General features: G+C 72.0%; 101 protein-coding genes and 12 pseudogenes (2 of these 113 only partly in view). 57 read left to right on the top strand and 56 right to left on the bottom strand.

From position 1 onward, the window contains the following. The 3 genes in view from ACFYOB_RS21555 to ACFYOB_RS21545 are tightly spaced (each overlapping or abutting the next) and all read right to left on the bottom strand, a layout consistent with a single transcriptional unit that may run on beyond the window. A protein-coding gene (locus ACFYOB_RS21555) for a copper chaperone PCu(A)C (protein ID WP_388561701.1) crosses the window boundary here: on the bottom strand, window positions 1–131 show its 5' portion. Its footprint begins 397 nt before the window's first position; 131 of the gene's 528 nt are visible here — the first part of the coding sequence; it begins with the start codon at window positions 129–131; its stop codon lies beyond the left edge, outside the window. Beyond that, window positions 128–2,428 (bottom strand): heavy metal translocating P-type ATPase, encoded by a 2,301-nt coding sequence (locus ACFYOB_RS21550; RefSeq protein ID WP_388561699.1) that lies wholly within the window; start codon window positions 2,426–2,428, stop codon window positions 128–130. The genes ACFYOB_RS21555 and ACFYOB_RS21550 overlap by 4 nt, the downstream gene beginning before the upstream one ends. Beyond that, window positions 2,425–2,676, bottom strand: a complete 252-nt coding sequence (locus tag ACFYOB_RS21545; protein WP_388561697.1) for a hypothetical protein — start codon at window positions 2,674–2,676, stop codon at window positions 2,425–2,427. The genes ACFYOB_RS21550 and ACFYOB_RS21545 overlap by 4 nt, the downstream gene beginning before the upstream one ends. Window positions 2,677–2,928: 252 nt before the next feature. On the opposite strand from ACFYOB_RS21545, the gene tsaD reads away from it, so the two are divergent. The 5 genes from tsaD (at window position 2,929) to ACFYOB_RS21520 (ending at window position 8,042) form a co-directional block, all read left to right on the top strand. Then, on the top strand, window positions 2,929–3,987 hold the full coding sequence (gene tsaD / locus ACFYOB_RS21540; protein ID WP_388561972.1) for a tRNA (adenosine(37)-N6)-threonylcarbamoyltransferase complex transferase subunit TsaD: 1,059 nt from the start codon (window positions 2,929–2,931) through the stop codon (window positions 3,985–3,987). 178 nt (window positions 3,988–4,165) lie between these two features. Further along, window positions 4,166–5,041, top strand: coding sequence for an FAD-binding protein (locus ACFYOB_RS21535; protein WP_388561695.1), 876 nt, complete (start codon window positions 4,166–4,168; stop codon window positions 5,039–5,041). Window positions 5,042–5,214: 173 nt separating this feature from the next. Then, window positions 5,215–5,889 carry a hypothetical protein gene (locus ACFYOB_RS21530; protein ID WP_388561693.1) on the top strand — a complete coding sequence of 225 codons (675 nt, stop codon included), beginning with the start codon at window positions 5,215–5,217 and terminating at the stop codon, window positions 5,887–5,889. Window positions 5,890–6,058: 169 nt separating this feature from the next. After that, window positions 6,059–7,030 (top strand): MBL fold metallo-hydrolase, encoded by a 972-nt coding sequence (locus tag ACFYOB_RS21525; protein ID WP_388561691.1) that lies wholly within the window; start codon window positions 6,059–6,061, stop codon window positions 7,028–7,030. Continuing rightward, window positions 7,023–8,042, top strand: coding sequence for an RNA ligase family protein (locus ACFYOB_RS21520; protein WP_388561689.1), 1,020 nt, complete (start codon window positions 7,023–7,025; stop codon window positions 8,040–8,042). Before ACFYOB_RS21525 ends, ACFYOB_RS21520 begins: the two co-directional genes overlap by 8 nt. A 407-nt stretch (window positions 8,043–8,449) precedes the next feature. On the opposite strand, the gene ACFYOB_RS21515 is transcribed toward ACFYOB_RS21520, so the two are convergent. Continuing rightward, window positions 8,450–9,841 (bottom strand): amidase, encoded by a 1,392-nt coding sequence (locus ACFYOB_RS21515; protein WP_388561687.1) that lies wholly within the window; start codon window positions 9,839–9,841, stop codon window positions 8,450–8,452. After that, window positions 9,828–10,037, bottom strand: a complete 210-nt coding sequence (locus tag ACFYOB_RS21510; protein ID WP_388561685.1) for a hypothetical protein — start codon at window positions 10,035–10,037, stop codon at window positions 9,828–9,830. Before ACFYOB_RS21510 ends, ACFYOB_RS21515 begins: the two co-directional genes overlap by 14 nt. Before the next feature lie 158 nt (window positions 10,038–10,195). Here ACFYOB_RS21510 and ACFYOB_RS21505 point away from each other — a divergent pair, with 158 nt between their 5' ends. Further along, window positions 10,196–11,131, top strand: a complete 936-nt coding sequence (locus ACFYOB_RS21505) for an MBL fold metallo-hydrolase (protein ID WP_388561683.1) — start codon at window positions 10,196–10,198, stop codon at window positions 11,129–11,131. Window positions 11,132–11,271: 140 nt separating this feature from the next. Here ACFYOB_RS21505 and ACFYOB_RS21500 read toward each other — a convergent pair whose 3' ends face one another. Next, window positions 11,272–11,844 (bottom strand): TetR/AcrR family transcriptional regulator, encoded by a 573-nt coding sequence (locus ACFYOB_RS21500; protein ID WP_388561681.1) that lies wholly within the window; start codon window positions 11,842–11,844, stop codon window positions 11,272–11,274. A 123-nt stretch (window positions 11,845–11,967) separates the two neighbouring features. On the opposite strand from ACFYOB_RS21500, the gene ACFYOB_RS21495 reads away from it, so the two are divergent. Further along, complete coding sequence (locus ACFYOB_RS21495) at window positions 11,968–13,215, top strand: MFS transporter (protein WP_388561679.1); 1,248 nt, start codon at window positions 11,968–11,970, stop codon at window positions 13,213–13,215. On the opposite strand, the gene ACFYOB_RS21490 is transcribed toward ACFYOB_RS21495, so the two are convergent. Beyond that, window positions 13,142–13,474, bottom strand: a complete 333-nt coding sequence (locus tag ACFYOB_RS21490) for a hypothetical protein (protein WP_388561984.1) — start codon at window positions 13,472–13,474, stop codon at window positions 13,142–13,144. The two genes, ACFYOB_RS21495 and ACFYOB_RS21490, sit on opposite strands and share 74 nt — an antisense overlap. Window positions 13,475–14,443: 969 nt before the next feature. Here ACFYOB_RS21490 and ACFYOB_RS21485 point away from each other — a divergent pair. Further along, window positions 14,444–14,809, top strand: a complete 366-nt coding sequence (locus tag ACFYOB_RS21485) for a hypothetical protein (protein WP_388561677.1) — start codon at window positions 14,444–14,446, stop codon at window positions 14,807–14,809. A 93-nt stretch (window positions 14,810–14,902) separates the two neighbouring features. Here ACFYOB_RS21485 and ACFYOB_RS21480 read toward each other — a convergent pair whose 3' ends face one another. Continuing rightward, the gene (locus tag ACFYOB_RS21480; RefSeq protein ID WP_388561675.1) at window positions 14,903–15,673 is read right to left on the bottom strand and encodes a hypothetical protein; all 771 of its coding nucleotides are present in this window, start codon (window positions 15,671–15,673) and stop codon (window positions 14,903–14,905) included. A gap of 317 nt (window positions 15,674–15,990) precedes the next feature. After that, on the bottom strand, window positions 15,991–17,679 hold the full coding sequence (locus ACFYOB_RS21475) for an SWIM zinc finger domain-containing protein (RefSeq protein ID WP_388561673.1): 1,689 nt from the start codon (window positions 17,677–17,679) through the stop codon (window positions 15,991–15,993). A gap of 339 nt (window positions 17,680–18,018) precedes the next feature. On the opposite strand from ACFYOB_RS21475, the gene ACFYOB_RS21470 reads away from it, so the two are divergent. Further along, window positions 18,019–18,522 carry a SixA phosphatase family protein gene (locus ACFYOB_RS21470; protein WP_388561671.1) on the top strand — a complete coding sequence of 168 codons (504 nt, stop codon included), beginning with the start codon at window positions 18,019–18,021 and terminating at the stop codon, window positions 18,520–18,522. Between the two features lie 36 nt (window positions 18,523–18,558). On the opposite strand, the gene ACFYOB_RS21465 is transcribed toward ACFYOB_RS21470, so the two are convergent. The 3 genes and pseudogenes from ACFYOB_RS21465 to ACFYOB_RS21455 all read right to left on the bottom strand — a co-directional run bounded on the left by ACFYOB_RS21465 (window position 18,559) and on the right by ACFYOB_RS21455 (window position 20,293). Continuing rightward, window positions 18,559–19,119 carry a nucleoside-triphosphatase gene (locus ACFYOB_RS21465; RefSeq protein ID WP_388561669.1) on the bottom strand — a complete coding sequence of 187 codons (561 nt, stop codon included), beginning with the start codon at window positions 19,117–19,119 and terminating at the stop codon, window positions 18,559–18,561. A 10-nt stretch (window positions 19,120–19,129) separates the two neighbouring features. After that, window positions 19,130–19,534, bottom strand: coding sequence for a hypothetical protein (locus ACFYOB_RS21460; RefSeq protein WP_388561667.1), 405 nt, complete (start codon window positions 19,532–19,534; stop codon window positions 19,130–19,132). A gap of 109 nt (window positions 19,535–19,643) precedes the next feature. Then, window positions 19,644–20,293 (bottom strand): annotated as a pseudogene (locus ACFYOB_RS21455) (DUF1326 domain-containing protein). Window positions 20,294–20,475: 182 nt separating this feature from the next. Between ACFYOB_RS21455 and ACFYOB_RS21450 the strand changes: the two are divergent. The 4 genes from ACFYOB_RS21450 to ACFYOB_RS21435 all read left to right on the top strand — a co-directional run bounded on the left by ACFYOB_RS21450 (window position 20,476) and on the right by ACFYOB_RS21435 (window position 22,933). After that, a complete protein-coding gene (locus tag ACFYOB_RS21450) occupies window positions 20,476–21,300 on the top strand; it encodes a DUF2182 domain-containing protein (RefSeq protein WP_388561665.1) in 825 nt (274 codons plus the stop codon). Window positions 21,301–21,533: 233 nt separating this feature from the next. Continuing rightward, window positions 21,534–21,953 (top strand): aspartate 1-decarboxylase, encoded by a 420-nt coding sequence (panD, locus tag ACFYOB_RS21445; protein ID WP_388561663.1) that lies wholly within the window; start codon window positions 21,534–21,536, stop codon window positions 21,951–21,953. Between the two features lie 15 nt (window positions 21,954–21,968). Continuing rightward, window positions 21,969–22,307: a GNAT family N-acetyltransferase gene (locus tag ACFYOB_RS21440; protein WP_388561661.1), complete on the top strand. Its 339-nt coding sequence runs from the start codon at window positions 21,969–21,971 to the stop codon at window positions 22,305–22,307. Next, window positions 22,304–22,933: an aspartate/glutamate racemase family protein gene (locus tag ACFYOB_RS21435; protein WP_388561659.1), complete on the top strand. Its 630-nt coding sequence runs from the start codon at window positions 22,304–22,306 to the stop codon at window positions 22,931–22,933. Before ACFYOB_RS21440 ends, ACFYOB_RS21435 begins: the two co-directional genes overlap by 4 nt. 281 nt (window positions 22,934–23,214) lie before the next feature. Here the strand turns inward: ACFYOB_RS21435 and gndA are convergent, their stop codons facing one another. After that, entirely contained in the window at window positions 23,215–24,660 is a 1,446-nt protein-coding gene (gene gndA, locus ACFYOB_RS21430) for an NADP-dependent phosphogluconate dehydrogenase (RefSeq protein ID WP_388561657.1), read from the bottom strand. A 185-nt stretch (window positions 24,661–24,845) separates the two neighbouring features. Between gndA and ACFYOB_RS21425 the strand changes: the two genes are divergently transcribed. After that, the gene (locus ACFYOB_RS21425) at window positions 24,846–26,135 is read left to right on the top strand and encodes a transglycosylase family protein (protein WP_388561970.1); all 1,290 of its coding nucleotides are present in this window, start codon (window positions 24,846–24,848) and stop codon (window positions 26,133–26,135) included. A 102-nt stretch (window positions 26,136–26,237) separates the two neighbouring features. On the opposite strand, the pseudogene ACFYOB_RS21420 reads toward ACFYOB_RS21425, so the two are convergent. Next, window positions 26,238–26,969: pseudogene (locus tag ACFYOB_RS21420) on the bottom strand (DMT family transporter); the annotation flags it as partial. 269 nt (window positions 26,970–27,238) lie between these two features. Here ACFYOB_RS21420 and ACFYOB_RS21415 point away from each other — a divergent pair. Next, a complete protein-coding gene (locus ACFYOB_RS21415; RefSeq protein ID WP_388561655.1) occupies window positions 27,239–28,726 on the top strand; it encodes an SDR family NAD(P)-dependent oxidoreductase in 1,488 nt (495 codons plus the stop codon). A 12-nt stretch (window positions 28,727–28,738) separates the two neighbouring features. Here ACFYOB_RS21415 and ACFYOB_RS21410 read toward each other — a convergent pair whose 3' ends face one another. Then, complete coding sequence (locus tag ACFYOB_RS21410; RefSeq protein ID WP_388561653.1) at window positions 28,739–29,236, bottom strand: hypothetical protein; 498 nt, start codon at window positions 29,234–29,236, stop codon at window positions 28,739–28,741. Between the two features lie 340 nt (window positions 29,237–29,576). Between ACFYOB_RS21410 and ACFYOB_RS21405 the strand changes: the two genes are divergently transcribed. Continuing rightward, complete coding sequence (locus tag ACFYOB_RS21405) at window positions 29,577–29,750, top strand: hypothetical protein (protein WP_388561651.1); 174 nt, start codon at window positions 29,577–29,579, stop codon at window positions 29,748–29,750. 204 nt (window positions 29,751–29,954) lie between these two features. Continuing rightward, window positions 29,955–30,938, top strand: a complete 984-nt coding sequence (locus tag ACFYOB_RS21400) for an NAD-dependent epimerase/dehydratase family protein (protein ID WP_388561649.1) — start codon at window positions 29,955–29,957, stop codon at window positions 30,936–30,938. Here the strand turns inward: ACFYOB_RS21400 and ACFYOB_RS21395 are convergent. Genes ACFYOB_RS21395 through ACFYOB_RS21385 form a run of 3 tightly spaced genes read right to left on the bottom strand, consistent with a single transcriptional unit; the run spans window position 30,924 to window position 33,753 of the window. Further along, window positions 30,924–32,363: a lipase maturation factor family protein gene (locus ACFYOB_RS21395; protein ID WP_388561647.1), complete on the bottom strand. Its 1,440-nt coding sequence runs from the start codon at window positions 32,361–32,363 to the stop codon at window positions 30,924–30,926. The genes ACFYOB_RS21400 and ACFYOB_RS21395 overlap by 15 nt on opposite strands. 20 nt (window positions 32,364–32,383) lie before the next feature. Further along, window positions 32,384–32,926 carry a DUF1990 family protein gene (locus ACFYOB_RS21390; RefSeq protein ID WP_388561645.1) on the bottom strand — a complete coding sequence of 181 codons (543 nt, stop codon included), beginning with the start codon at window positions 32,924–32,926 and terminating at the stop codon, window positions 32,384–32,386. Next, complete coding sequence (locus tag ACFYOB_RS21385; RefSeq protein ID WP_388561643.1) at window positions 32,923–33,753, bottom strand: YndJ family protein; 831 nt, start codon at window positions 33,751–33,753, stop codon at window positions 32,923–32,925. Before ACFYOB_RS21385 ends, ACFYOB_RS21390 begins: the two co-directional genes overlap by 4 nt. Before the next feature lie 162 nt (window positions 33,754–33,915). Here ACFYOB_RS21385 and ACFYOB_RS21380 point away from each other — a divergent pair, with 162 nt between their 5' ends. From ACFYOB_RS21380 to ACFYOB_RS21365, 4 genes are all read left to right on the top strand, one after another. After that, window positions 33,916–35,307 carry a DUF6777 domain-containing protein gene (locus tag ACFYOB_RS21380; RefSeq protein ID WP_388561641.1) on the top strand — a complete coding sequence of 464 codons (1,392 nt, stop codon included), beginning with the start codon at window positions 33,916–33,918 and terminating at the stop codon, window positions 35,305–35,307. A gap of 7 nt (window positions 35,308–35,314) precedes the next feature. Next, window positions 35,315–37,378 carry a SpoIIE family protein phosphatase gene (locus tag ACFYOB_RS21375; RefSeq protein ID WP_388561639.1) on the top strand — a complete coding sequence of 688 codons (2,064 nt, stop codon included), beginning with the start codon at window positions 35,315–35,317 and terminating at the stop codon, window positions 37,376–37,378. Between the two features lie 273 nt (window positions 37,379–37,651). Next, window positions 37,652–38,512 (top strand): Fpg/Nei family DNA glycosylase, encoded by an 861-nt coding sequence (locus ACFYOB_RS21370; RefSeq protein WP_388561637.1) that lies wholly within the window; start codon window positions 37,652–37,654, stop codon window positions 38,510–38,512. Window positions 38,513–38,538: 26 nt separating this feature from the next. After that, a complete protein-coding gene (locus ACFYOB_RS21365; protein ID WP_388561635.1) occupies window positions 38,539–38,943 on the top strand; it encodes a hypothetical protein in 405 nt (134 codons plus the stop codon). Window positions 38,944–38,948: 5 nt separating this feature from the next. Here ACFYOB_RS21365 and ACFYOB_RS21360 read toward each other — a convergent pair whose 3' ends face one another. Beyond that, the gene (locus tag ACFYOB_RS21360; RefSeq protein ID WP_069922841.1) at window positions 38,949–39,449 is read right to left on the bottom strand and encodes a hypothetical protein; all 501 of its coding nucleotides are present in this window, start codon (window positions 39,447–39,449) and stop codon (window positions 38,949–38,951) included. Window positions 39,450–39,644: 195 nt separating this feature from the next. After that, a complete protein-coding gene (locus ACFYOB_RS21355; RefSeq protein WP_388561632.1) occupies window positions 39,645–40,184 on the bottom strand; it encodes a sigma-70 family RNA polymerase sigma factor in 540 nt (179 codons plus the stop codon). Window positions 40,185–40,516: 332 nt separating this feature from the next. On the opposite strand from ACFYOB_RS21355, the gene ACFYOB_RS21350 reads away from it, so the two are divergent. Beyond that, window positions 40,517–41,713 carry a CapA family protein gene (locus ACFYOB_RS21350; protein WP_388561630.1) on the top strand — a complete coding sequence of 399 codons (1,197 nt, stop codon included), beginning with the start codon at window positions 40,517–40,519 and terminating at the stop codon, window positions 41,711–41,713. Window positions 41,714–41,846: 133 nt separating this feature from the next. Here the strand turns inward: ACFYOB_RS21350 and ACFYOB_RS21345 are convergent. Beyond that, window positions 41,847–42,329 (bottom strand): annotated as a pseudogene (locus ACFYOB_RS21345) (universal stress protein). A gap of 60 nt (window positions 42,330–42,389) precedes the next feature. On the opposite strand from ACFYOB_RS21345, the gene lysX reads away from it, so the two are divergent. Both lysX and ACFYOB_RS21335 read left to right on the top strand, forming a co-directional pair. After that, a complete protein-coding gene (gene lysX, locus ACFYOB_RS21340; RefSeq protein WP_388561628.1) occupies window positions 42,390–45,704 on the top strand; it encodes a bifunctional lysylphosphatidylglycerol synthetase/lysine--tRNA ligase LysX in 3,315 nt (1,104 codons plus the stop codon). 70 nt (window positions 45,705–45,774) lie between these two features. Beyond that, window positions 45,775–46,683 (top strand): polysaccharide deacetylase family protein, encoded by a 909-nt coding sequence (locus ACFYOB_RS21335; protein WP_388561626.1) that lies wholly within the window; start codon window positions 45,775–45,777, stop codon window positions 46,681–46,683. Between the two features lie 36 nt (window positions 46,684–46,719). Here ACFYOB_RS21335 and ACFYOB_RS21330 read toward each other — a convergent pair whose 3' ends face one another. Further along, window positions 46,720–47,382, bottom strand: coding sequence for a class F sortase (locus ACFYOB_RS21330; RefSeq protein WP_388561624.1), 663 nt, complete (start codon window positions 47,380–47,382; stop codon window positions 46,720–46,722). A gap of 363 nt (window positions 47,383–47,745) precedes the next feature. On the opposite strand from ACFYOB_RS21330, the gene ACFYOB_RS21325 reads away from it, so the two are divergent. Continuing rightward, on the top strand, window positions 47,746–48,246 hold the full coding sequence (locus ACFYOB_RS21325) for a hypothetical protein (protein WP_388561622.1): 501 nt from the start codon (window positions 47,746–47,748) through the stop codon (window positions 48,244–48,246). A 147-nt stretch (window positions 48,247–48,393) separates the two neighbouring features. Here the strand turns inward: ACFYOB_RS21325 and ACFYOB_RS21320 are convergent, their stop codons facing one another. From ACFYOB_RS21320 to ACFYOB_RS21305, 4 genes are all read right to left on the bottom strand, one after another. After that, window positions 48,394–48,981: a hypothetical protein gene (locus ACFYOB_RS21320; protein WP_388561620.1), complete on the bottom strand. Its 588-nt coding sequence runs from the start codon at window positions 48,979–48,981 to the stop codon at window positions 48,394–48,396. 247 nt (window positions 48,982–49,228) lie between these two features. Then, complete coding sequence (locus ACFYOB_RS21315) at window positions 49,229–49,999, bottom strand: hypothetical protein (RefSeq protein WP_388561618.1); 771 nt, start codon at window positions 49,997–49,999, stop codon at window positions 49,229–49,231. A gap of 43 nt (window positions 50,000–50,042) precedes the next feature. Beyond that, window positions 50,043–50,198 (bottom strand): hypothetical protein, encoded by a 156-nt coding sequence (locus tag ACFYOB_RS21310; protein ID WP_388561616.1) that lies wholly within the window; start codon window positions 50,196–50,198, stop codon window positions 50,043–50,045. Window positions 50,199–50,259: 61 nt separating this feature from the next. Further along, window positions 50,260–50,445, bottom strand: a complete 186-nt coding sequence (locus ACFYOB_RS21305; RefSeq protein ID WP_388561614.1) for a hypothetical protein — start codon at window positions 50,443–50,445, stop codon at window positions 50,260–50,262. Window positions 50,446–51,074: 629 nt separating this feature from the next. On the opposite strand from ACFYOB_RS21305, the gene ACFYOB_RS21300 reads away from it, so the two are divergent. Together ACFYOB_RS21300 and ACFYOB_RS21295 are read left to right on the top strand one after the other, a co-directional pair. After that, window positions 51,075–51,905, top strand: coding sequence for an SAM-dependent methyltransferase (locus ACFYOB_RS21300; RefSeq protein WP_388561968.1), 831 nt, complete (start codon window positions 51,075–51,077; stop codon window positions 51,903–51,905). Window positions 51,906–51,964: 59 nt separating this feature from the next. Next, entirely contained in the window at window positions 51,965–54,139 is a 2,175-nt protein-coding gene (locus ACFYOB_RS21295; protein ID WP_388561966.1) for a putative bifunctional diguanylate cyclase/phosphodiesterase, read from the top strand. Window positions 54,140–54,153: 14 nt separating this feature from the next. Here the strand turns inward: ACFYOB_RS21295 and ACFYOB_RS21290 are convergent, their stop codons facing one another. Beyond that, complete coding sequence (locus ACFYOB_RS21290; protein ID WP_388561612.1) at window positions 54,154–55,221, bottom strand: FAD-dependent monooxygenase; 1,068 nt, start codon at window positions 55,219–55,221, stop codon at window positions 54,154–54,156. 123 nt (window positions 55,222–55,344) lie between these two features. Here ACFYOB_RS21290 and ACFYOB_RS21285 point away from each other — a divergent pair, with 123 nt between their 5' ends. Next, window positions 55,345–55,992, top strand: a complete 648-nt coding sequence (locus ACFYOB_RS21285) for a TetR family transcriptional regulator (protein ID WP_388561610.1) — start codon at window positions 55,345–55,347, stop codon at window positions 55,990–55,992. A gap of 9 nt (window positions 55,993–56,001) precedes the next feature. Here the strand turns inward: ACFYOB_RS21285 and ACFYOB_RS21280 are convergent, their stop codons facing one another. Further along, on the bottom strand, window positions 56,002–56,880 hold the full coding sequence (locus ACFYOB_RS21280; protein WP_388561608.1) for a LysR family transcriptional regulator: 879 nt from the start codon (window positions 56,878–56,880) through the stop codon (window positions 56,002–56,004). Window positions 56,881–56,952: 72 nt separating this feature from the next. Between ACFYOB_RS21280 and ACFYOB_RS21275 the strand changes: the two genes are divergently transcribed. The 4 genes from ACFYOB_RS21275 to ACFYOB_RS21260 all read left to right on the top strand — a co-directional run bounded on the left by ACFYOB_RS21275 (window position 56,953) and on the right by ACFYOB_RS21260 (window position 61,163). Continuing rightward, window positions 56,953–57,657, top strand: coding sequence for a succinate dehydrogenase (locus ACFYOB_RS21275; protein ID WP_388561606.1), 705 nt, complete (start codon window positions 56,953–56,955; stop codon window positions 57,655–57,657). 14 nt (window positions 57,658–57,671) lie between these two features. Continuing rightward, window positions 57,672–59,621, top strand: coding sequence for a fumarate reductase/succinate dehydrogenase flavoprotein subunit (locus tag ACFYOB_RS21270; protein WP_388561964.1), 1,950 nt, complete (start codon window positions 57,672–57,674; stop codon window positions 59,619–59,621). Then, entirely contained in the window at window positions 59,618–60,358 is a 741-nt protein-coding gene (locus tag ACFYOB_RS21265; protein WP_388561604.1) for a succinate dehydrogenase/fumarate reductase iron-sulfur subunit, read from the top strand. Before ACFYOB_RS21270 ends, ACFYOB_RS21265 begins: the two co-directional genes overlap by 4 nt. A 520-nt stretch (window positions 60,359–60,878) precedes the next feature. Continuing rightward, window positions 60,879–61,163, top strand: a complete 285-nt coding sequence (locus ACFYOB_RS21260; RefSeq protein WP_388561602.1) for a hypothetical protein — start codon at window positions 60,879–60,881, stop codon at window positions 61,161–61,163. A 45-nt stretch (window positions 61,164–61,208) separates the two neighbouring features. Here ACFYOB_RS21260 and ACFYOB_RS21255 read toward each other — a convergent pair whose 3' ends face one another. Both ACFYOB_RS21255 and ACFYOB_RS21250 read right to left on the bottom strand, forming a co-directional pair. Then, window positions 61,209–63,659, bottom strand: coding sequence for an ABC transporter (locus ACFYOB_RS21255; protein ID WP_388561600.1), 2,451 nt, complete (start codon window positions 63,657–63,659; stop codon window positions 61,209–61,211). A 10-nt stretch (window positions 63,660–63,669) separates the two neighbouring features. After that, window positions 63,670–64,677 carry an LLM class flavin-dependent oxidoreductase gene (locus tag ACFYOB_RS21250; protein WP_388561598.1) on the bottom strand — a complete coding sequence of 336 codons (1,008 nt, stop codon included), beginning with the start codon at window positions 64,675–64,677 and terminating at the stop codon, window positions 63,670–63,672. Between the two features lie 58 nt (window positions 64,678–64,735). Here ACFYOB_RS21250 and ACFYOB_RS21245 point away from each other — a divergent pair, with 58 nt between their 5' ends. Then, window positions 64,736–65,227 carry a hypothetical protein gene (locus tag ACFYOB_RS21245; RefSeq protein ID WP_388561596.1) on the top strand — a complete coding sequence of 164 codons (492 nt, stop codon included), beginning with the start codon at window positions 64,736–64,738 and terminating at the stop codon, window positions 65,225–65,227. 18 nt (window positions 65,228–65,245) lie between these two features. Here the strand turns inward: ACFYOB_RS21245 and ACFYOB_RS21240 are convergent, their stop codons facing one another. After that, window positions 65,246–65,461, bottom strand: a complete 216-nt coding sequence (locus tag ACFYOB_RS21240; protein WP_030663252.1) for a dodecin — start codon at window positions 65,459–65,461, stop codon at window positions 65,246–65,248. 167 nt (window positions 65,462–65,628) lie between these two features. On the opposite strand from ACFYOB_RS21240, the gene ACFYOB_RS21235 reads away from it, so the two are divergent. The 3 genes from ACFYOB_RS21235 to ACFYOB_RS21225 all read left to right on the top strand — a co-directional run bounded on the left by ACFYOB_RS21235 (window position 65,629) and on the right by ACFYOB_RS21225 (window position 68,948). After that, window positions 65,629–66,891, top strand: coding sequence for an extracellular solute-binding protein (locus ACFYOB_RS21235; protein ID WP_388561594.1), 1,263 nt, complete (start codon window positions 65,629–65,631; stop codon window positions 66,889–66,891). A 261-nt stretch (window positions 66,892–67,152) separates the two neighbouring features. Next, the gene (locus ACFYOB_RS21230; RefSeq protein WP_388561592.1) at window positions 67,153–68,013 is read left to right on the top strand and encodes a GNAT family N-acetyltransferase; all 861 of its coding nucleotides are present in this window, start codon (window positions 67,153–67,155) and stop codon (window positions 68,011–68,013) included. Further along, on the top strand, window positions 68,010–68,948 hold the full coding sequence (locus ACFYOB_RS21225) for a lysophospholipid acyltransferase family protein (protein ID WP_388561590.1): 939 nt from the start codon (window positions 68,010–68,012) through the stop codon (window positions 68,946–68,948). The genes ACFYOB_RS21230 and ACFYOB_RS21225 overlap by 4 nt, the downstream gene beginning before the upstream one ends. On the opposite strand, the gene egtD is transcribed toward ACFYOB_RS21225, so the two are convergent. The 4 genes from egtD to egtA are packed head-to-tail and all read right to left on the bottom strand — an operon-like array spanning window position 68,831 to window position 73,186. Continuing rightward, window positions 68,831–69,790, bottom strand: coding sequence for an L-histidine N(alpha)-methyltransferase (egtD, locus tag ACFYOB_RS21220; protein ID WP_388561962.1), 960 nt, complete (start codon window positions 69,788–69,790; stop codon window positions 68,831–68,833). The two genes, ACFYOB_RS21225 and egtD, sit on opposite strands and share 118 nt — an antisense overlap. An 11-nt stretch (window positions 69,791–69,801) precedes the next feature. Continuing rightward, window positions 69,802–70,578, bottom strand: coding sequence for an ergothioneine biosynthesis protein EgtC (egtC, locus tag ACFYOB_RS21215; RefSeq protein ID WP_388561588.1), 777 nt, complete (start codon window positions 70,576–70,578; stop codon window positions 69,802–69,804). After that, complete coding sequence (gene egtB / locus ACFYOB_RS21210) at window positions 70,578–71,882, bottom strand: ergothioneine biosynthesis protein EgtB (RefSeq protein WP_388561586.1); 1,305 nt, start codon at window positions 71,880–71,882, stop codon at window positions 70,578–70,580. Before egtB ends, egtC begins: the two co-directional genes overlap by 1 nt. Beyond that, the gene (egtA, locus tag ACFYOB_RS21205; protein ID WP_388561583.1) at window positions 71,879–73,186 is read right to left on the bottom strand and encodes an ergothioneine biosynthesis glutamate--cysteine ligase EgtA; all 1,308 of its coding nucleotides are present in this window, start codon (window positions 73,184–73,186) and stop codon (window positions 71,879–71,881) included. Before egtA ends, egtB begins: the two co-directional genes overlap by 4 nt. Before the next feature lie 107 nt (window positions 73,187–73,293). On the opposite strand from egtA, the gene ACFYOB_RS21200 reads away from it, so the two are divergent. Continuing rightward, window positions 73,294–74,130 carry a TIGR02452 family protein gene (locus tag ACFYOB_RS21200; protein ID WP_388561581.1) on the top strand — a complete coding sequence of 279 codons (837 nt, stop codon included), beginning with the start codon at window positions 73,294–73,296 and terminating at the stop codon, window positions 74,128–74,130. 89 nt (window positions 74,131–74,219) lie between these two features. Here the strand turns inward: ACFYOB_RS21200 and ACFYOB_RS21195 are convergent. Continuing rightward, window positions 74,220–74,453, bottom strand: a pseudogene (locus ACFYOB_RS21195) (hypothetical protein); the annotation flags it as partial. 52 nt (window positions 74,454–74,505) lie between these two features. Here ACFYOB_RS21195 and ACFYOB_RS21190 point away from each other — a divergent pair. Next, window positions 74,506–74,700 (top strand): ArsR/SmtB family transcription factor, encoded by a 195-nt coding sequence (locus tag ACFYOB_RS21190; protein WP_388561579.1) that lies wholly within the window; start codon window positions 74,506–74,508, stop codon window positions 74,698–74,700. Here the strand turns inward: ACFYOB_RS21190 and ACFYOB_RS21185 are convergent. The 4 genes from ACFYOB_RS21185 to ACFYOB_RS21170 form a co-directional block, all read right to left on the bottom strand. After that, window positions 74,685–75,194: a type II toxin-antitoxin system PemK/MazF family toxin gene (locus ACFYOB_RS21185; protein ID WP_388561577.1), complete on the bottom strand. Its 510-nt coding sequence runs from the start codon at window positions 75,192–75,194 to the stop codon at window positions 74,685–74,687. The two genes, ACFYOB_RS21190 and ACFYOB_RS21185, sit on opposite strands and share 16 nt — an antisense overlap. Before the next feature lie 561 nt (window positions 75,195–75,755). Continuing rightward, a complete protein-coding gene (locus ACFYOB_RS21180; protein WP_388561575.1) occupies window positions 75,756–76,418 on the bottom strand; it encodes an O-methyltransferase in 663 nt (220 codons plus the stop codon). A gap of 575 nt (window positions 76,419–76,993) precedes the next feature. Continuing rightward, a complete protein-coding gene (locus tag ACFYOB_RS21175) occupies window positions 76,994–78,355 on the bottom strand; it encodes an amidase (RefSeq protein WP_388561960.1) in 1,362 nt (453 codons plus the stop codon). Between the two features lie 158 nt (window positions 78,356–78,513). Next, complete coding sequence (locus ACFYOB_RS21170) at window positions 78,514–78,942, bottom strand: hypothetical protein (protein ID WP_388561573.1); 429 nt, start codon at window positions 78,940–78,942, stop codon at window positions 78,514–78,516. A 316-nt stretch (window positions 78,943–79,258) separates the two neighbouring features. Here ACFYOB_RS21170 and ACFYOB_RS21165 point away from each other — a divergent pair, with 316 nt between their 5' ends. The 5 genes from ACFYOB_RS21165 (at window position 79,259) to ACFYOB_RS21145 (ending at window position 85,251) form a co-directional block, all read left to right on the top strand. Beyond that, a complete protein-coding gene (locus ACFYOB_RS21165) occupies window positions 79,259–80,323 on the top strand; it encodes a LacI family DNA-binding transcriptional regulator (protein ID WP_388561571.1) in 1,065 nt (354 codons plus the stop codon). 196 nt (window positions 80,324–80,519) lie between these two features. After that, window positions 80,520–81,719 carry a thiolase family protein gene (locus tag ACFYOB_RS21160; protein ID WP_388561569.1) on the top strand — a complete coding sequence of 400 codons (1,200 nt, stop codon included), beginning with the start codon at window positions 80,520–80,522 and terminating at the stop codon, window positions 81,717–81,719. Between the two features lie 150 nt (window positions 81,720–81,869). Continuing rightward, the gene (locus ACFYOB_RS21155) at window positions 81,870–83,309 is read left to right on the top strand and encodes an aldehyde dehydrogenase family protein (protein WP_388561567.1); all 1,440 of its coding nucleotides are present in this window, start codon (window positions 81,870–81,872) and stop codon (window positions 83,307–83,309) included. Window positions 83,310–83,371: 62 nt separating this feature from the next. Then, complete coding sequence (locus tag ACFYOB_RS21150; RefSeq protein ID WP_388561565.1) at window positions 83,372–83,779, top strand: thioredoxin family protein; 408 nt, start codon at window positions 83,372–83,374, stop codon at window positions 83,777–83,779. Between the two features lie 41 nt (window positions 83,780–83,820). Continuing rightward, window positions 83,821–85,251, top strand: coding sequence for a dihydrolipoyl dehydrogenase family protein (locus ACFYOB_RS21145; RefSeq protein WP_388561563.1), 1,431 nt, complete (start codon window positions 83,821–83,823; stop codon window positions 85,249–85,251). A gap of 3 nt (window positions 85,252–85,254) precedes the next feature. On the opposite strand, the gene ACFYOB_RS21140 is transcribed toward ACFYOB_RS21145, so the two are convergent. Further along, on the bottom strand, window positions 85,255–86,052 hold the full coding sequence (locus ACFYOB_RS21140) for an SDR family NAD(P)-dependent oxidoreductase (protein ID WP_388561561.1): 798 nt from the start codon (window positions 86,050–86,052) through the stop codon (window positions 85,255–85,257). Window positions 86,053–86,146: 94 nt separating this feature from the next. On the opposite strand from ACFYOB_RS21140, the gene ACFYOB_RS21135 reads away from it, so the two are divergent. Then, on the top strand, window positions 86,147–86,743 hold the full coding sequence (locus ACFYOB_RS21135) for a TetR/AcrR family transcriptional regulator (protein ID WP_388561958.1): 597 nt from the start codon (window positions 86,147–86,149) through the stop codon (window positions 86,741–86,743). Between the two features lie 154 nt (window positions 86,744–86,897). Continuing rightward, window positions 86,898–87,665: a metallophosphoesterase gene (locus ACFYOB_RS21130; protein ID WP_388561559.1), complete on the top strand. Its 768-nt coding sequence runs from the start codon at window positions 86,898–86,900 to the stop codon at window positions 87,663–87,665. Here the strand turns inward: ACFYOB_RS21130 and ACFYOB_RS21125 are convergent. After that, the gene (locus tag ACFYOB_RS21125) at window positions 87,638–87,940 is read right to left on the bottom strand and encodes a DUF2087 domain-containing protein (protein WP_388561557.1); all 303 of its coding nucleotides are present in this window, start codon (window positions 87,938–87,940) and stop codon (window positions 87,638–87,640) included. The genes ACFYOB_RS21130 and ACFYOB_RS21125 overlap by 28 nt on opposite strands. Window positions 87,941–88,099: 159 nt before the next feature. On the opposite strand from ACFYOB_RS21125, the gene ACFYOB_RS21120 reads away from it, so the two are divergent. Continuing rightward, complete coding sequence (locus tag ACFYOB_RS21120) at window positions 88,100–90,856, top strand: penicillin acylase family protein (protein WP_388561555.1); 2,757 nt, start codon at window positions 88,100–88,102, stop codon at window positions 90,854–90,856. A gap of 72 nt (window positions 90,857–90,928) precedes the next feature. Here the strand turns inward: ACFYOB_RS21120 and ACFYOB_RS21115 are convergent, their stop codons facing one another. The 6 genes from ACFYOB_RS21115 to ACFYOB_RS21090 form a co-directional block, all read right to left on the bottom strand. Continuing rightward, window positions 90,929–91,579, bottom strand: coding sequence for a hypothetical protein (locus ACFYOB_RS21115; RefSeq protein WP_388561553.1), 651 nt, complete (start codon window positions 91,577–91,579; stop codon window positions 90,929–90,931). Then, window positions 91,576–92,010: a DUF6114 domain-containing protein gene (locus tag ACFYOB_RS21110; RefSeq protein WP_388561551.1), complete on the bottom strand. Its 435-nt coding sequence runs from the start codon at window positions 92,008–92,010 to the stop codon at window positions 91,576–91,578. The genes ACFYOB_RS21115 and ACFYOB_RS21110 overlap by 4 nt, the downstream gene beginning before the upstream one ends. Continuing rightward, window positions 92,001–92,558: a DUF6230 family protein gene (locus ACFYOB_RS21105; protein WP_388561956.1), complete on the bottom strand. Its 558-nt coding sequence runs from the start codon at window positions 92,556–92,558 to the stop codon at window positions 92,001–92,003. The genes ACFYOB_RS21110 and ACFYOB_RS21105 overlap by 10 nt, the downstream gene beginning before the upstream one ends. A gap of 219 nt (window positions 92,559–92,777) precedes the next feature. Further along, the gene (locus ACFYOB_RS21100) at window positions 92,778–93,530 is read right to left on the bottom strand and encodes a MerR family transcriptional regulator (RefSeq protein ID WP_388561548.1); all 753 of its coding nucleotides are present in this window, start codon (window positions 93,528–93,530) and stop codon (window positions 92,778–92,780) included. A gap of 28 nt (window positions 93,531–93,558) precedes the next feature. Then, a complete protein-coding gene (locus ACFYOB_RS21095; RefSeq protein WP_388561954.1) occupies window positions 93,559–94,752 on the bottom strand; it encodes a methyltransferase in 1,194 nt (397 codons plus the stop codon). Between the two features lie 91 nt (window positions 94,753–94,843). Beyond that, window positions 94,844–95,194: a tetratricopeptide repeat protein gene (locus ACFYOB_RS21090; RefSeq protein WP_388561546.1), complete on the bottom strand. Its 351-nt coding sequence runs from the start codon at window positions 95,192–95,194 to the stop codon at window positions 94,844–94,846. Between the two features lie 112 nt (window positions 95,195–95,306). Here ACFYOB_RS21090 and ACFYOB_RS21085 point away from each other — a divergent pair, with 112 nt between their 5' ends. Next, window positions 95,307–96,272 carry a pirin family protein gene (locus ACFYOB_RS21085; RefSeq protein WP_388561544.1) on the top strand — a complete coding sequence of 322 codons (966 nt, stop codon included), beginning with the start codon at window positions 95,307–95,309 and terminating at the stop codon, window positions 96,270–96,272. A gap of 529 nt (window positions 96,273–96,801) precedes the next feature. Next, window positions 96,802–97,173 (top strand): annotated as a pseudogene (locus tag ACFYOB_RS21080) (transposase family protein); the annotation flags it as partial. A gap of 62 nt (window positions 97,174–97,235) precedes the next feature. Here the strand turns inward: ACFYOB_RS21080 and murF are convergent. The 4 genes and pseudogenes from murF to ACFYOB_RS21060 form a co-directional block, all read right to left on the bottom strand. Beyond that, entirely contained in the window at window positions 97,236–98,630 is a 1,395-nt protein-coding gene (gene murF, locus ACFYOB_RS21075; RefSeq protein ID WP_388561542.1) for a UDP-N-acetylmuramoyl-tripeptide--D-alanyl-D-alanine ligase, read from the bottom strand. A gap of 993 nt (window positions 98,631–99,623) precedes the next feature. Next, a pseudogene (locus tag ACFYOB_RS21070) lies at window positions 99,624–100,133 on the bottom strand (zinc-binding dehydrogenase); the annotation flags it as partial. Between the two features lie 18 nt (window positions 100,134–100,151). Continuing rightward, the gene (locus tag ACFYOB_RS21065; protein WP_388561540.1) at window positions 100,152–101,303 is read right to left on the bottom strand and encodes an aromatic acid exporter family protein; all 1,152 of its coding nucleotides are present in this window, start codon (window positions 101,301–101,303) and stop codon (window positions 100,152–100,154) included. Window positions 101,304–101,373: 70 nt separating this feature from the next. Further along, entirely contained in the window at window positions 101,374–101,778 is a 405-nt protein-coding gene (locus tag ACFYOB_RS21060) for a DUF1622 domain-containing protein (protein ID WP_388561538.1), read from the bottom strand. Window positions 101,779–101,906: 128 nt separating this feature from the next. Between ACFYOB_RS21060 and ACFYOB_RS21055 the strand changes: the two are divergent. The 4 genes and pseudogenes from ACFYOB_RS21055 to ACFYOB_RS21040 form a co-directional block, all read left to right on the top strand. Next, a pseudogene (locus ACFYOB_RS21055) lies at window positions 101,907–102,022 on the top strand (iron-containing redox enzyme family protein); the annotation flags it as partial. A gap of 231 nt (window positions 102,023–102,253) precedes the next feature. Continuing rightward, window positions 102,254–103,369, top strand: coding sequence for a glutamate--cysteine ligase (locus tag ACFYOB_RS21050; protein WP_388561536.1), 1,116 nt, complete (start codon window positions 102,254–102,256; stop codon window positions 103,367–103,369). Window positions 103,370–103,486: 117 nt separating this feature from the next. Then, window positions 103,487–103,693 (top strand): hypothetical protein, encoded by a 207-nt coding sequence (locus ACFYOB_RS21045; RefSeq protein WP_388561534.1) that lies wholly within the window; start codon window positions 103,487–103,489, stop codon window positions 103,691–103,693. An 18-nt stretch (window positions 103,694–103,711) separates the two neighbouring features. Then, window positions 103,712–103,819: pseudogene (locus tag ACFYOB_RS21040) on the top strand (cytoplasmic protein); the annotation flags it as partial. Window positions 103,820–103,916: 97 nt separating this feature from the next. Here ACFYOB_RS21040 and ACFYOB_RS21035 read toward each other — a convergent pair. Further along, a complete protein-coding gene (locus ACFYOB_RS21035; RefSeq protein ID WP_388561532.1) occupies window positions 103,917–105,119 on the bottom strand; it encodes an amidohydrolase in 1,203 nt (400 codons plus the stop codon). Window positions 105,120–105,260: 141 nt separating this feature from the next. Here ACFYOB_RS21035 and ACFYOB_RS21030 point away from each other — a divergent pair. Both ACFYOB_RS21030 and ACFYOB_RS21025 read left to right on the top strand, forming a co-directional pair. Continuing rightward, window positions 105,261–105,593: pseudogene (locus tag ACFYOB_RS21030) on the top strand (SDR family NAD(P)-dependent oxidoreductase); the annotation flags it as partial. A 389-nt stretch (window positions 105,594–105,982) separates the two neighbouring features. After that, a pseudogene (locus ACFYOB_RS21025) lies at window positions 105,983–106,258 on the top strand (DUF5133 domain-containing protein); the annotation flags it as partial. Window positions 106,259–106,315: 57 nt separating this feature from the next. On the opposite strand, the gene ACFYOB_RS21020 reads toward ACFYOB_RS21025, so the two are convergent. Beyond that, window positions 106,316–107,206 carry an SDR family oxidoreductase gene (locus tag ACFYOB_RS21020; protein WP_388561530.1) on the bottom strand — a complete coding sequence of 297 codons (891 nt, stop codon included), beginning with the start codon at window positions 107,204–107,206 and terminating at the stop codon, window positions 106,316–106,318. Window positions 107,207–107,375: 169 nt separating this feature from the next. Next, the gene (locus ACFYOB_RS21015; RefSeq protein ID WP_362637593.1) at window positions 107,376–107,654 is read right to left on the bottom strand and encodes a GlsB/YeaQ/YmgE family stress response membrane protein; all 279 of its coding nucleotides are present in this window, start codon (window positions 107,652–107,654) and stop codon (window positions 107,376–107,378) included. Window positions 107,655–107,922: 268 nt separating this feature from the next. On the opposite strand from ACFYOB_RS21015, the pseudogene ACFYOB_RS21010 reads away from it, so the two are divergent. From ACFYOB_RS21010 to ACFYOB_RS21000, 3 genes and pseudogenes are all read left to right on the top strand, one after another. Further along, window positions 107,923–108,473 (top strand): annotated as a pseudogene (locus ACFYOB_RS21010) (isochorismatase family cysteine hydrolase). A gap of 220 nt (window positions 108,474–108,693) precedes the next feature. Beyond that, window positions 108,694–109,905: pseudogene (locus tag ACFYOB_RS21005) on the top strand (PP2C family protein-serine/threonine phosphatase). A 145-nt stretch (window positions 109,906–110,050) separates the two neighbouring features. Next, window positions 110,051–110,311, top strand: coding sequence for a DUF5133 domain-containing protein (locus tag ACFYOB_RS21000; RefSeq protein ID WP_388561952.1), 261 nt, complete (start codon window positions 110,051–110,053; stop codon window positions 110,309–110,311). 61 nt (window positions 110,312–110,372) lie between these two features. On the opposite strand, the gene ACFYOB_RS20995 is transcribed toward ACFYOB_RS21000, so the two are convergent. Then, window positions 110,373–110,611, bottom strand: partial view of a protealysin inhibitor emfourin gene (locus ACFYOB_RS20995; RefSeq protein ID WP_388561528.1) — the 3' portion only. 28 nt of this gene lie beyond the right edge of the window; the window shows 239 of its 267 coding nt (coding positions 29–267); its start codon lies beyond the right edge, outside the window; the stop codon is at window positions 110,373–110,375.

Here is a 110,611-nt window from a genome sequence, read left to right as displayed (position 1 = left end):
CAGGCCGTCAGCCCGCACAGGCCGACCAGGCACGCGATCACAGGAGCGGCCGCGGCCAGGTACGCCTCACGCAGACGCCGCTGCGTCGGCCGCCAACCCTCCGTCACTTCGCGTCGAGCGGAACCGGTCATCGTTCACTTCCTCCCCGGGCGCGGCGGGCCCGTGCACCGGCAGGCCCGCCCGCGGGGTCCCAGCCGCGAAGGCGCAGGCTGTTCCCCACGACCAGGAGCGAGCTGGCCGACATCGCCGCCGCGGCGACCATCGGGTTGAGCAGGCCGACGGCTGCCAGTGGGACGGTGACGAGGTTGTAGCCGAACGCCCAGACCAGGTTGACCCGGATGGTCGCGAGGGTGCGCCGGGCCAGGCGGACCGCGTCCGCGACCACCTCCACGTCACCGCGCACCAGGGTCACGTCCGCCGCCCCGATGGCGACGTCCGTCCCGCTGCCCATGGCGATCCCGAGGTCCGCGGCGGCCAGCGCGACGGCGTCGTTGACCCCGTCGCCGAGGACGGCGACGCGTCGGCCCTCGTCCCTCAACTGCCCTACGAGGGCGGCCTTGTCCTCCGGGGTGCAGCGGGCATGGAGTCGGGTGATCCCGAGCGCGGAGGCGACGGCCTCGGCGGGGGCCTCGCGGTCGCCGGTGGCCAGGACCGGCTCCACCCCCAGCCGCCGAAGGCGGTCGACGGCCCGGTAACTGCCCGGACGCAAGACGTCCCCGAGGCCGACGAGCGCTTGGCCGACGCCGTCGACCCGTACCAGGACGGGCGTCAGCGCGGCGGCCTCGGCGGTAGCCAGTGCCTTCGCCAGCGCCTCGGGGAGCTCGGCGCCCGGCGCGCACACCTCGACCACCCGGCCGTCGACCACACCGCTGACACCCGCCCCGGGGGTGGCCCGGAAATCCGTCACCGGCGGCAACGCCTCACCGGGCAGGTTCCGCCGCGCGTACGCGGCCAGCGCGATTCCGAGAGGATGCTCGGAGCCCTGCTCGACCGACCCGGCCAGCCGCAGGACGGCTTCCCGGCCGGGGCCTTCGGGGTGCGGCGTGAGCTGGGCGACGGTCATGTGCCCGGTCGTGAGGGTGCCGGTCTTGTCCAGTACGACCGTGTCGACGTGCCGCAGGGCCTCCAGGGCCTGCGGTCCCCCGACCAGGATGCCCAGTTGGGCGCCGCGGCCGGTCGCGGCCAGCAGGGCGGTGGGAGTCGCGAGACCGAGAGCGCAGGGGCAGGCGACGACGAGGACGGCCACGGCCGCGGTCACCGCCGGCTGCGGATCCGCACCGGCGCCGAGCCAGAAGCCGAGCACGGTGACCGCCAACGACAGGACGACGGGGACGAAGACGCCCGCCACGCGGTCGGCCAGACGCTGCGCCGCCGCCTTGCCGGCCTGGGCATCGGTGACCATGCGGGTGATGCGGGCGAGCCGGGTGTCCGCGCCGACCGCGGTGGCGCGTACGACGATCAGCCCGCCCACGTTCACCGCCGCGCCGATCACCGTCCGGTCCGGCCCGACCTCGACGGGATCGCTCTCGCCGGTCAGCAGGGACAGGTCCAAGGCGGAGTTCCCGGACACCACGACGCCGTCCGTGGCGACGCGCTCCCCGGGCCGGACGACGAATTCCTGCCCGACGGTGAGCTGTTCGACCGGGATCCGCCGATCCTCGCCGTTTTCGCGGACGGTCACGTCCTTGACCGCCAGCGCGGAGAGCGATCGCAACGCCGCGCCCGTACCGCGCCGAGCCCGCGTTTCCAGGAACCGGCCGGTCAGGACGAACAGCGGTACGCCGACCGCCGCTTCCAGATAGACGTGGGCGACCTCGCCCCCGGCGGAGGGGAGGAGGGTGAAGGGCATCCGCATACCCGGCTGCCCCGCGCCGCCGAGGAACAACGCGTACAGGGACCACAGGAACGAGGCGACGACACCGAGCGAGACCAGCGTGTCCATGGTGGCCGCCGAGTGCCGCAGGCCCCGTAGCGCGCGGACATGGAAGGGCCAGGCGCTCCAGACCGCCACGGGCGCGGCGAGCACGAGGCACAGCCACTGCCAGTTGCGGAACTGCAGAGCGGGGACCATCGACAGGACCATGACCGGCACACAGAGCAGCGCGGTGATCAGCAGCCGCTCGCGCTCGATCCGGTCCTCCTCCTTCTCCGGTACCGGATCCGCCGCCTCGTTCTCCGTCTGACCCCGAGGCTCGGGAGGCACGTGGAGTTCGGCTGTGTACCCCGCACGCTCGACCGCCGCCACCAGCTCATCCGCCGTGATGCCGGGCGGATGGATCACCCGCGCCCGCCCGGTGGCCAGGTTGACCGTGGCGCTGACCCCCTCGATCTTCCCGAGCCGCTTCTCCACGCGGTTGACGCAGGCCGCACAAGTCATGCCGCCGACGGTGAGGTCCGTGGTGGAGGCGATCGCCGGCTCCGGGGTCATCGCGCACCACCCGTCCGATTGCCACCCGCGCCGCCGTGACCGTGCGGCCCGGGGCTGCCGCTTTCGGGGGCGGCGCCGGTCCCGCTGGAGTGCATACCCGGTGCGACCGGACCGGCCGAGGCGCCGATCACGTACGACAGGCAGAACATCAGCCCCAGCAGGACCAGGAACCCCGCGAGCGCCGGCGGCGGCACCCATCGCCGCAGCGAGGGGGACATACCGCCGGGGGACTGCTGAGGTTGCGTCATTGCCACTCCAGTGACGGGCGCGGTCCGGCGCCCTTCGCTCGTCAGGTGCTGCGGTGTGCGGACCGCTGCCGAGGTGGCATCCGCTGGTGCGCTGATGCCGTCCCCGTGAGTAGTCGGGGCGATGCGTCGATGAGTTCCAGGCTTTCGTGGCTCTCCTGACCGACTCCAGCACGACCCGCCGAGCCGGGTACCTTGTTGCAAGTCAATTGCAATTACTAAGTATGCGTGAAAGAGGTTGTGGTGGGCTCTCCGGTGGTGCTGGGCATCGAATCGTCCTGTGACGAGACCGGGGCCGGGATCGTGTCCGGCGGACGGCTGCTCGCGCACGTGGTGGCGTCGAGCATGGACGAGCACGCCCGCTTCGGCGGGGTCGTGCCGGAGATCGCCGCCCGCGCGCACGTACAGGCCCTCAACCCGGTCGTGCGGGAGGCCCTGGACCGGGCGGGGCTGCGGATCAAGGACATCGACGCGGTCGCGGTGACGACCGGACCGGGCCTGTCGGGCGCGCTGCAGGTGGGGCTGGCCGGGGCGAAGACCCTGGCCTACGCGGCCGGGGTGCCGTTGTACGGGGTGCACCACTTGGCCGGGCACGTCGCCGCCGACACCCTGGAGCACGGGCCGCTCCCGAACCCGTGCATGGTGCTGATCGTCTCGGGTGGGCACACCTCGCTATTGCTCGTACGGGACCTCGTACGCGATCCGATCCTCCACCTCGGCGACACCGTGGACGACGCGGCCGGGGAGTGCTTCGACAAGGTCGCGCGCGTCTTCGGCCTCCCCTATCCCGGTGGGCCGGCGATCGACCGGGCGGCGCGCGGGGGCAACGGCTGCGCGGTGGCGTTCCCACGGCCCTTGACCCGGCCGGGCGACGCCCCGTACGCCTTCTCCTTCTCCGGACTGAAGACCGCAGCCGCGCGCTGGGCCGAGCAGCACCACATCCGAGGCGAGGAGATCCCCCTCGCCGATGGCGCCGCCTCGCTCCAGGAGGCCGTCGCCGACGTGTTGACCCGCAAGGCGCTGGCCGCCTGCCGGGAGTACGGGGTGCGCACGCTCGTCGTGGTGGGCGGGGTCGCCGCCAACTCAAGGGTGCGGGCGCTGGCCGAGGAGCGGTGCGCGGCCGTCGGCGTCGAGCTGCGGGTGCCGCCGCTGACGCTGTGCACCGACAACGGGGCGATGATCGCCGCCGTCGGCGACCTGCTGGTCCGGGCGGGCTCGGCTCCCGCGCAGCTCGACATGTCGATCGACCCGTCCGCGCCGCTGGAGTACGCAGCCCTGCGCCCCGCCGCCCGCGCTGCCGCGAGAGTCGCGTAAGTGGCATGGCCGTCCGCGGCGCGCAGCATCTGACCTCCGCTCCCCGAGTCGCGCGCCGCACTGCCTCGCCCTGCATTGCGAGCGAAGAGATGTTACGGGCAGTGAGTTCATGATCAAGGATCGTCGAGTTGCGTCAGCGTGGACTCACCGCGCCGCCGCTCCGCGACGAGGAGACACCATGAGCGAGTACGTCGACGCCGTCAGTCCGTTCCCCTCCCTCCATCAGCTCGGCGACGAGATCACTGACCCGGTCGGCGACGAGTTCCGGGCGCTGCTGGGCGAGCTGTACGACGACGAGTTCGACCTGGCGCTCTGGGGACTCGTCCAGGAGGGCGAAGGGCACTTGCGGCAGATCGTCCCCGGCCCGGCCGAGGAGGCCGGCGCCTACGGACCTGATCAGGTGCGCGCGGAACGGCTGCTGCGCACCTGGGCCGCGCCCCTGCAGGAATCCGCAGACGACCTGCTGGAACGCATGGCCGCGGCACTGGAGGCCGAGGACCCGGCCCTGGCGGACGAGCACCGGGTCGAGGAGCTGCTCGAATCCGTACCGGCCACCGTGACGGACATGTCCGCCGCCTTCGACGAATTCCTCGGCTCCCTGAACGCGCCGCGGGCCTTGCCCGCAAGGGCATCCGCCGACCGCACGGCCCTGGTCCAGGGTGGTGCACTTTGGGGCGACGTCGACCATGAAACGCAGGCTCACGGCCTGGCCACCACCGGCGGCATCGTGGGCCGCACCGGCGTCGCCGGCCTCGCCCTCGGCGGTGGCATCGGCTTCCTCATGCGTGAGCACGGGCTCGCCGTCGACAACTTGCTGGCCGCCGAGCTGGTCACCGCCGAGGGCAGCGTGCTCCGGGCGCCGCCGATGAACACCCGGATCTGTTCCGGGCGCTGCGCGGCGGTGGCGGCAACTTCGGTGTCGTCACCACGTTCCGGTTCGCCCTGCGCACCGCGATCAGCAAGAGCCGGGAGGTGCCATTGCCGCGAAGAGGCTGCTCGTGTGAGCCCCTCGCGGCTTGCCCGCGCGCGTTTCGCCGCTCGTGAAGCCTCATGAAGGGCACGCCGCACGTTGTCTCATGTTGTCTCATTTGCACCGTGCCCCTCTCAGCGGTCGGGAGAATCTCGATTGCAACAGGCGGTGATCGAACGTACTGCCGGTGGGCGCCTCAATTTGCCCCCGCCGTACGTCGGTTATCCGATCCCCCCAGCACGGTGAGAGGTACCACGATGACAACGAACCGCGTCAAGCGCTTCGCAGCCCGCGCGCTGACCATCACGGCGGCGGCCTGCGCAGTCGCGGCGGCAAGCACCCTTCCGGCGTCCGCAGCCGACCAGCCCACACGGCAGCAGCTCATGGCGGACTGCGGCTCGGGCGAAGGCAAGTGCACGTTCAACGAGCCCCAGCTCGGGGAGGCGTACCTGGGTGACTTCCGTCAGGTGTCGAACTCGGTGTTCAACTGCAGCACCTCCGACGCCACTCAGGCGATGACGTGGGACGACACGGTGGGATCCACCGACTCGCTGGGCGTATCCGTCACGGCCGGCGGCAAGATCGCGGGCATCGTTGACCTCAGCATAACGGCGAGTTACAGCCACAGTTGGTCGAGCACTCACTCGGAGAGCAGCTCGCTCAGCATGACGGTGAAGCCCGGCGAGGTGGGCTGGATCTCACGTGCCCAGGTGATGCAGAAGGTGTCCGGCACCTGGCAGACCCACTACGACAGCCCCAAGTGGGGTCACTACTACTGGTTCTTCCAGGACACCATCACCGGCCCGGCCAAGAACGGCACCGACGGCAAGAGCAATGCGGTGGTGGTGAAGAGCCGGAAGATGACCGATGCGGAGAAGCGTTCCTGCTCCGACGAGTCCCGCACGGGCCGTACGTTCGTCCAGGAACGCTGAGTAGCGACTCACATGTGAGACCGGCCCCTTGTCCCCGCACTGTGCGGGGGCAGGGGGTCGCGTGCGGTGCGTCCACCTCTGCGGTCCCCGGAAAACCGGGGGCCGCAGCGGTGCACTGCCCGCTACGATCGGGCACTCACCTGATCACGGCGGTACGACGGAGGCACCGATGACACAGGCCCCTTCGCGTACACCCGCCCACCCCGAACGGCTTGAGCAGGGACACCCGTTCCGGCAGTGGAAGACCTGGCGCATACCCGGCACCGAGCTCACCCTCACCGGGTACTCGCGCGCCAACGACAAGACGTTCTTCCACATACCGGAACTGCGCTGCGCGCTCGACGCCGGACTCGCGGAAGGCCGTCAGCCGGACACCGTCTTCCTCACCCACACCCACCACGACCATTCCGGGGACCTCGACTACCTCGCCGCCAGGCCCGCCGGTGTCGACATCCACCTGCCCGCCGCGGCGGTGCCGTACGTGGAGACCTTTCTGCGGGCCTCCGCCGAACTGAACCACGGCACCGCCTACGACCCGGCCCTCGCCGCGAAATGCCGGCTGCACGGGGTGCGCGGCGGCGACGAGTTCACTTTCGGACGCCGTGGGCACCACGTGCGGGTAGTGGAGTGCACGCACAAGGTGCCGTGCGTGGGATACGCCTTCTCCGAACGTCGCAAGGCACTGCTGCCCGAGTACGAGGAACTGCGGCACTCCCTCGCCGAACAGGGCCGGGGCGCGGAGTTCGGCCGCATCCTGGCGCAGCGCCGCCAGGATGGCATCGAGGTCGAACGAGAGGTGCGCAAGCCGCTGTTCGCCTTCCTCGGCGACACCCATGTGAGCGTGTTCACGGAGAATCCATGGCTCTTCGATTACCCCGTGCTCATCACTGAGTGCACCTATCTCGACGACGCCGAACTTGAGCGGGCCGACCGGGTCGGACACACCGTCTGGAGTCGGCTGAAGCCCGTCGTCGAGGCCCACCCGCACACCCTCTTCGTCCTCACCCACTTCAGCCTGCGCCACTCGGACCAGGACGTCCTCGCCTTCTTCGGCGACGAGCGGCCCGGCAACGTGCTGCTGTGGGTGCACCCGGACAGCCGGCTGCCCGAGCAGCACCAGCACGGCGGTTCGCATGGCTGAAGGCCGCTGGTCGCCGTACCCCAAGATCCCGTCCCGGGCCCGGCTGGGCGAGGCGCGGAGCCGGGAATGGGTCGCGCTGGAGAAGATCCACGGCGCGAACTTCGCCGTCGTGTGCGACGACGCCGGAGTACGTCCGGCCAAGCGCCGTGAACTGCTCGGCGAGAGCGGCCTCGACGACTTCTTCGGCGTGGGACGGATCTGGCCGGCCCTGGCCGTCGCCGCGGGCCGCTGCGCCGCTGCCCTGCGCCGCCACCACGGCGCGGACGCCTCGGCACCGGTCACGGTCTACGGTGAACTGGCGGGCGGGCGCTACCCGCACCCGGACGTGCTGCCCGCGCCGGGCACGGAGCCGGTCCAGACCGGCGTCTGGTACGCGCCGGGGCTGCTCTGGCTGCCGTTCGACGCCACGGTCGAGGCCGGTGGCGGCGTTCGCTGGGTCGGTGACCGGGCGCTGCGGGAGTCCGCGGGCGCGGCGGGTCTGCACTGTGCCCCGCTCATCGCGCATGGGACGCTCGCCCAGGTACAGGAGCGGACGCCGGTGTTCCCGACCCGGGTACCGGCACTACTGGGCCTGCCCGAGCTGCCCGGCAACCTCGCGGAGGGGTTCGTGGTGAAGCCCGCCGAAGAGTGGTGGGCCACCGAGGGAACCGGCGCGGCCTCACGACCGGTGGCCAAGTGCAAGCACCCCGCCTTCGCCGAGGACGGTCGCTTCGACGGTTCACGGCCCTACCTGGCGCCCGCCGAAGGCGCCGCCGGCGTGCCCGGCTGGCTCCTCGGCCAGGTCACCGCACTGCTCACCCCGGCCCGGGCGGCGGCAGCCGTCAGCAAGCTGGGCCCGCGCACACCGGCCGAGGAGGTCGCCGCCGAGATCGCCCGGGACGCGGTCGAGGAGATCACCGAGGCCCTCGGCGGCCTCGACGACGGCCTCGTCCCGGCCCTGGAACGGGCGCTGCAGGCCGGAGCCCTTGCGCTCGCACGCTTCGACGCGGTCGACCGCCGGGCCCACGCCTGATCCGGTCGTGGTCGTCCGCCGCCAGGGTCTCCACAGGCCGCGCACCTCGCGCCCGACGGTGGTCGACAGCCGGATTCCGCACGACCAGGAACTCCTGCGATCGACCGTTCAGCGTTCGAGAAGGGCACGGAGCGCTTCGGCGAGGCCGGCGCCGGACCGTTCCCGCTGACAACTGCAGCCGGGGGCCAGTCGGTTCAGGTGGAGCGCAGCCAGCAGCCCCGAGGCCCCCGGACACGGCGGTGGAGGGGACGGCCGACGGTTTGGGTGATCCAGCCCGTGCCACCTCGCGGTCCGCGCAAGCCGCGACCGTGGTCTCGGCAGGCACCGGAGCCGGCAGCCGGGCGGGGGAGTTCCTTGCGCGGCGCCCGTACGAGTCCCGGTTCGCGGCCGGGCAAGAGCAAGAGCCCCTACACCGCCGGTGCCAGGTCGCGAGCGGTGCCGGTCTGCTCGTACGCGTGTCCCGCGCGCAGCAGCGCAGCCTCGCCGAAGGGCTTCCCCATGAGCTGCATGCCGATCGGCATGCCCTGCGAGTCGCGGCCGACCGGCACGGTCAGGGACGGCACACCGGTGATGTTGGCCGGGGCCGACAGCCGCACATAGGCGTCGGAGACACTCTCCACCGTGCCGTCGCCCCAGGTCACCGTGGTCTGTCCGACCTCCACGGCGGTGATGGGCACGGTGGGCGCGGCGATCACGTCCACCGCGTCCAGCATGTCCAGCCACGCCTGCCGTATGAGTGTGCGAGCGCGCTGGGCGCGGAGGTAGTCCCCGGCGGTCATGAGCTCGCCGGCCTCCAGGAGGACACGGACGTCCGCCCCGTACAGATCGGGCACCGCGCGCAACGTGCGCTCGTGGTAGGCGGATGCCTCCGGCACCATCAGCCCCCACTGTGTCGGCTGGATGTAGCGCGTCATCGGGATCTCGACCTCGACGAGCCTCGCGCCGAGGGCCTCCAGGCGGCCGATCGCGCGGCGGACCGAGGTTTCGATCTCCGGGTCCACCCGGTCGAAGTAGTAGTTGCCCGGTACGCCGACCCGCAGGCCCGTCAGATCCGTACCGGGGCCCGGCCTGTAGTCCACGGCCGGAGCCGGGACGGACCCCGGGTCGCGCGGGTCGTGCCCGACCAGGGAGGCCAGGACCAGCGCGGCGTCCTCCACCGTGCGGGTGATGGGGCCGACGTGGTCGAGCGACCATGACAGGGAGGTCACGCCGTACCGGGGGACCAGTCCGTACGTCGGCTTCAGGCCGACGACCCCGTTCAGTGCGGCGGGTACCCGGATCGACCCCCCGGTGTCGGTCCCCAGCGCGAACGTGGCCGCTCCGGCTGCCACGGCGACCGCCGACCCGCCGCTGGAGCCACCGGCGACCCGCCCCCGGTCCCAGGCGTTGCCGGTCTGAGGTGTGGTCAGGCCGTAGGCGAATTCGTGCGTGTGGGTCTTGCCGACGAAAGCCGCGCCGGCCGCGGAGAGTTGGGCGGCGACCGTGGCGTCGGCGGCCGCCCGGTGGCCGTCACGTACCCGGGAGCTCGCGGACGTGGCCATCGCGGCCACATCGATCAGGTCCTTCAACCCGGCGGGAATGCCGTGCAGAGGTCCTCTGATCCGGTCGGTGACGACCTCGTCCGCCGCACGTCGCGCTGCCTGCCGTGCGTGGTCCGCCGTTACCGCGGCGTAGGCCTGCAGGCGCGGTTGGACCTGCTCGATGCGCTCCAGTACCGAGTCCACCAGCTCGACCGGAGAGATCCGCCGGGTCCGTATCGCCTCGGCGGCGTCGGCCACGGTCAGTTCAAACGGCTGCATCGTGCTGCTCCCCTCCCGCGCGGTACGCGGCGGCCGGCGGTGTGTCCCCGAAGTGCAGTTCCCGCAGGACGGAGACGACGGAATGGATGTGGTCGGCGGTGGCCGCCACTCCCGCATGGCGCTCGTTCGCCAGCGGGAGACCGGATCGTGCGGCCCAGCGGGCCGCCTCCGGCGGCGTGAGATCAGCGGCGGACATGTGTGGCCTTCCTGATCGGGCTGAGGGGCGGCGGGTGATCACCGCCGCGCTAAAGCTAACAGGTTGCGTTAGCTGACGGCAGAGCCTACGTTACTTAAAGCGAACCAATCGCTTTTGAGTGTGGATCCGCCCTCCGCAGACGAAGGAAGACACCTCTCGTGCGCACAGCTCCGCTCACCGGAACCGCCCCGCCCGCCGCCGCTCCGTCCTGGGTGATCGGTGACGTCACCGTCCACCGCATCGACGAGATCCCCCTGCCGCCGCAGACCGGCCCCTGGCTCCTGCCGGCCGCCACCGCTGACGTCGTCGCCGAACAGGGCTGGCTCCGGCCCGACTTCGCGGATCACGACGGGATCCTGCGCATCGACAGCCACAGCTTCGCTCTGGTCGTGGACGGACTGCGCGTCCTCGTCGACACCGGAGTCGGCAACGGGAAGACGCGCGCGAACCCGGCATGGCACGACCTCCGCACCGACTACCTCGAACGCCTCGCGGCGGCGGGGTTCGCCCCGGAGTCCGTCGACCTGGTGGTGCTGACCCATCTGCACACCGATCACGTCGGCTGGAACACGCGGGAAGTTCAAGGCGCTTGGGTGCCGACGTTCCCGGGCGCCCGCTACCTCACGGCGAAGGCGGAGTACGACTTCTGGGCCGCGTACGACATGGACGAGGCGCGGCGCGCCATGTTCCGCGACTCCGTGCATCCGGTCGAGGAGGCGGGTCTGCTCGAACTGGTCGACGTGCCGGCCGGGGGTGTCGACATCGCCGCCGGTCTGCGCCTGGTGCCGGCCCCGGGGCACACTCCTGGCCACGTCGCCGTCCAGGTGAACAGCGCCGGTGCCACGGCCCTGATCACCGGGGACTGCATTCATCACCCCGTGCAGCTGGCGCATCCCGGAATCGGTAGCTGCGTCGACATCGACCCCGAGCAGGCCGAGGCGACCCGCCGCTCGCTGCTCGCATCGCTCGCGGACACCGACGCCCTGGTCCTCGGCACGCACTTCCCCCCGCCGACCGCAGGCCGTGTCGTCACCATGGGTGATGCCTACCGGCTCGAACCGGTGCCCGGCCGGGGTGCGGTGGCCGGAGTCTGACCTCCGGCACATCGGACGAGGTGATCAGCTGACTGACGCTGGCGGCGGCGTGGCGGCCGCAGCGGAGCCGACCGCCGGGCGGCATCCTGCGGCGGAGCGAACTGGGTGCAGGCGGCCCCTCGTGAACCCGTCGCGCCCGGTCAGCGGGACGTGCCGCGGCCGTTCAGGACGTCCTGCACGAGCCGGCGTGCGTAGGCGGCGGTGAGGTCGCCGGTACGGAAGAGGATGCGGTACATCATGGGCGCCACGACCCGGTCGAGCACCAACTCGACGTCGGGGGCGTCCTCGCCGCGCTCCGCGGCCCGGGCGAGCATGATGTCGATCTGCTCCGCCGCGTACGTGGAGCACCGCACCGCGTTGTCACCGTCGGGGTCCCCGAGCAGGGCGTCGCGAATGTAGGCCCGGCCGATGGGAGAGGCCATCTCCTCGATGAACTGCTCGGCCCAGTTCCGCAGGTCGGTCGGCAGGTCTCCGTGGTCGCGCGGCGGAGCGTCCGGCCGCAGGTGTTCCACGGCGACGTCCGACAGCAGCTCCTGCAGGTCGCCCCAGCGCCGGTAGATCGTCGACGGGGTGACACCCGCGCGGGCCGCGACCAGCGGAACGGTCAGCTCGGGGCGGCCCACTTCCGCCTGGAGTTCGCGTACGGCGGTATGGACCGCCTCCTGGACACGGGCGCTGCGGCCGCCCGGGCGAACCATGGGTTTGCGACTCATGCGAGCAGCTTAAAGCAAAGTTCTTGCTTCACGCGGGTGCCTTAAAGCGAAGAGATTGCTTTAGCGCCTGGCGGGCAGTAGCTTACTTAAAGCAAATCATCCGCTTTAAGTCGGGAGTTGTTGATGGTGAAGCGCCTGCCCTTCGTGCTGGACGCATCCATCCTGATCACCCTGCTGGCCGCCTCCAGCGCGCCCACTCCCCTCTACCCCGTCTATCAGGACCGGTGGGAACTGTCCGCGCTGTCCGTGACGGTGGTCTTCAGCGCGTACACCCTCGCCCTGCTGGCGGCCCTGCTCACCACCGGGGCCCTGTCCGACCACGTAGGTCGGCGTCCGGTGCTCATGTGCGCGCTCACACTGGAAGCGGCCTCGATGGCGGCGTTCGCGAGCGCCGACGGCATGGCAACGCTCGTCGCCGCGCGCGTGCTGCAAGGACTCGCCACCGGTGCGGCCACCAGCGCGGCGGGGGCCGCCCTGGTCGATCTCGACGAGCCGGGGCACTCCGGCCGGTCCGCCCTCACCAACAGCATCGCGCCGGCGGCAGGGATGGCCGCCGGCGTCCTGACGGCGACCGTGCTCATCCGCTACGTACCCGGGCCGACCGTGACCGTGTACCTCGCGTTGATGCTCGTATTCCTCGGGCAGGCAGCCGCCGTCACGCTTTGCCCCGAGACCGCCCGTCCCCGCGCCGGGGCGTGGCGCTCCTTGCGTCCGCGCCTCGCCGTCTCCCCGGCCGCCCGGCAGGCCTTTGTGATCAGCGGTGGGGGAGTCATCGCCGTATGGGCGCTCGGCGGCTTCTACTCCTCCCTCGGCCCGGCCTTCGTCCGCCTCGTGGCCCCCGAAGCCCCGCAGGCGGCCGGAGGCATGGTCTTCTTCACCCTGAGCCTGCCGGCCGCCCTCACGGTCCGGGCCACCCGCGGCCTGCGCCCCGTGACCGCCACGCTCCTGGGCTGCGCCGCGGTTCCCGTTTCCGTGGCCCTGTCCCTGGCCGCCATCCACCTGGTGAGCCTGCCCGCAGTCTTCGCCGCGGCCCTCCTGGCCGGTGTCGCCTTCGGCGCGGTGTCACAGGGCTCGCTGCGCATGGTCCTCGCACCGGTCCCGCAGCCCGACCGGAGCACGACGCTGGCCGCGTACTACGTGCTCTCTTACGTTGCGATGAGCCTGCCGGCCGTAGCCGCAGGCCTCCTGACGGAGGTTTACGGCCTGCGGACAGCGGCCCACCTGTACGCCGTCCTCGTCACCCTGCTCGCCTCGGCCGCGCTGCTCCCCCTCGTGGCTGCCGCAGGACCGACCGATGTCAGGGTTGGACGAGACCGCGTGCCCGGAGGATGTCGCGCAGAGCGCGCAGGGCGTAGTAACTGCGAGATTTGACGGTTCCCGGGGGGATGCCGAGCTTGTCGGCGGCATGGGCGACGGACTGGCCGCAGTGCCGGTCGCCGCCCAGGAGACGGGCCGCGTAGCGCAGCAGGGGAGTGGCGTGGTGCTGGTAGACGGCGCGTACGAATTCCTCGCAGCCGTCGGACTGCGGCGGCACGGCTCGTGCACGGGCGCTCGCCTGCGCACCGGTGCCGGCACCGGCACCGGCACTGGCACCGGATATCAGGGTTCCGGCCTCCGAGGTCCGCCTCATGCGCTGACGCCCGTTGCTCGATCCGTGGACCGGTCGCGTGCGAGCAGCTCCACGAGCTCGGTGCGGGACGGGCCCGTCCGGGTGCAGGCCGCGGCCTCGGCGGCCAGGCGGACAACCGGGCCGGCAGGTCGAGGGCGAGCGCGGCCGCTCTCGCGTCCACTCCGGCCGGCGCCCCATCGGACGGCCCGCCACGGGGTGGGGATGCGCGCAGGAGCCGCTCACTCCCGACTGAAGCTCTCCCTCCCAGTCCGTGATCCGATGCTGCGGCGGGGACAGGAGACCCTCGGTGAGGTCGTCGAAGCGGACGACGGCCTCCCCGACGCCGCCCTGCCGCAAGGCATCCCGTAGCAGGACGGCATGCAGCTGCCCCGTCGACGGTCCCAGGCCGAGCAGGGATCGGCCGCCGCCCAGGCACCGCCGACGCTCGCCCTGCCGGTGGCCACCGGCCGGCCGTCGCCGACGAACCGCCGGTGGCTGCTCTTCAAGTGCCCCGGCCCGCCGATGTCAGCCCGAACGCAACGCCGTCGAAGTGGTGGAGCGACCATCTCGCCCGCCCGGCCGCGTCGACGACCAGGTCCGCGAGAACGGCCTCGCCCGGGTCCGTCAGGACCCCCGGATGTGTGGTCTGTCGGCGAGACGTTCCTTTCCGGCAGCGCGGTGACACCCACTCCCCACTCGATCCTGATCCCCTTTGCCCGCGACAACTCCTCGTCCAGAGCCCGGGAGACGTGGGTGCGGTGCACGAGGAAGCGTTGCCGCCGTCGGCGACGGCGCCCGCCGAAGTCAGTCTCCCGGCGACGTCGGGCAGCTCCTCGGACCGGGACGGGCCGCTGGTCGGGGTCGGCGTCGGGGTGTGTCCTGCCCGGTGAGCCGTGGGGCTCCTGATCTTGCCGGACACCCTTTCCTGCCATGGCGTCTCGACTACGCTTGTCATGATCACGGCCAAGATCGAGCGAGGGGGGTACGCCCATGCCGTACGAGACCGGCGCGAAGGTGAAGCTGACCAGGGATGTGCAGGTCACCGCAAACGACTCAGCGATGAGGATCGGCTTCCCCGGGCCGCTGTTCCTGGCCGAGGGCTTGGGGGGCATCGTCACGGGCACGGCAAAGGAAGCCAGCGGCTTCGCCCAGGAGCAGGTCGCGTTCTTCGAGCAGCAAATCCGCGACGCCCAGCTCAAGGGCTTCGCGGCCAGCCTGGTCGAGCAGTTCCGTCAGCAGGTCATCGGGCATGGAGTGTACGGCGCCGGAGTCGGCACTCAGATCAGATACAGGGTGCGCTTCGAGAACGGGTTCGTTCTCGACGGTCTTGCAGAGGACTCGCTGACCGGAGCCTGAGTATCTGCCATCCCGCCCCCGCCCCCGCCGGCCGCCGGGGGCGTCGCGGTCTCTGTAGCCGGTTCACAGGCCACCGCGCCGGTGCGGCCCTCCTCAGCCCGGGTAGGTGATCGAGCCCAGCGGCGGGCAGGGGATGAGCGTGGTGCCGGCGCCGGGGCGTTCGACGAACGCCCGGGCCTCGGCAGCCCGCAGGTGCTGGAATTCCAGCTCGTCGGCGTGCCAGGCGTCGCGCCTGGCGCGGGCGTAGTCCCACGAGTCGTCGATGAGGCTGAGGCTGGTGTTGCCGGAGCTGCGCTGGAAGTCCGCCTTCAAGGCGACCTGTTGGAGTGCGGTCTGGGTCGCGGCGAGATCGATGCGGGTGATCAGGACGCCGAGGGTGTTCGGTTCGCGGGTCGGCATGGGGGCCTGCGGGAGCAGCGACACCCCGGTGTCGAGGCGGCCGAGGTTGTCGACGCTCGCTCTTTGGGCGTCCCTCGACATGATCTGCATTTCCTGGTGCAGCCAGAAGAACTCGTCGAGATCGGCCTGGGTGATGCGCATCCGCTGGTACAGGGCTTGGAAGCGGGGATCGTGGTGCAGCGGACGTATGGGGGCGACGTGGAGCGACACGCAGTCGTTGAAGCCGCCTGCCACCGCGGCCTCGAGGTGGAAGATGGCCAGTTCCGCCTCCCCCTGTGCGCACGCCAGGCCACCGAGGCCCGCGCGGCCCGCAGCGGCGAGCCACGCACCGTCGGGGCCGAGCGCCGTGGCACGCGCGACGACGTCGTGGAGGCCCCTGGTACCCGCCACGGCGGGTCCCTTGGTCAGGAGCTCCACCAGCACTTCGTGAAGACGGGCGGCCATTGAGTTGACGGTGTCGACCATGGATCTCCTCAGACCTCGGTGGTGAAGAGCGAAAGGGGTGCCGAGTCTGTGACTACCCCCGTGGAAATGACGGACGGACGGGGTGAGAGGTTCCCGCTCGTGCCCGGCCGTGATCACGAGTGACATCGGCTTCTGGGCCTGCTCGACCGCCAGGTCGACCTTGTGAACGGCCCCCGCTCGCAGGCGCCTTACCGAAGATCCGCGGGACGTGCCGGCTCCCACCCGGGGTCCGGTCGGCTTCGGCCCGCCACAGGCAGATGGCGTGCCGCGTCTGCGGGGGACCCGACGTGTAATTGGCGTCGTGGCGGGTGGGACGCTCAGAGCCCGTGCTGGTCGAGAATGGCCATCAGCTTCCGCTTGCGTTTCTGGTCGGCGCGCAGGGCGGCCAGGTAGGCGGCGAACTCGGCCCCGGTATCCAGCGCGCGATGGCAGGCGCGGGCGCCGAGCAGTAGCTCCGCGAGGCGTTCGTACGTGCTGTCGCCGGTCTGCTTGCGCAGCGGCTCGATCCAGCGGAGGTAGACGCCCAGCGCGTCGGCCGGTTGCCGGTCGCGGATCCGGTCGGCCAGGGCCAGCCACTGCCGCTGGTCGGCGTACCCATCGGCGGCCGCCTGCCAGGCAGCCTGGAGGTCGTCGTCGTCCATGAGCGCGTCGACCAGCACCGAGCCGCCGTACCAGAGGTCGCTCTTGGGCGGGGCGGCGGCCTTCAGCACTTCCAGGGCGTCCACGCGTTCGGAGCCCTCCCAGGTGCCGGCCGCATGGGCCGCCGTACGAACGTGCTGGTACGCGGCCAGTGAGGGGCGGGCGCGCAGTAGGTCCCGGCGGACCGCGACCACGTCGGCCAGGCGGTCGGCCCGCTGATAGCGCTCGCAGACGAAAGCGACCAGGTCGCTGTCGGGTCCCCACTCGGAGACGGTCTCCCGCAGGCCGCGTTCCGCCCACTCCAGGGCCTCGCCCGCCCGGCCCGCCGCCTCCAGCTCTCCGGCGATCACCAGGTGGGTGCGGCCGTCCGGGGCGAGGTCCGCCGCGTGGACCTCGACCAGTGCGTCCACGTTGCCGCCGTCGGCCTTCAGGAGGCGCTCCATGAGGTACTTCTCCGCCCACCCCTTCGGGTTGGCCCGCCAGGCGGCCACCACCAATACGCGCGCCCGGGCCAGGCCGGGGTCACCGAGCACGTCCCGGTAGTCGAAGAGGTCGATGTCGGTGGCGTCGTTCGCCTCGCCCAGCAGATACGGCACCAGCCACTCGGCGGTCTCCACCGGGTCGGGCCGGGCAGTGCGGCAGGCTTCCAGATGGGCTTCGGCCAGCCCGGTGGCGACCTCCCCGATCAGGCCGTCCGAGTCGTCGATCTCGCCGTACGTGCGCCCCAGAGCCCGCAGAGCCTCGCGGGCCACCTCCACCGCCTCCGCCGCCCGGCCGCTCGACGTCAGCGCGCGCAGTGCGGTGACGGCCTCCGTCGCCTGCCGGCCGTAGGCGTGGGCGTCGGCGTACTCGACGTACCCGTAGCGGGCGAAGGGACGGGTGTCGAGGAGGCTCAGCACGCGCTCCCGTACGACGCCGGTGTCCTCGCCGGCGGCTGCCGCACGCAGCTCCAGGCGGCGCCGCAGGTCGCGGTCACCGGCGAGCTGCTCCCGTACCAGGGCGAGCAGTTCCTCCCGAGTGCGGGACTCGAGCCAGCCGTCCAGGAGCCGGGTGCGTGAGGCGGCGGCCGACCGTTGCTGCGGTACGGAATCGGCCTGGCTGAGGACCGTCAGGCCGACGGCCACGCAGTGCTTGCAGAAGTTGCCGTCCTGGCCGTACGGGCAGTCGCACCAGCCGGTGAGTCCGCCGTCCTCGTCCTCGGTCAATTCCACCTCGTAGGCGTCGCTTCCGTCGACGGTGGCGGTGATCGTTTCGTACCCGATCTCCAGCCGTGAGACCCCGGACAGATAGCCGAGCCCCCGCTCGAAGGAGCGTGCTCCCGCCAGTCGGCGCAAGTCCTGCTCGGTAAAACGCAATGCATGTGTCACGGCACCATTCAACCGAAGGGAAGGCCACCAGCACCACGTTTCGCCTCCAATGCATCGGGCGGCCGTCGGCCGTCTTTCGTCTCAGGCCGTGGTCCCCGGATCTTCCGCAGCCGGCCGTCCGGCGCTGAACGCCGACGGCAGCAGCACCGTTGCCGCGGCGTGGTTGCGGCATGCGGTGATCACCCGCGCGACCGGCCTGAGGATGTGGGCGATCAGCACCCCGCTGTAGCCCCCGATCCGGCCTCGAGCACGGTCATCCCCGGCTCCAGGCGCACGGACTTCGCCGGGGGCAGCACGCGCTGCCATCCGGACTGCCGGCCGTCCATTAGGCTCGGTCCCATGCCGGATCTGGTGATCCTTCGACACGCCAAGAGTGCCTGGCCGCAGGGCGTGCCCGACCGCGAGCGTCCCCTCGGCCCGCGCGGACTGCGGGACGCTCCCGCCGCCGGGCGGCTGCTGGCCCAGGCCGCCCTGCTGCCGGACCTCGTCCTGTGCTCCCCGGCCCGGCGCACCCGCCAGACCTGGGAGCTGGCCGCCGCGGAACTTCCCGTACAGCCGCCCGTACGCTTCGAGCCGCAGCTGTACGGGGCCGACGCCGAGGACCTCCTCGACGCCGTACGGGACACGTCGGCCGAGGTCGCCCGTCTGCTCCTCGTCGGCCACAACCCCGGCCTGCAGGAGCTGATCCTGCTCCTGGCCGGCGAAGCCCCCGACAGGGACCTGGACCGCATCGAGACCAAGTTCCCCACCTCGGCCGTCGCCGCCCTCAGTTGCCCCGGGCCCTGGCCCGCCCTCGACCCGGCCACCGCGGTGCTCACGTACTTCGCGATCCCACGCGGCTGAGCCGCGAACAGGCTGCGCTTCAGCGGCCCGGCCTCTTCACCCTGGAGAGGGACGCCCTTCGTGCGCCCCGGGCTGTTGCAGTCGCGACGCGAGCTCGCCGGGCAGGCCGTCCCGGTTGGCCGGCGTGAGGTGGACGACCTCGATGCCGGTACGTCGCTTGAGCGCATCGGTGAACGGGTCGCGGTGTGCGTGGACCGTGGCGACGACGTCGACCTCTGCGGCGAACAGCGCGTCGACGGCGTCGCGGAACGCCGTGCACGCCAGCTCCATCCTCCCCAGCTCGTCGATGAGCACCAGCTGACGTGGCGCGTCCCCGACTGCAGTCGGCCGCAGGGACGGCAGCGCCAGCCGTTCCATGACGCCAAGGTCGACTCCGTACTTGCCCACCCGCGGCGGACCGGGCAGGTCGACATGGGCGAGCACCTGCCGCCGGCCGTCCAGGGTCTCCAGGGCGAAACCGACGCGAGCGCCGGACTGTCGGATCTCCTCCGTGGTGAAGCCGTTGGCCGCGCGGGTGGGCAGCAGTGCGGCCAGCCGACGCAGGGCGGTCGTCTTGCCCGCGCCAGGGCGGCCTTCGATCAGGATCCTTGTCGGCACACGGCCATCCTCACCCCCGCCTGGCGGATGCGGGCCGCTCGGGCTCGGCCGAACGGGCGTACGCCGACGCGTTCGCCGGAGTCGGTGCGAGGTAGTACGCGACGAACCGCACGCCGTTCGCCTGCGCCTGCGCCTGCTCCTGCACGGCCCTCCGGTCGACTCCGACGCCCACGACTTCGACGAGGATGCCGTCGCGCTTGAACGTACGGAGCGACCTCGGCCCGCGGTCCTTGCCGATCGTGCCGATCGTGCCGATCGTGCCGATCGTGCCGATCGTGCCGATCGTGCCGATCGTGCCGATCGTGCCGATCACTACGTTCACCTGACGCTGCACCAGAGCACGCTGCCCGGGCTGCACCTGGGCGATGCTCACCAGCGCCTGATGAGCGGTCAGGCCGACGATGCTGTGGCACATGGTCGGCGTGGCTGCCGTGTGGCGAGGTCACCCAGCCGAACACCTCGCACATGGTGAACTTCTGCGCCTCGGCGCGCGGGTTCTCGGGAGCCGGCCGGGCTGGGCCTGGTCAGGGCCCGGTCCAGTCGAAGGTGATGTGCTTGCTGGACTGGCCTTCCCTGCTCCACTGGAAGCCCTAGGCATCGGCGCGGTCCGCTGTCGAGCGGCCCCAGGTCGCGACCTGGCCCGGTCCGGTCTCGGCACCCGGCAGGTTGGTCGACTGCACCCGGGCGCCCTCCGGCGTGTTGGGTCCGGTGAGTGCCTGCGCGCCCGCCTCGACCCGGCCGGGAACCGCGGCCCGCCAGCTCGAGAGGTCGTCGGCGACCTCCACCTCGATGGGGGCGAACTCCATACCGCGCAACTCCGCGCCCATCATGCTCACCATCTCTGCCGGCCAGCTGCCCGCCTGGCCACTGAAGATCATCTGGAGTGCTTCGCGCTGCGCGTCGTCGGCGCGCTCGTCGACGAAGACCGCCGCGTACGCGTCGGAGTGCTCGGCCCATAGGTTGCCCACGAAGGAGCCCAGCATCATCACGCTGAGGCCGTCCAGCGGTACGTCTCCGTGTCTTCCTCGCGGATGTGCCACGCGAGGATGCCGTCGCAATCGCCGTATGTGGGCAGCTGTGCGAACGAGCAGGGGCACGGCACGTTGCACTTACAGGTGTCGAACCAGTCGCCTGCCACGTACCACCTCGGCACGGTCGCCGTCGTCTCGGACATCTCCTGCCTCCTCGTGACCGCGTACCGGAGGTGGTCTGGGGAAGGCGACAGAGCCTGGAACACATCACCGGCCCCCGCCCGGGTCGTACAGGTCTGCAGATCAATTAGCCGCCCGCCGTGGCCGCCCGGCGCGGTCTGATTCCGTACGCGCACGCGCACGTCCGCTGTGGTGTGCTGGAAGCGTGCGCCTCGACCGGAAGGCCCTGTCACCACCCTTGCGTCCGGCAAACCTGCTGTCGGCTCGGCAGCTGGCGCTCGCATGGTCCGTGATGGGACTGATCGCGCTGATCGCCTGGGCGCTGGTCGTCGACCAGGCCCGTGGCATGGGGGTCGAGCCGGGGACCATGGGCATGGGCATCCCGCTGTTCCTGCTGCTGTGGCTGATCATGATGATCGCCATGATGTTCCCGTCCGTGGCCCCGGTGGCCATCACCTGGGCCCGGGCCATCGGCCGCCAGTCGGCCGGAGCCGTCCGTGCGGCCCGTACCGCCCAGTTCGTGGCCGGTTACCTCCTGGCCTGGACGGTCTTCGGCCTCATCGCCTACGGGCTCCTGGCCGTGACCGGGGCCGTGGTCGACGACCACCCGGGCGCCGGGCGCTGGATCGGTGCCGGAGCCTTCCTGATCGCCGGGCTGTACCAGTTCAGCCCGCTGAAGAACTTCTGTCTTCGGCACTGCCGCAGTCCCATGGGCCAGCTCGTGCGCTACGCCGGCTTCCGGCCCGTGGTCCGGGACCTGAGGGTCGGGGCCCACCACGGGGCGTACTGCGTCGGCTGCTGCTGGGGACTGATGATCGTCCTCATCCCGCTCGGCGTCATGAACGTCCCGGCCATGGCCGCGGTGGCCGTGGTGATCTTCGTGGAGAAGCTGTGGCGACTGGGCCCCGTCTTCTCGGCGGCCATCGGCATCGCCTTCCTCGCCCTTGCGGTACTGGCCCCCTTCCAGCCCTGGCTGCTACCGGGCCTCGCCCCACCACAGTCGCCGATGACGCCCATGCTCCAGCCGTAGACCGGCTTCGCTACCCGGCCGCCACCCGGGGCCCCGCCTCTGCGGGAGCGCGCCCGGGGCCGACGAGTCGACAGCGCCGCCGTGCTGCCGAAGCCGTCGCGTCGGCAATGGGTCAGCATGAGTCCTGCAATACCTGCGGGAAAGCTGACCGGACATGCGAATCGTTGTAGGGTGCCGAGACCGCCCTTGACCTGCGCGAAGCAGGCAGGGAGCAGACATTTCGGGAGTTTCTCATGCTTCGGACCATGTTCAAGTCCAAGATCCACCGGGCCACCGTCACCCAGGCCGATCTGCACTATGTCGGATCCGTGACCGTTGACGCCGATCTGCTGGACGCCGCGGATCTGCTGCCCGGGGAGTTGGTCCACATCGTGGATGTGACCAACGGGGCGCGCCTGGAGACCTACATCATCGAGGGGGAGCGCGGGTCCGGGGTCATCGGGATCAACGGCGCCGCCGCGCATCTGGTGCACCCCGGGGACCTGGTCATCCTCATCAGTTACGCGCAGCTCGACGACGCCGAGGCCCGCGTGTTCCAGCCCCGTGTCGTGCATGTCGACGCGGACAATCGCATCATCGAGCTGGGCGCGGATCCCTCCGCCCCGGTGCCCGGTACGGATCAGGAGCGCAGCCCGCACGCCGTGGCTGTCTGAGGGGAGTCGGGGACCATGGTCGAGTTCAAGGACGAGCGGAAGGCCGGACGGCTGCTGGCCGTCGAGGACGGGTCGGCGGTGGGGTTCATCGCCTACTTCGTACTCGCCGAGGCCCCGCACGCCCTGGTGGCGGTGCACACCGTCGTCGAGCCGGGCCACGAGGGCCGGGGCATCGCCGGGGAGCTGGTGAAGACCTTCTACGGGATCGCCGCCGCCGAGGGCGTGCCCGTGGTTCCGCTCTGCCCGTACGCGGCGAGCTGGGCGGCCAAACACCCCGACCAGGCGCCCGAGCCGGCCCCCGAGGTCGTGTCGGCGGCCAGGGTCCAGCTCGATGCCGACGCAGACCTCTGGTGACGGATCTGCTCCTGCTGCACACCTCGCCCGCGCACGTCCCGGTCTTCGACGCGCTGCGGGACCGGAACCACCCGGGAGCCGTACTGCGGCACCGGGTGGTTCCGGAGCTGCTCGACCGGGCGCGTGCCGAAGGGCCGCAGGCGGTGGCTCCGGACCTCGCCGGCCTGCTCGCCGAGGCCGGTCCGGTGCCCGTGCTGGTCACGTGCTCCACGATCGGGGCGACCGCGGAATCCCTCGCTCCGGCGCTCGGCTCCCCGGTGCTGCGCGTGGACCGGCCGATGGCGGCCGCCGCGGTGCGCACCGGCCCGCGGATCACCGTACTGGCCACCGTGGAGTCGACCTTCGCCCCCACCCGTGAACTGCTGGCCGAGGAGGCCGCAGAGCGGCCCGTCTCGATCCGTACGCAGCTGGTCGCCGGAGCCTGGGAGCGCTTCGTCGCGGGGGACGACGCCGGCTCCCTCGCCCGGGTGGCGGAGGCCGCCGACGCCGTCACCGACGCCGACGTCATCGTGCTGGCCCAGGCCTCCATGGCAGGCGCCGCGGACCTGGTCACGACCCGGATCCCGGTGCTGTCCAGCCCGGCTCCCGGCCTGGCGGCGGGCCTGCGGCTGGCGGGTGCCCCGTAAGGCAGCCTCCCAAAACGGATCCCAGGGCGGATCCCGAGGCCTCGTACGGGCTTTCCGGCGACAAATGCGGGAAAATGGGCCCCATGGTGCGAAAACTCGAAGAGACGCAGCCACCGGTGCCCGAGCCCGAGCCGACCCCGGACCCCGCGCCCTTCCCGGACCCGGGACCGATCCCGCGCCCCGTGCCACCCGTGCCAGGCCCCTTCCCGGAGCCGGACCCGGTGCCTCCGCCGCCAGGGCCCGCGCCGGTACCGCAGCCCGGGCCCTGGAGCTGAGCGGCCTCAGCCCGTCTGGACCTCGGAGCGGTCGCCGCTCCAGAGGGTGTGGAATGAGCCCGCGCGGTCGGTGCGCCGGTAGGTGTGCGCCCCGAAGAAGTCGCGCTGCCCCTGAGTGAGGGCCGCCGGAAGCCGCTCCGCGCGCAGGGCGTCGTAGTACGCCAGTGAAGCCGCGAAGGCGGGCACCGGGATGCCCTGGCGCACCGCCGCCACCAGCACGGACCGCCAGCCCTCCTGTGCCGCCCCGATCTCCTCGGCGAAACGCGCGTCCGCCAGCAGGCTCGGCAGCCCGGGCTGCGCGTCGTACGCGGCCCGGATCCGGTCCAGGAACGCGGCCCGGATGATGCAGCCGCCGCGCCACAGCGAGGCCACGGCGCCCAGGTCCACGTCCCAGCCGTACTCCTGGCTGCCCGCCTGGATCTGGTGGAAGCCCTGGGTGTACGAGACGATCTTCGAGGCGTACAGGGCCTCCTCCACCTGCGCGGCGAAGGCCTCCGCCGCTTCCGGGGACAGCGCGGCGGCCGTCGGGCCCGCGAGCCCCCGCGCGGCCGCACGCAGGTCCGCGTGGCCGGAGACCGACCGGGCGAAGACCGCCTCCGCGATCCCCGACACCGGCACGCCCAGGTCCAGGGCGATCTGCACGGTCCAGCGGCCGGTGCCCTTCTGCTCGGCGGCGTCGGCCACGACGTCCACGAACGGCCGGCCCGTCGCGGCGTCCGTGTGGGCGAGCACCTCGGCCGTGATCTCGATCAGGTAGGAGTCCAGGCGCCCCTGGTTCCAGGTCCGGAAGGTCTCCGCGATCTTCGCGGGGGAGTAGCCGGCGACCTCGCGCAGCAGGTGGTACGCCTCGGCGATGAGCTGCATGTCGGCGTACTCGATGCCGTTGTGCACCATCTTGACGAAGTGTCCGGCGCCGTCGGGGCCCATGTGCGAGGTGCACGGCGTCCCGTCGGCGGCCTTCGCGGCGATCTTCTCCAGCAGCGGGCCGAGGGACTCGTACGACTCCTTCGAGCCGCCGGGCATGATGCTCGGCCCGAGCAGCGCGCCCTCCTCGCCGCCCGAGATGCCCACGCCCACGAAGTGGATGCCCTGCTCGCGCAGCTCCTTCTCGCGCCGCCGGGTGTCCTCGAAGTGTGCGTTGCCGCCGTCGATGATGACGTCGCCCTCCTCCAGGAGCGGCGCGAACTCGCGGATCACGGCGTCGGTCGGCTCCCCGGCCTTCACCATGATGACGAGGCGTCGGGGGCGCTCCAGCGCGTCGACGAACTCCTTCGCGGACTCGGCTGCCACGAAGCTGCCCTCGTGGCCGAACTCCTTCACGAGAGCGGTGGTCTTCGAGGCGGTGCGGTTGTGTACGGCGACGGTGAAGCCGTTGCGGGCGAAGTTCCGGGCGAGGTTGCTGCCCATGACCGCGAGCCCGGTGATGCCGATCTGGGCTGTGCTGGTGCTCATCGTTGCGCTCCTGCGTGCTTCGGTGTGCGGGGAATGCCGACGCTACATCGACGCGCACGGCTACCGGTCCGATCGCCGCCGAGGGATTGTCAAATTCCGCTAAGGGGCGCCCCGTTGCGCCCCTTGTCATGCTCTGATCGTGACGTTAGGTTTTGCCTTTCCTGATGTCTTCGATGGGGGCTCCCATGGGTGTACGGGGCCGGCACCGCCGGTATCAGCCGAGCAGTATCAACCGGGCCTCGCTCGCCGTCACCGCCGGTGGCGCAGGGATCGCGCTCCCGTTCATCGGCGCCGGAGCCGCGCACGCCGCCTCCGTGGACACCTGGAACAACGTCGCCGCCTGCGAGTCGACGAACAACTGGCACGTCAACACCGGCAACGGCTATTACGGCGGCCTCCAGTTCAGCCAGAGCACCTGGCGGGAATTCGGCGGTACCGTCTACGCCGCCCGCGCCGACCTGGCCACAAAGGACCAGCAGATAGCGGTCGCGGAGAAGGTCCTGAAGGGCCAGGGGCCCCAGGCCTGGCCGCAGTGCGGCAAGCAGGCCGGTCTCAGCCGCAGCGGCCAGGCGCCCGCCGCCGCGTCGCAGGGCCAGGCGCCGAAGGCACAAGGGGCGCAGGTCCCACAGGGGGCGAAAACCGAGACGCGGCAGACGAAGGCCGCCACCGGGCAGCAGGGCACTGTGCCCCGCCCCACCGGAACCTCCGTGCTGCCGAACCCGTACGTGGTCGCGCCCGGTGACTCGCTCTCGGCGATCGCCACCGAGCAGCACGTCGAGGGTGGCTGGCAGGTGCTCTACGAGACCAACCGCGCCACCGTGGGAAGCAACCCGGACATGATCTTCCCCGGGCAGCGGCTCACCCTGCGGATCACCGCGGCCCCGCCCGCGCAGAACCCGGAGAAGCCTCCGCGCACGGCCGACCCGGTGAAGCCCGTGGAGCCGGCGGCGGAGAAGCCCGCAGAGAAGCCTGCCGAAAAGCGCGCAGAGAAGCCGGCCGAAAAGCCCGCGGAGAAACCGGCCGAGAAGCCGGCCCCGGAGCCCGCCTCAGCGCAGCAGAAGCCCGCCGCGGGCGGATTCTCCGCCCCCGTCGACGCCTCCATCGGTACCGCCTACCGCGTCGCGGGGTCCTCCTGGTCCAGCGGCTACCACACGGGCGTCGACTTCCCGGTGGCGACCGGAACCTCCGTCAAGTCGGTCGGCCCCGGCCAGGTCGTCTCCGCCGGCTGGGCCGGGGCGTACGGCTACCAGGTCGTCATCCGGCACACCGACGGCCGGTACTCCCAGTACGCCCACCTGTCGGCGCTCGGCGTCAAGTCCGGCCAGCAGGTCTCCGGAGGCCAGCGGATCGGCCGCTCCGGCTCGACCGGCAACTCCAGCGGCCCCCACCTGCACTTCGAGATACGCACGGGACCCGGCTACGGCTCCGACATCGACCCGCTGAAGTACCTCCGTTCCCACGGGGCCGACATCTGACCCACGTACGTGCGACGGCACGGCGGTGAGCAGGATCAGCCCGGCGGCCGCCACCACGGCGCAGGCCAGGGCCGCCGCCGTGCCGGCCGCCCCGTACCGGAAGCCCTCGTCGAACAGCGAGATGCCGACCGTCGCCGCGACCACGGGATTGACCACGGTCACCGTGGCCAGCGGCGCGGTCAGCCCGGCGCCCCGGTAGGCCGCCTGCGAGAGCAGCAGCCCGCCGGACGCGAGCACCGCGATCGCAGCGAGGTCCGGCCACAGCCCGCCGGGCGTGCCCGGGCCGAAGCCCTCGGCCACGGACTTGGTGAACACCGAGGCCATGCCGAAGGCCGTACCGGCCGCCGCTGCCAGCAGCACGCTGCGCAGCACCGCCCGGTGCATCCGGTGCGCCGCCAGGACCAGCGTCGCCACCCCGGCCCCGGTCACGAGCAGCAGCAGGCTCCGCTCACCGCCCGCCAGGGCCTGCGCCCGCCCGTCACCGCCGGTCAGGGCCAGCAGCCCGGCCAGACCCACCGTGGCCAGCACCGCCCCGCGCCAGGCCGCGGCGCCGGCCCGGCGCCCCACGAAGAAGGCCGCCATCGGGAGCGCGAAGACGATCGTGAGCGCGCCGAGGGGCTGGACCAGACTCAGCGGCCCGTACGCGAGGGCCGCCACGTGCAGCAGGGCGCCGAGACCGTTCAGCCCGACCGCCACCCACCAGACGCCCCGTCGCAGCGCGGCGTACGGACGGTCCGGCGTGGTCGCCGCGACCTGTTCCTGGACGATCGCGCCACCCGCGTACGCCAGGGCGGACACGAGGCAGAGCAAGGCCGACAGCGCCAGTGCACTCATGAAGTCCACAATGCCCGACCCGACTTCGCTATTCCTCCGCCCACAGGGGGTCACGAGTCGTACTCCCGGCGTAGTACGGGAGTACGCGATCAGGCACGCAGGGCAGCGAAGAAGCCCACGTCCGGACGCATACGGTGACACCGCGCACGCGATATGTGAGCCCAGTGGCAACGGGTTTGGCTCCGGGCGCGTCGGATCCGTACAGTTCCCCTTTTGGGGACTTCCGCAGCAGGCGGATGCGGACGAGTGATCAAGGAACGGCAGCGGCCATGACGGTGACCGAAGACAGCCAGGACTACGGGCACGCATACGGACCCGGCATCGACCCCGAGCGGCTGGCCCTCTGCCTCAGCGTGCTCGACGAGCTGGACAAGATCGACGTCGACCACCCCGACGCGATCACCGTACGCCGCGCCACCGCCGGCCTGTACCGCACGGTCAAGCAGCGCCGCCGCCAGGAGCGCCGCGCCGCCAAGACCGCCAACGACAAGGCCGTGACCGAGGCCACCGCCACCGGCTCCGCCGAGCGCATCGACGACGAGACCGAGGGCATCCTGCCTTCCTCCGGCACCGAGGCCGGCCGGATCGCCGGGATACTCCAGCGCCCGCGCTCCTGCTACGTCTGCAAGACGCGGTACGTCGAGGTCGACTACTTCTACCACCAGCTCTGCCCGGACTGCGCCCTCAAGAACCGCGCCAAGCGCGAGGCCCGCGCCGACCTCACGGGCAAGCGCGCGCTGCTCACCGGCGGCCGGGCCAAGATCGGCATGTACATCGCGCTGCGGCTGCTGCGCGACGGCGCGCACACCACGATCACCACTCGCTTCCCCAAGGACGCCATCCGCCGCTTCAAGGCGATGGACGACTCGGCGGACTGGATGCACCGCCTGGAGGTCGTCGGCATCGACCTTCGCGACCCGGCCCAGGCCGTGGCGCTCTCCGACCAGGTGGCCGAGGCCGGTCCGCTCGACATCCTGATCAACAACGCGACGCAGACCGTGCGCCGCCTGCCCACCGCCTACGCCGCGCTGGTCGAGGGGGAGGCCGCCCCGCTGCCTGCCGGCGAGCTGCCCGCCCACCACGTCATCGGCGCCTTCAACTCCGGCGCGGTCGACGGCCTGGCGGCGCTGCCCGTCGGCGTGAGCGGGCTCGAGGCGCAGAAGGTCGCCGACCTCGCCCTGGTCGCGGGCAACGCCAGCCTGGAGCGGCATCTCGCCGGCACCGCCATCGACGCGGGCGGCCTGCTGCCCGACGTCGTCGAGAGCAACACCTGGGTGCAGACCATCGACCAGATCTCCCCGGTGGAGCTGCTCGAGACCCAGCTGTGCAACTACACGTCGCCGTTCATCCTGATCAGCGCGCTCCGGCCGGCCATGGCCGAGGCCGCCCGGAAGGCGTCCAGCGGGCGTGCCTACGTCGTCAACGTCTCGGCGATGGAGGGCGTGTTCAGCCGCGGCTACAAGGGCGCGGGGCACCCGAACACCAATGCCGCCAAGGCCGCGATGAACATGGTGACGCGGACCAGCGGCCAGGAGATGTTCGAGACGGACCGCATCCTCATGACCTCGATCGACACCGGCTGGATCACCGACGAGCGCCCGCACTTCGACAAGCTGCGCCTGGCCGAGGAGGGTTTCCACGCCCCGCTGGACCTGGTCGACGGCGCGGCCCGGGTCTACGACCCGATCGTCCGCGGCGAACACGGTGAGGACCTCTTCGGAGTCTTCCTCAAGGACTACGCCCCCGCGAACTGGTAGGCCCGGCGGGCCCTAAGGGCGTCCCACAGCCGATCCCCTGGGTCCCCTCGGACCCCACGGCTCCCTCGGCCCCCTCGGTGCGCCGAGGGGGCCGTTCGCGTTCCCGGCGGGCCCGGACACCCGGTAGGCGCCCGCCGCGACCAGCTCCAGCACCGGCCGCCAGTCCTCCAGCACGCCCGCGTCCAGGCCCGCGGCGCCGGCCGCGTCGTGTGCCTGGAGCAGGGCCGTCGCCGGCTCGCGGTCCGGGCCGGCCGCCGTCAGGGCGCGGAGCCCCGCCTCGTCCCCGGCCCGCGCGTGCAGCCGTACCAGCCGGGCCACCCGCTCGCCGAGCAGCGGGCGGACCGCCTCAGCGTGATCGGTCCGGGACACTCCGTCACCCGGACGGAGCAGCTCGCCGAGATCCAGTACGAGCCCCGCCGTCTGGAGTTCCTTGTCGAAGGGGTGGGCGCGGCGCAGCAGGGCCGCAGTCCGCAGCCCACGGCCGTCGCGGCAGGCGTGCAGAAGATCCATGAGCTCCGGAACGCTTGAGATGTACAGCACTTCGAACCCCCGTATTCCGGACCTCGCCACCGCCGCTCCCTCCGTCGCCCCCGCGCGCATCCGGCGTCGAGCGGACCATGCTGGACGCACCCGCGGGTCGAAGACTTCCTGAACTCGCGGCGAAAAAAAGAGGGCGACGCGGATTTTGCCTTTCTATCGAGCGGAGGCCCGCTCATATGTGTACTCTGGGGCATCAAGAAGGCCCCATCCGGGCCACGCTCCACCAAGGCGCCACCGCGTCCGGAAACCCTTTAGCCCTTGCCCGGCTCGCGGTCCGCCTGCCGGGTTGCGCGACACGAAGGAGTGCGCGGTGACAGAAATCACGAAGCCCGAACCGACGTTGCTGGAGCGGACGGGGTCGCGGCCCAAGTCGCGGACCGACGAGCTCGGAAGCCTCGAGGTCTGGGCACGCTCCGCCCCCATCCGGCTGGCGGGATACGAGGACGACCTGGCGGAGTCGCACATCCTGCCCGGCGTCGACTAGCGCGGCCCGAGCGACCGGAGGGTCCACGCCGGCCGGTCCGAAGAGAAGAGCGGTACCCAGCGCCCCCGTGCCGACCCGAACCGGGGGCGCTGCCCTGTGCCGCCGGGCACCGCGAGGAGTTCCCGGGCCGCCTACGCCGTGAGCGTCATCGCTGACGGCGATCATGACTTCCCGTCGCACGGCCGCCCGGGCAGGCTGAGCCGCATGAAGCTACTGATGCTGGGTGGAACCGAATTCGTCGGACGCGCGATCACCGAGGAGGCCGTCGGCCGGGGCTGGGAGGTGACCGTCTTCCACCGCGGCCACCACGCGCCCCCGCCGGGCACCCGTGCCCTGCACGGCGACCGCACCGCCCCCGGCGGCCTGGACGCCCTCGCCGAGGGGGAGTGGGACCTCGTCGTGGACACCTGGGGCGGCGCCCCCACCGCCGTACGCGACAGCGCCCGCCTGCTGCGCGAGCGTGCCGGGCGGTACGCGTACGTCTCCAGCCGCTCCGTGTACGCCTACCCCGCCCCGGCCGGCCAGGGCGAGGACGGCCCGGTCGTGGAGGGCTCGCCCGACGCCGCCTCCGTCGCCTACGCCGAGGACAAGCGGGGCGCCGAGCTGGCCGCCCTGGACGCCTTCGGTGACCGCGCCCTGCTCGTGCGCGCCGGGCTGATCCTCGGCCCGTACGAGAACGTCGGCCGACTGCCCTGGTGGCTGAACCGCACCGCCCGCGGCGGCCCGGTGCTCGCCCCCGGCCCGCGCGAACTCCCGCTCCAGTACATCGACGTACGCGACCTCGCGCGCTGGACCCTGGACGCGGCCGGCGCCGGTCGCGCCGGCGCCTATGACCTGGTCTCCCCGGCCGGCCACGCCACGATGGGCAGCCTGCTGGAGGCCTGCGCCGCCACCACCGGCGGCTCCGCCGAACTGCGCTGGACCGACCCGGCCCCGATCCTGGAGGCCGACGTACAGCCCTGGACCGAGCTGCCCGTCTGGATACCGGAGGGCGAGGGGCACGACTACATGCACGGCGCTGACGTGTCCAAGGCCCTGGCGGCGGGGCTGAAGTGCCGCCCGGTCGAGGAGACCGTGGCCGACACCTGGGCCTGGCTCCAGAGCCTCGGCGGGATCGCCCCGCAGCGTCCCGACCGGCCGGCCCCGGGCCTGGACGCGCAGCGGGAGGCGGCCCTACTCGGGCTCTGACCAGGCGGCTTCCGCGAGCCGGGTGGGCGGCAGGTACTCGCGCAGCAGCGTGCGGTGCCACCAGGCACCCGTCTCGCGCAGCTCCCGCCAGGTGGTGAACCGGTAGCGGTACAGCACGGCGCGGACGTAGCGGGGCGGCGCGTCCGGGAAGGGGTTGTGGCGCAGCAGCCGCAGCGTGTCCCGGTCGCCCGCCAGCAGCCGCTCCACGAACGGTCCGAACCAGTCCCGTGCATAGCCGGGGGAGAGCGCCGCGAACCACATCAGCCAGTCCAGGCGCAGATGGTACGGGGCGAACTGGCGCGGAACCCTGCCCGGTTCACCCGGCTTCCCCTTGAAGCCGTACTCCCGCCAGTCCCCGTCCGCGTGCGGCACCCGGTCGGCGGTGCCCTCCACCACCACCTCGTCCCGGATCCGGCCCACCGATCCGAACGCGCCGTACGTATTGACCAGGTGGAGCGAGTCGAAGGAGCGGTTCATCACCTGGCGCCGCGAGACCATGTTGAGCACCGGATGCCGGCTCAGCACCAGTACCAGCACGGTCACCGCGCAGACCAGGACCACGAACCACACCGGCGCCGCCCGCGAGGCCTCGGCCGGGGGAGCGCCCGCGAGGCCGGTGAAGTCCACGGCCGACAGGGCCAGCGTGATCGTCAGCCAGTTCAGCCAGGCGAAGTTGCCCGACAGCACGAGCCACAGCTGCGTCGCCGCGATGATCCCCGCGGCGTACGAGGCCACCGGCTGCGGAGTGAACAGCAGCACCGGGACCGCCAGTTGGGTCACGTGGTTGGCCCCGCACTCCACCCGGTGCAGAGGTTTCGGCAGATGGTGGAAGAACCAGCTCAGCGGCCCCGGCATCGGCTGCGTCTCGTGGTGGTAGTAGAGGCAGGTGAGCTTGCGCCAGCAGGAGTCCCCGCGGATCTTGATCAGCCCGGCTCCGAACTCCACCCGGAAGAGCACCCAGCGCAACAGCCACAGCACCAGCACCGGTGGCCCGGCCCGCGCGTTGCCCAGGAAGACGGCGAGGAATCCCACCTCCAGCAGCAGCGACTCCCAGCCGAAGGAGTACCAGGTCTGGCCGACGTTCACGATGGAGAGGTACAGCAGCCACAGCAGGGCCCACATCCCCATGGCCGCGCCCAGCGGTACCTCGTCCCCGGCCCCGGCGGCCAGCGCGGCGGCCAACGCCGCCCCGGCCCAGGCGCACCCCGCGAACAGTGGGTCGGAGTAGCGCAGTTGGAACAGGCTCGGGGCGCGCCGGAAGGGCACGTACCGCACGTAGCGCGGCACGGGCAGCATGCCCCGTGCCCCGATCAGGGCCCGGAACTGAAGGGCGGCCCCGACGAAGGCGAAGAGGTAGACGCCGGCGAGGGCCCGCTGGAAGACCAGCCGGCCCAGCCAGTACCCGGGCGCCGTGAACCAGTCCATCTCCTCCAGTATCGGACCGGTCAGGCGGCGGTGGCCAGCCTGCGCACGTGGCGGCCCAGCCAGCGCGCGTAACGCAGCTGGAGGAAGGGGATCACCGGGCCCGCGAGCCGGGTGTACCAGCAGGCGGGGCGGCTGAAGGCGGTCACGGTGAACCACACGGTGCCGTCGGGGTCCATGTCCACGATGAAGGACTCCTCCCCGCACTCCGGGTGGCCCGTCAGGGTGCCGTACGCGAAACCGATCCGGGCGGGTTCGTACGCCGTCCAGACCACCTGGCACGGAGCATCGATGCGCAGCGGCCCGAAGCCGATCCCGACGGTCACCCGGCTGCCGGGGCGGACGGCCGCTGTCGTGTCGACGTCACCGCGGACCCGCATGCCCGACGTCCGGTGCGCCTGGAAGGTGGTCACCGCGATGCCGGCGGCCTCGAAGGCGGACCGGCCGTACCCGATGCGGACCCGGTGGTGCAGGTGGTGGTATCCGGCGGGCAGTGGTCGCTCGGCGGTAGCGCCGCGGTCGGGGTAGCTGAGGGCGTCCCGGCCGGCGCTGATGAGGCGGGTCATGGCGAGGTCTCCTGTCGGTCTGCGGTCAGTCGGCGCCAGGCCAGCACCGAGCACAGGGCGAATCCGAGGGCGTTTCCGAGGCCGTGGGTCGCGGCCATCCAGGTCAAGGTGGGGTGTACGACGCCGGTGGCCTCGCCGACCGCCCACCACAGGGCGAGCAGCATGGTGGCCAGCAGCACCGCCGCCGAAGTGGCGAGCAGTGCACGCGTGGTCCGGTCTCCTGCGGCCGGACGGATCTCCCGCCAGGTCAGCAGGGCCACGGCCCACATCCCGCCGGTCAGGACCACCGCGCCCGCCAGCTCGGCCCAGTCGTCCACGAAGTAGCCGAGGAGCACGAGCAGGGTGCCCGCGGGGACGCTGTACGCGGCCCAGCGCGCGCCCGGTCCGGGTACCGCGGCCCGGCACACCAGCCCGGCGACCAGGGCCGCCGTGAATCCGGCGAAGTGGAAGTGGGGCACGGTGAGCGCCAGGATGTCGAGGTCGAAGCCGAAGAGCCGGTGACCGGCGCGCTCGGCGACCAGGGCGGTCCCGGCGACCGACGGTGAGACCAGCGCCGTGGCCACCGCGACGTCCGCGGGGCCCGGGCGGCCGCGCAGGAGTCCGGCCGGGGCCCGCGCCGCGAGGGCCAGGCAGGCCGCGGCGTACAGTGCGGCGAGCGTCGTGGCCAGTGCTCCGCGCGGCAGCCAGAGGGAGACCGCGCCGAGGGCGGCGGGCCATGGCCACAGGCGGGCGGTCCGGCGCAGCCCGGCCGGGTCGATCAGGCGCAGCCCGGCCGGGACCACGTAGAGCATGCCCAAGGTGACGATCATGTTCACCAGTACGGTCACCGCGGACCCCCTCCCCAATGCGGCCGAACGCTTTGAACGCGTTCAAGTCATGGCCGTGACTCTACGGGTTTCCTTGAACATGTTCAAGAAGCGCTCCGGTTGCGGCCTCGGCGTGGATGCGGCAGACAAGAGGGAGCAACCGGGGCGAAAAGGGAGATTCACGTGCACGCACCGACACCTCCGACACATCGTCAGTCGCCGCGCCGTCATGCACCGGCCGGCGCCGCTCTGTTCGCGGCTCTCGGCCTGTTCGCCGCGGCGTGCGGCGGCTCCGAGGAGCCCAGCGGGGCAGCGGGATCCGAGAGTCAGGAGGTCCACCTCCAGCCCGTGGCCGCCGCGGGCCCGGCACCCTTCACCGCCACCTCGGCCACCGCCGAGTCCGCCCCCGTCCAGCCGCCGCTGCCCAACCGGACCGGACAGGGCATCCGCACGGTGAACGCGGCCACGCCCGGCCTGTACGGCGGCACCGAACGGCTCGGCAGCTGCGACGTGGAACAGCAGGTCCGTTCCCTGACCGCAGACGACGCCAAGGCCCACGCCTTCGCCGAGGCGTCCGACATCGAACAGTCGAATATCCCGGAATTCCTCCGCGGCCTCACCCCCGTGGTGCTCCGCGCCGACACCCGGGTCACCAGCCACGGCTTCCGTGACGGCCGCGCAGACAGCTTCCAGGCCGTCCTCCAGGCAGGCACCGCCGTGCTCGTCGACGAGCACGGAATGCCCCGGGTCCGCTGCGCCTGCGGTAACCCGCTGCTCGCCCCGCGCGCCGCAAAGGGCTCCCCGGTGCACAAGGGTGACCCCTGGAACGGCTACCAGCCCAACCAGGTCGTGGTCATCGAGCCCACCACCCACGCGATCAACAACCTGGTCATCGTCAACATCGCCGACAACACCTGGATCGAGCGCAAGAGGGGCGACGACGGCGCCCAGGACCGGCCCCCGCGGGTGCTGCCGGACTTCGACCCGGCCGACGGCATCCCCACCGGGCCCGTCACCCCGCCCGGGGCCGGGCCCGCCGAACCCTGCCCGACGCCCGGGGCCGGGGACTGCCCGCCGCGGTCACCGGGCGCACCGGCCGGTTCGGGCGACGGGCGGCGGCAGAATCCGGCCGAGCCGCCGGGCCTGGCCGTACCGCCGCAGCAACAGCAGGAGCAGCCGTCCGACCTGCCGCTGTCGGACCTGCCGCTGTCGGACCAGCCGCTGTCGGACCTGCCGCTGGCGGACCTGCCGCTGTCCGACGTGCCGTTGTCGGACCAGCCGCTGTCCGACCTACCTCCGTCAGACCTGCCGCCGTCGGACGTATCTCCGTCGGAGGTGCCGCCCTCGGACCAGCCCCTGTCCGACCAGCCCCTGTCCGACCAGCCGCTGTCCGACCAGCCGCTGTCCGGCCAGCCCCTGTCCGATCTGCCCTCGGACGTTCCCACGGACGTGCCGGCGGACGTCCCGTCCGACCGGTCGCAGCTCCCTTCCGACCCCGCCGAGCCGGGCGCCGTCCCGGACGTGCAGCAGCAGCAGCCGTCCTCCGACCCGGTCTACCCGCTGGAGAGCGCCTGACCGGCCCGTGTGTCATGGTGGATCGGTGCCGACCACCGTATCGCTGCCGGACGACTGGCCCGCACACCCGGACCGGTCGCTCGCGCTGAACCGCATGGGCAGCTTCGACTGGGACCTGGTCACAGGGCTCATGCACCTGGACGGGGCGGCGCTCGACGTCTTCGACACGGCCCCTCACGAATACGACGGACGGCCCGAATCCCTCTCCCCGCGCGTCCCGCCGACCGAGGCCACCCGGCTCGACGCCCTCGTCGCCAGCGCCCTCAAGAGCGGCGAGGACAGCTACGGCGCCTACTTCCGCATCCGCTGCCACAACGGCCGGCTGCGCTGGACGCACACCCAGGGCCGCGTCATGCGCGGCCGGGACGGGCGCCCGTACCGGATCATCGGCATCGTCCGGGACGCGACCGACGAGCTCAGCCACTCGGCGGAACGGCTCGGGCTCGACGAGGAGCGGCGGCGCCAGACGTCGGTGGTCGAGAGCACCACCGCCGCCCTCGCCCACGCCCGCACCGTGCAGGACGTCATCGACGCGCTCGGCGACGCCCACGGGCTGGAACGCCTCGGCTCGATGGGCATGGTGATGGGCCTCGTCGAGGCCGGGCGGATCCACCTCGTCGCCGAGGGGCCGACGGGAAGCTTCGTCCCCGGAACGCGGTACACCCGCATCGACGAGCAGTACCCGATGAGCGAGGTCGTGCGCTCGCTCCAGCCGCGCTTCCTCGACTCCGCGCAGGAGTTCGCCGAGGACTATCCCGGTCTCTGGGCGAAGATCTCGGCGATGGACATCTCGGCGGCCGCGTACCTGCCGCTGATCGCCCAGGCCAGGCCCATCGGCGCGATCGGGCTCCTCTACCAGGACAAGGACGGCTTCACCCAGGACGAGCGGAACCTGCTCGTCGCGCTCGGCAGCAGCATCGCGCAGAGCCTCCAGCGGGCCATGCTGCTGGAGCAGGAGCACGACCTGGCGGAGGGCCTCCAGCAGGCCATGCTGCCGAGGCGGATCCCGTCGGTGCCGGGCGCGGAGATCGCCGTACGGTACCGCTCCGCCCGGATGGGCCAGGACATCGGCGGCGACTGGTACGACGTCATCCCGATGCCGGGCGGCCGGGTCGGCGCGGTCATCGGCGACGTCCAGGGCCACGACACGCACGCGGCCGCGGTGATGGGCCAGCTGCGGATCGTGCTGCGCGCGTACGCCGCCGAGGGCCACTCGCCGGGCACGGTCATGGCCCGGGCCTCCGTCTTCCTGCACGAACTGGACACCGACCGCTTCGCGACGTGCACGTACGTGCAGGCCGACCTGTCCACGGGGGTGCTGCAACTGGTCCGGGCGGGCCACATCGACCCGTTGCTGCGCACCCGGGACGGGGACTGCAGGCGGCTCCCGGTGGGAGGCGGCATGCCGCTCGGCCTCTCGGCGGAGTTCGGCCGCCTGGAGTACCCGGTGACGACGGTGGAGCTGGACCCGGGTGAAACGATCCTGCTGTGCACGGACGGCCTGGTGGAGCAGCCCGGCGCCGACCTCGACGACGGGATCCAGCACCTGACCTCGCTGATCCGCAGCGGACCGGCGGACATGCAGCTCCTCGCGGACCGGCTGTGCGGCGTCGTCGACGAGCGGGGCGGCGACGACGACATGGCGCTGCTCCTGCTGCGCCGCGAGGTGCCGGACGCTCCACAGGGCGGTGGCCGCCTCCGGCAGCACGTGGCGCCGGGGGATCCGGAGGCCCTGGTGGCGGCGCGCCACATGATCGGAGCGGCGGTGCGCGCGTGGGGTGCGCGGGAGCGCGCCGACGAGATCGAGCTCGTCGCGGACGAGCTGATCGTGAACGCCCTGATGCACACGGACGGCCCGGCGATCGTGACCCTGCGGGTCCTGACCGGGACCGACCGGCGCATGCGGGTGGAGGTCGAGGACCGGTCGAGCGCGCTGCCGAGGCGTCGGGAGGCGGGTGAGGCGGGGGTGTCCGGGCGGGGGCTGATGCTCGTGGACCGGCTGGCGGATGTGTGGGGCGTGGAGTCGCGGGGCAGCGGCAAGTGCGTGTGGTGCGAGTTCGTGATGGGCTGATCGGGGCGGGGCCGAGCCCCGGGGACGAGACCTGGCGCGGCCCACGCCCGCTCCGGCGCAGCATCTCGGCCCGCGACGAACTGGCCGCTGCCGCTCGTTCCTTGGTCGGCGCCGACCTGCGCGGCTGGCAGTTCGCCCCCACCGGCACCCTCTCCCTGCTGCCGGGCCGGTCCGACCGGATCCCCGGGCTCTCCGACCCGCGACCGGCTCGGCTCGGCTCGGCCGACCCGTGCACGGCTCGCGTTTCGCCTGAGGCGGGGGCAGGCTGGGACCATGCCGGAGCTGCCCGAGGTCGAGGCCCTGCGCGAGTACCTCGACGAACACCTCGCCGGACGGGTGGTCGAGCGCGTCCTCCCGCTCGCCGTGAGCGTGCTCAAGACGTACGATCCGCCGCTGACCGCTCTCGAAGGGCAGACGGCCGGGTCCACCACCCGCCACGGCAAGTTCCTGGCCATGCGGATCGGCGAACTCCACCTCGTCACCCACCTGGCCCGGGCCGGCTGGCTGCGCTGGCAGGACACCCTGCCCGCGCAGCCCCCGCGTCCCGGCAAGGGACCGCTGGCGCTGCGGGTCGTCCTGGAGGGCGGTGGCGGCTTCGACCTCACCGAGGCGGGGACCCAGAAACGGCTCGCGGTGTACGTGGTACGGGACCCCCAGGAGGTGCCCGGGATCGCAAGGCTCGGACCCGACCCGCTCGCCGACTCCTTCGACCGGGAGGCCTTCGCCGCCCTGCTGGCGGGGGAGCGGCGGCAGATCAAGGGCGTGCTGCGGGACCAGAGCGTCATCGCGGGCATCGGAAACGCCTACAGCGACGAGATCCTGCACCACGCGAAGATGTCGCCGTTCAAGCTGGCCGCCTCCCTCGACGAGGACCAGGTGACCCACCTCCACGCCGCCGTCCAGGACACCCTGCGCGAAGCCGTCGAGCGGACGCACGGGGTGGCGGCCGGGGAACTCAAGGCCGAGAAGAAGAGCGGGCTGCGCGTGCACGGCCGGGCCGGGGAGCCGTGTCCGGTGTGCGGGGACACCGTGCGCTCGGTCTCCTTCGCCGACTCCTCCCTCGAGTACTGCCCCACGTGCCAGACCGGCGGCAAGCCGCTGGCCGACCGGCGGCTCTCCCGCCTCCTCAAATAGCCGGCCGCTGCGTAGACTCCCACGCCATGGCCGAGGAGCAGCAGTCGCCGCCCCGGCGCGAGATCGTCACCGGGGTACCCCGGGGCACCCGCCGCCGACCGCCCGCGCACACCCCCGCCCGCTCGGAGATCTCCGAGCAGACCACCCTCGGCGCGACGTACGTGAGGGCCCTCATGCGCAGTCAGCTGCGGGCCGGGATCGGCGCGCTGGCCGCGCTCGCGCTGCTCGTCGGGACGCTGCCGCTGGTGTTGGTGCTGCCGCGCACCGCGTCGGGGCCGCTGGTGTGGGTGGCCCTCGGCCTGGCGGTGTACCCGGTGATGTGGCTGATCGCCCGCCGGTACGTCACCCGTGCCGAACGCAACGAGGCGGATTTCACCGGGCTCGTGATGGATCCGGCCGAGGCGCCGCCGGGCCCCCGCAGACCGGCGTAGGCCCTTCAGAACAGGTGCATCGCCAGGTGGCCCAGCGGCAGGCCGAGCTGCCAGGCGGGGGTCCACACGCGCGCGTTCTCGTCCAGTCCCGGCGGGGTGTCGGCGTGGCCGTGCCGTCCGGGGTCGAGGTTGGTGGCGAACAGTTCGGTACGGTCCAGCCAGCGCCAGGCCGCCCGGGCCAGTTCCAGATCGGGCTCCTCGGCGCGGCCGCGCTCCCGGGCCTCCTCGCCCAGTGCGAGGAAGCGGGTGTGCACCCAGTCGCGCCAGGGGTGGCCGTACGCCGTCAGCGAGAGCCACTCGTCGAGCTGGGAGACCACCCGGATCCCGGAGAGCTCCCCGGCCGCGTCCGAGAGGTAGATGGTCAGCGCGAGCGTGTCCCGCCCCGCCCGGAACTCCAGGGTGCTGACCGGGATGAGCCGGCCCGTGCGCAGCAGTTCGTCTGCGATGTACTCGGCGTAGAGCCAAGCCATGGGCACCGCGAGCCCGCCGTCACTGGTGCCGTTCATACCCTCGGGCTGCACCGTTCCACCTTCTCCCGCGCATCGAGCGTCCCGCCGTCTGCCCTGAGCCTTCACCGAGCGGCTGACGGAGTGGGGCGTGTTTACTCAACTTGAACGGTCTAATGCCTCATTCCATGCGCTTTCTGTCCGGTCCGTGGCGCTACGAGGCGGTCCCCGATCTGTTGCCCCGGTCACCGGAGCTCAGGCGCCGAGGCCGTATCCGTACCCCTGGAGGTCCTTCCGCAGGGCGCGCAGGGCGTAGTACGTACGGGATTTGACGGTGCCGGCCGGGATCCCCAGCTCGGCGGCGGCCTCGGCCACCGACCGGTCCTGGAAGTAGACCTGCATCAGTACCTCGCGGTGCTCCGGGCCCAGGCACCCGACGGCCCGGCGGACGTCGATCGCCGTGACCGACCCGGCCACCGCGTCCTCGGGAGCGGGTGCCTGCTCCAGCCCCTCCGGGTCCACCTCCTGCGGCCGTGACAGCCGGGCCCGCCGCGCGTCGATCGCGAGCCGCCGGGCGACCGTGAACAGCCAGGGCCGCATGGACTCGTGCCCGCTCGACAGGACCTCCGGATGCTGCCAGACCCGTACGAGGGTCTCCTGTACGAGGTCCTCCGCGCGCTGGGCATCCCCGGCGGTGAGCCCGACCAGGAAACCGAACAGGGCCCGCCCGTGGTCGCGCTGGAGTTCGGCCAGTGCGTCGGGATCGGTACGCCGGAGGGTGGGGGAGAGCGGCACGAGGGGCTCCTTCCAGGGCGAGTGGAGGTCTGTCGGGAGGGCGACACATCCACCCTGACCTGCACGGAGCCCACCGGGAACCGTCCGGCCCCGGCGGTGCGCCCAAGCGCCCGCGTCATCCGGTGGGCGGCCGCGCGGGGCGGTGAACGGTCGAACGGCGCGGCGAACGGCAGCGGCTGTCTGCAGCGGCTGTCGTCGTCGGCCGTCGGCCGTCGGCAGCGGCCATCGGAGTGGGCTCGTGGCCCGCGGACGGATCCGTTCCTTGACTTATGACGTCCCGTTAGGTGGATTACCGGGAAGTCGGATAGTCGTACTAATGAGAGCTGGGGCAGATGACCAAGCGCACCCGACAGTCCGTCGCCCTCCTCTCGGCGCTGATGCTGTCGGCGGCCGCGGGCTGTTCGGCCGCGGGGGGATCGACGCCGGCCCGCCTCGCGGACTCCGGCGGACCGGCCGCCGCCTCCACCGCCGCCGGGGCTCCCGCGGCCAAGGGCTTCACACTGGTCGCGAGCGGCGACGTGCTGCCGCACACCTCGGTCATCCAGCGGGCGGCGAACGACGCGGACGGTGACGGGCACGACTTCAGGCCGATGTTCTCCGGGGTCAAGTCCGTGGTCTCCGGGGCCGACCTGGCCCTCTGCCACATGGAGACCATCTACGGGGAGGAGGACGGGCCCTTCTCCGGCTATCCGGCCTTCGTCTCCCCGCCGAGCGTGGCCGACGCGCTGAAGGAAACCGGATACGACGGCTGCTCCACGGCCTCGAACCACACCCTGGACGACGGGGCCGACGGGCTGCGCCGCACGCTGGACCGGTTCGACAAGGTCGGTCTGAAGCACGCCGGCTCGGCCCGTACGGCGGCCGAGGCGGCCACGGTGACCACGTACACGGCGGGCTCCGCGAAGGTCGCGCACCTCGCCTACACCTACGGCACCAACGGATACCCGCTGCCGCAGGGGCAGCCGTGGGCGGTCAAGCTGATGGAGCAGGACAAGATCGTCGCGGATGCGCGGGCGGCCCGGAAGGCGGGCGCCGACGTGGTCCTGGTCAGCCTCCACTGGGGTACGGAGTGGCAGACCGACCCGGACGAGAAGCAGCTCTCCCTCGGCAAGGCGCTGACCGCCTCGCAGACCGGCGGCCGCCCGGACATCGACATGATCCTGGGCACGCACGCGCACATCCCGCAGGCGTACGAGAAGGTCAACGGGACCTGGATCGTCTACGGCATGGGCGACCAGGTCGCCGGCGAGATGTTCGACTACTCGGGCGCGCGGGACATGCGCGGCAACTACGGCTCGATCGGCCGCTTCACCTTCGCCCCGCCGGCCGCCGCCGGACAGCGCTGGCAGGTCACCAAGGCCCAGTTCGTGCCGCAGATGATGGACCTGTCCATCGGCCGGGTCGTCAACCTTTCCGCCGCGCTGGCCAAGGACCCCGACCAGAGCGACTACGAGACCGCCCGGGACGCGATCAGCGAGGCCGTCCTCGGCCGTGGCGCGGCCAAGGACGGCCTCACGATGACCGAGTAGCCTGCGGGGCGTGAGCTCAGCGGATGATCGTGGCCGCGCAGGCGGCCGTCCAACCGGGGCAGCCGGTGGCTCCACACCAGCTTGCCGGTGCCGGCGTTCACGGCGTAGAGGCGGTGGCTCTCGTCGCCAGGCTTCAGGGAACCACGGTCACGGGCCAGCGGCCGGCCTCGACCAGGCGGATCGCCACCGAGCTCACGATGCGGTGGCCGGCCCGTTCGCCGACCACCACCGCGTCCGCCGTCAGCTCCTCCGCCGCGCTCACCAGCTACCGCTGGGGGCACCTCCCAGCGGTAGCTGGGGGAGGGCCGCCGCGGAAGGTGTGGAACTGCCGGCGCACCTCGTAGATGCCCTTGAGGCGTTCCGCCGCCTCGCGGATGTCGGCGACGAGACCCTCCGCGATCTCCCCGGTGGTGTCGGCCACCGGCGCGCCCAGCGAGGCGCCGGCCGGCATCACCGGCTGGACGTACACCAGCGCCAGCAGTGCGTTCTGCCGCCTGGCCGGCCCCGCCGCGTGGGCAGCCGCCCGCATCGAGGACTCTGATCCGTCGACCCCGGCCAGGATCACCTTCGGCCCGTCGGTACCCCGTTCGAATCCCGTGTTCACGTGCTCGGCCACCCTCCCGAGGCGGTCCGGCTCGGCGCGCGGACCGCCGCCGCCCTCCCTACAGTGCGAACCATGAGTGCCACCGTGGAGGACACGCGCGGAACCCGGAACCGCTTCCTGAACCGGGTGCCCGACGGATTCGGGGCGTTCTTCGGAGCGCTCGGTCTGCTGTGCGCTCTGCTGGCGCTCTCCCCGACGCTTCGGCGCCTGCTGCGGCACGTCGTGCGCTTCCTCGACCTCATCGTCGTCCCGGTCAGCGCGAACCTCGCCTACGCCGTCTTCCTCTTCCTGCTCGCCGCGGCCCTCGGCACCCGCAAGAAGGTCGCCTGGTGGATCGTCGTCACCTATCTGGCCCTGCTGATGCTCGACGACGTGCTGGACATGGCCATCGGCGACTACTGGGTCGGCGTCCCCTCCATGGCTCTGGCCGTCGCCGCCATGGCCGTGCTGATCGCCGCACGAGACGAGTTCTACGCGGCCTCCCGCCCCGGAGCCCTGTGGCGGGCCATGATCGTGCTCGGGCTCGGAATGCTCGCCGCCGTGCTGCTGGGCTGGGGGCTCGTCGCCCTGTTCCCCGGCACCCTGCCCAAGGGCCAGTGGCTGGACTGGGCCGCCAAGCAGGTCTTCGGCGGCCTGTTCTCGGCCCGCCAGTTCGACGGCCGGCCGCCCCGCCCGCTGTACTTCCTGCTCGGCCTCTTCGGCGCCCTCGCCCTGCTGAACGCCGCCATGACCTTGTTCCGGTCCCAGCGCCTGACCGCCGCCCTGCACGGCGACGAGGAGCCCCGCATCCGCGCCCTGCTCGGCGCCTACGGCCGTAACGACTCCCTCGGCTACTTCGCCACCCGGCGCGACAAGGCCGTCGTGTTCGCCCCCAACGGCAAGGCCGCCGTCACCTACCGCGTCGAAGCCGGAGTCTGCCTCGCCAGCGGCGACCCGGTGGGCGACCCCGCCGCCTGGACCCCGGCCATCGACTCCTGGCTGGCCGTCGCCCGCCGTTACGGCTGGCAGCCCGCCGTCATGGGCGCCTCCGAGGACGGCGCCACTGCCTACGCCCGCTCCGGACTCAGCGCGCTCCAGCTCGGCGACGAGGCCATCCTCCACGTCGCCCACTTCGACCTCGACGGCCGTGACATGCGCGTCACCCGTCAGGCCGTCAACCGCGTCAAGCGCACCGGAGCCACCACCGTCATCCGACGCCACTCCGCCCTTTCCCAGGACGAGATGCAGATGATCGTGGAGAGCGCGGACAAATGGCGCGACACCGAGACCGAACGCGGCTTCTCCATGGCCCTGGACCGCCTAGGCGACCGGGCCGACGGGGACTGTCTGCTGGTCGAGGCCTTCGACGCAGACGGCAAGCTGATCGCCCTGCTCTCCTTCGTCCCCTGGGGCAAGGACGGCATCTCCCTCGACCTGATGCGCCGCGACCGCACCGCCCCCAACGGGGTCATGGAGTTCATGGTCGCCCAGCTCTGCGCCGCCGCGCCGGGCCTGGGCGTGCGCCGGATCTCCCTCAACTTCGCGGTCTTCCGCTCCGCGTTCGAGGAAGGCGGCCGGATCGGCGCCGGCCCCGTCCTCAAGCTGTGGCGCAGGCTGCTGCTCTTCTTCTCCCGCTGGTGGCAGCTGGAGGCGCTGTACCGCTCGAACGTCAAGTACGGCCCCGAGTGGTACCCCCGGTTCCTCTGCTACCAGGACGCCGGCTCGCTCGCCCGGGTCAGCCTCGCCTCCGGCATCGCCGAGGGCTTCGTCTCCGTACCCAGCCTGCGCACCCTGTGGGGCAACGGCCACCCCAAGGGCCTCACCAACCCCGTCACCACCGAGGGGCTGCCGTCCATCGCCTCCATGAACCTGGAGGCCGTGGGGGAGCAGGGCGTGGCCGTCCCCGCCGAGCGGCTGCCCGAGCAGGTGCGCGTGCGCCACGACAAGCTGGAGCGCATCCGGGCCGCCGGTACCGACCCCTACCCCGTCGGCATCCGGGGCCGCACCCACACGGTGGCCGAGCTGCGGGCCGAACTGAAGGCCGCGCACCCCGGCCACCCGCCCGGCACCCGCTCCGGCGAACAGGCCACCCTCGCCGGACGCGTCATGCTCGTACGCGACCTCGGCGGCGTGGTCTTCGCCGTCCTGCGCGACTGGTCCGGGGACATACAGCTGATGTTCACCCGCGACGAGGCCGGGGCCGGCGTACTGGACTCCTTCACCTCCCAGGTCGACTTCGGCGACCAGGTGGTCGCGAGCGGCGAGGCGGGCACCAGCAGGTCCGGCGAACCGTCCCTCGTCGTCCGGTCCTGGGAGCTCATCGGCAAGTGCCTGCGGCCCCTCCCCGACAAGCGCAAGGGACTTGCAGACCCGGAGGCCCGCGTCCGGCGCCGCTACCTCGACCTCGTCGCGAGCCCCGAGGCGCGGGACGTCGTACGGGCTCGTTCCAGCGCGGTGCAGGCACTGCGCCAGGGGCTCCTGGAGCGCGGCTATCTGGAGGTCGAGACCCCGATGCTCCAGCAGATCCACGGCGGCGCCAACGCCCGCCCCTTCCGTACCCACATCAACGCCTACGACCTCGACCTGTACCTGCGCATCGCGCCCGAGCTGTACCTCAAGCGGCTGTGCGTCGGCGGCATGGAGAAGGTCTTCGAGATGGGCCGCACCTTTCGCAACGAAGGCGTCTCCTACAAGCACAACCCCGAGTTCACGATGCTGGAGGCCTACCAGGCCTTCGCCGACTACGACGTCATGCTCGACCTCACGCGCGAGCTGATCCAGGGCGCCGCCACCGCCGCCTTCGGCTCGCCCGTCGCGCACAAGGCGGGGCCGGACGGGAAGCTCGCCGTCCACGACATCTCGGGGTCCTGGCCGGTGAAGACGATGTACGGGGCGATCAGCGAGGCCCTCGGAGAGGAGGTCGACGCCGACACCGCGGAGCACGTCCTGCGCCGGCTCTGCGACCGGGCGGCCGTCCCGCACGCCCCCGAGGACACCCGTGGTGACGTGGTCCTGGAGATGTACGAGCGGCTGGTGGAGGAGCGGACCCAGCTGCCCACCTTCTACAAGGACTTCCCGACCGACGTCTCCCCGCTCACCCGCCAGCACCGCAAGGACCCACGGCTCGCGGAGCGGTGGGACCTGGTCGCCTTCGGCACGGAACTGGGCACCGCCTACTCGGAGCTGACCGACCCCGTCGAGCAGCGGCGTCGGCTCACAGAACAGTCCCTGCTCGCGGCGGGCGGCGACCCGGAGGCGATGGAGCTCGACAACGACTTCCTGGACGCGCTGGAGTACGCGATGCCGCCGACCGGTGGTCTGGGCATCGGCGTGGACCGGCTCGTCATGTTCCTCACGGGGCTCACGATCCGCGAGACGCTCCCCTTCCCCCTGGTACGGCGCGGCTGATCGGGTGAGGGGGAGGAGGCGCGTCCGCGCCTCTCGACATCCTCGGCGATGTCGTTGATACGTAGTAATAATGAAAAATGACGAGCCGACAGTAGGGCGGCGCGCGCTCCTGCGCACCGCCGTCTTCCTCGGAGTCGCGGCCGCCGCCGGGCTGATCGACGCGGGCGGCGAGGCCGGTACGCCGGGCGGCGGACCCGCCTCAGTGCCCGAACGTGCGACCGTGCCCGGACCCGTGGCCGGGCCGGGGCGGCATCCCGCGGGGGGACCTCTCGGACTGAACGCCGAAGCGAGACTGGAGAAGTCCTACCGGCTGCGGCCGATGACCGCCGAGGTCCCCGTCCGCCCGCCCGTCGCGAAGCCCGCCGTACGGACGCGCCCCATCCTGGAACTTCCGCCCGGCACGCCCACGGCGAACTCGATGCTGCTCACCTTCGACGACGGGCCCGACCCCCGCTACACGCCGTCGATCCTCGACACCCTCGCCCGGTACGGGGTGCGCGCCGTGTTCTTCGTCTGCGGGGAGATGGCCGCCGAGAACCCGGGCCTGCTGCGCCGGATGGTCGCCGAGGGCCACGTCATCGGCAACCACACCTGGACCCACCCGCTCATCCCCAAGCTCAGCCGGCCCGCCCTCGTCTCCGAGATCGGCCGCACGAGTGAGGTGGTGCAGAAGGCCGTGGGCGAGGCGCCCGTGTGGTTCCGGGCGCCGTACGGGGCGTGGAACCGGGCCGCCTTCGAGATCGGGGCCGAACTCGGCATGGAGCCGCTCGCCTGGACCGTCGACACCCTGGACTGGAAGGAGCCGGGGACCGCCACGATCATCTCCCGGGTCCTGTCGGGCGCCGGGCCCGGCGTGATCGTCCTGTCGCACGACGCGGGCGGCAACCGCTCGCAGAGCGTCCAGGCGATCTCCTCTTACCTGCCCCAACTGCTCGCGCGCGGCTACCGGATGACCCTGCCGAAGCTGCCGCCCCGCTGAGCGCGGGTGCTGCCCCGCGGGGCGGCAGCGCGTTACTCAGCGGGCCTCCACCATGCGGGCGAAGACGACCACGTTGCCGTCGTACCCCCGGGCCTTGGAGTAGCCGCCGCCGCAGGTGATGACCCGGAGTTCCGGATGCCCGGTGTCCCCGTAGACCCGGGCTCCGGGGAAGGACTCCTTGGAGAACACCTCCACGCCGTACACCTCGAACACGGCCGTGCGCCCGTCGTACCGCTCCACCTCGATCTGGTTGCCCGGCTTGACCGAACCCAGGCCGTAGAAGACGGCCGGGCCCTGCGCGTTGTCCACGTGGCCCACGATCACCGCCGAACCCCGCTGCCCCGGCGAGATGCCGTTGAGGTACCAGCCGGCCAGGTTCCGGTCCTGGGGCGGCGGCGCGTCGATCCAGCCCTCCGCGTCCAGGCCGACCGTCATCACCGGAGCGTCCACGTTGATCGTGGGGATCCGGATGCGCTGCACCGAGGAGTGCTCCAGTACCTCCAGGTCCGCGGGCACCTCCGGGGGGTTCGCCGGCAACTGGTCCGCGGTCACCGCGACGGCCGAGGCCGCGGTCGGCTGGGGCGGCCCGCCGCCGATGTCGACACCGTTTCGCACCATCGCGAGGCCGGTGAGCATGACCAGGGCGAGTACGCCCCACGGTGAGCGTTTGCGTGACTGGCCGGTCTCGTCCTCGCCCATCGTTCTCCCTTCCCGACGCGGGGGTCCCGACCCGCGTTCCTGTCCCGCCCCAGTACGCCCTACTTCACGCACGCTAAGGGTGCGTCGGCAGGACGGCGAGGGGGGAGGGGCGAACGGGTGGCGGGGCGCGGAAGGGGCCGGAAGGGGTGCGCCCATCCAGGTAATCGTCACATAAATGCCTGACGGGTCGTGACCTGCGGATCCGTCAGTTGCCTGGCAGGCGCTTCGGCGTGTCGCTCAACCGGGCGGCCCAAAGACGGAAATGCGGAGGTTGCGGGCCGCCCCGAGGGTTCGACGTGGAAGGCGTTCTCGTCGATCATCCGGGGCCGACGCTCCGGGGCGCTTTCCGCTGGAGGTTCCACCATGCGTGCATTCCGCGCTCTCACCGTGACGGCGGCAGCCTGCGCCGTGATCGGCCTCAGTACCCCGTTCGCCGCCGCGAACTCCCCGATGGGTGGGGGTGGCGGTCCGAGCAACATCTCGGTCAACCCGTTTGCCGTGCACCAGGGATCCACGATGCAGGTGAGCGCGGCGGGCTGTGGACACGGCGGTACCGTCTCCTCGCCGGGCAACTTTCCGCCGGCCAACCTGTCCGCGGGGTCCATCGGCTTCGCCACCGTCCGGATCTTCAACCACGCCGCCCCCGGCAACCACACGCTGCAGGTCAAGTGCAACGACAACAGCCTCGTCGCCACCGCCCGCTTCAGGATCCTGGAGGGCAACCCCGCCCAGGGCGGCATCGGCGGCTCCATCGGCCCGTCCACCGCCGAGACCGCCATCGGCGCGGGCCTCGTCGGCGCGGCGGCGCTCGGCGCGGGCGCCCACGTGATGCGCCGTCGCCGCCCGGTCCGAGCCCGGGCCTGACCGGCCGACCTCCCCGGTCAGTTCCCCCCGGGGGCGACTTCCGGGTCGGGCCGGACCCGGAAGGCAGCCCCAACCGCCGGTCGCCCCGGGTCCTGGCCAGGACCCGGGGTCACCGGCGGTTGACTGCGGTCCGGTCGGCACGGGGGCTCAGTGCCCGCGGCCGCTCGCCCGGCGGCGCAGGGCATACGCCGTGCCGCCCGCGGCGATCAGGAAGAGGCCCGCTCCCACGCCGAGCTCGACGGGGTCCATGCCGGCGACGCTGCCGCCCAAGCCGCCGCGGACGCCCAGCGTGGAGGAGGTGGCGCCGGTGGCGACGACCGTGGCGACACCCCTGGACGCGCCCCGCGTGGAGCTGGTGGTCGGCCTGGTCGTGCCGCCCGCGATCGTCAGATCGGCCGAACCGGTCTCCCCGTTGCAGGTGAAGGTGACGGAGTACAAGGCTCCGGGCCGGGCGTCGCGGTCCACCGTGACCCGTACGGTCTGGCCGCGGGCGATGCTCACGGTGTCGAAGACCCCGGAGGAGGCGGTGGAGTAGGCGGCGTTGCAGCCGGTGACGGAGAGCACCGTCTGGCCGCCGGGGGCGACGGTCGAGGGGGTGATGGCGAAGCCGAACGAGGTGACCTGCTGGGGCTCGGCCGCGGTCGCGGCGGGCGCGCCGAGAGCGCCGAGCGCGAGTACGGCGCCTGTCGCGCCGGCGCTCAGCAGGGCTGTGGCGGAGATACGTATCGCACCCATGGTTGATTCTCCGGATCCCCGAGGAGCAGCCGCGGAAGGGTTTCCGCACGTGGGGGGGTCGTGCGCCTCGATGTTCGACACGCTAGGACGGGGGGCGGGCACCCGCGATCAGGAGCGGGCGAATGGGGCATGGCACTGGGCCGAACCGGGGACGGGAGGCCCGTCCCCGGTTTGCCGGACGCCGGAGTGCGACGGCTTCCGGTGGCCTTGAAGGGCTTTCAGCAGCCTTCAGCTGCCTTCGGGACCCTCAGTCCGTGAGGCCCAGGTGCGGGAACTGTGCGAGGAACGGTTCGGCGGTGGCCGCGATGCCCCGTCCGAACGGGGCGTCGAAGTCCCAGATGAGGAACAGCAGGAAGGCGATGAGTGCGCTGAACAGGCCTGCCAGCAGCAGTTCCCGGAACGACCGCCGGATCTGCAGGGTGAAGATCAGACCGACCGTCACCAGGGCCCCGGTGATCAGCCCGAACCACACCACCCCCGGCATGGTGGCCCCGGCACTCTGGCCGCGCGCACTACGGGCGTCGTCCGCCACCGCGACCTGGTCGACCAGCGGCTGGTACGCCTGCCCTTCGTGGTCGGTCTGCGGCTCGTAGTCGGTGACGTCCCGGCGGATCCGTTCCAGCAGCTCCCCGCTGCGGTCCGTGAGCTCACCGTTGTCGGCCATCTCCTGCCACTCCGTGTCCACCACGTACGTCACGTACGCGTCGACGTCGGACCGGATCTTCTTGCGCACCTCGGCCGGGTAGACCTCGGAGCGGATGCTGATCTCGTGCAGGGCCTGCGCCTCCTGGCGCACGTACTCCTGGGCGGCACCGCGGCCCTCCCAGACGCCGGCGATCGCCAGGCCCAGGACGATCGCGTAGATCACCCCGATCATCATCGTCATGTACTCGATGACGTCCGGGGTCTCGTTCGGATCGTCGTCCTCGCCGATCCGGCGGTGGTTGAAGAAGGCGATGGACAGCACCACGGCGCAGGCCGCGGCCATCGCGATGGACAGGACGAGCCATTCCGACAAGGTGACTCCCAATCGGGTGCGGGCGGGGCTTCGGCGGCAGGGTCTAGCGCGGGCGCAGCGCGACCATCGCGAGCACCGCGGGCGCCGCCGTCAGCAGGGTGAAGGTCACCGGCGAGACGTGGTGCTCGGCCGGCTTGCGGGCAGGGGCGTGGTAGGCGGGACGGGCCACCGGCCTGGGCGCGGGTGGCGGCGGTGTCATCACGGGGGTGGGCGGCGGTGGGGCGGGCGCCTTGACGACCCGTGGCGGCGCGGGCGCCGGTTTAGGCGGGGCCGGTTGGGGCGCGACGGGCTTCGGTACGGGTTTCGGCGCCGGCCCCGGCGGTGGCGCAGGCGGTGGCGTGGGCTTCGGGGGCGGGGCGGGTGCGGGCGGCGGGGCCGGCGTAGGAGGTGGAGTGGGTTTGGGCGGCGGAGTCGGCTTCGGCGGGGGAGTCGGCTTCGGGGGGCACGGCGGGGGAGGCGGCGGCGGGCAGTGGTGCCCGCCGTGGTGGCCGCCCCCGTGCCCTTCTCCGTGCCCTCCTCCGTGGTCGCCGTCGTGGTCGCGGCCGTGGTCGCGGCCGTGATGTCCGCCACCCGGGACGCCTCCGCGGCCGCCGCCGGAGGCCACCGCGACCACCGTGATGGCGGCCGCGCCGTCGCCGGCGTCGGTCGTCGCGTAAGCGCAGCTATCAGCCACGGCCGGCGTGACGGACAAGGCCGCCCACAGCAGGACCGGGACCGCCAGCAGGCGCCTGACACAGGCTCTGTTCACCCCGGGAGCATGGGCCTGCGCACACCCGCGCACGCGAGGGTCCGCCCCGGTTCGCCTGAACGGGTGGAGTGGTGACCAGTGAGGTTTGAGCCAGCCATGAGCCGGCAATCGAGCGGGTGCGGGCGCTCAGCGCGCAATTCCCAAAAGGGATTTGTCGGTATCGATCAATCCGCCGGGCGGGGGCGGCGGCGGCCTTTGGTGTGTGACGAAGAACGGATCGCCAATTTCCGCTTTTGCTCGCCTCGTTGGGAAATGATCAGTAGATTCGGCTCGGACAGGAGTCCGACCTCGGACGGACCGCCGCAGGAGCAACGCTTGGAGACCCCGATGGAGCGCCCCGCCTGGGCCCCGCCAGGCATCGACATATCGGTGCCGAGCGTGTCCCGCATGTACGATTACTACCTGGGCGGCTCCCACAATTTCGAGGTCGACCGTCAGGCGGCCCGACGGGCGATGGAATTCATGCCGGGCCTGCCCAAGATCATGCAGGCCAACCGGGCATTCATGCGCCGCGCCGTACGGCACGCCGTCGCCGAGGGCGTCACGCAGTTCCTCGACATCGGCTCCGGCATCCCCACCTTCGGCAATGTCCACGAGATCGCCCAGGCCGCCAGCCCCGAGGCACACGTGGTCTACGTCGACCACGACCCGGTGGCCGTGGCCCACAGCCGGGCCGTCCTGGACGGCGACGACCGCAGCACCGTCGTCGCCGCAGACCTCCGCAAGCCGCGGGACATCCTGGCCGCCCCCGAGGTGGGCCGGCTGCTCGACTTCGACCGCCCGGTCGCCCTCCTGCTCGTCGCAGTCCTGCACTTCCTGGAGGACGCGGACGATCCGTACGGCGCCGTGGCCGAGCTGCGCGACGCCCTGGCCCCTGGCAGCCTGCTGATCCTCACGCACGCCTCGTTCGAGGGGATTCCGCTCACGGAGGAGGTCGCGGGCGGTACCGTCAGCGTCTACCGGGACATCCGAAACCCCCTCGTGATGCGCAGCGGGGAGCAGATCCGACGCTTCTTCGACGGGTTCGAGCTGCTGGAGCCCGGGCTGGTCTCCATGCCAGAGTGGCGGCCGGACCGCCCCGACAACGCGGAGAACGGCATGGCGCAGGAGGACCCGTACGCCTTCTCGGGCTTCAGCGGCGTGGGACGCAAGGCGTGAGACTCCCGGCACAGACGGCGGGCGCGCCGGACGCCGCCGCGGCGCCCGCCGATGCTCCGGTGTCCGAGGCGCCGTCCGAGCCCGCGGCGGTTCCCAAGGGCGGCACCGAGGACCGCATCGCCCGCTTCGCGACCATCTGGGGACGGGCGATCTTCCCGGTCACGGCGACCTCGCTGACTCGTCCCGAGTTCGAACGCCACCTCGTACCGCTCACCCGGACCCTGGCCGAGGCTCTGCACGCCCGGCCCTTCGACGCCGCCGTCGCCCAGCGGGTGGGGGCGGAGCTCGTCGCCGTGCACTGCACCGACCCCGAGGCGCTGGCCGGCACGCTCGGGGTGGTCGAGTCGTACCTGGTCCTCTACTGCGGCCCGGCTGGTTCGGGTGTGGAGGACACCGAGGAGTACCGGGCCCGCTGTGCCCGCCTCCAGCACGGGATCGCGGCGGGGTTCGCGCGCGCCCTGCGCGAGCGCACCCTCAAGGAGCAGGAGGCCATAGCCCGCTCCGCACTGACCGCCCGCATCGATGCACAGCAGGCCCTGCACGCGAGCGAGGAACGCTTCCGGGCGGTCTTCGAGGGGGCGGCCGTCGGGATCGGCATCGCCGACCTGGACGGAAACATCCTGGAGGTCAACGATGCGCTGCTGAAGATGTTCGGCGGCCTGGAGGGGCACGTCCGGGGCCGCAAGGTCAGCGAGTGGGGACACCCCGACGACACCCCGCACGTCTGGCGGATGTACGGCGAGCTGGTACGCGGCGAGCGCGAGAACTACCGCGTGGAGAAGCCGTACTACCGGCACGACGGCACCGTGCTGTGGACCAACCTGACGGTGTCCCTGCTCCGCGACGCCGAAGGGGCGCCGCAGTACCAGTTGGCGCTGATGGAGGACACCACCGAGCGCCGGCTGCTGAACCTGCGCCTGCGCTACGAGGCCACGCACGACGCCCTGACCGGCCTGCCCAACCGGACGCTGTTCTTCGAGCGGCTGGAGAAGGCCCTCAGCGGGGCCGGGGGCAGCCACTTCGGCCTGTGCTACCTGGATCTCGACGGGTTCAAGACGGTCAACGACAGTCTCGGCCACTCGGCGGGCGACCGGCTCCTGGTGGAGGTCGCCGACCGGCTGCAGAGCTGCGCGACGGGCCCCGGCGAGGTGGTCGCCCGGCTCGGCGGCGACGAGTTCGTCGCCCTGACCACCGGCTCCGACATCGAGCACAAGGTGACCGACCTCGCGGTCCGCATCCTGTCCGCCCTCTCCACGCCGATCCGGCTGGAGGGCCGCGAGCTGTCGGTCCGGGGCAGCATCGGCATCGTCGAGGGTCCGGCCGGGGAGCGCACCCCCGCGGAGGTGCTGCGCAGCGCCGACATCACGATGTACCGGGCCAAGGCGGCCGGCGGCAACCGCTTCGAGTTCGCCGACGCCGAGGCCGACGCCCGGGCCATCACCCGGCACGGACTGACCAACGCCCTGCCGGCGGCGCTGGAGCGCGGCGAGTTCTTCATCGAGTACCAGCCGCTGGTCCACATGCACGACGGCAGCGTTCACGGCGCGGAGGCGCTGGTGCGCTGGTCGCACCCGCAGTACGGGGTGCTCGGGCCGGACCGATTCATCCCGCTCGCCGAACGGACCGGACTGATCGTGCCGCTCGGCCGCTGGGTGCTCGAGGAGGCGGTCCGCCAGGCCCGCAACTGGCAGCGCCAGCACGGCGGCTCGGCCCTGCGGATCAACGTCAACCTGTCGCCGACCCAGCTGCACCATCCGGGCCTGGTCGCCGACACCGTCGCCGTGCTGGAGAAGTCGGGCCTCGCCCCCGGCGCACTGTGCCTGGAGGTCACCGAATCGGCCCTGATAGGTGCCGACGACGAACTCCTCGAACCACTGCGCCGGCTCGCGGCCCTCGGTGTGGACATCGCCCTCGACGACTTCGGCACCGGCTACTCGAACCTGGCCAACCTGCGCCGCCTCCCGGTCAGTGTCCTGAAGCTGGACCGCTCCTTCACCCAGGGGATGCAGCAGATCCCGGCCAACCCCGTCGACGTCAAGATCGTGGAGGGGATCGTCGCGCTGGCCCACAGCCTCGAACTCGCCGTCACCGTCGAAGGCGTGGAGACCGGCGCCCAGGCCGCCCAACTGCGCGCCCTCGGCTGCGACACCGCCCAGGGCTGGTATTACGCCCGCCCCGGCGCCCCCGACCGCATCCACACCCTCTCCCTCTCGGACGCGGTGCCCGCCCCCTGACCCCCGCCCGGGGGTCAGGCCAGTCCCGCCTCGGTGCCGCGGCCCGGCTCGCGCACCGCTGCCAGGACCCGCTCGTGCCGCCCGACGGTGTCGGCCAGCACATGGGCGGCCGCCGGGAGCCGTTCGGCCTCGTAGGCGTCGAGCACGCCGTCCGCGGCCGGGTCGGTCAGGGCTGCGGCCAGAGTCCGGCCGAGCGCGGCCGCGTCCTGCACCCCGGTGTTCATGCCGAGGCCGCCGGCTATGGGATGGACGTGCGCCGCGTCCCCGGCGAGGAAGACCCGGCCCTCGCGCATCCGGGCGGCCATGCGGACATTGACCCGCCAGGCCGCGAGCCAGGTGGGATCCGCCAGCCGGATCCCCGGAACCCGGGCGTGCCGGTCGAAGAGCCGCTGGAAGCCCTCCAGTGAGGGAGGCAGCGGCTCGCCGTTCTCGCCGAGTTCGGGTGAGGCCTGGAGCTGGAAGATATCCGTCGCCGGTATCGGGCAGAGCAGCATTCCCCCGCCGTCCGAGGAGAACCACTGGTGCCAGTGGTCCCGGCTCAGCCCCGGCGCCCTCACGTCCCCGATCACCATCGTCTCCGTGGCCTCCGTGCGTCCCTCGAAGGGGATCCCGAGGAGTTTCCGGACGGAGCTGCGGCCGCCGTCGCACCCGGCGGCGTAGCCCGCGCGGACCGAACGGCCGTCCGCCAGCTCCGCGGTGACCCCGGTCGCGTCCTGGGTGATGCCGACGACCTGGGCCTGGTACTCGATCGGGACGCCGAGGCCGGCGAGCAGCTCGCGCAGGGCCTCTTCGACCTGGAACTGGCCGATGAGGAGGCCGTCGCCGGTCGGCGTGTCGTTGATGTGGGCGCCGTCGAAGTACTTGCGCAGGATCACGCCGCGGATGCCGACGGCAGCCATCCGCTCCGCGGCGCCGAGCCGGGCGAAGACCTCCAGGCTGCTCGGGACGAGGCCTTTGCCCCGGGATTCGCGGTGGGGTCCGCAGCGTCCGTCGAGGACGCGGACGGTGATCCCGCGGAGGGCGAGGTCGCAGGCCAGGGTGAGTCCGGTGGGTCCGGAGCCCACGATCAGAACGTCGGTCATCGGAAGTCCTCTCGTCGTCGTTGCCTCAAGGAAAGCGGCTCCCGACCGAAAAAGCAACCCGGTTAAAAAAATAACCCGGTATGAAAAATAACTCGGTCACGCCCTCGTGCTAGGGTGTGAAGCATGGACAACACGACGGGTCTGCGCGAGAACAAGAAGCTCCGTACGCGTCACCGACTGGCGGCCACGGCGCTCGAACTCTTCCTGGAGCGCGGCTTCGACGCCGTCTCGGTGGCAGACGTCGCCGCCGCGGCGGAGGTCTCCAAGCCCACGTTGTTCCGGTACTTCCCGAGCAAGGAGGACCTGGTCCTGGACCGGTTCGCCGACCATCAGGACGAGGTGGCGCGCATCGTGCGCGACCGGCCGGCCGGGCAGGGCCCGGTCGGCGCGGTGCACGCGCACTTCCTGGAAGCCCTCGGCCGGCGGGACCCGATCACCGGGCTCTGCGACCATCCCGACGTGCTCGCATTCCAGCGGCTGCTCTACTCCACCGCGAGCCTGGAGTCGCGCCTCGCCCTCTACACCGCCCGCGAAGTGGAACTGCTCGCCGCGGCCCTCGAAGCCGAGTCGGCCCCACCGCTCACCGCCCGGCTGGCGGCGCTGCACCTGGTGGCCGTGCGCCACGAACTGGGCCGGGAGAACTTCCGTCGCATCGAAGCCGGCCGGAGCGCCGACGATGCCTACCCGGCGGCTGTGGCCGACGCCGACGCGGCTTTCGTGATGCTGTCCGGAGGGCTCGACCGGGCCCTGCCCGTCGCCACCGGGGGCTGACCGCGCGGGTCAGCTGACCAGGATGCGCTTCAGCTCGCGCGCCGCGCGCGGGGGAGCCACATCGGTGCGGTGGGCCAGGGCGATCGTGCGACGCAGCGGGGAGCCCGCCAGGGCGGTCGCCCGCAGGCCGGGACCGGCGCGGTCCACCACCATCGCCGGGACCACCGCCAGGCCCAGCCCCGCCCGGACGAAGCCCAGGACCGCGTCCATCTCGCCGCCCTCCACGGTGAACACCGGCTCGAAGCCCTCCGCGCGGCAGGCCGTCACGGTCAGCTCCCGCAGGTCGTACCCGTGGCGGAACATCACCATCGGCTCGTCGCGCAGCCCGGAGATGCTCAATGGGCCGCCCCCGCCGGGCGGCGGCAGCTCGGCGGAGGAGACCACGACCAGGTCCTCCGTCAGCAGCTCCACCGTGGTCAGCGCCGGAGCAGAGGGCGGCAGCGGCAGCGCGATCAGGGCCAGGTCCAGGGCGCCGCGCGCCAGTTCCCGTACGAGGTCGAGGGAACCGCTCTCCTCGATCACCAGCTCGATCCCGGGATGCGCCGTGTGGAAGGCGCGCAGCACGTCCGGCAGCAGGCCCGTGCACACGCTCGGCGTGGCCCCCAGCCGCACCCGTCCCCGCCGCAGCTGCGCCAGCTCCTGCACCTCCAGCCGCGCGGTGTCCGCGTCCGCCAGGATCCGCCGGGCCAGCGGCAGCAGCGTCTCACCCGCCTCGGTCAGCGCGATGTTGCCCCGCGCCCGGCTGAACAACTCCGCCCCCAGTTCCCGCTCCAGCGCCTTGATCTGCTGCGACAGCGAGGGCTGCGCCACGTGCTCGCGCTCCGCGGCCCGGGTGAAGTGCCGGGTCTCGGCGACGGCCACGAAATACACCAGCTGCTGAAACTGCATAGGCAATGTCTATCAAGATGACCGTCATCATGTCTTGGACCTTTCGGGTCCTTCGTCCCTACCGTCGATCCCATGGCTCTGGCAACGCGCACCCGGACAGGCGGCTCCGCCGTATCGACGGTCTGGGACTCCACCATCGGGAAGAAGGCCGTCATGGCGGTCTCCGGACTGATCATGCTCGGCTACCTCGTCGTACACATGCTCGGCAACCTCAAGATCTTCTTCGGCCCGGGCGAGTTCAACGCATACGCCCACTGGCTGAGGCACATGGGCGAGCCCTTCCTGCACAGCCACTGGGGCCTGTGGGCCGCCCGCGTGGTCCTGCTCGCCGCGGTCGTCGCCCACGCCGTGTCCGCGTACCAGCTCAGCCGCCGCGACATCAAGGCACGCCCGGTGAAGTACGCCCACAAGCGCCGCCGCGCGAGCTACGCCACCCGCACCATGCGCTGGGGCGGGATCATCCTCGCCCTGTTCATCGTCTGGCACGTGCTCGACCTGACCACGCTCACCGTCAACGAGCGCGCCTGGGCCGGACACCCGTACGAGAACGTCCTCGCCACCTTCTCCACCTGGTACGGCAACACGATCTACATCGTGGCGATGGCGGCGCTCGGCCTGCACGTCCGGCACGGCTTCTGGAGCGCCGCGCAGACCCTCGGCGCCGGCAACGCCCGCCGCGACCGGGCCCTGAAGTTCCTGGCCAACGCCCTGGCCCTCGTCCTCTTCGCGGGCTTCGTGTCCGTCCCCGTCGCCGTCATGACCGGAGTGGTGAACTGACCGTGAGCGACCGCATGAACGACTACGCCAGCTACACCACCGGCGAGCCGCTCGCCGACACCAAGGCACCCGAAGGACCGATCGCGGAGCGCTGGGACCGGCGCCGCTTCGAGGCCAAGCTCGTCAACCCGGCCAACCGCCGCAAGCACACCGTCATCGTCGTCGGCACCGGCCTGGCCGGCGGCGCGGCCGGCGCCACCCTCGCCGAACAGGGCTACCACGTCGTCCAGTTCTGCTTCTCCGACTCCCCGCGCCGCGCGCACTCCATCGCCGCCCAAGGCGGCATCAACGCCGCGAAGAACTACCGCAACGACGGCGACTCGGTGCACCGCCTCTTCTACGACACCGTCAAGGGCGGCGACTTCCGCGCCCGCGAGTCCAACGTCCACCGCCTCGCCCAGATCTCCGTGGAGATCATCGACCAGTGCGTGGCCCAGGGCGTCCCCTTCGCCCGCGAGTACGGCGGCCTCCTCGACACCCGCTCCTTCGGCGGAGTCCAGGTCTCCCGCACCTTCTACGCCCGCGGCCAGACGGGCCAGCAGCTCCTCCTCGGCGCCTACCAGGCCCTGTCCCGGCAGATCGCCGCCGGCAACGTCGAGATGCACGCCCGCACCGAGATGCTCGACCTGATCACGGTCGACGGCGTGGCCCGCGGCATCGTGGCCCGCGACCTGGTCACCGGCGAGATCTCCACCCACTACGCCGACGCGGTGGTGCTGGCGAGCGGCGGCTACGGCAACGTCTTCTACCTCTCCACCAACGCCATGAACTCCAACGCGACCGCCGTCTGGCGGGCACACCGCCGCGGCGCGTACTTCGCCAACCCCTGCTTCACCCAGATCCACCCCACCTGCATTCCGCGCACCGGCGACCACCAGTCCAAGCTCACCCTGATGAGCGAGTCCCTGCGCAACGACGGCCGCATCTGGGTCCCCAAGGCCAAGGGCGACACCCGCCCCGCCGCCGACATCCCCGAGGCGGAGCGCGACTACTACCTGGAGCGGATCTACCCCTCCTTCGGCAACCTCGTCCCCCGCGACATCGCCTCCCGCGCCGCCAAGAACGTCTGCGACGAGGGCCGCGGCGTCGGCCCCGGCGGCCAGGGCGTCTACCTCGACTTCGCCGACGCCATCCGCCGCATGGGCCGGGACAAGGTCGCGGAGAAGTACGGCAACCTCTTCGAGATGTACGAGCGGATCACCGCGGAGAACCCGTACGAGGTCCCCATGCGGATCTACCCGGCCGTGCACTACACGATGGGCGGCCTGTGGGTCGACTACGACCTGCAGACCACCGTCCCCGGCCTGTTCGCGATCGGCGAGGCCAACTTCTCCGACCACGGCGCCAACCGCCTCGGCGCCTCCGCCCTCATGCAGGGCCTCGGCGACGGCTACTTCGTCCTCCCCTCCACCATCAACGACTACCTCGCCCGCCACCCGCACCACGACGAGATCGACGACAGCCATCCCGAGGCCGCGGCCGCCGTCCGCGAGACCCGTGACTGCCTCGCGAAGCTGCTCGCCGTCGACGGCGACCGTACGCCCGACTCCTTCCACCGCGAGATCGGCGAACTCATGTGGGAGTACTGCGGAATGGCCCGCACCGACGCCGGCCTGCGCAAGGCACTCGCCCGGATCCCGCAGATCCGCGAGGAGTTCTGGCGGCGCATCAAGGTCCCCGGCAGCGGCGAAGAGTTCAACCAGTCGCTGGAGAAGGCCAACCGCATCGTCGACTACCTCGAACTCGCCGAGCTGATGTGCCTCGACGCCCTGCACCGCGCCGAGTCCTGCGGCGGCCACTTCCGCGAGGAGTCCCAGACCCCGGACGGCGAAGCCGCCCGCCGCGACGAGGAGTTCGGCTACGCGGCCGCCTGGGAGTACCAGGGCACCGGCGCGGCCCCCGTCCTGCACAAGGAAGACCTCGTCTTCGAGTACGTCCACCCCACCCAGCGGAGCTACGCATGAAGCTCACCCTGCGCGTCTGGCGCCAGCAGAACGCCGACGCCCCCGGCGCCATGGCCTCCTACGAGGTCGACGGCATCTCCAAGGACATGTCCTTCCTGGAGATGCTCGACACCCTCAACGAGGACCTCATCCTGCGCGGCGAGGACCCGGTCGCCTTCGACCACGACTGCCGCGAGGGCATCTGCGGCGCGTGCAGCCTCGTCATCAACGGCGACGCCCACGGCCCGGAACGCACCACCACCTGCCAGCTCCACATGCGCTCCTTCGCCGACGGCGACACCATCGACGTCGAGCCCTGGCGGGCCGCCGCCTTCCCGGTGGTCAAGGACCTCGTCGTCGACCGCGGCGCCTTCGACCGGATCATCCAGGCCGGCGGCTACATCACGGCCCCCACCGGGTCCGCCCCCGAGGCGCACGCCACCGCCGTGCCCAAGGCCGACGCCGACTTCGCCTTCGAGCACGCCGAGTGCATCGGCTGCGGAGCGTGCGTGGCGGCCTGCCCCAACGGCTCCGCGATGCTCTTCACCTCAGCCAAGGTCAACCACCTGGGCGTCCTCCCGCAGGGCTCGCCGGAGCGCGAGAGCCGCGTACTCGACATGGTGGCCCGGATGGACGAGGAGGGCTTCGGCGGCTGCACCCTGACCGGCGAGTGCGCCACGGCCTGCCCCAAGGGCATCCCGCTGCCGTCGATCGCCGCGATGAACAAGGAGTGGCTGCGGGCGGTCCGCAAGGGCTGAGCCGCGCCCCGGCCCTCGGCCCTTGATCGGGCCCAGGCCCCGCCCTCATCGGGTCAGCCGATCGGCTGACCCGATGAGCCGACCGGGCGCTCATCCGGGATCCGCGCCGTGCCGTGTCCGGGCGGCGCACGGCCCGTGGCGGACAGTGGCCGCATGCCAGCAGCCCCCGCCGGGTCCGGACCGCGCCGCCGCACGGTGCTGGCCGCCGCCCTCGCCCCGCTCGCGATGGCCGGCTGCTCCACGGACGACCGTCCCCGCGGCCCCGCCCCCGGCGCGCAGCCCGTGCCCAGGGACGCCCTGATCATGGTGATCCGGCACGCGGAGAAGCCGTACGCCGGTGACTCGGGCCGGGACGAGGAGGGCGAGGACGACCCCGGTTCGCTGGCCAGGCGCGGCTGGCGCCGGGCCGAGGAGCTCCCGCGGCTCTTCCCTCCGGCCCGCGGTTCCGCACTGCCCCGCCCCCGGCGCCGTATTCGCGGCCGGCGGCAAGGCCGAGGCCCCCGCCCGGTGCAAGCAGACCGTGGCCGCGCTGGCCACCGCACTGCGCACCCCCGTCCGCGCCGACTTCGCCCTCGGAGCCGAACCGGCCCTCGTCCACGTCGCGCTGGCCGCCCCGATGCCCGCATTGGTCTGCTGGGAGCACACCGGCATCCCCCGCCTGGTCCGGGCCCTCGGCGCCCACGAGGTCCTCGGCGTCCCCGCGGCCTGGCCCGACCGCTACGACCTCGTCTGGCAGTTCACCCGCAGCCGGGGCCGGTGGAGCTTCCGCGAACTGCCGCAGCACCTGCTGCCGGGCGACGCCTGAGTCGTGCCCACCAGGGCCGCTCCGAGTCCGCCCTGCCCACGGCGATCACCGTGACGTCCGCTCCCCCTCCGCGGCCTTCCCGAGCGCCCGCATCAGATAGGCCCCCGTGCGACTGCCCGCGGTGCGGGCCACCTCCGCCGGGGTGCCCGCCGCCACGATCCGCCCGCCCTCCGTGCCACCGCCCGGGCCCAGGTCGATGACCCAGTCCGCGCCCGCCACCACAGCCATGTCGTGCTCCACGACCACAACCGAGTGCCCCGCGTCCACCAGCCCGTGCAACTGCCGCAGCAGCACCCGGACATCGGCCGGATGCAGCCCGGTCGTCGGCTCGTCCAGCAGATACAGCGTGTGGTCCCGGCGCAGCCGCTGCAGCTCCGTGGCCAGCTTGATCCGCTGTGCCTCGCCGCCCGACAGCTCGGTGGCCGGCTGCCCCAGCCGCAGGTAGCCCAGCCCGATGTCCTCCAGCGCCCGCAGGCTGCGCGCCGCCGCCGGCACCTCCGCGAAGAATCCGGCCGCCGACTCCACCGTCAGCGCCAGCACCTCCGCGATGTTCAGGCCCTCGTACCGGACCTCCAGGGTCTCGGCGTTGTACCTGGCGCCCGCGCACTGCGGGCACGGGGCGTACGTACTCGGCAGGAACAGCAGCTCCACCGAGACGAAGCCCTCGCCCTGACACGTCTCGCACCGGCCGCCCGCCACGTTGAAGGAGAACCGGCCCGCCTTCCAGCCCCGCGCCTTGGCCTCCGGCGCCGCTGTGAAGAGCCTGCGCACCACGTCGAACAGGCCCGTGTATGTCGCCAGGTTGGACCGCGGGGTGCGGCCGATCGGCTTCTGGTCGACCTCCACCAGCCGCCGTACGGGGAAGTCCGCTTCCGCGAGCCGCTCTTCGACCTCCCGGGCCAGCGCCTGCCCGACCAGCGTGGACTTCCCCGACCCCGACACGCCGGTCACCGCCGTGAACACGCCCAGCGGGAAGTCGGTGCTGACATCCCGGAGGTTGTGCCGGTCGATGCCGCTGAGCCGCACCGTCCCGGTCGCCTCCCGCACCGGGCGCCCGGCGGCCGCCGGCTCCCGCACCCCGAACAGGTGCCGGGCCGTCGCCGACTCCGGCACACCGGCGAGCGACTGCGGCCGCCCGCTGTACAGCACCCGGCCGCCGTGCTCCCCGGCCCGCGGCCCCACGTCCACCAGCCAGTCCGCGTGCCGGGCCACATCCAGATCGTGTTCCACGACGAACACCGTGTTCCCTGCTGCCTTCAGCCGGTCCAGGACACCGAGCAGCGCCTCGGTGTCGGCCGGATGCAGTCCCGCCGACGGCTCGTCCAGTACGTACACCACCCCGAACAGCCCCGACCGCAGCTGCGTCGCCAGCCGCAGCCGCTGGAGCTCGCCCGTGGACAGGGTGGGCGCCGCGCGGTCCAGGCTCAGATAGCCGAGCCCCAGCTCGACGACGGGCCCGATCCGCGAGCGCAGGTCCTCGGCGAGCACCCGCGCAGCCTCGCCGCCCGCCTCCGGGACCCCGCACGCGCCGGCCAGTACGCGGTCCAGGTCCGTCAGCGCCAGCGCCGCCAGTTCGGCGATGCCGTACCCCGCGAAGGTCACCGCCAGCGCTTCCGGCCGCAGCCGCCGCCCTTCGCACGCCGGGCAGGGGGAGTCGGTGAGGAAGCTCTCCGCGCGGGTCCGCAGGGTGGCGCTCTTGCTGTCGGAGAAGGTCCGCATCACATAGCGGTGGGCGCTCATGTACGTGCCCTGGTACGGCCGTTGGATCCGGTCGGCCTCGCGCACCGGGTGCACGGTCACCACCGGCTGCTCCTCGGTGAACAGGATCCACTCGCGGTCCTTCGCCGGCAGCTCCCGCCAGGGCCGGTCCACGTCATGGCCCAGCGTCTCCAGGATGTCCCGCAGGTTCTTGCCCTGCCAGGCGCCGGGCCAGGCGGCGATCGCGCCCTGACGGATGGACAGGCCGGGGTCGGGAACGAGGAGTTCCTCGCTGGTGCGGTGGATCCGGCCCAGTCCGTGGCACGAAGGGCAGGCCCCGGCGGCGGTGTTGGGGGAGAAGGCGTCGGAGTCGAGCCGCGCGGCTCCCGGCGGGTAGGTCCCGGCCCGCGAGTAGAGCATCCGCAGCGAATTGGACAGCAGGGTCACGGTCCCGACCGACGAGCGCGAGCCCGGCGAGGAACGGCGCTGCTCCAGGGAGACGGCGGGCGGCAGCCCCGTGATGGAGTCCACCTTCGGGGCGCCGATCTGGTGGATGAGCCGGCGGGCGTACGGGGCCACGGACTCGAAGTACCGGCGCTGGGCCTCGGCGTAGATCGTGCCGAACGCGAGCGAGCTCTTGCCGGAGCCGGAGACCCCGGTGAACACGGTCAGCGCGTCGCGCGGGATGTCCACGTCGACGCCGCGCAGGTTGTGTTCGCGGGCTCCCCGGACGCGTACGTGGGAATCGCGGCCGTCGGGGTCATGGACGGAAGAGTCAAGGTCGGCGGGCTGGTGCATTCGTCCTATTTTAGAGCCTGGGCCGGGGGGTGAGGCCCGTGACCCGGGCCAGCCTGCGATAGGAGTCCACCAGCGCCGCCCGGTCGTACGTGGAAGTGGTGACCAGCAGTTCGTCCGCCCCGGTCAGCTCGGCGACCTCCGACAGCTGCGCCGCGACCTGTTCCTCGGTGCCGTGGACGTGCCCGGCCAGTGCCCCCTCGTACAGCTGCCGCTCCTTCGGGGCCATGGCCAGGGCCTCGACCTCCTCGGCCGGCCGCAGCGGCGGGAAGCTGCCCCGGGTACGGGAGTGGGCGAGGGACCACGCCTCCGGGACCAGGATCCGGCGGGCGTCCGCAGCGGTGGCGGCCACCGCCACCGTCCCCGAGACCACCACGTACGGTTCCGTGCCCCATGCGGTGGGCCGGAACTCCTTGCGGTACGCCTCGACGACCTCCGTGACCTTGCCGCGGGCCCGCAGGTCTCCCACGACGAGCGGCAGCCCGGCCCGCGCGGCGATCCCGGCGCCTTCGCCGGTGGCCAGCACGTAGGGCGGAATCCGCAGCCCCTCGGCGGGGCGGGCGTGCACCTCGGGATGCGCCTGCTGGCTGCCGTCGAGCCAGCCCAGCAGCTCTGCCAGCTGCTCCTCGAACAGGCCGGCGTCACCGATGTCCCGGCCCAGGGCCCGCCGGATGCCGTTGGTGAAGCCGACCGAACGGCCGAGCCCCATGTCGATCCGGCCGGGGAACAGTGCCTCCAGGACCCCGAACTGCTCCGCGACCACCAGCGGCTGGTGGTTGGGCAGCATGACCCCGCCCGTCCCCACCCTGATCCGCCGGGTGGCTCCGGCGACGGCGGCGGCCAGCACGGTCGGCGCGGAGCCCGCGACCCCGGGCACGCTGTGGTGTTCCGATACCCAGAAGCGGTGGTAACCGAGCTCCTCGGCCGTCCGGGCCAGGTCCACGGTGTCGCGCAGGGCCTGCGGGGCCGGGTGGCCCTCACGGGTGCGGGACCGGTCGAGTATGGAGAGTCTGCGGATCACACAGGTCTCAACGTCCCGGGGCCGTGAGGATTCCCGCGACTCGGCCTAGGGTTGCGGGATGAGCGGGAACACCCACCGGCCGCTGGCCGTCTTCGACATCGACAACACCCTGGCGGACACGGGCCACCGCCAGCACTTCCTGGAGCGCCGTCCCCGCGACTGGACCGGCTTCTTCGCCGCGGCCCCGGCCGATCCGCCGCTCGGGCGCGGGGTGGCGCTGGCGGTGGAGAGCGGGGCCGACTGCGAGGTGGTGTACCTGACCGGCCGTCCCGAGCGCTGCCGGGCGGACACGGAGGACTGGCTCGTCCGGCACGGCCTGCCCGAGGGCCGGCTGTGGATGCGCGGGAACCAGGACCGGCGGCCGGCCCGGACGACCAAGCTGGAGGTGCTGAAGCGGATCGCCCGGGGCCGGGAGGTGCGCATGCTCGTCGACGACGACGAACTGGTCTGCCAGGCCGCCCGCGCCGCCGGATTCCGGGTCGTCCTGGCCGACTGGGCGGCGGACGCCCCCGAACTCCAGGCGGCCCAGGAGGGTGAAGGCCGGACCTGAGCGTGCAGGGGAGCCGGGTCAGTCCTCGCCCTCCAGGCGGAAGCCGACCTTGAGCCCCACCTGGTAGTGGGCGATCTCGCCGTTCTCGATGTGCCCGCGCACCTGGACGACCTCGAACCAGTCGAGGTTCCGCACGGTCTGGCCCGCCCGGGCGATCCCGTTGCGGATGGCCTGATCGATGCCCTCGTGGGAGGTGCCGACGATTTCGGTCACCCGGTACGTGTGATTGGACATGAGGGTCTCCCGACACTGAGTGGCTTCTGCCTCGTTCTACGGTGCCCCAGTAAGTCCGGCTCCGCGAACTTTGCGTGAACAGTCCCGACCGAAAGGCCCTTGACCCACCCATTGGTCTATGCCAATTTCAAGCCATCCCGAGATCCGTCCCCAGAAGGTGGCCTTTCGTGAAGATGCGCTTCCTCGCCGTGTGCACCGCCCTCGCGGCCGCGACCGCCCTGACGGGTTGCGGCCGGTGGGGTGACCCGGCCGGGGGGCCGCAGAAGGTGACGCTCTGGCTGATGAAGGGCAGCGCCTCGGAGGACTTCATCGGAAAGTTCACCACGTCCTTCGAGCGGGAACACCCGGGTGTCGACCTCGACGTCAGGATCCAGGAGTGGACGGGCATCGGCGAGAAGGTGAACGCCGTGCTGCAGGGCCGGAGCAAGGAGGGAGCCGACGTCATCGAGGTGGGCAACACCCAGGTCGCCCAGTACATCGAGACGGGCGGCCTCTCCGAGCTCACCCTCGAAGGCCTGCGCGAATGGGGCAGCAAGGACTGGCTCAGGGGCCTCTCCGACCCGGGAAGCGTCAACGGCGCCCAGTACGGCGTCCCGTGGTACGCCGCGAACCGGGTGGTGATCTACAACAAGGACCTCTTCGCGAACGCCGGGATCAAGACCGCGCCCAGGACCCGGGCGGAGTGGATCCAGACCACGCAGAAGCTCGACAAGGCCGGCCAGCAGGGCATCTACCTCGCCGGCCAGAACTGGTACGTCCTCGCCGGCTTCATCTGGGACGAGGGCGGCGAACTGGCCATCGAGACCGGCGGCCGCTGGGTCGGCAGCCTCGACGACGAGAAGGCCCTGGCGGGCATGGAGTTCTACAAGCAGCTCCAGGGCCTCGGCAACGGCCCCAAGGGCGCCGACGAGGAGACGCCCCCGCAGTCGGAGGTCTTCGCCGGCGGCCAGGTCGCCCAGATCATCGCCCCGCCCGGCCAGGCCGCCGCGATCGAGGCGGCCAACCCCGCGCTCAAGGGCAAGCTGGGCTACTTCCCGATCCCCGGCAAGACCTCCGACAGGGCGGGCGCCGTGTTCACCGGCGGCTCGGACCTGATCATCCCGGAGAGGACCCGGCAGCGGAAGGAGGCCGTGGCCGTGATCACCGCGCTGGTCAGCGAGAAGTGGCAGACCGAACTCGCCCGCACGATGAGCTACGTGCCGAACAAGACCACCCTGGCGCACGTGGTCGAGGGCAACGACGGCGCCGCCAGCATGGCCGTCGGCGCCGCCCAGGGCCGGGCCACCCCGAAGTCCGCCCGCTGGGCCGAGGTCGAGGCGAAGAACCCGATCAAGCCCTTCATGACGGCCGTCCTCACCGGCCAGGACCCCAAGCAGGCGGCCAGGGCGGCCTCCGACACCATCAGCAAGGTGCTCAGCTCCGACCGCTGACCCGACCGCTGGCCCGACCGCCGACCCGGCCGGGTCCACGGACCGTCGCCGGGACCACCGCCGGGACCGCCGCCGGAACCCCCGCGCGGACCGCCGGCCGAGCATCGCAGGGAGCGCCGCGGGGAGCACCGTCGAGTTCAGCGTCCGCACATCCGCGTGCCGCTGAGCGGTCATGTCGAATCCAGCCGGTAACGGAAGAAGTAAAGGAGCCAGGTCGCACACCTGCCGGCCTGGCTCTCCGTGCCCGGATCAGGAGCCGCCATGACCATCGCACCCCTGTCCCCGTCCCCCCTTTCCCCGGCCGCCGCCCCAGCCGCCACGCCCGCCCCAGCCGCCAGGCTCGCCCCGGCCACCACGCTCGCCCCGGCCGCCACGGGCACCGCCCCGGCCGACGGGCCCCGCTACGCCGTACGCCTCGCCCGCAACGAGGACGAGGTACGCGCCGCCCAGAGCCTGCGCCACCTGGTCTTCGCCGGCGAGCTCGGCGCCCGCCTGGACGGGCCCGAGCCCGGCCTCGACGCCGACGCCTTCGACGCCTACTGCGACCACCTCCTCGTCATCGACGAGGAACGCGAGCAGGTCGTCGGCACCTACCGGCTGCTGCCCCCGGAGCGGGCCGCCGTCGCCGGGCGCCTCTACTCCGAGGGCGAGTTCGACCTCTCCGCCCTCGCCCCCATCCGCCCAGACCTGGTCGAGGTCGGCCGCTCCTGCGTCCACCCCGACCACCGCAACGGCGCCGTCATCGCCCTCATCTGGGCCGGCCTCGCCCGCTACATGGAGCGCTCCGGGCACAACTGGCTCGCCGGCTGCTGCTCGATACCGCTCGCCGACGGCGGGGTCCTGGCCGCCGCAACCCGTGAGGCCGCCCTGGCCCGTGCCTTCGCCCCCGAGGAGTACCGGGTCACCCCCCACCTCCCCTGGAACCCCGAGGGCATCACCTTCCCCGCCCGCATGGAGCTGCCCCCGCTGCTGCGCGGCTACCTGCGCCTGGGCGCCTGGGTCTGCGGCGAGCCCGCCCTCGACGCCGAGTTCGGCTGCGCCGACCTGTACGTACTGCTCTCCCTGCGCCGCACCAACCCGCGCTACCTCAAGCACTTCCTCTCGCTCGTCCCGGGCGAATGAGCGTCTGGCTCCCCACCTCGCCCTGCACCCCCGAGGCCTGCGCCGGCCACGAGGGGAGCACCGCGAGCGTCCCGCACGCGGTGCTCCGGCTCACCGCCGCCATCGCCCTGATCCTGGCCGGGATCCTCGGCGCCCCGCCACTGCGGCTGCTTCCCGCCCGACCCCGGCACGCCGTGGTACGGGCCTGGGCGGCCGCGCTGGTACGGGCCTTCGGCATACGGATCACCGTGCACGGCAGCACCGGCCCGGGCGGCGGCCGCCTCGTCGTCGCCAACCACATCTCCTGGCTGGACATCCCGCTCGTCGCCGCCGCCCTGCCCTGCCGGATGCTGGCCAAGAGCGACATCCGGGCCTGGCCGGTCCTCGGCCGCCTCGCCGGACAGGCCGGAACCCTGTTCATCGAACGCGACCGGATCCGCGCCCTGCCCGCCACCGTCGAGAGCGTCACCGGCGCGCTGCTGGCCGGCGACCGGGTCACGGTCTTCCCCGAGGGCTCCACGTGGTGCGGGCGCGCCCAGGGCGCCTTCCGCAGGGCCGCCTTCCAGTCGGCCCTGGACGCACGGGTGCCCGTACAGCCCATCCGCCTCACCTACCGGCGGTGCGACGGGCAAACTGCCGGGGAGCCCGCCTTCGTCGGGGACGACCCGCTGACCGCCTCGCTCTGGCGGATCGCCCGGGCCCGCGGAATACGGGCCGAGGTCACGCTGCTGCCGCGGATCCCGCCGGGCCGTCACACGGACCGGCGGGACCTCGCGGCCGCCGCTCAGACGGCCATCGCCGCCGCCTCACACCCGGTACCGCTCCCGGGCATCCCCACTCAGCCCGCCAAACCGTTGGCGACCGACAAGGACAGTGCGAAACGGCCCGCCGCGTCCGTCCACCACTGGGTCAGCTCCAGCCCTGCGGATGCCAGTTCCTTCCGCACCCCCTCCTGACGGAACTTCGCGGACACCTCCGTCAGGATCTCCTCACCCGCCGCGAACGGCACCACGAGATCCAGCGCCCGGACCTTCACCAGCACCTCGGACCGGGCCCGCAGCCGCATCTCGATCCATTCCTGCTCCCGGTTCCACACCGCCACGTGCCGGAAGTCGGCGGTGTGGAAGTCAGCGCCCAACTCCCTGTCGATCACGGCCAGCACGTTCTTGTTGAACTCGGCCGTCACCCCCTGCGCGTCGTCGTACGCCGCCACCAGCACGGCCTCGTCCTTGACCAGGTCCGTGCCGATCAGCAGCGTGTCCCCGGGCGAGAGCATCGCCCGTACGGACGCCAGGAACACCGCCCGCTCCGGTGGCAGCAGGTTCCCGATCGTGCCGCCCAGGAACACCACCAGCCGGGGCCCGGGGGACTGCGGCAGACTCAGCGCCGCCGTGAAATCGGCCAGCAGCGCGTGCACCCGCAGCCCCGGATGCGCCCCCAGCAGCGTCTCGGCCGCACCGGCCAGGGCGCTCTCGCTCACGTCCACCGGGATGTAGGTGTCCAGCGCGGGCATCGCCTCGATCAGGTGCCGGGTCTTCTCCGAGGAACCGGAGCCCAGCTCCACCAGGGTCCGGGCCCCGCTCGCCGAGGCGATCTCCTGCGCCCGCTCCAGCAGGATCTCCCGCTCCGCACGAGTGGGGTAGTACTCGGGCAACCGGGTGATCTCCTCGAAGAGTTCACTGCCCCGCGCGTCGTAGAACCACTTGGGCGGCAGCACCTTGGGGGTCTGGGTCAGCCCTTGCAGCACATCCGCGCGCAGCGCGGCCTCCGCGGCGTGCTCATCGAGGGTCCGGGTCATCTGGAAGTCGTTCACGAGCGCTCCTTCTCCCTCATCGGGGTCTCCTTGAGCGGGGTCAGCTCGACCCGGGCAGGGGTGGCGGTCAGCAGGGTCCGGTCGGGCACTTCGCACCAGCGGGAGTCGTCGTCGTACGGCTCGGACGCCACCACCATGCGCTTGGTCAGCGTGTCGGCCAGATACCAGAGCGAATCGCCCCAGGCCGTCGCGGCTATGGAGGTCCCGTCCGTCAGCAGCAGGTTCAGCCGGGAGCCGGGAGCGGCCGCGGCCAGCTCCCGGACCGGGCCGGCCAGTGCCGTGCCCAGATCGTCCCCGGCCCGCAGCCGGTGCAGGACCAGCGCCCAGACCAGCGCCGAATCCGTGCGCGCCTCCAACTGGAGCAACTCCTCGGGCGGCAGGCCGAGCGCGAGCGGAGCCGCAGCGTCCGGCCAGTCCCGTATCAGGCCGTTGTGGCTGAACAGCCACGGCCCGTCCGAGAACGGCGCCGCCGCGGCCTCCCCGTCGGCCCCGGGCCGCGTGGCGTCCCGTACGGCGGCCAGCGCGGCCCCGCTGCGGACCACGCGGGCGAGATCGGCGAATGTCAGGTCGGACCAGATCGGCCCGGCCTTTCGGTAGCGGGCCGGCACCGGGTCGTCGTCGGCGTACCAGCCGACGCCGAATCCGTCGGCATTGATCGTGCCGTTGCGCTGGCGGCGCGGCTCCCAGGACTGGTGGACCAGCGAGTGCTCCGGCTCGCTCAGCAGCCGCCCGAGCGCCACCACCGGCCCCACATAGGCGAGATGACGGCACATCAGACGTCCCTCGCGGTGCGGAAGCCGGAGAATATCTGCCGCCGTACCGGCAGGTCCCAGTTGCGGAAGGTCCCCCGGCAGGCAACCGGATCCACCGCGAAGGAACCGCCTCGCAGCACTTTGTGCTCCGGCCCGAAGAACACCTCCGAGTACTCGCGGTACGGAAAGGCCCGGAACCCCGGGTACGGCAGGAAATCGGAGGCCGTCCACTCCCACACGTCGCCGATCAGCTGGCGCACCCCCAGCGGGGAGGCCCCGGCCGGGTAGCTGCCCGCCCGGGCCGGACGCAGGTGGCGTTGGCCCAGGTTGGCGTGGGCGGGGGTGGGGTCGGCGTCGCCCCACGGGTAGCGGGTCGAGCGGCCGCTCGCCGGATCGTGCCGGGCTGCCTTCTCCCACTCGGCTTCCGTCGGCAGCCGGCGCCCCGCCCAGCGGGCGTAGGCGTCCGCCTCGTACCAGCTGACGTGCAGCACCGGCTCCTCGCCCGGCACCGGCTCGGTGACTCCGAAGCGGCGGCGCAGCCACTGTCCGCCCTCGCGGTGCCAGAACAGCGGTGCCCCGATGTCGTGTTCGCGGATCTGCTCCCAGCCCGCAGGCGCCCACCAGCGGGGCTCGCGGTAGCCGCCGTCAGCGATGAACGCCTCGTACGCGGCATTGGTCACCGGCACCGTGTCGATCCAGAACGGCGCCGTGTCCCGGGTGTGCGCGGGACGCTCGTTGTCCAGCGACCATGGTTCGGCCGAGGTGCCCATGGTGAACGGGCCGCCGGGAACCAGCACTTCGGCCGCGAGCGGCGGATCGTAGTCGGGATCCGGGTCCGGGGCGGTCAGTACGGGAGCGCCCCGCCGGAGCTGATGGGTGATCAGCATGGTCTCGTCGTGCTGCTGCTCGTGCTGGGCGATCATCCCGAAGGCGAAGCCGGAGTCCAGCAGCGCCGTACCCTCCAGCGGAGTGCGCTCAAGCAGGTCGAAGACCCTGCCGCGCACCTCGGACGCGTAGCGGCGGGCCTCCTCGGGTCCCAGCAGCGGCAGTTTCGGCCGCTCGGAACGGGGATGCTCGAACGCGTCGTACAGCGAATTGATCTCGGGACGCATGGACTCGCGCCCCGCGACGTTGCGCAGCAGCCAGAGCTCCTCCTGGTTCCCGATGTGCGCCAGGTCCCAGACCAGCGGGGACATCAGGGGGGAGTGCTGCGCGGTGAGGTCCTCGTCGGTCACGGCGTCGGTGAGCGAAGCCGTACGGGCCCGTGCGGCGGTCAGCGCGGCGGCCGCCCGTTCCCGCAGGCCGGGGTGGGATTCGGTGGTCACGGCCGGGCCTCCCTCGCGGTGGGCCGCGGCTGGGGCGGGTCATCGGCCGGGCTGCGGCCGCGCAGGACGTAGCGCTCGGAGAAGGCACCGACCGTCTCCCGGACGTGGGCGCTCGCGCCCAGCCGGGGCAGCGCCTCGGCGGCGGCCCGGAAGCAGGCCTTGGCGGCCGCCCGCAGCTCCGGATCGGACAGGCCGCGGCGGGCGGCGGACATCCAGAGCGGATTGTGGGGCGCGGGACCGGAGCCGTAGGTGTCGGCGAGTCCCTTCGCGACCCGGTACGCGGTCTCGGCCGCCTCCGCATCGTCGAACAGGGCGTGCACGACGGCCACCGGGACCAGCCAGCCGTCGTCACCGGGCTGGGCGTCGATCATCCGCAGCTCCAGGTGGCCGCGTGGCCGCACGGGTGGGAACAGCGTGGTCAGGTGGTAGTCCAGGTCCTCCGCGGTGGGGCGCCGCAGCCCGGGGTGGCCGCCCGTGCGCAGCCAGTCGCGGAAGGTGATGCCGCGCGGCATCGTCCACGGCTCGCCGTCGTAGGACCGTACGCACATCACCTCGGTGTCCAGTGCCTGGCGGGTCCAGCTGTCGCGCGGCGGGCCGTCCAGCGGCGGGGCGAGCGCGCGCCGGCCGACGTCGATGTCGGCCCAGGTGCCCTGGCGGGCACAGCGCCATCCGGCGTACGGGCCCTCGTGCGCGGGCGAGTTGGCGAAGGCGGCCACCAGGACCGCGCCCAGCAGGTGCGCCAGGCGCCAGCGCCGGCCGTGGCCGAGTATGCCCGGCTCCTCGTGCCCGGCGTCCACACAGACCTGTACGGAGGCGGAGGCGCACATCATGGCGCGCCCGGCCGGGCCGGTGCGGTCGAAGTAGGCCTCCATCGCGTCGTAGCGGGGGCTGGCCAGCAACCGGCGGTACGGGCGGCGGGAGTCGTGGCCGTGGCCGTGCAGGACCAAGCCCTGGGTGAGCAAGGCGGCCCGTACGGCGGTGAGGTCGTCCTGCAGGCTGTCCACGCAGCCGCTGAGGGAGGTGGCGGGGGCGGAGCTGAGTTCCAGCTGGCCGCCGGGTTCCACGGTCACCCGGGAGTGGAGGGGCAGGGCGCGGGCGGCGGCGTGCGCGGCGCGCAGCCGCTCGGGGGGCAGGGGCTGACCGGGCCGTTCCGCGTCCAGGACGAGCCATTCGAGCTCGGCTCCGAGGAGGCGGGGCGGGCCGGTCTTGAAACAGATGCCGTGGACCAGGTCCTCGGCCTCGGTCTCGGTGATCGCGAGTGCGGGCGGGCGGGCGGCAGGCGGAGCGGGTGATTCCTGTGACATGACCGGGTCCTCGTCTCCTGTCGTCGGTCGTGACATCACTCGTCCCTACCCGTCCGCCGGGCACAAATGCCTTTGCCGGCGAGGCTGGTGGTGCAGAAGATAAAGGTGTGAGCAGCAGATTGCGCGAGATCGCGCGGGAGAACGCGGAAATCCTGGCGGCCGGTGGCTACCGGACGCAGTCGGGGCGGCAGATCGCGCTGGCCGCCGCCCTGGCGGAAGCCAAGGCAGGAACAAGACTATATGGACCAAACCGTGTCATTCCAGGCGAGGTGATCGCGAGTAGGGGCGGCGAGACGGCCGTCGAGGTCACGGGGGAGAGCAGCACGGTCGCCGCCCGCAGGCTCGCGGCTGAGGGCCTGGAGCCGGTCCCGCAGGGTGGCGGGGTGGCCGTGCTGAACTTCGCTTCGGCCCGGAATCCCGGCGGCGGCTACGTCCGCGGCGCCAAGGCCCAGGAGGAGGCCCTGTGCCGTGCCTCGGCGCTGTACGAGACCCTGCTGGAGGCGCCGGAGTACTACGAGGTCCACCGCGCGGAACGCAGCACCTTCTACACCGACCGGGTGATTCACTCACCAGGGGTACCCGTCTTCCGCGACGACCGGGGCACGCTGCTGGAGAACCCCTTCCGGGCCGGCTTCCTGACCTCCCCGGCCCCGAACGCGGGCACGATCCGGCGCCAGGAACCGCAGCGGGCCGCGGAGATCCCGGCGGCGCTGGTACGGCGGGCTGGGCTCGTCCTTGAGGTCGCCGCGCTGCACGGGTACCGGGGGCTGGTGCTGGGCGCGTGGGGGTGCGGGGTGTTCCAGAACGACCCGGCGGACGTGGCGGAAGCCTTCCGCGGACTGCTGGCGGGACGGTTCGCGGGAGTGTTCGACCGGGTGGTGTTCGGGATCCTGGACCGCGATCCGCGGACGCGGGAGACCTTCGAGCGGGCCTTCGCGGCGTAGGGGCCGGGCGGCGGCGTCACGGCCCTCTCGTGTTCCTCCTCCCGTGCGACGAGGGGCGGCAGGGCCGGAGCGCAGCCCGCGGCCAGCTAACCCGCCCCGGTGAGGGCGAGCAGGGTGGCGAGCAACGGGCGGTACGGGAGCCGGTCGCCGAGCGGCACCAGCAGAAAGATCCCGGCCGTGTAGCCCACCTGGGTCGCGGTGACCACCAGGGCGGCGGAATCCGGCGACGCGCCCAGCCCGGCGACGACCAGCGGGCTGATCGCCTGCGGGAAGTACCGTCCGTGTTCGCCCACAAGCCCGCGCCACCGCTCAGCCCGGACCAACCACCGATGCTGGCGTACCCCAGCCGCGGAGTGGCGACGCTCTGGAGCGACAGTGCTCGGCCTGCTCCACGGGCCGCTGCCCACGGTCGAGATCGCCCGCCTCCCCAGGGTCACCCCGAGCGCCGTCTCCCAGTACCTGCGCGTCCTGTACGCCGCAGGCCTCACCACCCGGGCACGCGCCGGACGGCAGGTCCTGTACCGCCGCAGCCCCCTCGGCGTCCAGCTGACCGGCTACCGCCAGCCGTAGCGCTCGCGCAGCCGGTCGACGACCAGCTGGAAGCGGCCCCGGTCCAGCGCGCAGGCCTCGCGCCGCATCCCCGACTCGTGCACCCGCAGTACCCGGTCGACGTCCACCCAGGACTCCCGCCTGGCGCTGTCCCACGGTCCCGTGCCGATCGGCACCCACTCCCGGTCGTGGTCGTGCCGCTTGCTGGACAGCTGTACGGCGAGCAGGGTCCGCCCGCCCGCCTCCCGGGCCACGACGAGCACCGGCCGGTCCTTGCCGCGGCCGTCGTTTTCCTCGAAGGGCACCCAGGTCCACACGATCTCGCCGGGATCGGGGTCCCCGTCGGGGTCGGGGGCGTACGACGTCTGCACCGGGCCGATGGCCTGCGGATCGGCCTCGGTGGTGGCGGTGGCGCCGTCACGGCCGGGCTGGTCGATGCGGGCGGGGCCGGAGGTACCGGAGGTGCCGGAGCTGCCGGAGGTGCCGGAGTCCCTGTGGTGCGAAAGGGCCGTCATCCGGGTGAGGGTAGCGGGTTGGGGGGTGGCTTCGGGTGGGGCGGGGTGTCCGCTGGGCGGTGTCAGGGATCAGGGAGGTGGGTCGGTGGCTTCGGGCGGGTTGCTGCCCTCGGGCGGGATCAGGGAGGGGCTGGGGGTTTCCCGTCCGTCCCATCGTCTTCCGGGTCGGGCCGGCCCCTCAAGGGCGCTCCTTCGTCGCGTCGCTGCGCGATGTCGCTGCGCTCCACCCTTGACCGACCGGCCCGACCCGGAAACTTCGAGGACAGACGGGAACCCCCCAAAGAACGGTCACCGGTGTCCGAGAGGCCATGCGGGCCCATCAGAGATGCAGGTGCCCGCCTCCCCGAGGGGCCGGCCCATCCCCGTCACGGCCCCCGGCCAGCGGTGGGGCGCGGGTCGGGCCCTACCCGCACCGGGCAGCGCCCAGATGCACATCGGCATCCGGGGCGCGTCAGATCGCTACGCGCTCCTCACGTCTCAGCGTCCGACGCCCCTCCGGGGCTGGTAATAGGCCGCCCACGACCGTTGGTTGCCTGAGGTCGGTGTGCGGCGAGCGGTGGGTCAGTTCGTGACCAGGGCCATGATGAAGCCGTCGTAGCCCTTGCTGCCGACGGTCTGCAGGGCGGTGGCGGTCAGTTGCGGGTGTTCCGCGATGAGTTCGGTGAAGCGGCGGACGCCCTGTACGCGGGGGTCGGAGCTGGTGGAGTCGACCACGGCACCGTCGCGGACGACGTTGTCACCGATGATGACGCTGCCGGGGCGGGTGAGCTTGAGGGCCCATTCGAGGTACTGGGGATTGGACGGCTTGTCCGCGTCGATGAACACCAGGTCGAACGGGGCGACGTCCGTGAGCTCCGGGAGGAGGTCGATGGCCCGGCCGCGACGGATGTCGACGACCTGCTCAAGCCCGGCGCGTGCGATGTTCGAGGCGGCGACGTCGGCGCAGTGTTCGTCGACTTCCAATGTGACCAACTGCCCTCCTTCGGGAAGGGCACGGGCGAGCCAGATGGTGCTGTAACCGCCCAGGGTGCCGATCTCCAGGATGGTGCGGGCCCCACGGATCCTGGCGAGGAGGTGGAGGAGCTTTCCCTGGTTCGGAGCGACCTGGTGGGCCGGCATCCCCGCCGCCTCGCTGTCCGCTGCGGCGGCAGTCAAGACCTCGTCCTCCGCGACCAACAACCCGTCGAAGTAGGCGTCGACGGCCGTCCAGGTCTGCTGACTCACTGGGGTCCCCTTTCATCGCACTGCATTCCCAAAGGGAACTTACATCAGAACAGGCTTCCTTCAACAGTTCGTTGTACGTCCTCCCAGCCCCGGACGGGCGTCGGACGCTGAGACGTGAGGAGCGCGTAGCGATCTGACGCGCCCCGGATGCCGATGCGCTTCTGGGCGCTGCCCGGTGCGGGTAGGGCCCGACCCGCGCCCCCACCGCTGGCCGGGGGCCGTGACGGGGATGGGCTGCCGGCCCCTTGGGGAGGCGGGCACCTGCATCTCTGATGGGCCCGCATGGCCTCTCGGACACCGGTGACCGTTCTTTTGGGGGGTTCCCGTCTGTCCTCGAAGTTTCCGGGTCGGGCCGGTCGGTCAAGGGTGGAGCGCAGCGACATCGCGAAGCGACGCGACGAGGGAGCGCCCTTGAGGGACCGGCCCGACCCGGAAGACGATGGGACGGACGGGAAACCCCCAGCCCCTCCCTGATCCCGCCCGAGGGCAGCAACCCGCCCGAAGCCACCGCCCACATCCCTGATCCCGCCCAGCGGGGACCCCGCCCCACCCCGAAGCCCCCGACCAGCCCCACCTCACCCCGGTCGCCGAGAGCCCCAGTCCTCCGCCGCCTCCAGTTGCGCTGCCAGCCCGAGCAAGGTCGGCTCCGATTCCGACGGGCCCAGAAGCTGTGCCCCCAGGGGCAGTCCGTCGGTCGTGAAGCCCGCCGGGATGTTCACCCCCGGCCAGCCCAGGACGTTCCACGTCCACGCGTACGGGCAGGCCGCGATCATCGCCCGGTCCGTGGCCATCGCCCCCAGCCCGGCCAGTGCCCCGATCCGCAGGGGCGGTGTGGCCGTCGTCGGGGTCAGGACCACGTCGAAGCGGCCGAAGATCTCGCCGACCCGCCGCCGCAGTACCGACTCCGCCCGGCGCGCGGCCCGCAGCGGCAGGCCGCCCAGGATCCGGCCCGTCCGTACGGCCTCGTGCGTGCGCGGGTCCAGCAGCGCGGGATCCGGCACCCGGGCCGCCCAGTCCCGTACCCCGCTGGTCGCCCGGGGGACGAAAGTCAGGCCGATCGGGCCGTAGCGCGGGTCCTCCGGAACCACTTCGTGGCCCAGCGACTCCAGCCGCCCGGCCAGCCGCTCCACCGCCGAACGGACCTCGGGATCAAGCGACTTGGGGGTCGCCGTGAAGGGCATGGCGAACGAGAGGGCGATCCGCAGCCGACGGGGGGTGCGGCGGGCCGCCTCGACCGCCGAGATACGGGCCGGGCGGTGCAGGTCCTCGGGGTGCGGACCGCTCGCGGCGTCCAGCAGGAGCGCGGCGTCGGCGACCGTGCGGGCCAGTACGCCGTTGACGGTGAGCCCGTGGAACGACTCGGGCTCCGGCCAGGTGGAGATGCGTCCGCGCTGCGGCTTGACGCCCACCAGGTGGGTCCACGCCGCGGGGATCCGCACGGAGCCCGCTCCGTCGGACCCGAGCGCCGCCGGGACCAGCCCCGCCGCCACGGCGGCCGCCGAGCCGCCCGAGGAACCTCCGGGCGTGTAGGCGGGGTTCCAGGGGTTGCGGGTCCGCCCGAAGGCGTGCCCCTCGGTGAAGGGCCACTGGCCCAGCTCCGGCGTCTGGGTCTTGCCGACGATCACCGCGCCGGCCGCACGCAGCCTTCGTACCGCTTCGCTGTCGGCGGTCTTGGGCGCGAAGTTCCCGGCGCAGCCGAAGGAGGTCGCCTCGCCCGTCACGTCCATGTCGTCCTTGACGGCGAGCGGGACGCCCAGCAGCGGCAGCCGCTCGCCCGCGGCCAGCCGCCGGTCCGCCGCGTGCGCCTCGGCCAGGGCGGCCTCGGTGCGTATGGTCCGGAAGGCGTTGAGCTCCGGCTGGGCGGCCGCGATCCGCCCCAGCGACTGCTCGGTCAACTGCCGTGCCGTGACGCTGCCTTCGGCGAGCGCGGCCGCCATCTCCACCAGGCCCGAGGGTCCGGCGGTGCCGGACGCGGCCCTCGTGGCCGCCGAGACCGCTGACACCGAAGAACCCGGGACCGAAGAATCTGACACCGCGACCAACTCCCCCATTACCGACCGGTAGGAAGACGGTAAGGGGGAGTGGTGGTGGGTGACTAGATCCAGTCCTCCAGCGAGGCCATGAACCCGTCGAAAACGGCCGCCGAGGCCTTGCCGCGGGCGCCCATCGGCACCCGGTCGGCGAAGCCGGGCAGCAGCAGCGCCGGTACGGCGGCGAGTCCGCCGCCGAGGATCCAGGGGTTGCGTCGTCCGCTGCGGTCGGACAGGGCTCCGGCGACCGGGTTGAAGACCGTCGCGAAGACCGCCGAGACCCCCGTGATCAGGCCGAAGTTCGCGACGTTGTTCGCCGGGTCGATGTCTTCCACCTGCAGCGCGAGCAGCACGTCGGCGACTCCGACGTAGAGCGCGTACATGGCGCTGTTGCCGACGGGCAGCAGCGGGAGCAGGCCGGGTCCGGGGCCGGAGGAGGCGGACGTGTCGTTGGCGGCGGCGGCGGTGCCGGCGCCGGGGGAGGAAAGGGCCACAGTGCCCTCCTGGGCAGATGCGAGCGGATGAGGGTGGAGTGCGGGGGTGTGGCTGAGCTGGGGAGACCGGGGAACGGGTGGACGAAAGGGCGGACCAGGGGTGCGCGCCGCCGTGTCGCGACGGCGGGGGTGCGACGCAGCGCGACAGGGCGACGGCACGTCGGGACTCGACCGGACATGACCGGCGGCATACCTGGCGAGGCAGGCGTGACACCTGGGTTACACGTGTCATTGAATCGTGTAATCGCTGTCCGGCATTCGTTTCTGGCCATCCGCCAGCCCCCGGGCGCAACCGTTCTGGAAAGATGCCACGGCAATGTCACAGTCATCGAAGTCGCCGAAGCAGCCCGCACCGGCCTCCGGGTCTCACACGCCGCCGCCTCCCGTGCCGACCAGCGCCGACGTGGCCCGCCGCGCGGGCGTGTCGCGCGCGACGGTCTCGTACGTCCTGAACAACGCGGAAGCCGTACGCATCAGCGAGCCGACCCGCCGCAAGGTCCGCGAGGCCGCCGAGGAGCTCGGGTACGTGCCGCACGCGGCCGCCCGCAGCCTTCGCGCGGGACACACCCGGATCGTGCTGCTGCCCATCTCGCACGTGCCGATCGGCCCGCTGTACAGCACCTTCCTCAATGAGCTCCAGTGGGCGCTGCGCCGCCTCGACTACACCGTCGTCCAGTACGGGAGCCTCGGCCTGGGCGGCGACGAGGCCGTGCGCGCCTGGGCGGAGCTGCGTCCGGTGGCGGTGATCTCGCTGGGCGAGATCACGCTCTCGGCGCGCAACGTCGCCACTCTCAAGCGGGCCGGGGCCCGCGCGGTGATAACGATGGGCCCGGTCGGCGTGCCGGGGGCGCACGCCCTGGTCATGAACCAGGAGGAGGTCGGCGCCCGGGCCGCCGCCCATCTGGTCGCGCGCGGCCGGCGGCGGATCGGAGTGATCGTGCCCGAGGAGGACGGGCTCGAACTGTTCTCCGCGCCCCGTCTGGCAGGAGCCCGCTCGGTGACTGGTGCCGGTGCCGACGCGGGCGTCCAGGTCGAGGCCCTCCCGATGGCCTACTCCGAGGAGTCGGCCGCGGCGCTCGCGGCCCGCTGGCGCGGGCTCGGGCTCGACGCGGTGTTCGCGTACAACGACGAGTACGCGATGCTGCTGATGCGCGCCTTCCAGGACGAGGGGCTGCGCATCCCCGAGGACGTCGCCGTCATCGGCGCCGACGACCTGCTCATCGGGCGGCTGCTGCGGCCCCGGCTGAGTACGGTGCAGATCGAGATGCCGACCGGTGACCACCTGGCGTCGCTGGTGGACCGCGCGGTGCGGGAGCCGTCGGAGATCACGGAGCGGCACGACCTGATGGCCGCCGCGGCCGTCCACCGGGAGTCGACCTGACGGTCCCGGGATCCCGCCGGGCCCGGACGCCGGGCCCGGGCCGGACCCGGCGCCCGGGCCCGGGGGCCGTTGACAGGCGGTGACCTGCGGACGGAGACTGCGGGCGCGCCCCACCGGGCGCGCCCGGCGGCGTTTGCGGTGCCCACACAGGCAGCGTTGCGCCACCGCCCGTACGGATCCGCCCAGGAGCGACCCCATGAGCATCCGCACCGTCCGCGACGTCTACGTCGTCGACGCCGTCCGCACCCCGATCGGCAAGTTCGGCGGGGCCTTCGCCGGGGTCCGGCCGGACGACCTCGCCGCGCACGTGGTGCGCGCGCTGGTGGACCGTACGCCCGACCTGGACCCGGCGCGCATCGACGACGTCGTCTTCGGCGACGCCAACGGCGCCGGTGAGGACAACCGCGACGTCGCGCGGATGGCCGTGCTGCTGGCCGGGCTCCCGGTCAGCGTCCCCGGGGTCACCGTCAACCGGCTCTGCGGATCCGGCCTCGAAGCCGTGATCCAGGCCGCCCGCGCCATCGCGCTCGGCGACGCCTCCGTCGCCATCGCGGGCGGCGTCGAGTCGATGACCCGTGCGCCCTGGGTGGTGCAGAAGCCCGAACGGACCTTCCCCGCGGCCCACCAGCAGATGTGGTCCACCACGCTCGGCTGGCGGATGACCAACCCGCGCATGCCCGCGGAGTGGACCGGCTCGCTCGGCGAGGGCGCCGAACTGGTGGCCGACAAGCACGGCATCACCCGCGAGGCGCAGGACGCCTTCGCCCTGGAGAGCCACCGCAAGGCCGCGGCCGCCTGGGCCGCCGGGCTGTACGACGACGAGGTCGTGCCGTACGCGGGTGCGGACCTGGTACGGGACGAGTGCATCCGGGAGGGTTCCACGCCCGAGGCGCTGGCCCGGCTCAAGCCCGCCTTCCGGACGGACGGAAGCGGCACGGTCACCGCGGGCAACGCCTCGCCGCTCAACGACGGTGCCGCCGCACTGCTGTTGACGGACGAGGCGGGGCTGGCCGCCACCGGTAGGGAGCCGCTCGCGCGGATCAGTGCTTCCGCCGTCACCGGGATCGAGCCGCAGCTCTTCGGCCTGGGCCCGGTGGACGCCGTCCAGCGGGCACTGGGCAAGGCCGGCCGGGGCTTCGCCGATCTCACCACCTTCGAGCTCAACGAAGCTTTCGCCGCACAGGCGTTGGGCTGCCTCGCGTCCTGGCCGGAGCTCGACCCGGCCGTGGTCAACCCGCGTGGCGGGGCCATCGCGATCGGTCACCCGCTCGGTGCGTCGGGGGCCAGGCTGGCCGGTTCGGTCGCGCACCAGCTGGCGGCGGCGGGCTCCGGTACCGGCATGGCGGCGCTGTGCATCGGGGTGGGGCAGGGCATCGCGCTCGTCCTGGAGCGCTGAACCGACCGCCGCAATAAGGCGGTCGATCGTTTCCGGACACCGTCCACCTCCAACTGCCCAATAACTGAACAGAAGTGGTGTCTCCGGTCTGGCACGATGGCGCGTGCTGCCGCCCCCCGCCCCGACCATCCCCACCGGAGGCCCCGCGCCATGCCGCTTCTCGATCCGACGCTCTGGCAGGACGGACCCACCCTCACCGGCGGCGCCGCCGCGGTCGTCGAACCCGCCACCGGCCGTACCCTCGCCACCGTCGACCTGGCCGCCCCCGCCGACGTGGCGGACGCCGCCCTACGGGCCCAGGCCGCGCAGCACGACTGGGCGCGCGCCACCCACCTGGAGCGCGCGGCCGTGCTGCGCCGCGCCGGGGACCTGTTCGCCGCGCACGCCGGGGAACTGCGGGAGTGGCTGGTGCGGGAGTCCGGTTCGATACCGGGCAAGGCCGACTTCGAGCTGCACGTCGCCGCGCAGGAGTGCTACGAGGCCGCCGCTCTGGCCTCGCGCCCCACCGGGCAGGTGCTGCCGAGCGAGGCGCCCCGGCTGTCCTTCACCCGGCGGGTGCCGGCCGGGGTGGTCGGGGTCGTGGCCCCGTTCAACGCCCCGCTGATCCTCGCGAGCCGCTCGGTCGCGCCCGCGCTGGCCCTCGGCAACGCGGTGCTGCTCAAGCCGGACCGGCGCACCGCCGTCTGCGGCGGCCTGGCCCTGGCCGCCGTGTTCGCCGAGGCCGGTCTGCCGGGCGGGCTGCTGCAGGTCCTGCCGGGGGGCGCCGAGACCGGGGCCGCGGTGGTCGCCGACCCCCGGGTGCGGGTGGTGTCCTTCACCGGATCCACCGCCGCGGGCCGGTCGGTCGCGGAGCTGGCGGGCCGTCATCTCACCCGCGCCCACCTGGAGTTGGGCGGGAACTCGGCCCTCGTCGTGCTCCGCGACGCCGATGTCGAGGCCGCCGTGGCCCAGGCTTCCTGGGGTTCCTTCTTCCACCAGGGCCAGATCTGCATGACCGCCGGACGCCACCTCGTCCACGCCTCGCTCTACGACGAGTACGTGGAGCGCCTCGCCGTGCGCGCCGAGGCGCTGGCCGTGGGGGACCCGTACCGCGAGCAGGTCCACCTGGGCCCGCTGATCGACCGGGCCCAGGTGGAGCGCGTACACGCCCTGGTGGAGGCCAGCACCGGGCAGGGCGCCAAGCTCGTCGCGGGCGGTACCCACCGGGACCTCTTCTACCGCCCGACGGTGCTGGCCGGCGTCGCCGACGACACGCCCGCCTACGCGGAGGAGGTCTTCGGCCCGGTCGCGCCCGTACGCTCCTTCGCGACGGAGGAGGAGGCGGTGGCCCTGGCCTCGGCGGGTCCGTACGGTCTCTCCCTCGGGATCGTGACCAGGGACGCGGCGCGCGGGCTGGACCTGGCCGAACGCATCCCGACCGGGATCGCGCACGTCAACGACCAGACGGTCAACGACGAGGCCGTCGCCCCGTTCGGCGGTGTGGGTGCCTCCGGCACCGGTGCCCGTTTCGGGGGCGAGGCGAACCTGGACGCCTTCACGGAACTGCGCTGGACCACGACCCGCGCCATCCCCGCGGGTCACCCCTTCTAGGAATGCCGACGGCAGGTCGTTCGTTCAAGGATCAGAAGGCTCAATCAGGAGGTCTGGAAACCGTGGCTACAGTCGAGCTCACCAAGGAAAACTTCGACCAGACGGTCAGCGAGAACCCGTTCGTGCTGATCGATTTCTGGGCGGGCTGGTGCCGGCCGTGCCTGCAGTTCGCCCCGGTCTACGAGAAGGCCTCGGAGGCCAACCCCGACCTCGTCTTCGCCAAGGTGGACACCGAGGCGCAGCAGGAGCTGGCGGGTGCTTTCCAGATCACCTCGATCCCGACCCTGATGATCGTCCGGGACCAGGTGGCCATCTTCGCCCAGCCCGGCGCCCTGCCGGAGGCTGCGCTGACGGACCTCATCGGGCAGGCCCGCGCCCTCGACATGGACGAGGTGCGCGCGAAGATCGCCGCCGAGCAGAAGGGTGCCCAGGACGCCGGAGCGCAGGACACGGGCACGCCGGAGGCCTGATTGCGTGACGCCGCCCCCGGCGGGCGGTGACACTGATCCGCATGACTGAAGCCGTGGAGTACGACGTCGTGGTGCTCGGCGGGGGACCGGCGGGCGAGAACATCGTCGACCGGACCCGCGCCGCCGGGCTGAGTACCGCCCTCGTGGAGAGCGAGCTCGTGGGCGGTGAGTGCTCGTACTGGGCCTGCGTCCCGAGCAAGGCGCTGCTGCGCCCGGTGCTCGCCCGGGCCGACGCGCGCCGGGTGCCGGGGCTGGCGGCGGCCGCGGCGGGGCCGCTGGACTCGGCGGCGGTGTTCGCGCACCGCGACTACTGGACCGGGAACTGGAAGGACGAGGGCCAGATCGACTGGCTCGACTCGATCGGTGCCCATGTGTACCGGGGCCACGGCAGGCTCGACGGGGTCCGCAAGGTCGCCGTCGCCGGCCCCGAGGGCGAGCACCACGTGCTGTCCGCCCGCCACGCGGTGGTGATCGCCACGGGAACCCGGGCGGTGGTCCCCGACGTGCCGGGGCTCGCCGGGGCCCGGCCCTGGACGAGCCGGGAGGCGACCTCCGCGCAGGAGGTGCCCGGCAGGCTGCTGATCGTGGGCGGTTCCGTGGTCGCCGCCGAGATGGCCACGGCGTGGCAGGGCCTCGGCTCGCAGGTCACCGTACTCGTGCGCGGCCCGCGGCTGCTGCCGCGGATGGAGTCCTTCGCGGGCGAGCTGGTCGCCGACGCGCTGCGCGAGGCGGGCGTGGTGGTCCGTACGGGTGTGGCCGTCGAGGCGGTCGTACGGAACGGCTCCACCGGGCCCGTCACGGTGGTGCTGGAGGGCGGCGAGATGCTGGAGGGCGACGAACTGCTGATGGCGACGGGCCGTTCGCCGCGGACCGATGACATCGGGCTGGACACCGTCGGGCTGCCCGCGGGGGAGTGGATCGGGGTCGACGACAGCTGCCGGGTGCCGGGGCACGACTGGCTGTACGCCGTCGGAGACGTGAACCACCGAGCGCTCCTGACCCACCAGGGCAAGTACCAGGCCCGGATGGCGGGGGCCGCCATCGCCGCCCGCGCGGCGGGCACGGCCCCGCTCGACACCGGACCCTGGGGTGCGCACGTCGCGACCGCCGACACGCGGGCCGTCCCGCAGGTGGTCTTCACCGACCCGGAGGCCGCCGCGGTGGGCCTCAGCCTGGCCGAGGCCGAACGGGCGGGGCACCGGGTGCGCGCCGTCGACTACGACCTGTCCAAGGTCTCCGGCGCCGGTCTGTACGCCGACGGCTATCGCGGCCGGGCCCGGATGGTCGTCGACCTGGAGCGCGAGGTCCTCCTCGGGGCCACCTTCGTCGGCCCGGGCGCCGCCGAGCTGCTCCACGCGGCGACGGTCGCGGTGGCGGGGGAGGTGCCGATCGCGCGGCTGTGGCACGCGGTCCCGGCCTTCCCCACGATCAGTGAGATCTGGCTGCGCCTGCTGGAGACGTACCGGGTGTAGGAGTCAGGAGGTGGAGGCCTTCAGGATCCGCCCCGATACCGCCAGAGTGACGCGACGGGGCGTCAGGGCGGAGGCGAGGGTGGAGATGCGGTTGCCGAGGCCGGCGACGATGCTGGGCGGGGTCTTGCGGCGTTCCAGCGCGCGGCGCGTGGCGGTCACGACCTGCTCAGGGGTGGCCATCCGGCCGACGGCTGCGTTGCGGCTGCCGACGACGTCGAAGAACTCGGTGCCGACCGGGCCCGGTGATACGGCGAGCACCCGCAGCGGAGAGGTGCGTGTCTCGTAGCCGACGGCCTCGGTGAAGCTGAGCACGAAGGCCTTGGTGGCGCCGTAGATCGCCATCGCGGGGGTCGGCTGGTAGGCCGCGGCGCTTGCGACGGTGACCAGGGCGCCACGGCCGTCGGCCGCCAGATCGGGCAGGAACGTCCGGGTGAGCTCGGTGACGGCTACGACGTTGAGCTGGATCATCTCGTTGATCTGCGACACGTCCTGGCGGACGAAGGGGCCGTAGCTGCCGAAGCCGGCGTTGTTGATGAGGGTGTGGACCGGGATCCCGCGGGCGTCGAGCTCCGCGCGCAGTGCGGCCGCGGCACCCGGCCGGGCGAGGTCGGCGGCGATCGCGTGGGCGTTGACGCCGTATCGCTTCTCCAGGCTCGTCGCGAGCTCTTCGAGCCGGTCGAGGCGCCTGGCGACGAGTACGACGTCCGCGCCGCGCTCGGCCCACTGGCGGGCGAACTCGACACCGAGACCGGCGCTCGCCCCGGTGATCAGGGCCACGGTCCCCTGGTATGTCATAGGCATGGTCGTCTGCTCCGTTTCCACGCGTTGGTGATAATCGAATGTAGGCGGCGTCATCATTGTAGTCAATGCCAACATAGCGAGAAGGGTGACCGCCTTGACCGAGGGGTCCTACCACCACGGCAACCTCAGGGCCGCTCTACTGGAGCGCGCGGAGGCCGTCCTCACCGAGTCGGGCGTGGACGGCCTGTCCCTGCGGGCCCTGGCGCGCGATCTGGGCGTGAGCCACGCCGCGCCGTCCCGTCACTTCCGTGACCGGCAGGCGCTACTGGATGCCCTCGCCGTCAGCGGCTTCACCCGGCTGAACGAGCGTCTGCGGACCGCGGCCGAAGTCCCCGGCCCCGTTACGGCGCGCCTGGCCGAACTGGGACGGGCGTACGTGGACTTCGCCGTCACCCATGCGCCCCTGCTGAACCTGATGTTCACGGCCAAGCACGCCGACGACTCCAGCGCGGAACTGAAGGAGCTCGGGCACCGGAGCCTGGACACCACCGCCGAGCTCATCGCGCAGGCGCAGCGGGAGGGCGGCGCCGTGCGCGCGGGCGACCCCGCCCGCCTCGCCCAAGTCGCCTTCTCCACCCTGCACGGCCTGGCGACGCTGGCCCTTGGATCCCTCCTCGACGACACCCCTCTGCCGGAGGCGACCGAGCTCGCCCTCGACGTGCTGCTGACCGGCCTGGGGCTCAGCCGGTGACGGGGCGTGAGGTCCGTGAAGTGCCGGAGCGTCCCATGTGGGCGAAGCCGCGGGAGCGCGGGCACCTGACGTGAACCGCCTGGATAAATGATCTCCGCGATGTGTTGAATGTGGCGTACGCACGTGTGGACCAGAGACGAAAGAGGCATCGCCCGTGATCGTGATCGCCCACCTCAGCGACATCCACCTCGACGGCGGCCCGCGGGCAGCCGACCGAACCCGCGCCGTCATGGAATACCTCGACGCCCTGCCCTACGACCTTGACGCGGTTCTGGTGAGCGGGGACATAGCCGACCACGCCGCCCCCGCCGAGTACGAGGAGGCCGCCAAGCTGCTGGCTTCGCGGCATCCCGTGGTCGTCTGCCCCGGCAACCACGACGAGCGGGCCGCCTTCCGGCAGGGGCTGTTGGGGGAGGGGACCGACGTTTCCGCGGCTCCGGTCGACCAGGTGCTGCGCGGGAACGGCTTCGTGCTCGCCGTGTGCGACTCGTCCGTCCCCGGCGAACACCACGGCCTGCTGGAGGAGTCCACGGTGGCCTGGCTGGACGGCGTACTGTCCGACACCCCGCGCGACACGCCGGTACTGGTCGCCTTCCACCACCCTCCGGTCCCGCTGCACACCCCGTACGTCGACGGGATCCGGCAGTTCGGCGAGGAGCGGCTCGCGGCGCTCACCGAACGGCACCCGCACCTCACCGCGTTCCTGTGCGGGCACGCCCACACCGCGGCCGCCACCACCTTCGCCGGCCACCCGCTGCTGGTGGCGCCCGGTGTGGTCTCCACCCTCCGGCTCCCCTGGGAGATCCAGGCGGGGCCCGACCACCACGTCCACCTCGACGAGCCGCCTGCCGTCGCGTTCCACGTGCTGGGCGAGGACGGGCGGCTGACCACCCACTACCGTGTGGTCGTCGCCCGCCGGTAGCAACTGCCGTCCCGGGTGCGGGTGAGACGGCCCGAGGTGATCAGATAGCGCCGCAGTGCCGAGCAGTCCTCGTGCACCGTGCGCAGCGCGTCGTTCACCTCGGGCTCCGTGTACTCGCGGTCCACCGCGAACAGCGTTTCGGTGAGGTGGGCGAGCAGTTGCTCGCGCCGGGCCGCCTTGCGGGGGATGGCGACGAGGCGCCCGCCGGAGAAGAGGTCGGAGACGTCCCGCCGTGCCGGGGAGGGGGACTGCTGGTGTTCGGTGCTCTGTGACATGTCCGCGAGCTTCACCCGCCGCCCTCCCGCGGGGCAACGCAATTTCCGGCTCGGAGCAACTCGACGGAACAAAAAGTGACGGTCATTCATCTTACTGAGTGGTAGTCCCGCCAGTACCCTCCCCCGTGACCGGTACCTGCCCCCCACGGAGGAGCACGTATGCGACGTCCCACCGCTCGCCTGAGAACCGCCGTCGCCACCGGGCTGATCGCCCTCGCCGCGGCCCTGCTCTCCCCCCTCGCACCCGCGTCCGCCGCCGCACCCGGCGACCCCGTACCGCTCCCCGTCGCCGACTACTGCGGCGGCCAGTGCTCGGACATCCTGCCCCCCGGCCAGAACGGCAACGCCACCCTCGCGCAGATCCTCCTGCACAAGGCGTTCGGCACGATGCCCGCCCACACCTCGGACCAACTGGCGCGCTACGACTCCCTGGTGGCCGGCTACCCCGGCCTCACCGACGCCAAGGTCAACGACTTCTTCAACACCGCCGCCTTCGGCGTGCCGGCCGACCAGGTCGAGTCCACCGCCAGCCCGCGCCCCGACGTCACCATCACCCGCGACAAGAAGACCGGCGTCCCCCACGTCAAGGGCACCACCCGCTACGGCACTTCCTTCGGCGCGGGCTACGCCGCCGCCCAGGACCGGCTCTGGCAGATGGACCTCTTCCGGCACGTGGGGCGCGGCGACCTGACCCCCTTCGCGGGCGGCGCCCTCGCCAACCAGGGCCTGGAGCAGCAGTTCTGGCCGCAGGCCCCGTACACCGAGGTCGACCTCCAGGCCCAGGTGGACCGGATCCGCACCACCGAGGGCGAGCGCGGACGCCTGGCGATGGAGGACGCGCAGGCCTACGTCGACGGCATCAACCTTTACCGCACCCAGTCCAAGAACGGGCGCTACTTCCCCGGCGAGTACGTCCTCACCGGCCACATCGACTCCGTCACCAACGCCGGTGAGATCCAGCCCTTCAAGATCACCGACCTGATCGCCCTGGCTTCCGTCGTCGGCGGCCTGTTCGGCGGAGGGGGCGGCGGCGAGGTGCAGGCCGCGCTGTCCCTGCTGTCCGCGCAGCAGAAGTACGGGCTGGAGGAGGGCACCCGGGTCTGGGAGTCCTTCCGCCAGCGCAACGACCCCGAGGCCGTGCTCACCGTCCACGACGGTACGAGCTTCCCGTACGCCCGGAAGCCCGCGAACCCGCAGGGCACCGCCCTCCCGGACGCCGGCTCCGTGGTCCCCGAGCAGCTCGTGTACGACCGTACGGGCGCCGCGACCGCCGAAGAGGCCGCAGACCCGCCCAAGCCGGTGAAGCAGAGCATGTCCAACGCCCTGCTCGTCTCCGGAGCCCACACCGCGAGCGGCCACCCGCTCGCCGTCTTCGGACCGCAGACCGGCTACCTGGCGCCCCAGCTCCTGATGCTCCAGGAACTCCAGGGCCCCGGCATCAGCGCCCGCGGCGCCTCCTTCGCGGGCGTCAGCATGTACGTGCAGCTCGGGCGCGGCCAGGACTACGCGTGGAGCGCCACCTCCGCCGGGCAGGACATCACCGACACCTTCGCCGTCGAGCTGTGCGAGCCCGGCGGCGGGGCGCCGACGAAGGCGAGCACCTCGTACCTCTACCGCGGTACCTGCACCCCCATGGAGAAGCTGGAGCACACCAACGCCTGGAAGAAGTCCGTCGCCGACCCGACCCCCGACGGCTCCTACCGGATGCAGGTCCGGCGCACGAACTACGGCATCGTCACCCACCGCGCCACCGTCGCCGGCAAGCCCGTCGCCTACACCGCGCTGCGTTCCACCTACCGCCACGAGGCCGACTCGATCATCGGCTTCCAGATGCTGAACGACCCCTCCTACGTCAAGGACGCCCGCACCTTCCAGCAGGCGGCCGAGCACATCGGCTACGCCTTCAACTGGTTCTACGCCGACTCGCGCGAAGCCGCCTACTACAACAGCGGGCTGAACCCCGTCCGTGCGGCGGGCGTGGACGCGGCCCTGCCCGTGCACGCCGCGCAGGCGTACGAGTGGCAGGGCTTCGACCCGGCCGCGAACACCGCCGCCTACACCCCGCCCGCCGAGCATCCGCAGTCCATCGGCCAGGACTACTACGTCAGTTGGAACAACAAGCAGGCCAAGGACTACAGCGCGGCCGGCTTCGGGATGGGCGCCGTCCACCGCGGTGACCTCCTCGACCGCCGGGTGAAGCCGCTCGTCGCTGCGGGCGCGGTGACCCGGGCCAAGCTCACCCAGGCCATGGCCGAGGCCGCCGTCACCGACCTGCGCGCCGAGAACCTGCTGCCCGAGCTCCTCGCCGTCCTGCGCAGCGCGCCCAGCGCGGATCCGGCCGTGACCGCGGCGATCGACAAGCTGGCCGCGTGGCAGGCGAGCGGCGCGAAGCGCAAGGAGACCGCCCAGGGCTCGAAGACGTACGCGCACGCGGACGCCGTCCGGATCATGGACGCCTGGTGGCCGCTGCTGATCGAAGCCGAGTTCAAGCCGGGCCTCGGCGCCCCGCTGTACGACGCCCTGCGCGCCTCGCTGACCGTCGACGAGCCGCCCAACGCGGGTCACGGGCCGACGGGTTCGCATGCCGGGTCGGCCTTCCAGTACGGCTGGTGGAGCTACGCGGACGAGGACCTGCGCATGGTCCTGGGGCGGCCGGTGGCCGATCCGCCGTCCCAGGTGTACTGCGGCGGCGGCTCGCTCGACGCGTGCCGCGAGGCCATGACCGCCACGCTGAAGCAGGCGGCCGCCGCCACCCCCGCGGCCGTGTACCCGGCGGACGGGACCTGCGCGGCGGGCAACCAGTGGTGCGCGGACTCGATCGTGCAGAGGCCGGTCGGCGGGCTGAGCCATCCGCAGATCAACTGGCAGAACAGGCCCACGTACCAGCAGGTCGTGGAGTTCCCCGCCCACCGCTGAGCGCTCGTACGCACGAACGGCCCGCCGGGCTCCGAGGGAGACCGGCGGGCTTCGGCGTGCGCGGGGTGGTGGTCAGGGGCCGACGGTGATCTGCTGCGCCGGGTCGGTGGTGTCGCTGACCAGGTAGACGGCGTTGAAGGTGGACGTGGTCGCGCTCGTCGGGCAGCCGAACCCGCCGGTGACCGTGACCGGCACCGATGCGTTGGTGAAGGTCAGACTCGACGGGGCGCCGTTCGTCCAGCTCCCGGGCACGTTGGCGGAGGTCGCCGGGGCGGCGGTCACCGTACAGGTGGCCAGGCCGGTGGTGTGCACGACGAGTCCGCCGACCGGCACGGTCATGGTGGCGGTGGCCGGGGCGCCGTTCTGCATCGACACCGACCAGGAGCCGCTGGTGGTGACCGTGGGGGTCACGCCCCACATGCTGGAGGTGCACGAGGTGTACGTGGGCGGCGAGATCGGCGAGGAGACCGCCCCGGCCGGGTTGGTGTTGCCGGGGGCGGCCGGCACCGTACCGGTGGCGACGGAGACCGTACAGGTCACCGTCACCGACCCGGCCTTGAAGGTGGCCTTCCCGCTGAGGGTGGCCTTGAAGGAGTCCCCGGCCGGGGTGACGGTGGTCGACCCGGCCAGCGGTAAGGGCGCGGCGGAGGCGGTGACCGAGGCCGCCGACAGGCCTGCTGCGGCGGCCATCCCGAGGGCGAGAGCGGTGCGCGTACGGCTCATGGCTGTGCTCCTTGGGGATCGGAGTGCGGCGTGGGGACCGCGGGGGAGGGAGCGGGGACGGGGGTGGGGACGGGAGCGGGGGCGGGGGCGGCGGACGGCTGCCAGGCGAACATCAGGCCGCCGCCGAGAATGCCGAGCAGGGTGCCGATCAGGAAGCCGCCCAGGTTCGACAGGACCAGGGCGGCGGTTGCGATCAACGTGGTGAGGACGCCGGCCAGGCTCCGCTGCGGGGGCGCGAACCAGGCGGTGAGCCCGAGCACGATCATGACGATGCCCATCAGGACGGACGGGATCCCCGCCACGCCCTGCTGGAGCATGATCTTCAGTGGCGCCAGCGGCAGGACGCAGATCCACGCGCCGGCCAGGACCGCGAACAGCCCGCCCCAGAACGGTCGGCTGCGCCGCCAACGCCGCCAGCGGGTCAGAAGCATTCCTTCTTGCCCTTGCTGATGTTCATGCTGAGCCCGGACAGCTTGAAGGTACCGGCGTTTGTCGCCCACGCCGTCTGCTGCAGATCGGTGATGCTGACCCTGTCCGCCTGCTGGCCGAAGAGGTCCTGCATCCCCTGTGCGTCGGCCGGCCCCTTGTCGAGGGTCGAGGCGTCGCGGCCGATCTCGATGTTGGTGAAGACCGCGTCACCGGCGAGCTGCGTCGCGTCGACGAACAGGTTGCTCGCCTCCACGGGCTTCTTCTGCCCGGCCGTGAGGTTGAGCGAGATGTCCCCGATCACCGGGAGCGTGGTGACCACCGACTGGCACAGGCTGTTGAGCTTGGCCTCCTTGATGGCGGTGACCGCCACCGGGATGAGCTCCTCGCGGGCGTTGACGTCGACGCTGCCGTACTGCGCGAAGCCCTCGCCCTCCAGGCTCTTCGCCGACACCTTGAACTGCTGTCCCGAGACGGCGAAGGAGGCGGCGAGCGCGCCTTGCGCGAGGGCGATGCCGAGGCCGGCGGTGACGGCGACGGCGGGGACGGTCAGGACCGCGAAGCGACGCCAGCGGACGCGGCCGTCGACGGGTCCGGGAGCGACGGGAGTGCCGGGAGCACCGGGGTCGCCGGGGGATTCGGGTAACTTGGGGGAATCTGCCATGAGATCGTCCCTTAACTTCGGCTGTGCACCGTTGTTACCGACGAGTTGAATGTAAGAGTGCCAATGGAGGTTGGCAAGGTTGTGCGAGCGCGCCCTTTCGGCCGACTCCTACTGCTCCGTACGGAGCAGTTCGGCGACCTCCGCGTCCACCCGGCGTGCCATCGCCCGCGCGAACTCCGTGGCCACGACCTCACCCGCCACCGGCCTCAATGCCGTCACCGCCGCCGTGATGTGCTCCAGCTGCATGGCCGAAAGTCGCTCCAGCCCCTGCGCACCGATCACATGCCGCCGGAACAGTCCGACGAACCGGTCCGCGAGCGCCGCCGCCTGCACCTGTACGAAATCCCCGGCGTCGAGGATCTCGGTCAGCGGCACCCCCTGCCGAACCAGCGCCAGCGTCGCGTCCAGCAGCCGTCGGCTCGGGTAGGTGACCAGGTCCCCGTCGACCGTCACGTACCCCAACTCGGCCGCCCGACGGGTGTCTTCGGCGGTGGCCGTGGGGCCGAACAGCTCCCGCAGCTCGGCCCGGGTCATCGTGACCGGCTCCTCGTGTACCCAGTCCCGGGTCATCTCCCGTTCCAGGCCCAGCAGTTGCGACAGGCCGCCGCCGTCCTCCCAGGCGTGCAGGAGCTCGGCGATGCCGTTGACGGTGTAGCCGCGCCCCAGCAGGTCGCTGATCAGCCGCAGCCGCGTCAGGTGGTCCTCGGAGTACCAGGCGATCCGGCCCTCCCGGCGCGGCGGAGGCAGCAGCCCGCGCTCCTGGTAGTAGCGCAGGTTGCGTACCTTGACGCCGGCCGCGCGGGCCACGTCCTCCCGGCGGTACCGCCCGCCGCCGCTCTCGTCCCCCACCTGGCTGCTCACGCGGCCGAGTGTAGGTCTTACCGGCAGGTCACATAGCCCGCGGACGATCCTGCTTGACCGCGCGCAGCACCACGAACCTCGGTTCGCTCGCGACGACTTCGCTGTTGCCGAAGAGCCGGCGCAGGTGGGTGTGGTACCCCATGTGCCGGTTGGCGACGATCCACAGCTCGCCGCCGGGCCGCAGGGCCTTGCGCGACTGCGCGAACATCCGCAGCGCCGTCGCGTCCGTCGTGGCGTGGTGGGAATGGAAGGGCGGGTTGCTCAGCACCAGGTCGACGGATGCCGGGGGCAGCATGGCCACCCCGTCGCCGACGAGGAACTCGGCGGTCCGCCGGCCCTCGCGGATGTTCGCCCGGTAGGTGGCCTGCGCCGAGGCGACCGCCTGGTAGGACTCGTCGGTGAAGACGACCTCGGCGTCCGGGTCGTGGACCTGGACCGCCGTGCCGACGACGCCGTTGCCGCAGCCCAGGTCAACGACCCGGGCGCCGTCCGTGTTGGTCGGCAGGTTCTGCAGGAAGAAGCGGGTGCCGACGTCGAGCCGGTCGGCGCAGAAGATCCCGGCGTGGTTCACGACCGTCAGGCCGGAGCCCGACCCCGCGTCCCCGTCCACCGTGTACGTCAGCGGCCACGGCCCGGCGCTCTTCGGGTGCACGGCCCCGGGGGTACCCGGCGTGCAGAAGATCAGCCGGGCCTTCTTCTCGGCGAGCGAGGTCTTCGTCGGGCCCAGGATCCGCTCGAAGAGCCGCAGCGTGGAGGTGTGGATCTCCTTGACCATGCCGGTGCCGACGACCACGGTGCCCGCATGTACGTGCGGGGCCAGCCGGTACAGCTGGTCCTCCAGCAGCGCCAGGCTCTTCGGTACGCGCACCAGCAGTACGTCGATCCGCCCGGGCGGCGGATCCTGCGTGGTCAGCAGCGTCACCGTCGACTTCGAGGTCCCGATCCCGTTCCGGTCGAGGTTCGCGGCGGTGGCGGAGCGGGTGAGGGAGGAGTCGGTGATCTGCGTCGGCCGGTACGCGGCGAGCGCCGTCGTCAGCGCCCCCCAGCGGTCCCCGAGCACGGTGATCTGCCCGGCGCCGGCCAGGTCCACCGGCCCGCGCTCCCCGGTACCGGAGTCGAGGTGGCGCAGCAGGTACTCATCGGCGGCGTCCCAGGCGCGGAGCCGGTCGCGCGGGTCCTCGGGGAAGCGGGTGAGCTCGTAGGTGCCGTAGGGCGTGGTCAGGCGGTTCATATGGGTCCCAGGCTAGCCGAGGCGGAGCCCCGGCCCCGCACGGACGGGGCCGGGGCTGCGGTCGACCGGCCCGTACGGGCCCCTACTCGGGGAAGTCTCCGGCCATCGCGGCGGCCATCCGCAGGTACGGACGGGCCTCGGCGCCCCGGCCGCTCCGCTCCAGCGTGCGACCGAGCATCAACTGCGCGTAGTCCTCCACCGGCCAGCGCTCCAGGATGGCGCGGAGCTCGCGCTCGGCGCGGGAGAGCTGGGCGGAGTGGTAGTAGGCGCGGGCCAGCAGCAGCCTGGGCGCCAGCTGCTCCGGGGCCTCGCTCGCGAGCGTGTCCAGGATGCGTGCGGCCGTCGCGTACTCCCTCGCGTTGAAGAAGAGCTGGGCCCGCGCCCAGCGCTCGGCTGCCGTCCCGTGCTCGAAGTAGGTCGTCGGCGCGTTCATCGCGTCCCTTCCGCCTTTCCGCGTTCAGGTGGTGTGTCCGCAGCCTCCAACACGTCCGGCCGGTGCAACATTCCACCCGACGCAGCCCCCGCCTCGCGGCTAGGTTGTCCGCATGAGCAATCTCGATCGCCAGCCCGCTCTCTCCACCTGCGGAGGCCGCGGTTTCGTCGTGGCCGAACCGGTGCGCGAACTCCTCAGCCCGCGCACGGTCAAGCTCGGGGAGTCCACAGAGGTGCGCCGGCTCCTGCCGAACCTGGGCCGCCGCATGGTGGGCGCCTGGTGCTTCGTGGACCACTACGGTCCGGACGACATCGCCGACGAGCCCGGTATGCAGGTCGCGCCGCATCCGCACTGCGGGCTCCAGACCGTGAGCTGGCTCCACGAGGGCGAGGTGCTGCACCGCGACAGCGTGGGGAGCCTGGCGACGGTGCGTCCGCGCGAGCTGGGTCTGATGACCTCCGGGCACGGCATCAGCCACTCCGAGGAGAGCCCGCGCCCGCACGCCCGTTTCCTGCACGGCGCCCAGCTGTGGGTGGCCCTGCCGGAGGCCCACCGTGATGTGGAACCCCACTTCCAGCACCACGCGGAGCTCCCGCACGTGACCGCCCCGGGCCTGACCGCCACGGTCATCCTGGGCACCCTGGACACGGCGACTTCGCCCGGGTCCACGTACTCCCCGATCGTCGGCGCGGACCTGGCCCTCGCGGCGGGCACCGAGACCAGGCTCCCCCTGGAGCCGGACTTCGAGTACGCGGTCCTCTCCATGTCGGGCGAGGCTCACGTCGACGGCGTCCCGGTCCTCCCGGGCTCGATGCTCTACCTCGGCTGCGGCCGCACGGAGCTCCCCCTGCGAGCCTCGTCGGACGCGGGCCTGATGCTCCTGGGCGGCGAGCCGTTCGAGGAGGAGATCGTCATGTTCTGGAACTGGATCGGCCGGTCCCATGAGGAGATCGCACAGGCCCGCCAGGACTGGATCGATGGGACCAGATTCGGCGAAGTGAAGGGGTATGACGGCCCTCCACTTCCGGCTCCTGAGCTGCCCCCGACCCACCTCAAGCCACGCGGTCGAGTGCGCTGAACTGCGATAACTGGAGAGAGGCGGCCCCGCGGGGCGCGAGTCAGGTGTCTTCCGGTTGATGAATCCTCGGCGCTTCCGATCGCGTCCCGCGCTTGCCCTTCGCTGGTGCGGGGCCTTCCCCCTCTGTGGGCGTCCGTGGGTGGGTGTGTGTCTACGAATGCTGACCCAATGCTGACTTTCCTGACGCTGCGTCAGGTGGGGCTTCGTGCAGGTACAGACGTCGAAGCGGCTTCGTCGGCGATCCGCGCTTGTCTGGAAGTTGTTCCCGGCTACGTGCCGGTCGGGTTGCCCGCTGCGCTCCGCAACGGCCGGACCGAGAGTCTGATCGCCTGGGTGTCACCGCTTGTAGGAAGCCGACAACCCCTGCAGCGGTCGTCGCAGCGGCGTCCGCCGTGCAGTCTCGGGTGGGGGTCGTTGGAGGCGTTCCACTGCCTCCGCAAGGCGCGCAGCCGCTTACCGACGACGTCGGCCGAGTAGTGGCAGCGGCGACCGGTCTCCGCCAGCTCGGCGCCCAAGGCCAGTCCCCAGGCAGGTCATCATCGACGTCGGCCCCCGACTGGTCGTCGCCAGTGGCCGGCCGGCACCGGGCAACAGGGCCGACGCCCGCGCCTGGCGCGAGTCGGACCTGTTGGCCGCGGCGGCCGGAACGAGGGGGATCGCGGACGGCGCCTACCTCGGCACCGGCCTGATCGTCCCGCACCGTAGAAGGGCCAGCCGGGCCCTGTTGCGCGGCCAGGAGGAGGACAACATCGAACACCGACGGGTCCGCGCCCGCGTCGAGCACGCCTTCGCCCGCATGAAGACCTGGAAGATCCTCCGCGACTGCCGTCAGAGGGGCGCCAGCCTCCACCACGCCGTCCAGGCTGTCGCCACCATGCACAACCTCACCCTCGCTGGGTGAAACAGCAGGTCACCCGCCGCTCCCGCCTGGGCGGCCCGAGCCTGCAACACCCTTTAGCCCGGTCAGTCAGTGGTGTCGGCCGCGAGGGCCAGCGCGGTGGCCTCGAGGCCGACACTGTGGCTGCCCTTGACCAGGACGATGTCCTCGGCGTCCAGGACGCCCGCGAGGGCGCCGGGGACGCCGTCCCGGTCGGGAGTGCGGATCACCTGCAGGTCCGGGTTCTGGCGGCGCGCGGCCTCGGCCAGCGCCTCGGCGTGGTCGCCTCCGACTGCCACCAGGATCCGGACGCCGGAGTCGGCGACGAGCTTGCCGACCTGCCGGTGCCCGTCGAGGGCCTCTTCGCCCAGTTCCTTCATCTCGCCCAGCACCGCGACCGTGCGCCGTCCACCGGCCATCGCCGCCAGCGCGGCCAGGGCCACCGCCATCGAATCGGGGTTCGCGTTGAACGCGTCGTTCACGATCTTCAGCCCGTCGGGGCGGGTCAAGACCTCCATACGGCCGGTGGTCAAGTTCTTCGCGGCCGACAGCTGCTCGGCCACGGCCTGCAGGCCGGCGCCCAGGCCCAGGGCCACGGCTGCCGCAGCGAGGGCGTTCATGACGTGGTGCCGGCCGTGCAGTCCCAGGCGCACCCCCGCGTGCTCCTCGCCGTGGTGGAGGGTGAAGGAGGGCCGGCCCTCGGAGTCGAGCTGCACGTCGTCGGTCCACACGTCCGCGCCCTCACCCCGGCCGAGGCCGAAGCGCAGGACGCGGGCGCGGGTCTTGGCGGCCATGGCCGCGACGAGGGAGTCGTCGGCGTTGAGAACGGCGAGACCGTCGGCGGGCAGCGCCTGCACCAGTTCGGACTTGGCCTCCGCGATGGCCTCCCGGCCGCCGAATTCTCCGACGTGCGCGGTGCCGACGTTGATGACCAGCCCCACCCTCGGCGGGGCGATGGTCGTCAGGTTCGCGATGTGGCCCCTGCCCCTCGCGCCCATCTCCAGCACCAGGTACCGGGTATCGGGGGCGGCGCGAAGCAGGGTAAGGGGCATCCCGATCTCGCCGTTGAACGACCGGTCGGTGACCGAGGTCGGCCCAAGCACGGGAAGGACCTGGGCCAGTAGGTCCTTCGTGGACGTCTTGCCCGCCGAGCCGGTCAGGCCGATCACGAGCGGGTCGGGGAGCTGGCCGAGTGCGTGGCGGCCGAGCGCGGCCAGGGCCTCGATCACGTCCTCGACGACGATCGCCGGGACGCCGACCGGGCGGGTGGCCAGCACCCCGACAGCGCCCGCTGCCACGGTCTGCGCGGCGAAGGTGTGACCGTCGACGCGCTCGCCGGCGAGGGCGACGAACAGAGTGCCGGGGACGACTTCACGGGAGTCAGTGACCGCCCCGGCCGTCATCCGGGCGGCCCGGTTGGCCACGTCGGCCAGGCGTCCGTTGGTGATCTCTGCAATCTCGTCAAGCGAGAAGGACAACATGTGTATGACTCCCTCGTACAGCGGCTCCCCGGCGGAGCCCTCGAGCCCCGCCAGCCATGCAACGACCGTAGCCCCGCAATAGGCGTCGTCCGACACAGCGCCGGTCCAACGGCCGACCTTCGCACCCCTCCCGAGGAGCATCCCTGCATGTCCCACGACCTGAACTCCGTCCCCTACGTCGGCGTCCTGGCCAGCGGGAAGTCGGCCCGACGGGAACCGTCGCTCCTGTTTGCTACGCGCGCACGCACAGTGTGACCCTCCCCGTCCGGTCGGTGGCTTGCCATTCCTCCGGCTGGTGGATCCCGTCGCGGTCGCGGTCGGCGATGAGGCAGCCAGTCCCGCTCCGCGGCACACCGCTCGCCCAGCGCTCCACTCCCAGCCTCGTGCAGCTCGGCGGACCGCACCTGCTTGGGGCCCACGAGTGCGACCAGCAGCGCGAACGGCTCGTGGACTTCCGCAGGGCACGCGTGCCGTCCCGGCCGGTTCCCGCGCCTGCCGTACTCGACGATGTCGAGGACATGGGTGGGCGCACCGTACTGGGACCAGAAACCCCACGAACAAGCTGTCACGCCGCCTTTCGTACTGAACAGCTTCAGCGCCGACCCTCGATCTCACGCAATACAAGCGGCTTCGGGACGATTTCCGACGCCGGCCTACTCCCTCAGGCGACTACAGCGTGCACCCCGGCCAGGGGCAACGGGCATACCGCCTACCTATGCCAAAACCGCCTTCCCTACCGGGCACGGAGCCCGCCAGGTACGATCTTCGGGCTGCCCAAAGGACGACCCCGCTCGAGCCTCCGGCGAGGCCGCTACTACGAGCTGGAGGCTGCGATCCTCAGCCGTCCCGACGGACGACCGCCACCTGTGTTGGATTCGGGCCTGCGGGTCATGGCGACGTAGTTGGGTCCCAGGCCCCGAAGAACGACCGCCACACAGCGCAGCCGAGGACTACGTCCGGCACCGCTACACGTTACGACCCACCCACTCGGTGTCAGTACCGGATCAGCACTTTCAAGGCAGTGCGTTCCTCCATAGCCTTGTAGCCCCTTGGCACCCCGTCCAGACCGACCGTCAGATCGAACACCGGCGACGGGTCGATGGTCCCGTCCAAGATGTCCGGCAGCAGCTGCGGGACGTACGTCCGTACCAGGGCGACGCCTCCGCGCAGGGCTATGTTCCGCTCGAAGATCTCGCTCAGCTCCAGACCCGTGTCACTGCCGTGAGGCACCCCGACGCAGCCGATCGAGCCGCCGTCCCTCGCGATCCCCACTGCCGTACGCATGGCCTGTTCGGTCCCCACGGCCTCGATCACCGCAGGCGCTCCCCGACCGCGCGTCAGTTCGAGCACGGCCTCAACGGCCGCTTCCCCACGCTCCGCCACTACGTCGGTCGCTCCGAACGCCCTGGCGATGTCTGTCCGCACCTGGTGGCGGCCCAGCGCGATGATCCGATCGGCGCCGAGCCGCTTCGCGGCCAGGACGCCGCAGAGCCGCGTGGGGCCATGCTGAATCGAGGGTCCTCACGTACTTGCGAGGCTCGGCCAGCCCGACCGGAGATCGGCCAGGAGGCGACCGGCATCCGTGAGGAGCGTGCCCTGCAAGGCGTGTACGGCCGGGGAGGCGTCCGGGGCGGTCCGTTCCTGCTGTTGCACCCGCTCGAGTTCTGCGGCTGCTTCGTAGATCTTCGCGTCGAGGAGGTCCGGATCGGTGGGGGACGCCTGGCCGATCTCCTCCATCGCGGTGGCCACGGCGCGCAGGACAGCGCTGAAACGGGGCCGGAAGGGAGCCGGGAGATTCCCGAGTTCTCCACTGTCGAGAGCGTAGTCCAGGGTTCGGGTCATGGAACGCAGGTGGTCCATGCCGCGTTCGGCGACGGTGATCGCTTCCCGAGCTCGGGGGAGCGCCTCGCCGGAGCCGGCGATGGTCCGACGGGGGTTCATGCGGCCGTTTTCGATCTCGGCTTCGATGGTGTGGCGGATGCGCTCGCATTCGGCGGACAGCCTGTGCCAGTCGCGGCGCCACTGATACAGGTGGTCCCGGGCGGGATCGCTGGCTTCGAGGGTGTCGGCGAGGTCGTTGAGGCGCTGGGCCATGGTGGTGTAGAGGTCGGTGACGGCTTGCTGCCGATGGTGGGTGTGGCGGGCGGGAGCGAGGACGAGATGGGCGGCGAGGCCGCAGAGCGCGCCGATGCCCACGGACGCGACCAGGTGGCCGATGTAGCTGATCTGCCCGTGGCCGGAGGAGAACGCGAAGAAGCCGACGATGGCGACCTGGGTGCCGTGCTGCCCGAAGCGCCGGATTCTGCCGACGCAGAGGGCGGCCAGGGTGAGGAGGCCGAACGTCCACCCGTGGATGCCGGCCACCGCCGCCAGGGATGCGGCGAGCGTGGCTCCCGCTGCCATGGCCAGCACGTACTGGAGGCAGTCGCGCACCGAGCGGTACACGGTGGCCTGAAGGGCCACCAGCGCGGTGAACGGCGCGAACGTCGCAACTGACGGCGGCAGCAGGTAACGCGCCAGGACCCACGCCGCCATCGCCGCGATCACGGTCTTCGCGCCGAGCAGGACCTCGTCCCGCTCACTCCCGGCTCCTCGCAGCGCGCGGCGTAGATAATCAGCCCGCTCCGTGACCGCCGACCAGATCCTTCGCACCGTCTCCACCCCTCTGGGCAAGATCGACCACCTCCGATGCGCGCCTGCCCCGCCGATTGCGCTCAACGCTCAGCAACGTGACAAGGGGCCTTCAGGGAGCCGCGAAGTGAGGGTCGGGCTCTATGCGATCCTGGTCGATCTCGGCCCGCTCCTGTGCGATCTCCCGGGTGAGGAAGAAGTTCAGGAGGGTCCGGATCGCGGCGATCGCCGCCAACTGCCCGATCTCCGTAAAGCCGGGGGCGACCGCGGTGCGCAGCACATCACCCGCGAGCTGGAACTCCAGTCCCAGAACGAGGAAGCGCCCCAAGCTCAAGCGGATCTTGTTGAACTCACCGATGAGCGATCGGCCGCGGAGCCCGGTCGAGGCGACGCGGGCGAACGCCCACACCGCACCGGCGAAGATGATCAGTGCCCCGGCGGCCTCGATCGCATGGACGAGCCACCCGATCACCTCCTGAACCGCGGACTCGGACAGCAGTTCCTTTGACGGCGTCATTCGGCTCGTCTACCCGCTTGCGGCCTTTGCACGGGCGATTGAGGCCCCGAGGCTCGGCTCGGCCCGGAGCCTTCTGTGCTTGGCCCCCGCGTAGCATCCTCACGCTCCCAGTGACGGGGCCACCTCTTGATGCCGACACCGTGGCGGACGCCGTCCATGAACAGGTAGTCCGCCACGAAGTCATCGGCGGGCTCCTCGCCGATGAACCGCACCTGAGCAGGACATCGCGTTCGGCTGCGCGGCGCACTGGCGGAGCGCGGAGCTTCAGTGCGGAGCGGCGCGTCGGCCTCGGACCCGGCGCGCCGCCTGCACGTCCGGCGAGCGGCGGCCGGGCTTCGCCTTTCCCGATGCATCGAGCCCCCTCGGCATGAAGCGTCACCTTCGTGGGGCCGTCCGCCCGCCTGGCGGTCGGCATGGTCGAGGTGGGTTAGGGCAGGTGCGGGGCATCTGACCGGGTCGACCCACAGGCGGCGAGATGAGAAGCGTAGGCGTGGAAGAAGAGCTGCTGCTCGTGGACGCGGACAGTGGTGCCCCGCTCGCTGTGTCGGGGGCGGTGCTGGCGGCCGCGGAGCGCTCGGCCTGGCAGCGACCCGGCACGAGCGGTCGACGGGACCATGAGTTCGAGAAGGAGCTGCAGAAGGAGCAGCTGGAGTTCGCCACGAAACCGGTCACCGAAATGGGCGAGCTCCAGGAGGAGATCGTCCGCATTCGCCGCGAGGCGGCCCGCCACGCGGCGAGTGCCGGCGCGGTGGTGGCGGCGGTCGCGACGTCCCCGCTGCCCGTCCAGCCGTCGTTGAACGCCGGACGACGCTACCGGTGGCTGGGCGAGCAGTTCGGACTGACCGCGCAGGAGCAGCTGACCTGCGGGTGCCACGTCCACGTGTCGGTCGCGTCGGCGGAGGAGGGCGTCGCGGTTCTGGACCGCATCAGGCCCTGGCTGGCCGTTCTGATGGCGATGAGCGCGAATTCGCCCTTCTGGCAGGGCGAGGACAGCGGGTACGGAAGCTACCGCAGCCGGGTGTGGAACCGGTGGCCCTCCGCCGGCCCGGTGGACATCTTCGGCTCCGCCGACCGCTACCACGAGCAGGTCAGCACGATGATCGACACCGGAGTTCTGCGCGACGAGGGCATGATCTACTTCGATGCCCGCCTGTCGGCCACCTACCCCACCGTGGAGGTGCGGGTCGCCGACGTCTGCCTGGACGCCTCCACGCCTGTCCTGCTCGCCGCCCTCATCCGCGGCCTGGTCGAGACGGCGTCCCGCGACTGGCAGGTCGGGCAGCCTCCGGCCAGGGTCGGTACGAGTCTGCTGCGGCTGGCCTCCTGGCGGGCCGGCCGGTCGGGCCTGGACGGACCCCTTCTGCACCCCGAAACCATGCGGGAGACGTCTGCCGAGGACGCCGTCGAAGCCCTGTACCGCCACGTGCGCGAGGCGCTGCAGGATCACGATGACGACGAGCGGGTCCGGGAAGCCATCGCGCACCTGCGCGAACGGGGGAACGGCGCCAGCACACAGCGTCGGCTGCACGCCGACGGGCAGGAGCTCGCATCCGTCGTCACTCGGTGTGCGGAGATGACGATCAAGCCGTGAGGCGCTGCCGCGGCTCGGGCAGGACCCTTGGCCGCGGCCGATGTGCTGGGGCTGCCGAACTGGGCAGATGCGGGGCATACCGATGTGGATGTGAAGTAGCGATGAACGGAATGCACGATGACCAAGACCAGCAAGCACAACCCGGCGCCTACCCCTCCGTCGCAGGCTCCCGGCGAGAGCGGCGACCCGGAGTCCCGCGAGGAAGCGGAGCAAGCGGTGCTTCCGGACACTCACGAAGGCGAGGCCGGCGACACATCGACTCCGAGCAGCGATGCGCAGCGCCGGGCCGCCGAGAACGCCAAGACTGCCGGCCGGGACACCTGACCGAGGGCCGAAGTACGCCTGGTGCGCAAGGACCCGGCCTTCTACCGGGAGCACTTCCCGGGGGTGCCGGACGACCTGCCGTACGTATGGCCCCGGTCCGACCGGGAGACGGACGGGGTGCCGTGAGCGCCGGGCCCTGCGGGGAGGGGGGTCGGCCCCGCCTCAAGTACTCACGCCCTCGTACGGGTAGCTGGGGACGGCACGAAGCACCGCGGCCCGGGCGTCAGAAGCCCGCCGCCTTCTCCCGCTGGCGGGCCCAGGCCCGGGCGGTGAAGCCGGCGTCCCTGAGGACGTCGGCGGCCGTGCAGGCCAGGGCTTCGGCGGCCGCCAGCATCACCTCGCGCCCCCGTTCCGAGGCGGCGGCGCGCGCGAAGGCGGGGGTGTGGTCCGAGGCTTCCTCGCCCAGGATCGCAAGGAACGGATGGATGGCGGGGACGCGGCTGCTGACGTCGCCGATGTCGGACGATCCAAGGAATACCCCGCCGACGGGCTGGGTGAGTCGGATGCCCGAGCGTGCGAGGTGCAGGCCGAACCGGTCCGAGAGGACGTCGTTGTCCCGGAAGTGGGCGTAGCCCTTGCCCAGGCGGGTCACCTCCACCGTGGTGCCGGTCGCGGCCGCCACTCCTTCCGCCCAGGCGTCCATTTCGGCCGCCAGCGCATCGAGGGCGGTGCTGGTGGCCGCACGCAGGCCGAACAGGCCTTCGGCGAAGGCCGGAACGATGTTGGTCGCGCTGCCTCCGTCGGTGATGATCCCCTGGACGTGTGAGCCGGACGGCAACCGCCTGCCCATCACGGCGGCCGTGTTGAACAGCTGGATGAGGGCGGCCAGGGCATCGATCCCCCGGGTGGGATCGCCCGTCGGATGCGCTGCCCGGCCGTGAAAGCCCACGCGCACCTGGGTCTGCGCGGTAAGCGGCGCCCATGACCAGTCGTGCACGCCGGGATGGAACATCAGCGCAGCGTCCACACCGTCGAACACGCCCGCTTCGGCCAGAGCGACCTTGCCCCCGCCCCGCTCTTCCGCCGGCGTCCCCACGGCGAGCACCGTGCCCTCGAACTCCTCCTCCAATACGCTGCGCAAGGCCAGTGCGGCCCCCAGCCCGGCCGAGGCGATCAGGTTGTGTCCGCATGCGTGTCCCAGGTCAGGCAGCGCGTCGTACTCCAACAGCAGTGCCACGCATCGCCCGCGCCCGCTTCCCGCGCGGGCCACGAAAGCCGTGTCGAGTCCGGCCGTCCCCGGCTCGACGGCGAACCCCGCCCGCCGGAGTTCGCCGGTCAGCAGCCGGGCCGCGCGGTGCTCCTCGTAGGCGAGCTCGGGATCCGCGTGCAGGGCGCGGCTGACGGCCCACAGATGGTCCGCCCGGCGGGCGCACTCCCGCCGCAGTCGCCCGTACAGCTCGTCGGATGGATCGCCCGCGCCGCCCATGTCGTCTCCTCGTAGCCTCGTCCCGCTTTTGTCCGGAGGCCGGCCGATTACGCGCGCTCGCGCCGCGCTCTCGATTCCTTGCCCTGTGGGTGTCTGCTCAGCAGGCCCATCCTGGAACCAGGAGGACCGGATGACAGGGCTATGGACGGTCGGAGGCGCCACGTGGGCATGCGGAAGGACAGTCGGCCCCTCCGGGGCCGCACGGTCGTGCTGACCGGAGCGGCGCGCGGGCTGGGTGCGGCCTTGGCCCGGGCGTTCGACGCTCGGGGTGCGCGACTGGCCCTCCTGGGCCTGGAAGGAGCACGCCTTCAGGAGGTGGCCGGCTCATTGCGCAACGAGTCGGCCTGCTGGGAGGTCGACGTTGCCGACGAAGCGGCCATGGCCGAGACGGCCCGGCAGGTCCGCACCCGCCTCGGACCGGCGTCCGTGGTGGTGGGCAATGCCGGAGTCGCCGAAGGAAGCCCGTTCGCCGACTCGGATCCGCAGGCGCGAGCGCCGCGGACGGGGACCCCGCAACGCACGGCGCCGTGGAAGAGGCGGTACGCCGCCTTCTCATCCGGGGCCGCCCGTGAACAGACCAGAACGGCATCCCGCTCACCCTTCGGCCCCCGAATCCGGTTCCGCCATGCCGCGGTGAGCCTGCGCGCTCAGAAGGCTGTCGCGCCTTACGCAGTCCGAGCGCGGGCCGGCGCCCCCGTGGCGCCCCACGGCATGGGGCGAACTCGACGATCCGGCTTTCGGCGCGCGCCGATGGACTCTCAAGCGGGAGCCCCCTGTACCGCGGCCACGTCCCGGCGGATCGTCGCTGACGCGGCTCGGTCCGCAGGAGCCAGCCCGACGAGGTGGCCGCGGCCGTCCTCGCGATGCGTGTCGGCGAGCCGGTGGCTCCGGCCGTGGACGAGGCCCTGCGCCGGGCCCTCGTCGATGCCCGGACACTGCCGACCCCTGCGACCGCTTCATGGATGCCGCCCCGGCCGGACGTTCTGCGGCGGCACGTCACTCACCTGCGGGCGGCCCGCCGCCGGGCCGTGGCGGCGCCCGACGACGCGGGTGTGCGCGGCGAATTGGAGAATGCCGCGTACACCCTCTGCATCGTGATGGAGCAACGGAGCGCGCATGGTGCGCTGCTGGCGGCCGAGCAGCTGATTGCCGTCATGGCTAGACGCCCCGGCAGGCCGTCAGCCACGACGAAGTGGTCAGGGCAGGGGTGTGCCGCCGGTGGCGTTGACGATCTCCCCGGTGATGTAGCTCGCCTGCGGCGAGGCCAGGAACACGTAGGCCGGTGCCATCTCGGCGGGCTGGGCGGGCCGCCCCAGGGGTGACTGCTCGCCGAACTTCGTAGTGTCGGGCATCGTCGCGGGGATCAGCGGCGTCCACACGGGCCCGGGTGCGACTGCGTTGACGCGGATGCCGCGCTCGGCGAGCATCTGCGCCAGTCCGTGGGTGAAGGAGATGATGGCCGACTTCGTCATCGCGTAGTCGAGGAGGTGCGGGCTCGGCTGATAGCCCTGCACGGAGGTGGTGTTGACGATCGAGCCGCCACGCGGCATGTGTTCCAGGGCCTTGCGGGTCAGCCAGAACATCCCGTACAGGTTGGTCTTCATCACCCGGTCGAACTGCTCCGTGGTGATCGCTTCGATGCCGTCGGGCTGGGACATCTGGTAGGCGGCGTTGTTGACGAGGAGGTCGATGCGCCCGAGTTCGTGCACGGCCCGGTCGATCAGGGCCGCGCACTGCTCCTCGTCACGGATGTCACATGCGACCGGTACGGCCTTACGGCCCGCCGCGCGGATCAGGCGCGCCGTCTCGGCCGCCTCGTCCGCCTCTTCGGGGAGATGGGTGAAGACGACGTCCGCACCCTCGCGGGCGAACGCCAGGCAGACGGCCCTGCCGATGCCGGAATCGCCGCCGGTGACGACCGCCGCCCGGTCGAGCAGGACGTCGTGACCCTGGTAGGAGTCCTCGCCGTGGTCGGGTCGTGGCTCCATCCGCTCCGTGGAGCCGGGATGGTCCTGCTCCTGGTCCGGAAAGGGAGTGCGCGGGTGGAGTGTCACCGGGTCGGGGACCTGGGGCTCTTCCTGCGGCATGGGATCTCCGTCGGTGCCCTCTCGGGCTGATCCGGGGGTGTCACGTCACGGTCATGGTGTGCGCATCCGCACCTGCCCGCCATCTGGCTGCGGCGGCCGGCCCTGCGCATGCGGCCTGAACGGTGTCGAACAGGCGAGAGGCGTCTACGCCCACGCGCCGCAGCCGCAATCAGGCATGCCGGTGAGAGCGCCGGCTTCCGATGGCCAGGCGGTACAGGGCCAGGAGTATGACAGAGCCGATGATGGCGGCGATCCAGGTGGAGAGGTCGAAGAAGCCGTCGATGGAATCGACACCGAAGATGACCTTGCCGAGCCAGCCGCCGAGGAGGCCTCCGGCGATGCCGATGAGCATGGTGATGATGATGCCGCCCGGGTCCTTGCCCGGCATGATCGCCTTGGCGATGAGGCCGGCGAACAGACCGATGAGAATCCACGCAATGATGCCCATGATGCGTCTCCTGCTTCGTGAGATGAGGCCGGGTCAAGTCGCTTCTTCACGCGTGTCGCGCTTTCAAACGTGCGCAGCGCGCCGCGGACCCCAGCGGCCGCGGCGCGCGCCCGACGGTGGTGGACCCCGCCGACAGGTCCCTTCGGCGGCGCCGCCCCGAAATGACAGAGACTGGGAGCATCAGGCGGCTCGCGGGTCCGGGCCGGGCGGTCCGCCGCCGACGGAGGGTCACAGGCTGGATGGAGCGGGACGAGAGGCGGCGGCTTCCATGCCTCGCACGGCGCTCACTGTGATCGACATGCTCAACACCTACGCACACGAGGACGCCGAAGCCCTGGCACCGTCCGTCCGTGAGGCGCTCCACGGGGTCACGGCACTGTTGAAGCACGCCCGGGGAGCGACCGCCCGTCATCTACCTGAACGACGATTTCGGGAAGTGGCGCTCGCACCACGGCGAGATCCTGCGGGCTGCCCTCGACGGCCACCACAGTGACCTGGTGGAGCCGGTCGCGCCCGACGAGAACTCGCTCTTCGTCGTCAAGGCGCGGCACTCGATCTTCTACGAAACCCCTCTGGCCTATTTGATGGCCAACTGGGGACCGGGCGCGTGGTTTTGTGCGGGCAAGTGACCGAACAGTGCGTGATGTCTCGGCTCTGGACGCCCACATCCGGCACTTCGATGTCGTCGTGGCGGCCGACGCGGTCGCCCACGTCGACGCCGACCTGGCCGAGGCGGCCTTGCGGATGATGCGTTGCAACATGTCGGCAGACATCTGCGCGGCGGACGACGTCACCTTCGATGCCCGGCGTGTGGAGTGATCAAGGCCGGTGAATGCGTCGCTCACCGGTGCAGCGGCTCCGGAGCGGTGCGGGCCCGCCGTCGGCGTCCCCCCCGATGGCACCGGCCTGCCTGTCTCTCCGAGCCGCGGAGGAGGAGAGTGGGGGTGCGGGCACCTGCGCATCGGCAGTCTGCCGGCACGAGGCGAGGATCAAGGGTGCTGCGGTGGACGACCGGGACCGGGACACACAAGGGCGGCGCATGCTGGGCAGCCTGCTCGCGGCGAGCCACCTGATGCCGTTGGAGCTCCTGCCGGCAAAGACGGCCGAACACGCGGCCGGGGTCGGTTTCACCCAGGTACTGATCTACGTGGTCGATCTTCAGGGTGACGTGCTGCGTCTGCTGACCGGGGAGGGCCTGGACGCTGGGCGGGGGGCGGTGGGGGAGGAGACGGAGCTGAAAATCGAGGGCACCGTGGCAGGGCGCGCCTTCCAGTACGGGCAGGTCGTGGCCGGCGCCGAGACGGGTGGGGCGGGGAGCCACTGGTGGGTGCCGCTGCTGGACGGTACCGAACGCCTGGGCGTCCTGCGGATCACCACCGTCCACGACGATCAGCGGGCCCTGGAAGACATGGAGCTGCTGTCCGCCCTGCTCGCCCTGATCATCGACAGCAAGCGGGGCAGCAGTGACTCCTATGCCCGGCTGACGCGTGTCAAGCCGCTCGACGTCGCGGCGGAGATGCAGTGGCACCCGATGCCGCCGTCCACGTACGCGGACGGTCGCGTGATGATCTCCGCGGCGATGGAGCCCGCCTACAAGATCAGCGGGGACGCGTACGACTACGCGATCGCCGGACACGTGGTGCACCTGTCGCTGTTCGACGCGATGGGGCACGACACGGCCGCCGGACTGACCGCCAACCTGGCGATGGGCGCCTGAGAACAGTACGGTCAGACCCGCTATGCCACCGGCGTCCTCGCCGACCTCGATACCCGCACCGGGGTCCTGACGTGGGTCAATCGGGGCCATCACCCCCCGGTGATCATCCGCGGCGGCCGCTGGAGCACCCTGCTGGACTGCCCGCCCGCCCACCCCATGGGCACCGCTCTCGGCCTGCCCGCACTTCTGTGCCGGGACCAGTTGGAACCCGGCGACCGTCTGGTGTTCTACACGGACGGCATCACCGAAGCCCGCCGGGCCGGCAACGAGGAATTCGGCCTGGCCCGCTTCACAGACTTCCTCATCCGCCACCATGCTGCCGGCCTGTCGGTCCCCGAAACCCTGCGCCGCCTCATCCACGCCGTGCTCGAACACCACGACGGCCACCTCCAGGACGACGCCACCGTGCTGTTCTGCGAATGGCTCGGTCCCGTCCCGCAGCCGACCGGGCGGGCCGCAGCCCTGGCCGGACTTCCGCTGACCGATCCTGGCGCAGGCCGAGCCACACGGCAGGGAACCGCCGGCCATCACTGACCCACCGGTGACCGTAATGGGAAGCGGAGAAGTGTTTCGCGACGGCGCCTGTGGCGCATGGGACGCCAGTGCCGGGGCAGGCGACGCATCGGGGGCCGCTGGCCGCCCGTGACTGCGACGTGTGTGAAGGAGCGAGATCGTGCTGATGACTCACCCCGCGGTGCTGGCGCGTCTGGTGGAGGAGTACGAGAGGGAGTCGGAGCTCCGGGCCGTAGGACCCCACGGGCCTGTACGGCAGGAGATGGAGGACGTGGTCTACACGCTGTGCGTGTCGACCGGGACGCGCGACATAGACGCAGCGCTGGCCGCGGCGCGGGAGCGGCTGCACACGGCATGGCTCGGTGACGCGTACGACCCGGAGGTGGCGGCACAGGACGGTCGGACCTTGAGCGGTACGGCGGGATAGTCCGCCCGTGCCGTACTGGCCCCGGTCGGGCCAGTACGGCACTGCCATGCCGGCGGGGCGGTCAGACGACAGTGGCCAAAACGGCGTCGATCAGTTGCCGCTGGTCCTCGGTGAGGTACGGATCCTGTAATTCGACCAGCTTGCCGTCGACGCGGACTGCGTAGCGAAAGCCGTCGGGAACGGGTTCCTGCCCCGCGGGGCCCTCAGCACTGAGAGCGAGCTCGGCCAGCCGTTCCAGCTCGGCTCCGTCGGCGCGGCACTCCGTTTCGAGGGACGCCGTCTTCTCCCTGCCTGCGAACC

Source organism: Streptomyces sp. NPDC006463 (assembly GCF_042870715.1).
Lineage (GTDB): Bacteria > Actinomycetota > Actinomycetes > Streptomycetales > Streptomycetaceae > Streptomyces.
This window is presented reverse-complemented; position numbering and strand designations above follow the sequence as displayed.

Excerpts from the sequence above, each read along its gene's own strand:
- murF (WP_388561542.1), bottom strand. The coding sequence starts at position 98,630 with ATGTTGTCCTTCTCGCTTGACGAGATTGCAGAGATCACCAACGGACGC.
- panD (WP_388561663.1), top strand. The coding sequence starts at position 21,534 with ATGCTTCGGACCATGTTCAAGTCCAAGATCCACCGGGCCACCGTCACC.
- ACFYOB_RS21165 (WP_388561571.1), top strand. The coding sequence starts at position 79,259 with ATGTCACAGTCATCGAAGTCGCCGAAGCAGCCCGCACCGGCCTCCGGG.
- ACFYOB_RS21390 (WP_388561645.1), bottom strand. The coding sequence starts at position 32,926 with ATGACCCGCCTCATCAGCGCCGGCCGGGACGCCCTCAGCTACCCCGAC.
- ACFYOB_RS21520 (WP_388561689.1), top strand. The coding sequence starts at position 7,023 with ATGGCTGAAGGCCGCTGGTCGCCGTACCCCAAGATCCCGTCCCGGGCC.
- ACFYOB_RS21090 (WP_388561546.1), bottom strand. The coding sequence starts at position 95,194 with ATGAACGCGCCGACGACCTACTTCGAGCACGGGACGGCAGCCGAGCGC.
- ACFYOB_RS21545 (WP_388561697.1), bottom strand. The coding sequence starts at position 2,676 with ATGACGCAACCTCAGCAGTCCCCCGGCGGTATGTCCCCCTCGCTGCGG.
- ACFYOB_RS21530 (WP_388561693.1), top strand. The coding sequence starts at position 5,215 with ATGACAACGAACCGCGTCAAGCGCTTCGCAGCCCGCGCGCTGACCATC.
- ACFYOB_RS21045 (WP_388561534.1), top strand. The coding sequence starts at position 103,487 with ATGACCAAGACCAGCAAGCACAACCCGGCGCCTACCCCTCCGTCGCAG.
- ACFYOB_RS21495 (WP_388561679.1), top strand. The coding sequence starts at position 11,968 with ATGGTGAAGCGCCTGCCCTTCGTGCTGGACGCATCCATCCTGATCACC.
- ACFYOB_RS21335 (WP_388561626.1), top strand. The coding sequence starts at position 45,775 with ATGAAAAATGACGAGCCGACAGTAGGGCGGCGCGCGCTCCTGCGCACC.
- ACFYOB_RS21365 (WP_388561635.1), top strand. The coding sequence starts at position 38,539 with ATGGCCGAGGAGCAGCAGTCGCCGCCCCGGCGCGAGATCGTCACCGGG.
- ACFYOB_RS21440 (WP_388561661.1), top strand. The coding sequence starts at position 21,969 with ATGGTCGAGTTCAAGGACGAGCGGAAGGCCGGACGGCTGCTGGCCGTC.
- ACFYOB_RS21330 (WP_388561624.1), bottom strand. The coding sequence starts at position 47,382 with ATGGGCGAGGACGAGACCGGCCAGTCACGCAAACGCTCACCGTGGGGC.
- ACFYOB_RS21160 (WP_388561569.1), top strand. The coding sequence starts at position 80,520 with ATGAGCATCCGCACCGTCCGCGACGTCTACGTCGTCGACGCCGTCCGC.
- ACFYOB_RS21325 (WP_388561622.1), top strand. The coding sequence starts at position 47,746 with ATGCGTGCATTCCGCGCTCTCACCGTGACGGCGGCAGCCTGCGCCGTG.
- ACFYOB_RS21320 (WP_388561620.1), bottom strand. The coding sequence starts at position 48,981 with ATGGGTGCGATACGTATCTCCGCCACAGCCCTGCTGAGCGCCGGCGCG.
- ACFYOB_RS21400 (WP_388561649.1), top strand. The coding sequence starts at position 29,955 with ATGAAGCTACTGATGCTGGGTGGAACCGAATTCGTCGGACGCGCGATC.
- ACFYOB_RS21140 (WP_388561561.1), bottom strand. The coding sequence starts at position 86,052 with ATGCCTATGACATACCAGGGGACCGTGGCCCTGATCACCGGGGCGAGC.
- ACFYOB_RS21035 (WP_388561532.1), bottom strand. The coding sequence starts at position 105,119 with ATGGGCGGCGCGGGCGATCCATCCGACGAGCTGTACGGGCGACTGCGG.
- ACFYOB_RS21310 (WP_388561616.1), bottom strand. The coding sequence starts at position 50,198 with ATGACACCGCCGCCACCCGCGCCCAGGCCGGTGGCCCGTCCCGCCTAC.
- ACFYOB_RS21245 (WP_388561596.1), top strand. The coding sequence starts at position 64,736 with ATGAGCGGGAACACCCACCGGCCGCTGGCCGTCTTCGACATCGACAAC.
- ACFYOB_RS21000 (WP_388561952.1), top strand. The coding sequence starts at position 110,051 with ATGACTCACCCCGCGGTGCTGGCGCGTCTGGTGGAGGAGTACGAGAGG.
- gndA (WP_388561657.1), bottom strand. The coding sequence starts at position 24,660 with ATGAGCACCAGCACAGCCCAGATCGGCATCACCGGGCTCGCGGTCATG.
- ACFYOB_RS21265 (WP_388561604.1), top strand. The coding sequence starts at position 59,618 with ATGAAGCTCACCCTGCGCGTCTGGCGCCAGCAGAACGCCGACGCCCCC.
- ACFYOB_RS21510 (WP_388561685.1), bottom strand. The coding sequence starts at position 10,037 with ATGTCCGCCGCTGATCTCACGCCGCCGGAGGCGGCCCGCTGGGCCGCA.
- ACFYOB_RS21085 (WP_388561544.1), top strand. The coding sequence starts at position 95,307 with ATGAGCAATCTCGATCGCCAGCCCGCTCTCTCCACCTGCGGAGGCCGC.
- ACFYOB_RS21360 (WP_069922841.1), bottom strand. The coding sequence starts at position 39,449 with ATGAACGGCACCAGTGACGGCGGGCTCGCGGTGCCCATGGCTTGGCTC.
- ACFYOB_RS21020 (WP_388561530.1), bottom strand. The coding sequence starts at position 107,206 with ATGCCGCAGGAAGAGCCCCAGGTCCCCGACCCGGTGACACTCCACCCG.
- ACFYOB_RS21525 (WP_388561691.1), top strand. The coding sequence starts at position 6,059 with ATGACACAGGCCCCTTCGCGTACACCCGCCCACCCCGAACGGCTTGAG.
- ACFYOB_RS21275 (WP_388561606.1), top strand. The coding sequence starts at position 56,953 with ATGGCTCTGGCAACGCGCACCCGGACAGGCGGCTCCGCCGTATCGACG.
- ACFYOB_RS21460 (WP_388561667.1), bottom strand. The coding sequence starts at position 19,534 with ATGTGCCACAGCATCGTCGGCCTGACCGCTCATCAGGCGCTGGTGAGC.
- ACFYOB_RS21270 (WP_388561964.1), top strand. The coding sequence starts at position 57,672 with ATGAACGACTACGCCAGCTACACCACCGGCGAGCCGCTCGCCGACACC.
- ACFYOB_RS21230 (WP_388561592.1), top strand. The coding sequence starts at position 67,153 with ATGACCATCGCACCCCTGTCCCCGTCCCCCCTTTCCCCGGCCGCCGCC.
- ACFYOB_RS21300 (WP_388561968.1), top strand. The coding sequence starts at position 51,075 with ATGGAGCGCCCCGCCTGGGCCCCGCCAGGCATCGACATATCGGTGCCG.
- ACFYOB_RS21050 (WP_388561536.1), top strand. The coding sequence starts at position 102,254 with ATGAGAAGCGTAGGCGTGGAAGAAGAGCTGCTGCTCGTGGACGCGGAC.
- ACFYOB_RS21145 (WP_388561563.1), top strand. The coding sequence starts at position 83,821 with ATGACTGAAGCCGTGGAGTACGACGTCGTGGTGCTCGGCGGGGGACCG.
- ACFYOB_RS21395 (WP_388561647.1), bottom strand. The coding sequence starts at position 32,363 with ATGGACTGGTTCACGGCGCCCGGGTACTGGCTGGGCCGGCTGGTCTTC.
- ACFYOB_RS21175 (WP_388561960.1), bottom strand. The coding sequence starts at position 78,355 with ATGGCGGCCGCGCTCGCCGAAGGCAGCGTCACGGCACGGCAGTTGACC.
- ACFYOB_RS21370 (WP_388561637.1), top strand. The coding sequence starts at position 37,652 with ATGCCGGAGCTGCCCGAGGTCGAGGCCCTGCGCGAGTACCTCGACGAA.
- ACFYOB_RS21415 (WP_388561655.1), top strand. The coding sequence starts at position 27,239 with ATGACGGTGACCGAAGACAGCCAGGACTACGGGCACGCATACGGACCC.
- ACFYOB_RS21115 (WP_388561553.1), bottom strand. The coding sequence starts at position 91,579 with ATGAGCCGTACGCGCACCGCTCTCGCCCTCGGGATGGCCGCCGCAGCA.
- ACFYOB_RS21500 (WP_388561681.1), bottom strand. The coding sequence starts at position 11,844 with ATGAGTCGCAAACCCATGGTTCGCCCGGGCGGCCGCAGCGCCCGTGTC.
- ACFYOB_RS21350 (WP_388561630.1), top strand. The coding sequence starts at position 40,517 with ATGACCAAGCGCACCCGACAGTCCGTCGCCCTCCTCTCGGCGCTGATG.
- ACFYOB_RS21110 (WP_388561551.1), bottom strand. The coding sequence starts at position 92,010 with ATGCTTCTGACCCGCTGGCGGCGTTGGCGGCGCAGCCGACCGTTCTGG.
- ACFYOB_RS21485 (WP_388561677.1), top strand. The coding sequence starts at position 14,444 with ATGCCGTACGAGACCGGCGCGAAGGTGAAGCTGACCAGGGATGTGCAG.
- ACFYOB_RS21515 (WP_388561687.1), bottom strand. The coding sequence starts at position 9,841 with ATGCAGCCGTTTGAACTGACCGTGGCCGACGCCGCCGAGGCGATACGG.
- lysX (WP_388561628.1), top strand. The coding sequence starts at position 42,390 with ATGAGTGCCACCGTGGAGGACACGCGCGGAACCCGGAACCGCTTCCTG.
- ACFYOB_RS21155 (WP_388561567.1), top strand. The coding sequence starts at position 81,870 with ATGCCGCTTCTCGATCCGACGCTCTGGCAGGACGGACCCACCCTCACC.
- ACFYOB_RS21285 (WP_388561610.1), top strand. The coding sequence starts at position 55,345 with ATGGACAACACGACGGGTCTGCGCGAGAACAAGAAGCTCCGTACGCGT.
- ACFYOB_RS21490 (WP_388561984.1), bottom strand. The coding sequence starts at position 13,474 with ATGAGGCGGACCTCGGAGGCCGGAACCCTGATATCCGGTGCCAGTGCC.
- ACFYOB_RS21535 (WP_388561695.1), top strand. The coding sequence starts at position 4,166 with ATGAGCGAGTACGTCGACGCCGTCAGTCCGTTCCCCTCCCTCCATCAG.
- ACFYOB_RS21550 (WP_388561699.1), bottom strand. The coding sequence starts at position 2,428 with ATGACCCCGGAGCCGGCGATCGCCTCCACCACGGACCTCACCGTCGGC.
- ACFYOB_RS21425 (WP_388561970.1), top strand. The coding sequence starts at position 24,846 with ATGGGTGTACGGGGCCGGCACCGCCGGTATCAGCCGAGCAGTATCAAC.
- ACFYOB_RS21410 (WP_388561653.1), bottom strand. The coding sequence starts at position 29,236 with ATGGATCTTCTGCACGCCTGCCGCGACGGCCGTGGGCTGCGGACTGCG.
- egtA (WP_388561583.1), bottom strand. The coding sequence starts at position 73,186 with ATGTCACAGGAATCACCCGCTCCGCCTGCCGCCCGCCCGCCCGCACTC.
- ACFYOB_RS21060 (WP_388561538.1), bottom strand. The coding sequence starts at position 101,778 with ATGACGCCGTCAAAGGAACTGCTGTCCGAGTCCGCGGTTCAGGAGGTG.
- ACFYOB_RS21120 (WP_388561555.1), top strand. The coding sequence starts at position 88,100 with ATGCGACGTCCCACCGCTCGCCTGAGAACCGCCGTCGCCACCGGGCTG.
- ACFYOB_RS21290 (WP_388561612.1), bottom strand. The coding sequence starts at position 55,221 with ATGACCGACGTTCTGATCGTGGGCTCCGGACCCACCGGACTCACCCTG.
- ACFYOB_RS21480 (WP_388561675.1), bottom strand. The coding sequence starts at position 15,673 with ATGGTCGACACCGTCAACTCAATGGCCGCCCGTCTTCACGAAGTGCTG.
- ACFYOB_RS21015 (WP_362637593.1), bottom strand. The coding sequence starts at position 107,654 with ATGGGCATCATTGCGTGGATTCTCATCGGTCTGTTCGCCGGCCTCATC.
- ACFYOB_RS21225 (WP_388561590.1), top strand. The coding sequence starts at position 68,010 with ATGAGCGTCTGGCTCCCCACCTCGCCCTGCACCCCCGAGGCCTGCGCC.
- egtC (WP_388561588.1), bottom strand. The coding sequence starts at position 70,578 with ATGTGCCGTCATCTCGCCTATGTGGGGCCGGTGGTGGCGCTCGGGCGG.
- egtD (WP_388561962.1), bottom strand. The coding sequence starts at position 69,790 with ATGACCCGGACCCTCGATGAGCACGCCGCGGAGGCCGCGCTGCGCGCG.
- ACFYOB_RS21240 (WP_030663252.1), bottom strand. The coding sequence starts at position 65,461 with ATGTCCAATCACACGTACCGGGTGACCGAAATCGTCGGCACCTCCCAC.
- ACFYOB_RS21255 (WP_388561600.1), bottom strand. The coding sequence starts at position 63,659 with ATGCACCAGCCCGCCGACCTTGACTCTTCCGTCCATGACCCCGACGGC.
- ACFYOB_RS21125 (WP_388561557.1), bottom strand. The coding sequence starts at position 87,940 with ATGTCACAGAGCACCGAACACCAGCAGTCCCCCTCCCCGGCACGGCGG.
- ACFYOB_RS21185 (WP_388561577.1), bottom strand. The coding sequence starts at position 75,194 with ATGACGGCCCTTTCGCACCACAGGGACTCCGGCACCTCCGGCAGCTCC.
- ACFYOB_RS21470 (WP_388561671.1), top strand. The coding sequence starts at position 18,019 with ATGCCGGATCTGGTGATCCTTCGACACGCCAAGAGTGCCTGGCCGCAG.
- ACFYOB_RS21280 (WP_388561608.1), bottom strand. The coding sequence starts at position 56,880 with ATGCAGTTTCAGCAGCTGGTGTATTTCGTGGCCGTCGCCGAGACCCGG.